Origin of the sequence: Kitasatospora sp. GAS1066B (genome assembly GCF_041262605.1) — a bacterium.
Lineage (GTDB): Bacteria > Actinomycetota > Actinomycetes > Streptomycetales > Streptomycetaceae > Kitasatospora.
Window position 1 is genome coordinate 1 of sequence record NZ_JBGCCO010000005.1, and the last position, 112,520, is coordinate 112,520.

At 71.5% G+C, this 112,520-nt stretch carries 110 protein-coding genes, 1 pseudogene and 1 riboswitch; of the genes and pseudogenes, 60 read left to right on the plus strand and 51 right to left on the minus strand.

Annotation, left to right across the window (positions count from 1 at the left end):
• Window positions 1-74: 74 nt before the first annotated feature.
• Window positions 75-314, minus strand: a complete 240-nt coding sequence (locus ABH937_RS06510; protein ID WP_370217514.1) for a hypothetical protein — start codon at window positions 312-314, stop codon at window positions 75-77.
• Between the two features lie 474 nt (window positions 315-788).
• On the opposite strand from ABH937_RS06510, the gene ABH937_RS06515 reads away from it, so the two are divergent.
• The gene (locus ABH937_RS06515; protein ID WP_370217515.1) at window positions 789-1,637 is read left to right on the plus strand and encodes a hypothetical protein; all 849 of its coding nucleotides are present in this window, start codon (window positions 789-791) and stop codon (window positions 1,635-1,637) included.
• Between the two features lie 33 nt (window positions 1,638-1,670).
• Here the strand turns inward: ABH937_RS06515 and ABH937_RS06520 are convergent, their stop codons facing one another.
• The 5 genes from ABH937_RS06520 to ABH937_RS06540 form a co-directional block, all read right to left on the minus strand.
• The gene (locus ABH937_RS06520) at window positions 1,671-2,633 is read right to left on the minus strand and encodes an ATP-dependent DNA ligase (RefSeq protein WP_370217516.1); all 963 of its coding nucleotides are present in this window, start codon (window positions 2,631-2,633) and stop codon (window positions 1,671-1,673) included.
• Window positions 2,634-4,029: 1,396 nt separating this feature from the next.
• Window positions 4,030-4,746: a hypothetical protein gene (locus ABH937_RS06525; RefSeq protein WP_370217518.1), complete on the minus strand. Its 717-nt coding sequence runs from the start codon at window positions 4,744-4,746 to the stop codon at window positions 4,030-4,032.
• A gap of 64 nt (window positions 4,747-4,810) precedes the next feature.
• On the minus strand, window positions 4,811-6,058 hold the full coding sequence (locus ABH937_RS06530) for an RNA polymerase sigma factor (protein ID WP_370217519.1): 1,248 nt from the start codon (window positions 6,056-6,058) through the stop codon (window positions 4,811-4,813).
• Window positions 6,059-6,084: 26 nt separating this feature from the next.
• Window positions 6,085-6,420, minus strand: coding sequence for a YciI family protein (locus ABH937_RS06535; protein ID WP_370217520.1), 336 nt, complete (start codon window positions 6,418-6,420; stop codon window positions 6,085-6,087).
• A gap of 128 nt (window positions 6,421-6,548) precedes the next feature.
• Entirely contained in the window at window positions 6,549-7,136 is a 588-nt protein-coding gene (locus tag ABH937_RS06540; protein WP_280688651.1) for a ScbR family autoregulator-binding transcription factor, read from the minus strand.
• Window positions 7,137-7,393: 257 nt separating this feature from the next.
• On the opposite strand from ABH937_RS06540, the gene ABH937_RS06545 reads away from it, so the two are divergent.
• On the plus strand, window positions 7,394-8,548 hold the full coding sequence (locus ABH937_RS06545) for a ScbA/BarX family gamma-butyrolactone biosynthesis protein (protein ID WP_370217521.1): 1,155 nt from the start codon (window positions 7,394-7,396) through the stop codon (window positions 8,546-8,548).
• Here ABH937_RS06545 and ABH937_RS06550 read toward each other — a convergent pair.
• Window positions 8,494-9,153, minus strand: coding sequence for a TetR family transcriptional regulator (locus tag ABH937_RS06550; RefSeq protein ID WP_370217523.1), 660 nt, complete (start codon window positions 9,151-9,153; stop codon window positions 8,494-8,496). The two genes, ABH937_RS06545 and ABH937_RS06550, sit on opposite strands and share 55 nt — an antisense overlap.
• A gap of 87 nt (window positions 9,154-9,240) precedes the next feature.
• Here ABH937_RS06550 and ABH937_RS06555 point away from each other — a divergent pair, with 87 nt between their 5' ends.
• Entirely contained in the window at window positions 9,241-10,407 is a 1,167-nt protein-coding gene (locus tag ABH937_RS06555; protein WP_370217524.1) for an acyl-CoA dehydrogenase family protein, read from the plus strand.
• Window positions 10,408-10,415: 8 nt separating this feature from the next.
• Here the strand turns inward: ABH937_RS06555 and ABH937_RS06560 are convergent, their stop codons facing one another.
• The 7 genes from ABH937_RS06560 to ABH937_RS06590 form a co-directional block, all read right to left on the minus strand.
• Window positions 10,416-10,829: a MerR family transcriptional regulator gene (locus ABH937_RS06560; protein WP_280688644.1), complete on the minus strand. Its 414-nt coding sequence runs from the start codon at window positions 10,827-10,829 to the stop codon at window positions 10,416-10,418.
• A 22-nt stretch (window positions 10,830-10,851) separates the two neighbouring features.
• Window positions 10,852-11,115: an acyl-CoA carboxylase subunit epsilon gene (locus tag ABH937_RS06565; RefSeq protein WP_370217525.1), complete on the minus strand. Its 264-nt coding sequence runs from the start codon at window positions 11,113-11,115 to the stop codon at window positions 10,852-10,854.
• Complete coding sequence (locus tag ABH937_RS06570) at window positions 11,112-12,740, minus strand: acyl-CoA carboxylase subunit beta (protein ID WP_370217526.1); 1,629 nt, start codon at window positions 12,738-12,740, stop codon at window positions 11,112-11,114. The genes ABH937_RS06565 and ABH937_RS06570 overlap by 4 nt, the downstream gene beginning before the upstream one ends.
• Before the next feature lie 169 nt (window positions 12,741-12,909).
• A complete protein-coding gene (locus ABH937_RS06575; protein ID WP_280688639.1) occupies window positions 12,910-14,355 on the minus strand; it encodes an MFS transporter in 1,446 nt (481 codons plus the stop codon).
• A gap of 31 nt (window positions 14,356-14,386) precedes the next feature.
• Window positions 14,387-14,617 carry a tautomerase family protein gene (locus ABH937_RS06580; protein WP_280688638.1) on the minus strand — a complete coding sequence of 77 codons (231 nt, stop codon included), beginning with the start codon at window positions 14,615-14,617 and terminating at the stop codon, window positions 14,387-14,389.
• A 47-nt stretch (window positions 14,618-14,664) separates the two neighbouring features.
• Window positions 14,665-15,477, minus strand: a complete 813-nt coding sequence (locus tag ABH937_RS06585) for an SDR family NAD(P)-dependent oxidoreductase (RefSeq protein WP_370217527.1) — start codon at window positions 15,475-15,477, stop codon at window positions 14,665-14,667.
• A 298-nt stretch (window positions 15,478-15,775) separates the two neighbouring features.
• Complete coding sequence (locus tag ABH937_RS06590; RefSeq protein ID WP_280688634.1) at window positions 15,776-16,387, minus strand: TetR/AcrR family transcriptional regulator; 612 nt, start codon at window positions 16,385-16,387, stop codon at window positions 15,776-15,778.
• Window positions 16,388-16,646: 259 nt separating this feature from the next.
• Here ABH937_RS06590 and ABH937_RS06595 point away from each other — a divergent pair, with 259 nt between their 5' ends.
• From ABH937_RS06595 to ABH937_RS06615, 5 genes are all read left to right on the plus strand, one after another.
• A complete protein-coding gene (locus ABH937_RS06595) occupies window positions 16,647-17,420 on the plus strand; it encodes an AfsA-related hotdog domain-containing protein (RefSeq protein WP_280688632.1) in 774 nt (257 codons plus the stop codon).
• A gap of 100 nt (window positions 17,421-17,520) precedes the next feature.
• Window positions 17,521-18,147, plus strand: coding sequence for a hypothetical protein (locus ABH937_RS06600; protein WP_280688630.1), 627 nt, complete (start codon window positions 17,521-17,523; stop codon window positions 18,145-18,147).
• A 111-nt stretch (window positions 18,148-18,258) separates the two neighbouring features.
• Window positions 18,259-19,158 (plus strand): hypothetical protein, encoded by a 900-nt coding sequence (locus tag ABH937_RS06605; RefSeq protein WP_370217528.1) that lies wholly within the window; start codon window positions 18,259-18,261, stop codon window positions 19,156-19,158.
• A 117-nt stretch (window positions 19,159-19,275) separates the two neighbouring features.
• Window positions 19,276-20,394, plus strand: coding sequence for a 3-oxoacyl-ACP synthase III family protein (locus tag ABH937_RS06610; protein WP_370217529.1), 1,119 nt, complete (start codon window positions 19,276-19,278; stop codon window positions 20,392-20,394).
• A gap of 81 nt (window positions 20,395-20,475) precedes the next feature.
• A complete protein-coding gene (locus tag ABH937_RS06615) occupies window positions 20,476-20,628 on the plus strand; it encodes a hypothetical protein (RefSeq protein ID WP_370217530.1) in 153 nt (50 codons plus the stop codon).
• Between the two features lie 70 nt (window positions 20,629-20,698).
• Here ABH937_RS06615 and ABH937_RS06620 read toward each other — a convergent pair whose 3' ends face one another.
• Window positions 20,699-21,508, minus strand: a complete 810-nt coding sequence (locus tag ABH937_RS06620) for an HAD family hydrolase (RefSeq protein ID WP_370217531.1) — start codon at window positions 21,506-21,508, stop codon at window positions 20,699-20,701.
• Between the two features lie 366 nt (window positions 21,509-21,874).
• On the opposite strand from ABH937_RS06620, the gene ABH937_RS06625 reads away from it, so the two are divergent.
• From ABH937_RS06625 to ABH937_RS06650, 6 genes are all read left to right on the plus strand, one after another.
• The gene (locus ABH937_RS06625) at window positions 21,875-22,723 is read left to right on the plus strand and encodes a hypothetical protein (protein ID WP_370217532.1); all 849 of its coding nucleotides are present in this window, start codon (window positions 21,875-21,877) and stop codon (window positions 22,721-22,723) included.
• The gene (locus ABH937_RS06630; RefSeq protein WP_370217533.1) at window positions 22,720-23,451 is read left to right on the plus strand and encodes an HpcH/HpaI aldolase/citrate lyase family protein; all 732 of its coding nucleotides are present in this window, start codon (window positions 22,720-22,722) and stop codon (window positions 23,449-23,451) included. Before ABH937_RS06625 ends, ABH937_RS06630 begins: the two co-directional genes overlap by 4 nt.
• Window positions 23,448-23,936 carry a nuclear transport factor 2 family protein gene (locus tag ABH937_RS06635; RefSeq protein ID WP_370217534.1) on the plus strand — a complete coding sequence of 163 codons (489 nt, stop codon included), beginning with the start codon at window positions 23,448-23,450 and terminating at the stop codon, window positions 23,934-23,936. The genes ABH937_RS06630 and ABH937_RS06635 overlap by 4 nt, the downstream gene beginning before the upstream one ends.
• Before the next feature lie 26 nt (window positions 23,937-23,962).
• Entirely contained in the window at window positions 23,963-25,216 is a 1,254-nt protein-coding gene (locus tag ABH937_RS06640; RefSeq protein WP_370217535.1) for a DUF3500 domain-containing protein, read from the plus strand.
• Between the two features lie 283 nt (window positions 25,217-25,499).
• Window positions 25,500-26,669 carry a CdaR family transcriptional regulator gene (locus ABH937_RS06645; protein ID WP_280688614.1) on the plus strand — a complete coding sequence of 390 codons (1,170 nt, stop codon included), beginning with the start codon at window positions 25,500-25,502 and terminating at the stop codon, window positions 26,667-26,669.
• A gap of 148 nt (window positions 26,670-26,817) precedes the next feature.
• Window positions 26,818-28,026 (plus strand): acyl-CoA dehydrogenase family protein, encoded by a 1,209-nt coding sequence (locus ABH937_RS06650; protein ID WP_280688612.1) that lies wholly within the window; start codon window positions 26,818-26,820, stop codon window positions 28,024-28,026.
• A gap of 57 nt (window positions 28,027-28,083) precedes the next feature.
• Here the strand turns inward: ABH937_RS06650 and ABH937_RS06655 are convergent, their stop codons facing one another.
• The gene (locus tag ABH937_RS06655; protein WP_280688610.1) at window positions 28,084-28,557 is read right to left on the minus strand and encodes a MarR family winged helix-turn-helix transcriptional regulator; all 474 of its coding nucleotides are present in this window, start codon (window positions 28,555-28,557) and stop codon (window positions 28,084-28,086) included.
• A gap of 122 nt (window positions 28,558-28,679) precedes the next feature.
• Between ABH937_RS06655 and ABH937_RS06660 the strand changes: the two genes are divergently transcribed.
• On the plus strand, window positions 28,680-29,558 hold the full coding sequence (locus tag ABH937_RS06660) for a class III extradiol ring-cleavage dioxygenase (RefSeq protein WP_280688609.1): 879 nt from the start codon (window positions 28,680-28,682) through the stop codon (window positions 29,556-29,558).
• An 80-nt stretch (window positions 29,559-29,638) separates the two neighbouring features.
• Window positions 29,639-30,574, plus strand: coding sequence for an NADP-dependent oxidoreductase (locus tag ABH937_RS06665; RefSeq protein WP_280688608.1), 936 nt, complete (start codon window positions 29,639-29,641; stop codon window positions 30,572-30,574).
• 241 nt (window positions 30,575-30,815) lie between these two features.
• Here the strand turns inward: ABH937_RS06665 and ABH937_RS06670 are convergent, their stop codons facing one another.
• From ABH937_RS06670 to ABH937_RS06705, 8 genes are all read right to left on the minus strand, one after another.
• Window positions 30,816-31,469, minus strand: a complete 654-nt coding sequence (locus tag ABH937_RS06670) for a CoA transferase subunit B (protein WP_370217536.1) — start codon at window positions 31,467-31,469, stop codon at window positions 30,816-30,818.
• Entirely contained in the window at window positions 31,469-32,224 is a 756-nt protein-coding gene (locus tag ABH937_RS06675; protein WP_370217537.1) for a CoA transferase subunit A, read from the minus strand. Before ABH937_RS06675 ends, ABH937_RS06670 begins: the two co-directional genes overlap by 1 nt.
• A gap of 82 nt (window positions 32,225-32,306) precedes the next feature.
• Window positions 32,307-33,233, minus strand: a complete 927-nt coding sequence (locus ABH937_RS06680; protein ID WP_370217538.1) for a VOC family protein — start codon at window positions 33,231-33,233, stop codon at window positions 32,307-32,309.
• A gap of 35 nt (window positions 33,234-33,268) precedes the next feature.
• Window positions 33,269-34,111, minus strand: a complete 843-nt coding sequence (locus tag ABH937_RS06685; protein WP_280688602.1) for a fumarylacetoacetate hydrolase family protein — start codon at window positions 34,109-34,111, stop codon at window positions 33,269-33,271.
• Window positions 34,112-34,242: 131 nt separating this feature from the next.
• Window positions 34,243-34,524 carry a hypothetical protein gene (locus tag ABH937_RS06690; protein ID WP_280688600.1) on the minus strand — a complete coding sequence of 94 codons (282 nt, stop codon included), beginning with the start codon at window positions 34,522-34,524 and terminating at the stop codon, window positions 34,243-34,245.
• Window positions 34,525-34,617: 93 nt separating this feature from the next.
• Window positions 34,618-35,832, minus strand: coding sequence for an acyl-CoA dehydrogenase family protein (locus ABH937_RS06695; RefSeq protein ID WP_280688598.1), 1,215 nt, complete (start codon window positions 35,830-35,832; stop codon window positions 34,618-34,620).
• Between the two features lie 50 nt (window positions 35,833-35,882).
• Window positions 35,883-36,377 carry a flavin reductase family protein gene (locus ABH937_RS06700; protein ID WP_280688596.1) on the minus strand — a complete coding sequence of 165 codons (495 nt, stop codon included), beginning with the start codon at window positions 36,375-36,377 and terminating at the stop codon, window positions 35,883-35,885.
• 185 nt (window positions 36,378-36,562) lie between these two features.
• A complete protein-coding gene (locus ABH937_RS06705; protein ID WP_280688594.1) occupies window positions 36,563-37,906 on the minus strand; it encodes a CdaR family transcriptional regulator in 1,344 nt (447 codons plus the stop codon).
• A 151-nt stretch (window positions 37,907-38,057) separates the two neighbouring features.
• Here ABH937_RS06705 and ABH937_RS06710 point away from each other — a divergent pair, with 151 nt between their 5' ends.
• The gene (locus tag ABH937_RS06710; RefSeq protein ID WP_280688592.1) at window positions 38,058-38,993 is read left to right on the plus strand and encodes a LysR family transcriptional regulator; all 936 of its coding nucleotides are present in this window, start codon (window positions 38,058-38,060) and stop codon (window positions 38,991-38,993) included.
• Between the two features lie 152 nt (window positions 38,994-39,145).
• Here ABH937_RS06710 and ABH937_RS06715 read toward each other — a convergent pair whose 3' ends face one another.
• On the minus strand, window positions 39,146-39,922 hold the full coding sequence (locus tag ABH937_RS06715; protein WP_280688591.1) for an SDR family oxidoreductase: 777 nt from the start codon (window positions 39,920-39,922) through the stop codon (window positions 39,146-39,148).
• Window positions 39,923-40,090: 168 nt separating this feature from the next.
• Window positions 40,091-40,753 (minus strand): helix-turn-helix domain-containing protein, encoded by a 663-nt coding sequence (locus tag ABH937_RS06720; RefSeq protein ID WP_280688589.1) that lies wholly within the window; start codon window positions 40,751-40,753, stop codon window positions 40,091-40,093.
• 297 nt (window positions 40,754-41,050) lie between these two features.
• Between ABH937_RS06720 and ABH937_RS06725 the strand changes: the two genes are divergently transcribed.
• Window positions 41,051-42,931, plus strand: coding sequence for a transglycosylase domain-containing protein (locus tag ABH937_RS06725; RefSeq protein ID WP_370217540.1), 1,881 nt, complete (start codon window positions 41,051-41,053; stop codon window positions 42,929-42,931).
• 34 nt (window positions 42,932-42,965) lie between these two features.
• Here ABH937_RS06725 and ABH937_RS06730 read toward each other — a convergent pair whose 3' ends face one another.
• From ABH937_RS06730 to ABH937_RS06745, 4 genes are all read right to left on the minus strand, one after another.
• On the minus strand, window positions 42,966-44,246 hold the full coding sequence (locus tag ABH937_RS06730; protein WP_370217542.1) for a hypothetical protein: 1,281 nt from the start codon (window positions 44,244-44,246) through the stop codon (window positions 42,966-42,968).
• A gap of 126 nt (window positions 44,247-44,372) precedes the next feature.
• On the minus strand, window positions 44,373-45,107 hold the full coding sequence (locus tag ABH937_RS06735) for a TIGR03943 family protein (protein ID WP_370217544.1): 735 nt from the start codon (window positions 45,105-45,107) through the stop codon (window positions 44,373-44,375).
• A 62-nt stretch (window positions 45,108-45,169) separates the two neighbouring features.
• Window positions 45,170-46,198, minus strand: coding sequence for a permease (locus ABH937_RS06740; RefSeq protein ID WP_370217545.1), 1,029 nt, complete (start codon window positions 46,196-46,198; stop codon window positions 45,170-45,172).
• Between the two features lie 157 nt (window positions 46,199-46,355).
• Window positions 46,356-46,946 (minus strand): NAD(P)H-dependent oxidoreductase, encoded by a 591-nt coding sequence (locus ABH937_RS06745; RefSeq protein WP_280688581.1) that lies wholly within the window; start codon window positions 46,944-46,946, stop codon window positions 46,356-46,358.
• 267 nt (window positions 46,947-47,213) lie between these two features.
• Window positions 47,214-47,391: riboswitch (M-box (ykoK) riboswitch) on the plus strand.
• 316 nt (window positions 47,392-47,707) lie between these two features.
• Here ABH937_RS06745 and ABH937_RS06750 point away from each other — a divergent pair.
• From ABH937_RS06750 to ABH937_RS06770, 5 genes are all read left to right on the plus strand, one after another.
• The gene (locus ABH937_RS06750; protein ID WP_370217547.1) at window positions 47,708-49,357 is read left to right on the plus strand and encodes an NRAMP family divalent metal transporter; all 1,650 of its coding nucleotides are present in this window, start codon (window positions 47,708-47,710) and stop codon (window positions 49,355-49,357) included.
• A 169-nt stretch (window positions 49,358-49,526) separates the two neighbouring features.
• Complete coding sequence (locus ABH937_RS06755; RefSeq protein WP_370217548.1) at window positions 49,527-49,808, plus strand: hypothetical protein; 282 nt, start codon at window positions 49,527-49,529, stop codon at window positions 49,806-49,808.
• Window positions 49,809-49,895: 87 nt separating this feature from the next.
• A complete protein-coding gene (locus ABH937_RS06760) occupies window positions 49,896-50,234 on the plus strand; it encodes a winged helix-turn-helix domain-containing protein (protein ID WP_370217549.1) in 339 nt (112 codons plus the stop codon).
• A 53-nt stretch (window positions 50,235-50,287) separates the two neighbouring features.
• Window positions 50,288-51,013: an MgtC/SapB family protein gene (locus ABH937_RS06765; RefSeq protein ID WP_280688574.1), complete on the plus strand. Its 726-nt coding sequence runs from the start codon at window positions 50,288-50,290 to the stop codon at window positions 51,011-51,013.
• A 19-nt stretch (window positions 51,014-51,032) separates the two neighbouring features.
• Window positions 51,033-51,299 carry a hypothetical protein gene (locus ABH937_RS06770; protein ID WP_370217550.1) on the plus strand — a complete coding sequence of 89 codons (267 nt, stop codon included), beginning with the start codon at window positions 51,033-51,035 and terminating at the stop codon, window positions 51,297-51,299.
• Between the two features lie 937 nt (window positions 51,300-52,236).
• Here ABH937_RS06770 and ABH937_RS06775 read toward each other — a convergent pair.
• From ABH937_RS06775 to ABH937_RS06795, 5 genes and pseudogenes are all read right to left on the minus strand, one after another.
• On the minus strand, window positions 52,237-52,899 hold the full coding sequence (locus ABH937_RS06775; RefSeq protein ID WP_370217551.1) for a hypothetical protein: 663 nt from the start codon (window positions 52,897-52,899) through the stop codon (window positions 52,237-52,239).
• 468 nt (window positions 52,900-53,367) lie between these two features.
• Window positions 53,368-53,778 (minus strand): NUDIX hydrolase, encoded by a 411-nt coding sequence (locus ABH937_RS06780; RefSeq protein ID WP_280688566.1) that lies wholly within the window; start codon window positions 53,776-53,778, stop codon window positions 53,368-53,370.
• Window positions 53,779-53,780: 2 nt separating this feature from the next.
• Complete coding sequence (locus ABH937_RS06785; RefSeq protein WP_280688564.1) at window positions 53,781-54,323, minus strand: flavoprotein; 543 nt, start codon at window positions 54,321-54,323, stop codon at window positions 53,781-53,783.
• Between the two features lie 43 nt (window positions 54,324-54,366).
• A pseudogene (locus tag ABH937_RS06790) lies at window positions 54,367-54,504 on the minus strand (transcriptional regulator); the annotation flags it as partial.
• Window positions 54,505-54,552: 48 nt separating this feature from the next.
• The gene (locus ABH937_RS06795) at window positions 54,553-55,599 is read right to left on the minus strand and encodes a tetratricopeptide repeat protein (RefSeq protein WP_370217552.1); all 1,047 of its coding nucleotides are present in this window, start codon (window positions 55,597-55,599) and stop codon (window positions 54,553-54,555) included.
• Window positions 55,600-55,817: 218 nt separating this feature from the next.
• On the opposite strand from ABH937_RS06795, the gene ABH937_RS06800 reads away from it, so the two are divergent.
• The 10 genes from ABH937_RS06800 (at window position 55,818) to ABH937_RS06845 (ending at window position 63,464) form a co-directional block, all read left to right on the plus strand.
• Window positions 55,818-57,164 (plus strand): helix-turn-helix domain-containing protein, encoded by a 1,347-nt coding sequence (locus ABH937_RS06800; RefSeq protein WP_370217553.1) that lies wholly within the window; start codon window positions 55,818-55,820, stop codon window positions 57,162-57,164.
• The gene (locus ABH937_RS06805; RefSeq protein WP_280688559.1) at window positions 57,161-57,790 is read left to right on the plus strand and encodes an HAD-IA family hydrolase; all 630 of its coding nucleotides are present in this window, start codon (window positions 57,161-57,163) and stop codon (window positions 57,788-57,790) included. Before ABH937_RS06800 ends, ABH937_RS06805 begins: the two co-directional genes overlap by 4 nt.
• Before the next feature lie 152 nt (window positions 57,791-57,942).
• Window positions 57,943-58,191 carry a hypothetical protein gene (locus ABH937_RS06810; RefSeq protein WP_370217555.1) on the plus strand — a complete coding sequence of 83 codons (249 nt, stop codon included), beginning with the start codon at window positions 57,943-57,945 and terminating at the stop codon, window positions 58,189-58,191.
• Entirely contained in the window at window positions 58,188-58,643 is a 456-nt protein-coding gene (locus tag ABH937_RS06815; protein WP_280688558.1) for an ATP-binding protein, read from the plus strand. Before ABH937_RS06810 ends, ABH937_RS06815 begins: the two co-directional genes overlap by 4 nt.
• Entirely contained in the window at window positions 58,640-58,804 is a 165-nt protein-coding gene (locus ABH937_RS06820) for a hypothetical protein (protein WP_280688556.1), read from the plus strand. Before ABH937_RS06815 ends, ABH937_RS06820 begins: the two co-directional genes overlap by 4 nt.
• Window positions 58,805-58,898: 94 nt before the next feature.
• Window positions 58,899-59,039 (plus strand): hypothetical protein, encoded by a 141-nt coding sequence (locus tag ABH937_RS06825; protein ID WP_370217556.1) that lies wholly within the window; start codon window positions 58,899-58,901, stop codon window positions 59,037-59,039.
• Between the two features lie 14 nt (window positions 59,040-59,053).
• Complete coding sequence (locus ABH937_RS06830) at window positions 59,054-60,244, plus strand: cupin domain-containing protein (RefSeq protein ID WP_370217558.1); 1,191 nt, start codon at window positions 59,054-59,056, stop codon at window positions 60,242-60,244.
• Complete coding sequence (locus ABH937_RS06835; protein WP_370217559.1) at window positions 60,241-61,086, plus strand: aldo/keto reductase; 846 nt, start codon at window positions 60,241-60,243, stop codon at window positions 61,084-61,086. Before ABH937_RS06830 ends, ABH937_RS06835 begins: the two co-directional genes overlap by 4 nt.
• 16 nt (window positions 61,087-61,102) lie before the next feature.
• Window positions 61,103-61,891: a hypothetical protein gene (locus ABH937_RS06840; RefSeq protein ID WP_370217560.1), complete on the plus strand. Its 789-nt coding sequence runs from the start codon at window positions 61,103-61,105 to the stop codon at window positions 61,889-61,891.
• Window positions 61,892-62,330: 439 nt separating this feature from the next.
• A complete protein-coding gene (locus ABH937_RS06845; RefSeq protein ID WP_370217679.1) occupies window positions 62,331-63,464 on the plus strand; it encodes an erythromycin esterase family protein in 1,134 nt (377 codons plus the stop codon).
• Window positions 63,465-63,563: 99 nt separating this feature from the next.
• On the opposite strand, the gene ABH937_RS06850 is transcribed toward ABH937_RS06845, so the two are convergent.
• The gene (locus ABH937_RS06850) at window positions 63,564-64,250 is read right to left on the minus strand and encodes a hypothetical protein (RefSeq protein ID WP_280688546.1); all 687 of its coding nucleotides are present in this window, start codon (window positions 64,248-64,250) and stop codon (window positions 63,564-63,566) included.
• A gap of 88 nt (window positions 64,251-64,338) precedes the next feature.
• Here ABH937_RS06850 and ABH937_RS06855 point away from each other — a divergent pair, with 88 nt between their 5' ends.
• The 3 genes from ABH937_RS06855 to ABH937_RS06865 all read left to right on the plus strand — a co-directional run bounded on the left by ABH937_RS06855 (window position 64,339) and on the right by ABH937_RS06865 (window position 66,399).
• Window positions 64,339-65,070 carry a class I SAM-dependent methyltransferase gene (locus tag ABH937_RS06855; protein WP_370217562.1) on the plus strand — a complete coding sequence of 244 codons (732 nt, stop codon included), beginning with the start codon at window positions 64,339-64,341 and terminating at the stop codon, window positions 65,068-65,070.
• Between the two features lie 37 nt (window positions 65,071-65,107).
• Window positions 65,108-65,707: a hypothetical protein gene (locus ABH937_RS06860; protein ID WP_370217563.1), complete on the plus strand. Its 600-nt coding sequence runs from the start codon at window positions 65,108-65,110 to the stop codon at window positions 65,705-65,707.
• Between the two features lie 92 nt (window positions 65,708-65,799).
• Window positions 65,800-66,399: a cation transporter gene (locus ABH937_RS06865; protein WP_280688541.1), complete on the plus strand. Its 600-nt coding sequence runs from the start codon at window positions 65,800-65,802 to the stop codon at window positions 66,397-66,399.
• A gap of 73 nt (window positions 66,400-66,472) precedes the next feature.
• Here ABH937_RS06865 and ABH937_RS06870 read toward each other — a convergent pair whose 3' ends face one another.
• Window positions 66,473-67,417, minus strand: coding sequence for an esterase/lipase family protein (locus tag ABH937_RS06870; protein WP_370217565.1), 945 nt, complete (start codon window positions 67,415-67,417; stop codon window positions 66,473-66,475).
• A gap of 382 nt (window positions 67,418-67,799) precedes the next feature.
• Between ABH937_RS06870 and ABH937_RS06875 the strand changes: the two genes are divergently transcribed.
• A complete protein-coding gene (locus ABH937_RS06875; RefSeq protein WP_370217567.1) occupies window positions 67,800-69,437 on the plus strand; it encodes a protein kinase in 1,638 nt (545 codons plus the stop codon).
• 7 nt (window positions 69,438-69,444) lie between these two features.
• Here ABH937_RS06875 and ABH937_RS06880 read toward each other — a convergent pair whose 3' ends face one another.
• Window positions 69,445-70,119: a MerR family transcriptional regulator gene (locus tag ABH937_RS06880; RefSeq protein ID WP_280688535.1), complete on the minus strand. Its 675-nt coding sequence runs from the start codon at window positions 70,117-70,119 to the stop codon at window positions 69,445-69,447.
• A gap of 173 nt (window positions 70,120-70,292) precedes the next feature.
• Here ABH937_RS06880 and ABH937_RS06885 point away from each other — a divergent pair, with 173 nt between their 5' ends.
• A complete protein-coding gene (locus ABH937_RS06885) occupies window positions 70,293-71,285 on the plus strand; it encodes an MmcQ/YjbR family DNA-binding protein (RefSeq protein WP_370217568.1) in 993 nt (330 codons plus the stop codon).
• A gap of 131 nt (window positions 71,286-71,416) precedes the next feature.
• Window positions 71,417-72,613 carry a sensor histidine kinase gene (locus ABH937_RS06890; RefSeq protein ID WP_280688532.1) on the plus strand — a complete coding sequence of 399 codons (1,197 nt, stop codon included), beginning with the start codon at window positions 71,417-71,419 and terminating at the stop codon, window positions 72,611-72,613.
• A 138-nt stretch (window positions 72,614-72,751) separates the two neighbouring features.
• Here the strand turns inward: ABH937_RS06890 and tatA are convergent, their stop codons facing one another.
• Window positions 72,752-73,030, minus strand: a complete 279-nt coding sequence (tatA, locus tag ABH937_RS06895) for a Sec-independent protein translocase subunit TatA (RefSeq protein ID WP_280688530.1) — start codon at window positions 73,028-73,030, stop codon at window positions 72,752-72,754.
• Window positions 73,031-73,357: 327 nt separating this feature from the next.
• Here tatA and ABH937_RS06900 point away from each other — a divergent pair, with 327 nt between their 5' ends.
• Window positions 73,358-73,636 (plus strand): hypothetical protein, encoded by a 279-nt coding sequence (locus ABH937_RS06900; RefSeq protein ID WP_280688528.1) that lies wholly within the window; start codon window positions 73,358-73,360, stop codon window positions 73,634-73,636.
• A gap of 50 nt (window positions 73,637-73,686) precedes the next feature.
• Here ABH937_RS06900 and ABH937_RS06905 read toward each other — a convergent pair whose 3' ends face one another.
• The gene (locus tag ABH937_RS06905; protein ID WP_370217570.1) at window positions 73,687-75,426 is read right to left on the minus strand and encodes a class I adenylate-forming enzyme family protein; all 1,740 of its coding nucleotides are present in this window, start codon (window positions 75,424-75,426) and stop codon (window positions 73,687-73,689) included.
• A gap of 73 nt (window positions 75,427-75,499) precedes the next feature.
• Window positions 75,500-76,657 (minus strand): acyl-CoA dehydrogenase family protein, encoded by a 1,158-nt coding sequence (locus ABH937_RS06910; RefSeq protein ID WP_280688524.1) that lies wholly within the window; start codon window positions 76,655-76,657, stop codon window positions 75,500-75,502.
• A 187-nt stretch (window positions 76,658-76,844) separates the two neighbouring features.
• Here ABH937_RS06910 and ABH937_RS06915 point away from each other — a divergent pair, with 187 nt between their 5' ends.
• Window positions 76,845-78,185, plus strand: a complete 1,341-nt coding sequence (locus ABH937_RS06915; RefSeq protein ID WP_370217571.1) for a TetR/AcrR family transcriptional regulator — start codon at window positions 76,845-76,847, stop codon at window positions 78,183-78,185.
• Here the strand turns inward: ABH937_RS06915 and ABH937_RS06920 are convergent.
• Window positions 78,164-78,481, minus strand: a complete 318-nt coding sequence (locus ABH937_RS06920) for a hypothetical protein (protein ID WP_280688521.1) — start codon at window positions 78,479-78,481, stop codon at window positions 78,164-78,166. The two genes, ABH937_RS06915 and ABH937_RS06920, sit on opposite strands and share 22 nt — an antisense overlap.
• 258 nt (window positions 78,482-78,739) lie before the next feature.
• On the opposite strand from ABH937_RS06920, the gene ABH937_RS06925 reads away from it, so the two are divergent.
• From ABH937_RS06925 to ABH937_RS06945, 5 genes are all read left to right on the plus strand, one after another.
• On the plus strand, window positions 78,740-80,716 hold the full coding sequence (locus ABH937_RS06925) for an ATP-binding protein (RefSeq protein WP_370217573.1): 1,977 nt from the start codon (window positions 78,740-78,742) through the stop codon (window positions 80,714-80,716).
• A complete protein-coding gene (locus tag ABH937_RS06930) occupies window positions 80,713-83,127 on the plus strand; it encodes a hypothetical protein (protein WP_280688517.1) in 2,415 nt (804 codons plus the stop codon). The genes ABH937_RS06925 and ABH937_RS06930 overlap by 4 nt, the downstream gene beginning before the upstream one ends.
• Window positions 83,128-83,310: 183 nt before the next feature.
• On the plus strand, window positions 83,311-85,230 hold the full coding sequence (locus tag ABH937_RS06935) for a threonine/serine exporter ThrE family protein (RefSeq protein WP_370217575.1): 1,920 nt from the start codon (window positions 83,311-83,313) through the stop codon (window positions 85,228-85,230).
• Between the two features lie 61 nt (window positions 85,231-85,291).
• The gene (locus ABH937_RS06940; RefSeq protein ID WP_370217577.1) at window positions 85,292-86,242 is read left to right on the plus strand and encodes a hypothetical protein; all 951 of its coding nucleotides are present in this window, start codon (window positions 85,292-85,294) and stop codon (window positions 86,240-86,242) included.
• A 142-nt stretch (window positions 86,243-86,384) separates the two neighbouring features.
• On the plus strand, window positions 86,385-87,614 hold the full coding sequence (locus ABH937_RS06945; protein WP_370217578.1) for a C40 family peptidase: 1,230 nt from the start codon (window positions 86,385-86,387) through the stop codon (window positions 87,612-87,614).
• A gap of 55 nt (window positions 87,615-87,669) precedes the next feature.
• Here the strand turns inward: ABH937_RS06945 and ABH937_RS06950 are convergent, their stop codons facing one another.
• Entirely contained in the window at window positions 87,670-88,590 is a 921-nt protein-coding gene (locus tag ABH937_RS06950) for a LysR family transcriptional regulator (protein WP_280688509.1), read from the minus strand.
• A 92-nt stretch (window positions 88,591-88,682) separates the two neighbouring features.
• Between ABH937_RS06950 and ABH937_RS06955 the strand changes: the two genes are divergently transcribed.
• Both ABH937_RS06955 and ABH937_RS06960 read left to right on the plus strand, forming a co-directional pair.
• A complete protein-coding gene (locus ABH937_RS06955; RefSeq protein WP_280688508.1) occupies window positions 88,683-90,047 on the plus strand; it encodes an MFS transporter in 1,365 nt (454 codons plus the stop codon).
• A 75-nt stretch (window positions 90,048-90,122) separates the two neighbouring features.
• A complete protein-coding gene (locus tag ABH937_RS06960; RefSeq protein WP_280688507.1) occupies window positions 90,123-91,415 on the plus strand; it encodes a GNAT family N-acetyltransferase in 1,293 nt (430 codons plus the stop codon).
• Between the two features lie 44 nt (window positions 91,416-91,459).
• Here ABH937_RS06960 and ABH937_RS06965 read toward each other — a convergent pair whose 3' ends face one another.
• Window positions 91,460-92,287 carry a TetR family transcriptional regulator gene (locus tag ABH937_RS06965; protein WP_370145955.1) on the minus strand — a complete coding sequence of 276 codons (828 nt, stop codon included), beginning with the start codon at window positions 92,285-92,287 and terminating at the stop codon, window positions 91,460-91,462.
• Window positions 92,288-92,626: 339 nt separating this feature from the next.
• On the opposite strand from ABH937_RS06965, the gene ABH937_RS06970 reads away from it, so the two are divergent.
• Window positions 92,627-93,160, plus strand: a complete 534-nt coding sequence (locus tag ABH937_RS06970) for a GNAT family N-acetyltransferase (RefSeq protein WP_280688505.1) — start codon at window positions 92,627-92,629, stop codon at window positions 93,158-93,160.
• Here the strand turns inward: ABH937_RS06970 and ABH937_RS06975 are convergent.
• Window positions 93,061-94,425 carry an MFS transporter gene (locus ABH937_RS06975; RefSeq protein WP_370217580.1) on the minus strand — a complete coding sequence of 455 codons (1,365 nt, stop codon included), beginning with the start codon at window positions 94,423-94,425 and terminating at the stop codon, window positions 93,061-93,063. The two genes, ABH937_RS06970 and ABH937_RS06975, sit on opposite strands and share 100 nt — an antisense overlap.
• A 123-nt stretch (window positions 94,426-94,548) precedes the next feature.
• Between ABH937_RS06975 and ABH937_RS06980 the strand changes: the two genes are divergently transcribed.
• Window positions 94,549-95,583: a LysR family transcriptional regulator gene (locus ABH937_RS06980; protein ID WP_370217581.1), complete on the plus strand. Its 1,035-nt coding sequence runs from the start codon at window positions 94,549-94,551 to the stop codon at window positions 95,581-95,583.
• Between the two features lie 100 nt (window positions 95,584-95,683).
• On the opposite strand, the gene ABH937_RS06985 is transcribed toward ABH937_RS06980, so the two are convergent.
• Complete coding sequence (locus tag ABH937_RS06985; RefSeq protein WP_280688499.1) at window positions 95,684-96,304, minus strand: YceI family protein; 621 nt, start codon at window positions 96,302-96,304, stop codon at window positions 95,684-95,686.
• 202 nt (window positions 96,305-96,506) lie between these two features.
• Between ABH937_RS06985 and ABH937_RS06990 the strand changes: the two genes are divergently transcribed.
• The 3 genes from ABH937_RS06990 (at window position 96,507) to ABH937_RS07000 (ending at window position 101,170) form a co-directional block, all read left to right on the plus strand.
• Window positions 96,507-99,725: a DEAD/DEAH box helicase gene (locus ABH937_RS06990; protein ID WP_280688497.1), complete on the plus strand. Its 3,219-nt coding sequence runs from the start codon at window positions 96,507-96,509 to the stop codon at window positions 99,723-99,725.
• Window positions 99,722-99,931, plus strand: a complete 210-nt coding sequence (locus tag ABH937_RS06995) for a hypothetical protein (RefSeq protein WP_280688495.1) — start codon at window positions 99,722-99,724, stop codon at window positions 99,929-99,931. The genes ABH937_RS06990 and ABH937_RS06995 overlap by 4 nt, the downstream gene beginning before the upstream one ends.
• A gap of 84 nt (window positions 99,932-100,015) precedes the next feature.
• On the plus strand, window positions 100,016-101,170 hold the full coding sequence (locus tag ABH937_RS07000; RefSeq protein WP_280688494.1) for a MerR family transcriptional regulator: 1,155 nt from the start codon (window positions 100,016-100,018) through the stop codon (window positions 101,168-101,170).
• Window positions 101,171-101,283: 113 nt separating this feature from the next.
• On the opposite strand, the gene ABH937_RS07005 is transcribed toward ABH937_RS07000, so the two are convergent.
• Window positions 101,284-102,528, minus strand: coding sequence for an MFS transporter (locus ABH937_RS07005; RefSeq protein ID WP_280688492.1), 1,245 nt, complete (start codon window positions 102,526-102,528; stop codon window positions 101,284-101,286).
• A gap of 429 nt (window positions 102,529-102,957) precedes the next feature.
• Here ABH937_RS07005 and ABH937_RS07010 point away from each other — a divergent pair, with 429 nt between their 5' ends.
• The 3 genes from ABH937_RS07010 to ABH937_RS07020 all read left to right on the plus strand — a co-directional run bounded on the left by ABH937_RS07010 (window position 102,958) and on the right by ABH937_RS07020 (window position 108,200).
• Window positions 102,958-105,672 (plus strand): PKD domain-containing protein, encoded by a 2,715-nt coding sequence (locus ABH937_RS07010; RefSeq protein WP_280688490.1) that lies wholly within the window; start codon window positions 102,958-102,960, stop codon window positions 105,670-105,672.
• 201 nt (window positions 105,673-105,873) lie between these two features.
• Window positions 105,874-106,818: an ABC transporter ATP-binding protein gene (locus tag ABH937_RS07015; protein ID WP_280688488.1), complete on the plus strand. Its 945-nt coding sequence runs from the start codon at window positions 105,874-105,876 to the stop codon at window positions 106,816-106,818.
• Entirely contained in the window at window positions 106,815-108,200 is a 1,386-nt protein-coding gene (locus ABH937_RS07020; RefSeq protein ID WP_280688486.1) for an ABC transporter permease, read from the plus strand. Before ABH937_RS07015 ends, ABH937_RS07020 begins: the two co-directional genes overlap by 4 nt.
• A gap of 62 nt (window positions 108,201-108,262) precedes the next feature.
• On the opposite strand, the gene ABH937_RS07025 is transcribed toward ABH937_RS07020, so the two are convergent.
• Both ABH937_RS07025 and ABH937_RS07030 read right to left on the minus strand, forming a co-directional pair.
• Window positions 108,263-109,354 (minus strand): hypothetical protein, encoded by a 1,092-nt coding sequence (locus ABH937_RS07025; protein WP_280688484.1) that lies wholly within the window; start codon window positions 109,352-109,354, stop codon window positions 108,263-108,265.
• A gap of 318 nt (window positions 109,355-109,672) precedes the next feature.
• Window positions 109,673-109,909: a hypothetical protein gene (locus tag ABH937_RS07030; RefSeq protein WP_280688482.1), complete on the minus strand. Its 237-nt coding sequence runs from the start codon at window positions 109,907-109,909 to the stop codon at window positions 109,673-109,675.
• Between the two features lie 182 nt (window positions 109,910-110,091).
• Between ABH937_RS07030 and ABH937_RS07035 the strand changes: the two genes are divergently transcribed.
• On the plus strand, window positions 110,092-110,334 hold the full coding sequence (locus ABH937_RS07035) for a hypothetical protein (RefSeq protein ID WP_280688480.1): 243 nt from the start codon (window positions 110,092-110,094) through the stop codon (window positions 110,332-110,334).
• An 18-nt stretch (window positions 110,335-110,352) separates the two neighbouring features.
• Complete coding sequence (locus ABH937_RS07040) at window positions 110,353-110,541, plus strand: DUF397 domain-containing protein (protein ID WP_184945486.1); 189 nt, start codon at window positions 110,353-110,355, stop codon at window positions 110,539-110,541.
• Window positions 110,542-110,637: 96 nt separating this feature from the next.
• Here ABH937_RS07040 and ABH937_RS07045 read toward each other — a convergent pair whose 3' ends face one another.
• Together ABH937_RS07045 and ABH937_RS07050 are read right to left on the minus strand one after the other, a co-directional pair.
• Window positions 110,638-110,844, minus strand: a complete 207-nt coding sequence (locus ABH937_RS07045; RefSeq protein WP_280688476.1) for a DUF6193 family natural product biosynthesis protein — start codon at window positions 110,842-110,844, stop codon at window positions 110,638-110,640.
• Window positions 110,841-111,125 carry a hypothetical protein gene (locus ABH937_RS07050; RefSeq protein WP_280688474.1) on the minus strand — a complete coding sequence of 95 codons (285 nt, stop codon included), beginning with the start codon at window positions 111,123-111,125 and terminating at the stop codon, window positions 110,841-110,843. The genes ABH937_RS07045 and ABH937_RS07050 overlap by 4 nt, the downstream gene beginning before the upstream one ends.
• 420 nt (window positions 111,126-111,545) lie before the next feature.
• Between ABH937_RS07050 and ABH937_RS07055 the strand changes: the two genes are divergently transcribed.
• A complete protein-coding gene (locus ABH937_RS07055) occupies window positions 111,546-111,896 on the plus strand; it encodes a helix-turn-helix transcriptional regulator (protein ID WP_280688472.1) in 351 nt (116 codons plus the stop codon).
• Window positions 111,897-111,922: 26 nt separating this feature from the next.
• Window positions 111,923-112,456 carry a hypothetical protein gene (locus tag ABH937_RS07060; RefSeq protein ID WP_280688471.1) on the plus strand — a complete coding sequence of 178 codons (534 nt, stop codon included), beginning with the start codon at window positions 111,923-111,925 and terminating at the stop codon, window positions 112,454-112,456.
• The last annotated feature ends 64 nt before the right edge of the window (window positions 112,457-112,520 follow it).

Genomic DNA, 112,520 nt, shown 5'->3' on the forward strand with positions numbered 1-112,520 from the left:
GGCGCTCCGGACACGGTCGGTAAACGAGCCCGCGACGCCCAAGTCACAGGCCCAGACGGACATCACGGGCGGCACTACCCGCGGTCGGTAAACTCCACGACGACAGGAGAAAAGTCCTCGTCGAGACCCAACGAGTCGATCCGCCCGGCATGCCGCGCGCCCGTGTAGTACTCCGAGGCCAGAAAGCGCACGCCGAGCAGACGCTCCATATTCCGCTCGATATACGTCTGGATATGCCGCTCCAGAGCCACCGTGGAACCCGCCAGCTCGACAGCCTCGCCATCGACATCCTTGAACAGCTTCAGACCAGCCACCGCAGCTCCCCCCTCGTACCACCGATCCGCCACCTGCGAGGATCGAGCCGCACAGCCTATGTGCACACCAGCTAGAGCGAAAGGCTTTGTTGCGCTTATCACCTTTATCGCCAGATGGGAATAGGCTGGGAGCGGCTCTCCGCAATCCGCCACATCGCATGATCTGACTGATAGAAAGTGGCTGAGTCGGAGGCTCGACTGCCAACGCGTCCGGCTCCAGTCACGCCGACTCGCAGTCGCTGAAGCTGACGGTGCATCATGGTCCGATGGACGAGCACCTGACCGAAGACGAGACCCAAGACCTTCTCGAACCCGGTGACGACGGACGGCCGGACTGGGCTGATGAGGACGAATACGAGTTCTCCCCACGCTGCTGACCCAGACCAGCTCACGGCGGTACCCCGCGCACGGACGCACTGACCTCCCGCGGGAAAATCCGAGCAGTCGATCGCTCCGGGGGCCAAGATCTTGGTCATGAGCGACAACTTGCCAGACGACTGGTCACCAGCGGACAACCCGTACGCAATCGCGGTCTCGGAGGCGAACTGGTTGCGGGCCACCGTCGCCTTGGCCGTCCAGCGCATGCACGGTGACGACAGCCAGGTCGGCTGGTTCAGCTCTCGCCAGATCGACGCGCGCACGCTGGTCGTCGCTCTGCGCCAGCTGCTCGCGGCGGTGAAGCTCGAACAGATCGCCCTCGCGGACCTGAGCATGGACCCGGCCGTGGGCGAGGCACTCGCCCAGGCCCAGCAGCGCTTCGAGGCCGCGCTGCCCGACATCAAGCACGTCCGCGACGGCCTGACCCACTTCGAGGACTGGGCACGCGGCGAAGGCAAGTTCGGACCGCAGGCCGCAGCTCGCAAGGCCGGGAACGCGCCACGCGACGTCGCCCGCGACTTCTGGAGCTTCGGCTACGACCCTGCTGCCGATACCGTCACCATGGGGCCGTTCACCATCCCGGTCAGCGCGGCACTCCCCGCCGCCAGTGAGCTGTGCGCCGCGATCTACTCCGCGGCACGCGCGGTCGACCAGAGGAGCACAGCCGAGATCCGCAGCTGGACCGTCCAGGCGCTCACCAGCGCCGCGATCCCCTGCGACCCGCCGCAGGGGCCGGTCCTGGTCTCCCCGGGCAACGACACGCGAATCTGGGTGTCCTTCAACCTCAGCACGGTCCCGGAGTCCGGGCGCACGGAGCTGGCCGCGAAGGTGGCCGCAGCGGTTGCTGGGGCCGGCCTGCGGCTCACGTCGCAGAGCTTCCCGGAGGCCGAAGACATGGCCGAGCGCTTGGTCGTTGGTGAGGCCCTGCGGGTGGAACGCATCTGACTCGCTCGCTGGCTGCTTCTGTGATCCGCTCCTTCACAGGGCCGTGCGCGGCGGCGTGACCTGGTCCGCCGTCAGGTCGCCCCGCATACGGAGCACGCGCGGCCGGTGGCGATAGCGCCCGAATTCGAGCTTCTGGTCGACCTCGATCTCCACCACGACGTCCGGGTGGACTGGAAGATAGGAGACCTGTGGCGCGCCTGGAAGGCCACCCAGCGTGCCCGGTAGCTCCACTAGTTCGCCGCCGACCGGGCGAAGCAGCGGTGCGAGCTCGGCGCGCATTGTCTGGCCCAGGGGGAGGCTGACCCCGACCGGGCGCAGTTGGCCGCGGGTATTCGGCTGTGCGAGGACTGCGGCCTGGCCAGCTGGCGTGGAGCCGGGAGTGATGCCGACGACGACCGCGTCCACCGAATGGTGAACACGGAACTTGAGCCAATTCGAGGCGTAGCCCGGCCTGTAGCGAGAGCCAGTGGGCTTGAGGACGCAGCCTTCGACACCACCGCCGAGGGCACCGAACCACCGGCGGGCCTCGTCCAGGTCGCCGGTGATGGGCAGCGGCTGGACCCCTGGTGGGGCGCCTTCGAGGAGCCCCAGCAAGCGGGCGTGTCGCTCGAGATGAGGACGGTCCCGAAGGTCGGTGTCGCCTGCGGATAGGGCGTCGAACGCGGCGAACTGGGCGGCGAACCCGGCGCCGGCCTTCGGTCCCTTGCCGGAGCGGGTCTGCAAGAGACCGAACGACAACTCTCCTGTGGGCAAGACAGCGACCAGCTCGCCGTCCAAGACAGAGGGCGGAAGGAACCGGGCGGCTTCGGCGATGTCCGCGAAAGCCTTGGTCAAGTCCTTGCCGTGCCGACTGAACACGCGAGGCTCAGGGCCAGTCAGCAGGATGGCGCGCCATCCGTCGACCTTGGCCTGGGCCGACAGCCCTTCGGCGCTGGCGGGTAGCCGGGTGATCGGCCGTGCCAGCGCCACCTCAATCGGGAGTTCGAACGGCGGCACACCACCTGTCATACCCGGAAGCGGGCACTGTGACCTGCGACGACACCAGTAGTTCGATGACTCTGGCACTTGAAACGAACGGGTGTTCGATTACGATAGAGAGGTGAACATCGCCATCCCGTTCTCCCGCCCTCGCCGCGCGCACCAGCTGCCAGGGGATGCGGTCTACGCGCCGCACGAGCTGATGAGCGGCCCCGGTCGCAGCTGGGTCGCGGAGGCGCGCTGGTCGCGGGTCGACATCCGCATCGGCGGCAAGTGGCGACCGGCCCATCTGGAGCGCTGGCGGCTCCGCCAGGGCAGCACGCGTTGGGTGGCCTTGGTCCGCTGGGGCGAGGGCCTCCCGGATCGTGCGTGGGTTGTCTACGACCCGGCCACAGTCCGCCAAGCCCCCCGGCCAGCCCAAATGTCTTCTGTCGGGTCTGCAACGCGGCCGACCGTGTGCCCACCCGTCCCGTAGTCGGCGACTTCCCGGATGCGGTCGGTGCCGTCGTCCCGCATGGTCGACGTATGGGCTCGATCATCGTTCTCTTCGAGCTGGAACCGGACCAGGAGATCGGTCCTGACGGTGTCGAGCCAATGGTTCTCCTCGTACACGCGGCCGGCGCTGATCCTGACGCGCCCGAAGACCCCCTTCCGCGGACTCTGTGTGGCCTGGATACGGACGCTATGGAACACAGCCACTACCGGCCAGCCCGACCGGGAGAGCCCTGGTACCCGCCGCAGTTGTACGACCGACGCTGCCGGCACTGCGAGCAGGCGCTGAGGAACTCGTGAAGGTGGGTGCGACTTCCGGAGTCGCATGCCACTCAGGAAGCCCGTGGACGCCCGCGGCCGGGTTCACTAGCCGTGGCGCAGCTCGAGACCGGCGGACATGCTGAGCGGGGAGCTGAAGCCGATCACCCCCTGGCACTGGTGTTCAGTGTCCCGGGCGGGCGCCGGTCGGCGGCGCTCAGGGGCGTGGGGGTGGCGGGCCCGAGACCGCCGGAGACTGCACGACGCGCGCGACCACGACTGGTCACTGATGGGCACCATTCGGCACGGCAGTCACTCTGCGTAGTATTCAGCTGATTGGGAAGTGTGCCGATGTGTGCTCCAGGTGTGCCCGAGACTGCTGGGCACACCTGGGCACTGTCCGGTACTGTTGGGCACGCGAAGACCCCAGAAGACGGTCTGACCTGGGCAAACGTGCGATCCGTGGGCACTATTGGTCATCATCGGGCATGATCGCTGATGTACTCGTAATGCGTAGGTCTCGGGTTCGAATCCCGAAGGCGGCTCCATCGTGAACCCCAGGTCAGGCCTCTGACCTGGGGTTTCTCTGTTTCGGTTGACCTTGGAATCCACCTGGATCTGGTGATCACTGGTCAGTCCCGGACGGGCCGTCGGCCGCCTGCGGTCAGCGGACGGTGATCTCGCGCATGTCGATGGCGACCAGCAGCGGCTCCGGGATGAGCTGGTAGTCGCCCTGCCAGGCGTAGCCTCGTCGCGTGGTGGGGATGACGATGCCGTCGACGTCGCGGTAGCCGGTGGCGTAGAGCAGCCCGGTCGCCCCGCCGAGGATGTCGATGGTGAAGTCGTGGCGGCGCAGCAGTCCGTCCGGGCCGAAGCAGGAGATCTGCTGGCGGGCGTGGCTCTTGATGTGGTCGGGGAACGTCACTTGCAGCCGCCGCCACGTTTCACCGTCGGCCTCGACGGGGGCGATCTCCTCGGTGACGAACCCGGGCAGGGTGAAGAGGAACGGCGTGTTCAGGTACGTCCACAGTGCTTCCCCGGTGAAGTAGGCGAGCTGAATGTCGTCCCACGGGGTCTGGAGCTGATGGCCGTCGAACGACGTCTCCGGGTCGTCGCGTGCCTCGATGAGCGCGCCGTCACGGCGCTGCAGGACGACTCGGCGGGGCTCGAAGACCGACCGTCTGTCCTGGCCGGTGAAGTCCATCGTCAGCCGCTCCCGCGTGGTGTCCACCTCGAGGCGAACGTCCTTGAGCGCGTCATCCTGGTTCTTGAGGGACCAGAGAGCCCCGGTGATCGAGGCGTCGACGGTGATCGACTTGACCCGGTTCCATCGGTCCAGGCCGCCGTGCGCGGCGACGGCGGCGTCGAGTAGCTCGTTCATTTCTCCTCCTGGCTGCTGGTCTTCACCAGGACGACGAACGGCGGGCGCCGAAACCGGACACGTGCTAGGAGATTTCCAGGCTCTCGATCCGCCGCTCGAAGGACACGCGCTCGGCCGGGCTCCGGGACAGCGCGATGGCGCGGGAGTAGTGCTCCCGGGCCGCGGTGTGGCAGCCGGCCCGCCGTTCCAGGTCGGCCCGGGCCGCCCAGTAGAAGGGATACCGGGACAACTTCGGCTCCCCGGCCAAGGCGATCAGCTCGCGGCGGCCGGCATCGATGCCGTCCCGCTCGGCCACGGCCAGCCCGCGGTTCAGCGCCACGACCGGGCTCCAGGACTGCTGGGCGAGGACCTGATAGAAGCCGACGATCCGGTCCCAGTCGGTCTCCCGGATCGAAGGCGCTATCGCGTGCTCGCAGGCGATGCCGGCCTCCAGGTGCCAGTGGGACAGGTGGTCCCCGGCGGCCGAGCGGGCCAGGTGCATCAGACCGCGCTCGATGCGCGCCCGGTCCCAGCGGCTCCGGTCCTGGTCCTCGAGGGGCACGAACACACCGTGCTCATCCAGGCGCGTCGGCAGGCGGGCGGCGTCGAAGCAGAACAAGGCGGCCAGGGCGTGCACCTCCGGTCGCGCCGTCGCCTTGGCGTCCAGCAGCAGTTCGGTCAGACGCAGCGCGTCCTCGCACAGGAACGGACGTACCGGGTCGTGCGGGTTGCTGCCGTGGTAGCCCTCGTTGAACAGCAGATAGAGCGATCGCAGGACGGAGTCCCGCCGGGTGTCGATGTCAGGCAAGTCGTCCACGTCGGGCAACCGGCCCAGCTGACGCAGCCGACCGCGACCCCGGTGCAGCCGTCGGTCGATGGTCTGGGTGTCGACCAGGAACGCCTGACCGATCTCCTTGGGCGACAGACCACACAGCCACCGCAGGATCAGGGTCACGTGCGTCTCGCGGTTCAGGCCGGGATCGCAAACCGCGAACATCATCGCCAACTGGCTGGAGCTCTCGGCGGCAGGGGCCAGTGCCGCCTCGATCGTTCCGGTCAGCGCCGTCATCGTCGCCAGCTCGGGCAGGAACGAGCGGTGGCGCTGTTCGCGGCGGATGATGTCGATCGCCCGGTTGTGGGCGGCCCGGATGAGCCACGCCTTCGGGTCCTGCGGCAACCCGAGACGCCAGGCCTGCATGGCACTGACCAGCGCATCGTGGACGACGTCCTCGGCCAGCGGGATGTTGGACGGACCCAGGACCCGGGTCAGCGCGCTGACCAGGTGCGCGTACTCCTTCCGGAACAGGTCCTCGACCAGTTCCGCACATGACACCGCGGCAGGCCCTCCGTCCACGAGCCTCAGATCCGAGGGTCCTGGACCGGCCGCACCTCGACGGAACCGCCGAACTCGTATGTCGGGCATCCGCGCGCCACGTCGACGGCGTCTTCCAGGGAGGCGGCCTCGAAGACCATGCTGCCGGTCACCAGATCCTTCGACTCCGCGTAGGGGCCGTCGGTGACCACGCGTTCACGGCCCCGGACCGCGGCGCCCGGGTTGTCGAGCGCTGTTCCGGTGTTGCACCGACCCTGCCGGGCCAGCTCATCGGACCAGCGGTACCACTTCTCGACGTGGGCCTGAAGCTCCGAGGGCGACAGATCGTGCCCCGAGACGGCGCCCCCGCGAAAGATCAACATGAACTTGCTCCGCGGGGCGTGCTCCCCGCCTGGAGGTTCCGGCGTCATGGCTCCCAACCGTATCTCCCGCCGCCCTGAATCGACGGCAAATACAGCCGCGCCATTCGCCTCCCGCAGCCTGCGCGTGCTCAGGCGGACTTGCGGCGGGCGGGCTTGCGCGCCGGTCGCGGGACCACGACGTCGATCAGCTCCTGCACCCGCTCGGCGATGTCGGCGCGGTCGTTGAGCACCCAGGAGATGTGCTGAGCGCCGAAGAACGCGCTGACCAGCACCCGCGCCAGCGCCTCGGGTTGCGCGTCCGTGGGCAACTGGGCGGTGTCCTTGGCCTGTTGGAGCCAGGTGGTGACCGAGTCGGTGTACCCGAGGTACGGCATCGGCAGGTCCGCGCCGATCAGCGACCGCTCGATCTGCAGCCGCGCGCCGGCCTGGACCGTCCGGTTGTCGCGGAACGCCAGCGCGGTACGGGTGAGCAGCTCGGCCACCGCGTCGAGCGGGGACAGGTCGGCCGCGCGCACGCCGGCGGCGATCGCCGCCTGCAACTCGTAGAACTCCTCGGCCACCGCCTGCGCGAGCGCATCCTTGTTCGCGAAGTGGAAGTAGACGGCGCCCTTGGTCACGCCGGCGAGCTCCGCGACGTCCAGCACGGTGACGGCGGGGAAGCCCTTGGCCGCGAACGCCTCGGCCGCCGCGTCGAGCACGACACCGCGGGTGCGCACGGCGCGTTCCTGCTTGAGGCCGGGCGCCTTCCGCGCTCCGGTCTGGCTGGCCGGGGGCCTCTCTTTACTGCTCTCCGCGGCCATGGTGCCCTTCCTGGTTGCGCGTTGCTGTGGCTGCTGGTGCCTGGCCAGCGCTAGACGATCGACAAACCCCTTGAAGTATACCTTCGGGAATGTATTGTAATCGTCGACTCGGCGAGTGCAAGCACTGTGCCGCCGAGGGCGTCTGCGTGAATCACTTCATGAGGGGACAGACCATGCATCAGCCTGCCACCATCTCCGTGGACGCGGCCGTTCGGCCGCTCGCCACGCCCGGCCCGGCCGTCGAGAGCGGGCTGAGATTCGGGCAGCCGGTGCCGCGTCAGCTGGTTCACAAGGCAGCGATCGCGGAGGTCCTCCTCACCGACACCGTCCGCCGTGGCGAGCACGAGTTCCTGGTCGCCGCTCAGTGGCCGCGGGACCACGCCGTCTACGCGCCGAGCGCGGCCGGGCTGAGCGATTCGCTGCTGTTCGCGGAGACGATCCGTCAGTCGCTGGTGTACCTGGCGCACACGTACTACGACGTTCCGCTGTCGCACCGGTTCATCGGCTCCGGTGCGGAGTTCGAGATCACCGACCCCGGGCCGCTGTACGTCGGCGGCGAACCGCTGCCGGTGGTGCTGGAGGCCCAGTTGCTGTGGGTGGGCAGCCGGCCGCCGCAGCGCTTCGGCATGCGGCTGGAGGTGGTGTTGACGGTCGGCGGGAAGACCTGCGGCCGCGGCGCGTTGCAGCTCATCGCGGTGGACGACAAGCGGTACACGATGCTGCGCGGCCGCGGCGCCCGTCCGGCCGGCGCGGCCGTGACCGGTACCACGGGGGTCGGCGCGGCGGGGATGAGTGCCGCGGGGATGAGTGCCGCGGGGATGAGCGCGGCGGGACTACGGGTGTCGGAGCGGGTCCGCCCGTCGGTGGTCGGCCGCCAGCGCGTCAAGGACAGCCTGCTGACCCGCCGATCCGGCGGCCCGTGGCAACTGGTGGTGGACACCCGGCACGCGATCCACTTCGACCACCCCAGCGACCACCTGCCGCTGATGGTCGCTGCCGAGGGCTTCCGCCAGCTCGGGCACCTTCTGGTGCACCACGGCGGCGCCGGGACGGCCGACGGCCAGGCCGGCCCGCGCGCGCTGGTCGGCCTGGAGGTGGACTGCCTGGCCTTCGGAGAGCTGGGCGAACCGATCTACCTGATTCCGCGCGACGCACGACGCGCGTCGGCGCCGGGCCGGGTGCACCTGGAGATCGACGCGGTGCAGGCCGGCCGGGTGCTCGCGGCCTCCCGGGCGACCTGGGACACCACCACGCGCGCCGCCCTGCCCGGCGGTCAGCCGGTCTCCGCGACCTCCTCAACGCCTGGGTCCTCAACGCCTGGGTCCTGAACGCCTGGGTCCTGAGTGCCCGCGTCCCGAGCGCCCGCATTCGGGCCGAAGGCGTCCCAGATGTCCCGCACCCGAGCGGCCAGACCGCGCCGATCCACGCCGGGGGCGGTGTAGTACGCGCCGATCAGCATCACGACCACGAGGTCGGCCAGCGGCATGGCGGGCGGCCGCCCGTCGAGCGCCCCGGCCGTCCTGGCGCTCTCCACCACCTCCTCGGCGAGCCGGCGCAGCTTCTCCAGGAACGCCGGCGGCTCCTGGGCCGCCTGTGCCTCGTCCATCACCAGCCGCAGCGCGGCGTTGATCCGCACGTCCGACTCGATCCGCTCGGCCAGTGCGAGGGTGAGTGTGCGCAGCCGTTCGAGAGCCGGTGCGTCCGCGGTGGCGGCTTGCGCGGCGAGCGCGGCCACCACCTGGTCCAGCTGTTCGGTCAGTGCCTGGGCGAGCTTCTCCTTCGAAGCGAAGTGGCCGTAGAGGGCCCCTTTGGTCAGTCCGGTGCGGTCCGCCACGTGCTGGAGGTTGGCGCGTGGGTAGCCGTGCCGGGCGAACTCGGCGGCGGCCGCGTCCAAGACCAGCTCGTGGGTGCGTCGGGATCGTTCCTGCTTCACCTGCGGATTTCCCTTCCGGGACGGGGTAGTTGGTCGACCCAAAAACAATACCTTCCTGAATGCACTTTTCCGAAGGAGTACTCCGGCATGTCGAACGTCTTGACGGACAGCGTTTCGGTGGCGACCGGCTTCTCGCCGTCCGTGCGGCAGGCGGTTCGCCACGCCGCCCGGCTGGCGGCAGTCGACGCCGAACAGGCCGACAGAGAACGCCGGTTGTCGATCCGGACGGCGGCCGCGGTGAGTGCCGCCGGCCTGCCCGGCTACTTCGTGCCGCAGCGCTGGGGCGGCCGGGACGGCAGCTTCGCCGGCCTGTTCGCCGATGCCGCCGCGCTCGGCGAGGGCTGCTCGTCGGCCGCGTGGTGCGGCGCGCTGTGGGCCACGCACGGCCGCTACGCCGCGCATCTGCCCGAGGAGGGCCAGTGGGAGCTGTGGGGCGCCTGCCCGAACGTGCGGATCGCAGCCGCCCTCACGCCGCCCTCGGGAGTCGCCATGCCCGAAGGCAGCGGCTGGCGCCTGCACGGCACTTGGCACTTCGTCAGCGGGGTCGACTTCGCCGACTGGGTGCTGCTGGCCGCGCCGGAGCCGGGCCAGCACGGCGGGCGGATCCGGGTGCTGCTGGTGCCCGCCGAGCAGGTCACCGTGCTGGACACCTGGGACAGCACCGGGATGCGCGGGACCGGCAGCCACACCGCGGTGGTCAAGGATGCCTTCGTGCCACGGCACCGCTCCTTCCTGATGGACGAGTTGCTGCTGATCGAGGGGACCGGGGAGCGCGGCGAGCGGTACGCGGTCCCCGCCCATCTGGCCGGCGGGACCACGTTCTGCGCCGCCGCGCTGGGCGCCGCCCGCGGGGCCCTGGAGCTGTGGTCCCGGTGGGCCGGATCGAAGGCGACCGGCAGCGGACGCTCGAACCACGAGAGCGCGGCCGTGCGCGAGACCCTGGCCACCGCGTCCGCCCACATCGACGCCGCCGAGCTGCTGCTCACCAGAGCGGCGTACCGGGCGGACACCGAGCTGGTCACGCCGCTGCTGGTGGCCGGCAACCAGCGTGACGCGGCCGTCGCGGTCGACCTGCTGGTCGGTGCGGTCGACCGGATGCTGCGGATCGGCGGGGCGCACATGCGCGGCGCGGGCGACGAACTCCAGCGCCGGTGGCGGGATGTGCACACCGTCGCCGCGCACCGGGTGCTCCGGCTGGAACTGGTGGCCGAGGCCTACGCCACGGCGGCCCTCGGCGCCCGGCAGGATCCGTAGGAGAGGCCCTAGCGGGCGCGGGACTGGGCCAGCACGGCCTCCCGCTCCCGGTAGAAGCCGATCCGCCAGTCCAGATAGCGCAGGGTGGCGGCGTAGCCGTCGACCTGGGAGCGCAGGTGGTCCCGGTGCGCTTCGAGCAGTTCCCGACGGGCGGCGAGTGTCCGGTCGCCCTCGCGGTTCAGCTCGACGTAGCGGCGCAGGTCGGTCAGCGACATGCCGGTGCTGCGCAGGTGGTTGAGGAACTTCAGCCAGCGCAGGTGGACCGGGTTGTAGATCCGGTCGCCGGCGCCGTCCTCGGCGCCGCTGTCGATCAGACCCTGGTCCTCGTACCAGCGCAGGGACTGCGTCGACAGCCCGCTGAGGCGGACGACCTCGGTCGTGGAGTACGTCTCCGCGTGGGAGGAGGGTCCGGTTGCGTACATGATGTCGGTCCTTCGGTGGGCGTCAGCGTCGCCAGGACCTGGCGACGCGGTGCGTGGAGTGCTCGGGTCGGTCCCAGCCGATCGGGCCGCGGACGTCCGCGGGCGGGTCGGCAGGCGCCCGGTGGCGCAGCAGGCCGAGGAGCACCGCCGTCGTGGCGGCGACCTCCTCGGCGGTCGGGTTGCCGCGCAGAACGCGCAGCACCTCGGCTCCGGTCGGCGGCGAGCCGGGCTCGTCGGTGCGCCGGCCGGTGTCCTTGGGCCGGCCGGTGTCCTGGACGGTCGTCACGCCGGCTGGTTCCCGTGCTTGCGGGAGGGCAGTTGGGCGTGCTTGGCGCGCAACATGGCCAGCGAGCGGATCAGCACCGACCGGGTGTCGCGCGGATCGATGACGTCGTCGACCAGGCCGCGTTCGGCCGCGTAGTACGGGTGCATGAGCTCGCTCCGGTACTCCTCGATCCGCTGCGCCCGCACGCCTTCGGGGTCGTCGGAGGCCGCGATCTCCCGGCGGAAGATCACGTTGGCGGCGCCCTCGGCGCCCATCACGGCGATCTCGTTGGTCGGCCAGGCGAGCGAGAGGTCGGTGCCGATCGAGCGGGAGTCCATCACGATGTACGCGCCGCCGTAGGCCTTGCGCAGCACCAGCGAGATCCGCGGGACGGTCGCGTTGCAGTACGCGTACAGCAGTTTGGCGCCGTGCCGGATGATGCCGTCGTGCTCCTGGTCGACGCCGGGCAGGAATCCGGGCACGTCCACCAGGGTCACCAGCGGAATGTTGAAGGCGTCGCAGAACTGCACGAAGCGGGCGCCCTTCTCGGCCGCCTTGATGTCCAACACGCCTGCCATCGCCGCTGGTTGGTTGGCGACGATGCCCACCACCCGGCCGTCGAGGCGGGCCAGCACGCAGAGCAGGTTGCCCGCCCAGCCCTGCTGGATCTCGAAGAACTCGCCGTCGTCGACGATCTCCTCGATCACCCGGCGCATGTCGTACACCTGGTTGGGCTCGGCCGGCACCAGGTCCAGCAGCGCCTCGCAGCGCCGCTCGGGATCGTCCCAGGACGGCTCGCTCGGCGGCAGTTCGTGGTTGTTGGCCGGCAGCAGCGAGAGCAGGTAGCGCACGTCCTGTAGGCAGCCGACCTCGTCGTCGTAGGCCGCGGTGGCCACCCCGGAGACGGCGGCGTGCACGTCGGCGCCGCCGAGCCCGTTCTGGGTGACCTGTTCGCCGGTCACCGCCTGGACCACGTCGGGTCCGGTGATGAACATCTGCGAGATGTCGCGCACCATGAAGACGAAGTCGGTCAGTGCGGGGGAGTAGGCCGCGCCGCCCGCGCACGGGCCGAGCATCACGCTGATCTGCGGGATGACGCCGGAGGCCAGCACGTTCCTGGTGAAGATGCCGCCGTAGCCGGCCAGCGCCGAGACGCCCTCCTGGATCCGGGCGCCGGCGCCGTCGTTGAGGCTGACCAGCGGTGCGCCGGCGGAGAGTGCGAGGTCCATCAGCTTGTGGATCTTGGCGGCATGCGCCTCGCCGAGTGCGCCGCCGAAGATTCTGAAGTCGTGCGCGTAGGTGAAGACGGTACGGCCGTGCACGGTGCCCCAGCCGGTCACCACCCCGTCGGTGTAGGGTCGCTTCGCCTCCAGGCCGAAGCCGCTGGCGCGATGCCGGCGCAGCGGTTCGATCTCGGTGAACGACCCTTCGTCCAGCAGGAGTTCGATGCGCTCACGGGCGGTGAGCTTGCCCCGGGCGTGCTGCTGGGCAGTCGCACCGGGGCTGGGTCCGTCGTGCAGTCCCGCTCTGATGATCTCCAGCTCGGTGAGTCTGGTGTGAGTGGACAGGACGGCGGATTCGTTCGAGCCGGCGGGATCGGGCCCGGGTTGGGTGAGGGCGACGGAGCGCTCCTGGATCACGGTCATGTTCGCGCATGCCTCCCTAGGTCGGCGGTGAGCATGGTGCCATGATGCCAGATTAACATTCCTTTGTGAAGGTATTTGTTGCCGGCCGGGCTGCGCGAAAGCCCCCCGCGGCCGATCGGGTCGGCCTGCGAGGGGCTGTCGCGGGGGAGCTGGTGGTGGTTCAACTCTCCTACTTGGCAGATCGGTTGACCATTCGGGGGAGCAGCAGCCCGGTGGTCACCGCGGTGGCGAGCAGCATCACGGTGCAGATCACGAAGCTCGTGGTCATGCCGTTCATGAAGGTCGCGCGGTCGGCGATCAGTGCGCCGAAGGCCGCCACCGCGAGGCAGCTTCCGACCTGGCGACCGGTGTTCAGCACCGCGGCGGCGGTGCCGGCCCGCTCGGCGTCGATGTTCTCCAGCAGCGCGGCGGTCAGCGAGGGCACCGCGAGCCCGCCGCCCAGGCCGATCGGGACCAGCAGCAGCACCGGGATCAGGATCGGGGTGCTCGGGGTGACCGTGAGCATCAGCAGCGAGCCGGCGACCATCACGAGCTGACCCAGCGTCATCGGCACCCGGGCGCCCTTGCGGGCGGCCAGCTTGACACCGGCCATGTTGATCACGGCGATCAACGCGCACATCGGGATGAACATCGCGCCGGTGCTGACCGGGGAGGCGCCGCGCACCTGCTGGAAGTACATCCCGAGCAGGAAGATGGCGCCGTAGAAGACCGCGTTGATGGTGAAGCCGGCCGCCAGGCAGACCAGCACGGTACGGGACTTGAAGAGGCTCAGCGGCACCATCGGCTGCTTGCGCCGGGCCTGGGTGATGACGAAGAAGGCCATCGAGACGGCTGCCAGCAGCAGGGTGCCCAGCACGCTCGCGGTGCCCCAGCCGCCACGGCCGCCTTCGATCACCGCGTAGGTCAGCGCGGCCAGCGAGACCACGACAGAGGTCTGTCCGGGCAGGTCGACCGGCGCCTGGCGCCGGGTGGACCGCGGGATCCGGCTGAGCAGGCCCAGACCGATCACGCCGACCGGCAGGTTGAGGTAGAACACGGCCCGCCAGCTCAGCCCGCTGGTGAGCATGCCGCCGACCACCGGTCCGACGGCGACCGCGACCGCACCCGCGGCCGTCCAGATCGCGATCGCCCGGGCCCGCTTGGCCGGGTCGTCGTAGTTCTGCCGGATCAGGGCCAGCGAGGCCGGGACCATCAGCGCGGCGGCGCCGCCCTGCACCATCCGGGCGACGATCAGCGTGCCCAGCTCGGGTGCCAGTCCGCAGGCCATCGAGGCGACGGTGAACGAGGCGAGCCCGACGGCATACGCGCGGCTCGCGCCGATCCGGTCCGAGAGCGTGCCGGCCGACAGCATGAAGGCCGCGAACATCAGGGTGTAGCCGTCGACGATCCACTGCAGGTCGGCCATCGAGCCGCGCAGGCTGCTGGAGATGGCCGGCAGCGCGACGTTGACCACCGAGCCGTCGAGCGAGATGACGAAGAAGGCGAGCAGCGCGGCGGCCAGCACGGTGTTCGGCGATACGCGGCGCGGTGCGGGTGGTTCGGTGCCCGCCGTCGTGGTGGTCCGGGTGGTCGGTGCGGTGCGGGCCGGGCGGGCGGTCCGATCGAGAAGGGCCATCAGATCTCTCCTTGGGGAAGCGGGCGGACGGTCAGACGCCGGCGGCGGCGGTACGACGACGGCTGAGTTCGGCGAACTCGGGGTCGGTGCCGAGCACTCCGCCCTCGCCCCAGCGGTTCTGCGGAATCTCGTTGATGTACACGGTGATCTTGTCGAGCGGGGCGCCGATGACGCGGTGCACGGTCGCCGTCAGCTCCTCGATCAGCTCCTGGCACTTCTCGTCGGTCTGGTTCGGCCAGGTGGTCATGGACAGGATGGGCATGGTGGTCTCCAGGAATGAGTAGTCGGTAGGAAGGGCGAAGTCCGGTACTACAGGCCGGCGCTGGCGCCGCCGTCGAGCGTGATCGCCGCACCCGCGAGGTGCCGGGCGGCGGGGGAGAGCAGGAAGCCGACGAGCTGGGCGACGTCCTCGGGCCGGGCGAGCGAGCCGAGCGGGGTCTGCGCCGCCACCTGGGCGGTGACCTCGTCGGCGGTGCCGCCGAGCCGGTCGGCGAGGTCCTTGGCGATCTGGTCCCAGAGCGGGGTCTGCACGGCGCCCGGATCCAGCACGTTCACCCGGATCCCGCTGCGACCCAGATCCTTGGAGACGGCCTTGCCGAAGGTCGCGAGGGCCGCGTTGACCGCGCTGTTCACCGGGAACAGCGGGTCGGGGTCCTTCCGGAAGACGCCGCTGATCAGGACGATCGCGCCGCTGCGCGCTTCGGTCATCGGCTTGGCGACGGCCCGGGTCAGCCGGACCGCGCCCATCAGCTTGGCGTTGAAGGTGGCCTGCCACATCTCGTCGGTCGTCTCGTCGAGCGAGGCCATCGGCCCGTCGCCGGCAGCGTGCACCAGGGCGTCGATGCCGCCCAGTTCACGCACGATCGCGGCGACCGTCTCGTCCACCGAGCGGGTGTCGTTGATGTCGGTCCGGTAGGGCACCAGCCGGTCGGTGCCGCCGATCCGCTCGCCGATCCGCTGCCGGGTCCGGGCCAGTCGCTCCTCGTCGCGGCCGAGCAGCGCCACCGTGGCGCCGGAGCGGGCGAGTTCCTCGACGATCGCCGTGCCCATGCCGCCGGTCGCGCCGCTGACGGCGGTCACGGGAGCGGTCCGGGTGCGGTGCTCCGAGTCGGTCGTTGCCATGGTCGCCTCACTTTCGCGGGACGGCTGTCCCGGTGCGGGTGCTCCCTGATGGGGGAGAGGGGGAAGCAGGCCTGGGGCAACCGACAGCAACGGCGGTGACCGTGGGGCCGCTTCAGTGGAGACGAAGCGCGTCCGGCCTGGTGAGAACGAAGGTAGCCCGATCCGCGATCGAGCGCAACCATCTAGTTGGTTTTCCTGGACCAGCTGGTTGGTTTCTTCGAAGAACGACCCCGGAGACGACGAAAGGGGAGCCCGGGCAACCCGGACTCCCCTGCGTGACACCCCCGCTGATGGCTGATCAGCTCGTGGCACTCTCCCGCAGCACGCTGTCGATGATGACGTGCCCGTGGGCGATGATGCCGGCGCGCAGCAGCTCCCAGCCGGCGTCGGTATCGCTGTCCGGGCCGAGCATCAGCCGGCGCTGCTGCGGCACGATGAACGGCCAGGACGCCAGGCCGACCAGCGCGATCAGCACCCGGGCCGCCTCCGCCGGATCGTCGACGCCGAGAGCGATGCTCAGTGCGACGGCCTTGTGGACGTAGTAGGCCTCGCGATCCTTCTCGTCCGGGATCGGCCGGTCGCGGTAGTGCAGGCCCTCCCAGGCGAGCAGTCGGACGAGGTCGCCGAACTCGCGGTGGTAGTCGAAGACCTGGCCGACGTAGGCGCGCAGCCCGTCCTCGGTGGTGGGGATCGGCACGGTCGCGCCCATGTGCTCGTACACCTTGCTCAGGACAGCGGAGAACAGCGCCTCCTTGTTGCCGAAGTAGGCGTAGATGCGCTGCTTGTTCACGCCGGAGCGCTCGGCGATCCGGTCCACGCGGGCGCCGGCCATGCCGTGCTCGGAGAACTCCGCCTGGGCGGCCTCCAGCAGTTTGGTGCGGGTCAGCTGACCCTTGGGTGTCTCAGCCATGAGGCGAGGGTAGTCCAAGGTGAAACCAACTGGATAGTTCAGAAAAACCAACTAGATGGTTGCGCCCGGCCCCGGTCGTGTTCTACGTTCTTCACATCGGCCCCGCCGCAACGGCGAGGGAGACGGAAACGGGGAAGCCCCAACCCTCCCCGCGACCGTCCGCGACCGAGCTCGCATCCCCCACTGCACGGCTGCACCACCTCCCTCTTGCTCGCGGTATCCGCTCCGTGCGGAGCCGCCCCCAACCAAGGAGATGCTCATGTCGGCTATCGCTCGCCCCCTGCTGATCGTCGGGGACCGGTTCTTCGGATTCTCCGGCCAGGAAGGCGTCCTGACTGTCAGTCAGTTCATCGACGAACTCGGACTGGGCGTGTACTCGCTGGACGACCGCCCGATCGTGATCCAGGCCGGACAGGGCGTCACCAGTGCGGAACGGCAGTCGATCCACGACCACGCCCGCCTCTTCGGCCTCGCCGAACGACTGGACTTCCGCTATCACGAACCCGCCCTGGCAGCCCGCAACGAGGCGCACAAGCACGACAGTTGCAACACGCTGATCGCCGACCTGCAGCGGCTGGACGTCGACCTGTTCGCCGCCAACCTGCGGGTGCACAACGACAACGAGCTGCTGATCGACCACCAGACCGGTGAACACGTCCAGGGCATGGTGGCCATCGAGGCCGCCCGACAGATGTTCCTCGCGGTCAGCGAGCGCTACCACGCCTCGCGGTACTCGGAGCGGAACTACTACTACGTCATCGAGTCGATGAACACCGCGTTCGAGAACTTCCTCTTCCCGCTCGACGCCACCATCGAGTTCCGCACGGTCAAGGCCGAGCTCGACGACCCGTCCCGGCTCTCTTTCGCCGCCGAGATCAGCATCCTGCAGGCCGGCCGGCGCTCCTCGCTCACCGAGGTCGCCTACACCGCCTTCGAGTCGCACGTCATCGAGGCCAAGGAGCACAAGCGGGCCCGGTTCGCGGTGGACCAGATCGTCGCGGCCGTACCGGTCCAGGAACTGATCGCGGCCTGAGCGTTCGGCACACCCAGAAGCACCCGCACGGCACCACCGCACCACCCGTTCGTCGCACCACCCATCTCACCTTCCGCCACACACCATCAGGAGAACCGTCATGTCTGCTGCTCTGATCACCGCCACCGAGCTCTCCGTCAAGCCGGAGCAGGTCGACGCCGTCACCGAGGCCTGGCAGAAGCACAACGACGCCTCCGGCTTCGAGGGCCGGATCCTCTACCGCGGCCTGGAGACCAACTCCGTGCTGGAGCTGGCGCCGCTGGAGGGCTTCGACCGGATGGAGGAGCTGCGCGCCGACTGGTGGAAGCTCTGGGAGGCCGTGGGCCCGCTGGGCGAGGCCGACTTCCAGCGCCAGATCCTGCAGTTCGTCGAAGCGCCCAAGCCGGCCGCCGGCGCGCTGCCGGACACCAAGTACGTCCAGATGCGCCACGTCGAGGTGGTCCCGCGGGTCTACCGCCAGTACCGGGCCTGGCGCGAGGAGACCATCTTCGACGTGGTCCGCACCTCGGCCGCCGTCGAGAGCTTCCAGGCCTTCCACTCGCTGGCCAGCACCGAGCCGGGCGTGATGTTCGTGTCCGGGTTCAACGCCGACCCGGCCAAGTACCTGGAGTCCTTCACCGACCCGCGCTACCAGGAGATCGTCCGTCAGGCGGGCGACAAGTACATCACCGGAGGCGACAACGGCCTGTACACCCGCATCTACGAGCGTGTCACCCCCCGCGTCTGACCCCCATCGGCGGGGCCGCCCCGGCCCCGCACGGCCCGCGGCCGGTCGCGGTGCTCCAGCTAGGCGCACCGCGACCGGCCGCTCCTTCCAGAAGGAGAAGGAGCAGTCATCATGACCATCACCCCCGAGGCCCCGCCCGCCACCGCAACGCCCACCGCCACCGCCCTGACCCGGACCTACGACCTGAGCGTCACCACCCAGGGCCCGCTCTACCCGCCGAGCGAGATCGTGGACGAGGACGGCAACTTCGTCGTCATCGGGCGGATCAACCGCCCGGGTCCCGACGGCGGCACCGTCTCCGCGTGGGGCAGCGCCGTGGTCTCGCCCGCGAGCCCGCTGCCGCCGCTGGGCCAGAACCTGCCGTACGCCATCGTCCGGGAACTCGACACCGACCCCACCGCGCCCGACGCCTCGACCGAGCTCTACACGCTCCCGCTCCCGCTGCCGTGCAACAACTACCCGATGCTCTTCGCCCCGGCCCAGCGCCCCGACGCGCACGAGGTCAAGCGCCCCAGCCACCCGCTGCACAACGCCCCGATCCCGGACCTGCGGGAGGAGGACGGCCCGAAGGTGCGCGAGCCGATCACGATCGGCCAGTGGGTCCAGGCGCGCGGTCAGCTCAAGGTCCACGTGCCGGCCCACCGGCGCGGCGCCGACTTCTCGTTCGCCTTCACCGGGTTGATCCCGAACAGCCTGTACACCGTGATGTCGCTGCGCGAGCACGACCTCGACCCCGCCGGCCCGACCCGCCCGGGTCCGCTCGGTGTGCCGAACGCCTTCATCACCGACGACCACGGGATGGCGCACTACCAGGCGACGCTGCCCAACCCGTTCCCGGAGGCCGGCTCGCCGGGCTCGAACCGGGTGATCAACGTGGTCGTGCTGTGGATGAGTTACCAGCAGAACTACGGCGGCGCGATCGGGCACTTCGGCCTCGGCGGGGACATCCACGCCCAGCTGAAGCTGCAGGGCCCCAGCTTCCAGGAGTTCACCACGATCGCCGCGTCCTGACCGCCGCCTGCTGCCGGCTTCGTGAGCCGACTGGCTTCCTGAACCGACTGGCTTCCTGGACCGACTGGCTCCCCGAACTGACTGGTTTCCCCGACCTGAGAAGAGACCCAAGAGATCATGGACAACTCACGCCCCATCGGCATCATCAGCACCGGCTCCTACCTCCCCGCCACCGTGGTGGACAACGACGAGATCGCCGAGCGGGCGGGAGTGAGCGCCGAGTGGATCGAGCGCAAGACCGGCATCCGCCGCCGGCACCGGGCCGCTCCGCACGAGGCCACCAGTGATCTCGCCGCGGCCGCCGCGCTGCGCGCCATCGAGCAGGCGGGCCTGACACCCGGACAGATCTCCTACCTGGTGGTCGCCACCTCGACCCCCGACCACCCGCAACCCGCGACCGCCGCGATCGTCCAGGGCCGGATCGGGGCCCGCCACGCCGCCGCCTTCGACGTCAACTCGGTCTGCAGCGGCTTCCTGTTCGCGATGACCGCCGCCGAGCGGATGCTGAGAGCCGAACCCTCGACCGGCGCCGGGCCGTACGCGGTGGTGATCGGCGCGGACGTCTACTCGCGGATCCTCGACTACAGCGACCGCAAGACGGCCATCCTGTTCGGCGACGGCGCCGGCGCGGTGGTGCTCGGCCCCGTGCCCTCGCGGGTCGGCGGCATCACCACCAGCCTGGTCACCCGCGGCGAGCAGCACCGGCTGATCAGCGTCCCGGCCGGCGGCAGCAGGCGCCCGGCGTCCAGCACCACGCTGGCGCAGGGGGCGCACTACTTCACCATGGACGGTCGCGGGGTGCGCGAGTTCGTCCACGGGAACCTGCCCGGGGCCGTGCACGAGCTGCTGGTGAAGGCAGGTGTGCCGGGCCGCGAGGTCCGCCACTTCGTCCCGCACCAGGCGAACGGCGTGATGCTCGCCGAGGTCTGGCCCGAGCTGGGGCTGGAGGCGGCCGGCCTGCACCTGACGCTCGCCGAGCACGGCAACACCGGCGCCGCCTCGGTCCCGGTCGCGCTGGACGAGGTGCACCGGCGGGGACTGCTCGCCGAGGGGGACCTGACGGTCCTCTCCGCGTTCGGCGGCGGCATGTCGGTGGGCTCGGCGCTGCTGCGCTGGGCACCGACCCGCTACGCGATTCCGGCCCGCGATCGTGCCGCGAGCGCCGCGTCCGCGCCGGCCTGGACGCCGGTCGCCGAGCAGCGGGAGCCGGCGCTGGCGCTGGCGGGCTCGCGATAGTCCTCCGCGGCGGACGCCGAGGCTTGCGAGTAACGCCCCTGCCACCCCTGCCAGTTCTGCCACTTCTGCCAAGGAGTCGAGATGACCAGCCAGGACGCCGCATCGAACCCCGCGAAGGGTGCGCCGGCCCAGCACCAGACCGAGTCGCGCTTCGCCGCCGGCGCCCCCGTCCCGCGCCTCGCGGGCGACAGCGACGACGCATGGGAACCGCACATCTGCCGGGGCATCGACTGAAGCCCCGCGCACACGACCAAGGGCAGCGACGCGAAGTCGCTGCCCTTGAACGTTGTGCACGGGTACCGGCTCAGTCGAGCGGCAGCGCGCAGCTGGCCCGGCACGAGGCGCCGTGCCCGTCGCCGAGGCCGTCCGAGCCCATCGACCAGCAGGCCAGCGCGCACCCCGAGGTGCCGCGCTGGTCGAGGGACGGCAGCTCATGGCGCTGCGTCAGGTACTCGCGCAGCAACGGGTCCTCGCCCACACCGCGCGGGTGGCCGACGCAGTCGAGCATCGGGAAGTCGGAGGGGTGGTCTCCGAACGCGAAGCAGGCGAGCGGATTGACGCCCGGGTGGTCGGCGAGCATCCGCAGCACCGCGGACCGCTTGCCCTCGCCGATCACCGGCTCGATCACCTCGCCGGTGTAGCTGCCGTCCAGCACGATCGGCGTGGTGCACAGGATGTGGCCGGCGCCGACGCGCTCGGCGATCGGAGCCAGGCAGGGCAGGAACGAGCCGGAGACCAGGACGATCTCCGCACCGGCGCCGCGGTGGCGCGCCAACTCCTGCAGCGTGCCGGGGATGAAGAAGTCCGGGTCGGTCGCACACTCGTCGAACCACAGCCGGCCGAGCGCCTCGATCTGGGCCGCGCTCTCGCCCGTGTAAGCGCGGTAGTAGCTCCGGTTGACCGTGCTGCGGGACGCACCGGCGTCCCCCTGGCTGCGCAGCTCCCGCGCGATCCGCTCGTACTGCTGCTGCCCGGTGGCTCCGTAGCGGCGCACGAGGTGGAACTGCAGGAAGTCGAACATGCTCTTGCGGCTGATCAGCGTCTCGTCGACGTCGCAGAAGACCAGGTAGGGCGGGCGGTGGACGGCCGTCCTGTCGGGCGCAACCGTGCTCATGGAGTGTCCTTCCCGTTCGTGGCGCGGGATCCTCACCGCGCGCATCGCATCAAACATTCCTTTGCGAAGGTATCACTTCGCGCCCAGCTCCTGGCAAGACCCCGGTCGGACAAGGATGTTCGGAGGGATCGCGAAAGTCGTCCGCCGACCCGACCCCAGCGACGGTCGATACACCCTCGCCGCCCGGCCGGATGTCGGCCGGCAGGCCGATCCGGGCGCTGGTCGGCTGCGTGAGCCCCGATCAACTGCTGTCGGTCCAGCCATGGTTCGGTTCCGTCGATCGGTGCGCTCGGAAACTCGCGATTGTTCCTCGGCCGGGTCGGTAGGAAGCTCGTGTCGTCCACGCAGTGCCAGAGGAGAGGTCCGATGACCATCGCCGCAATCCCAGGAACCTCCGTCGTCGACGAGATCTCGGAGCGTGACCCGGACCTGGTCTCCGCCGGCGGCAGTCGGACGTGGTCGGTGTGCGGCCGGAACTTCGTGGTGGCGATCACCGAGCTCGAAGCGGGTGACCGCCTCACCGAGCACGACCTGCCCGACGAGTACGTGCTGCTCGTCCAGGACGGCGCGGTGGTGGGTGTGGAACAGGGCGGCCGGGCACGGGTGTCGGTGTCCGAGCCCGCACTCGTCGTCGTGCCGGCCGGCACGAGCACCGTGCATGCTGCGGCGTCGACGACGGTGGCGAGGGTGTTCACGGCTCGCTGCGACGCGCAGATGAGGCGGGCCGTCAACCACGCGGCCGGGGCCGACCTGCGGGCCGCACCGCTACCGGAGCCCACCGAGGCGGGCGGTGACCGGATCCGGGTCCATCGCCTGCGCGACGTTCCCGATGAGGAAGGACGCCTTGGCCGGATCTTCCGGACGAGGTCGCTGATGGTGAACTGGTTTCCGGTGCACGAGGGGCCGCGCGACACCGAGCGGCTCTCACCGCACTCCCACGAGGACTTCGAGCAGATGTCGGTGACCCTCACCGGGAGCTACGCCCATCACCTCAGGGTCCCGTGGACCCCCCGAATGAGCGAGTGGCGCGAGGATGAGCACGTCCAGGTCGGCAGTCCGTCGATGACACTGATCCCGCCGACCGTCGTGCACACCACCCGGGCGGTGGGCGCCGGCCCGCACACGCTCATCGACGTCTTCGCCCCACCGCGCGAGGACTTCCTCGCGAAGGGCTGGGTGCTCAACGCCGGCGACTACCAGGGGACCCGGCCGTGACGGGCGATGCGTTTCCCCGGCTCGGCGCCTGGGTGAAGCTCTCCGCGCCGGAGAGTGTCGAGCTGCTCGCACTCGCCGGGTTCGACTTCGTCGTGATCGACGCCGAGCACGGCGCGATCGACATCCGCACGATGTCGACCATGATCGGGCTGGCCCGTGGCTGCGGGCTCGCGCCCTTCGTCCGGGTCGCCGGCACCGCACCACGCGACGTCCAGGCCCCGCTGGACGCGGGTGCGGCCGGGCTGTTCGTCCCGCGGGTCGATGACGCCGCCCGCGCGCGGGACGCCGTGCGAGCGACACGGTTCCCTCCGCTCGGACGACGCGGGGCCAGCAACTCCGGACGGGCCGGCCGGTGGGGGCTCGAGGCCCTCGGTGACTACCTGCGCTCCGGCAATGAGGAGGTTCGTCTCGTGGTCCAGGCGGAGAGCGTCGGAGCTCTCGAGGCGATCGTCGAGATCGGCGAGGTCGCCGGCGTCGACGCGGTCTTCATCGGCCCGACCGATCTCGCGGTCTCCGGCCGGTTCCGCGAGGGTGACGGCAGGCTGGCCGACCTCGTCGCAGGGGCCGAACGGCGCTGTGTCGACCACCACATCACGCTGGGGACCACGGCCTCGGGCAACGCGTCGGAACTGCTGGATCGCCGCGGGTACGACTTCCTCGTCCTGGGAGCCGACACCGCGATGCTGCGCCAGGGCGCACACGCGCTGGTGAAGGCGGTCGGCCGATGACCGCGGACGCCCAGGCCGTGGGAAGGCAGAGCCTGGCCCTCGTGCACACCGAGCTGTCGATGCTGGTGACGGCGCTGTGGTTCGAGATCGACCACGGTGACGGCTCGGCGGCCTCCGGCTTCTTCACCGCCGACGCGGAACTGACGTTCTCGCGCCGGACCTTCCGCGGCACCGACGAGATCAACGGCGTGTACCGCGACCGCACCGCGCGGGGGCCGCGGGTCTCACGTCACCTGATGTCCAACCTCCACCTCCTGCGTCACGAGACCGATCTGGTCGACGCCGTATCCGCCCTGGTCCTCTACGCGCAGGACGGCGAGCCTCCGCTGCCGACGACCGTTCCGGTGCTGGTCGCCGACGTGTTCGACCGCTTCGTCCGGGTCGGCGAGCCGGACACGGGCGCTCCCCGATGGCTCATCGCCTCCCGGCGGATCGAGAACCGCTTCCTCGTACCGGGCGACGTCCTCGCCGTCCCCACCGAGTAGACCGAGTAGACCGAGTAAGGAGCCACATGTCCCGTCAACGACGCCGGGAGGACTTCCCCCTGCCGGCCACTCGAAGCGCCCTGCCGATCGTCGACTCCCATCTCTTCGACGACCTGCTCCCGCCGGAGGCGGCCTTCGAGCTGACCGCCGGCCTGCGCCGTCATCGCGAGCCCTACGTCGGCATCACCGAGAACGGCACCCCGCGTCCGGGCCTCTACCGTCTGGGCGATGCGGGGGCATCCCCGAAGACCGCCGTTATGGCGGCCCAGGCCTACCTCGACGGGCTGGCGCCCCACCAGAGGGCGGTCGCCGCCCTGCCGATGGACGCCCCGGAGTGGCGGTTGTGGACGAACGCGATCCCGACCTGGCACCCGAAGGGCATGCGCCTGGAGCGGCTCGCCGACCGTGACCGCGACCGCGCACTGGCCGTCGTCGAGGCGAGTCTCAGCCCGGCCGGCTACGCCCAGGTGCGAGCGGCGATGGCGCTCAACGAGCACCTGGGCGAGCTCATCGACGACTACCGGGACACCCTCACGGAGTTCGCCTACTGGTTCACCGTCTTCGGGACTCCCTCGGGCGGCTCCCCGTGGGGATGGCAGCTGATGGGCCATCATGTGGACCTGCACTGCGTCTTCGTGGGAGGGCAGGTGGTTCTCGCCCCCGTGTTCCTGGGCGCCGAGCCGACGACGGGGACGGGGCGGTTCGAGGGCGTCAGCGCTTTCGGCGACGAGACCGAGGTCGCCCTGACGTTCCGCCGCACCCTGGACCCGGGCCGGGCGGACGAGTTCCTGATGGGCTCCTCGCTGCGCGCGGCGGACCTGCCGCCCGAACTCGCCGGCCCGTGGAACGGTCGGCACCTCGCCGGGGCGGGCAGTGACAACCTCGTCCTGCCTCCCGAGGGCATCGTCGCGGCCAGCCTGCCGTCCGAGCAGCGTGACGGACTGGTGGAGCTGATCCGGGTCTATCTCGACCGTCTCCCGCTGCCACAGGCCGAGCGCACCCTGGCGCTCGTGCGCGAGCACTTCGACGAGACACGGTTCGCCTGGCGCGGCGGCCACGATGACGAGTGCGCCTTCTACTACCGGATCCACTCACCCGTGCTGCTGGTCGAGTACGACAACCATCCCGGTGTCTTCCTCACCAATCCCGAGCCCGCCCGCTTCCACGTCCACACCATCGTGCGAGCCCCCAACGGCAACGACTACGGACGGGATCTCCTCGCCCAGCACTACCGGCTCCACCACGGCGGTCATGGAGTCCCGGGGCCGGCCGTGGGGTGAGATCGTCGAGTGCCTTGTCGACACCGTCGCCGTGTCCGAAGATACGGCCATGGGCACGGTGGTGGCACCCCGGTCCGTCCCTCGCGCGACGACGGGACGGTAGCCGGCTGTGGACGTCGGACGGGAGTGGCTCGCCGGGTTGGCCCCGGCGGGTCCGTGCGGCCTCGAGCTGTCGTCGTGCTCGCCGGCCACTCTCGCGGACGCGGTGGCGAAAGTCGGCCTGGATCCGGTGTGTTGGGCGATCGAGCAGGGACGGGCCGCGGCTTCGCGCATCGTGGCGGAGGTGCCCCCGCTCGACGGGGGCGGGGCCGCGATCGAGGTCCTACGCCGCGGCAGCGAGGCTGCCACGCTGCATTCGCTGTTGCGGTTGGCCGAGCCGTCGGCGCAGTTCCCCGCGGTCACAGACGAGTCGTTGGACGGAATCCGGGACTTCGTGCATCGCTCCATCCCGCTGGACCGGGTGCTGCGGGCGATCCGGGTCGGGCACGCGGACCTGGCGGGGGCGTTCCTGCGCGCCTGCGAACGGCTGGTCGAGCCGGCTCGGCTCACCCACGAGATGGCAGCCGTCATCGACGAGTTGTTCGGTTTCGTCGACGCGTTCACCGACGCGATGACCCGGAAGTACCTGACGGAACGCGACCGTTGGGTCACCAGCCAGGCGGCGGCCCGAGTGGAGACGGTGCACGCACTGCTGGCCGACGCCGTGGTCGACGTCGGAGCCGCCTCGCGCACGCTGGGTTACGACCTCGAACGCACGCATGTCGGCGTGATCGTGTGGGCCGACACTCCCGCCGAGGACGCCCGGCTCCAGTCGGCGGCGACGAGCCTGCTGACGGGGTGGGGTGCGCGGGTGATGCTGGTGGTGCCGGTCGGCTCCGGGCGCGTCTGGGCGTGGGGGACGGTGCCGAGCCGACGGCCCGAGCCGGCGAGCATCCCCGAGTTGGGAGCCGGGGTGTGCGCGGCCGTGGGCACCCCGGCCTCGGGGTTGCCGGGCTTCCGTCGAACGCATCAGGAGGCACTGCGCGTCGAGCAGCTGCGTGTCGAGCAATCGGGCGTAGAGCAACTGCGCGTCGAGCAACTGCGCGGCCGCTCGGTCAGGAAGCCGCCCCGCGTCACCCTGTACCGCGACGTCGTGCTCACCGTGCTGCTGGCCGGTGACCTGGTCGCCGCCAGGGAGTTCGTGGACAGCGAGCTGGGTGAGCTGGGGGGTCGTGGGGAGGCGGTGCAGGCGCTGCGCACCACGCTGTTGCACTATCTCGAAGCCGAGCGGAGCCTGGTGCGGGTCGCCGAGCAACTGCACGTTGCCCGAGGCACGGTGGCCTACCGCGTCAAGCGGGCGCAGGAGATCCTCGGTCACGACATCGGTACCCGCCGATTCCCCCTGTACGCCGCGCTGCTGCTGGCCGAAGAGCTCGGCGACACGGTCCTCGAGCCGGCCCGCCCCAGGACCTGAACCAGGCGTCCAATCACCCCGCTCGATGTTGGATCCGCAGATCAAGCGGGGCCGGCGGCCCAGGCTGTTCCATGAAGGGCACACGGCCGCAACGTTGCTGCCAGGCATCGTCTGCGGCGCGCCAGCGACCCGAGAAGGAGCCAGATCGATGACGATCGCCCTTGACCGCCCTGGAGCCACCACCGCCGACCGGGAGCAGCGCGCCGACCTGGTGGCGCGCGCCGCGAAGCTGCTCCCGCAGATAGCCGGCAACGCCGAGCGCAGCGACCGCGAACGGCGGGTGGTGGAGGAGAACATCGAAGCCCTCGCTGGTGCCGGGCTGTTGTCCATCCTGCAGCCGGCACGCTACGGCGGACTGCAGGCCGACGTGCGGACCTGCCTCGAGGTGTCCCGGGAGATCGCGCGCGGCTGCGGATCGACGGCGTGGGCGGCGACGCTGCTCAACGTCTGCTCGTGGTACGTCGGGCTGTTCACGGGCCGGGCTCAGGACGACATCTGGGCCGACGACCCGACCGCCCGTGTCGCGGGCGTCCTCGCGCCGACGGGGACGGCCGATGAGGTGGACGGCGGCTTCGTCGTCACCGGCCGGTGGAGCCCGGCGTCCGGCTCGGCCCATGCCCAGTGGGCGATCGTCGGTGTGCTCCGTGTCACCGGCGCCGAGCTCGAGCCGGGGATGGTCCTGATTCCGATGTCGGAACTGACCGTCGAGGACACCTGGTTCGTGACCGGCATGCGCGGCACCGCGTCCAACACCCTGGTCGCCGACAAGGTCTTCGTCCCCTGCCACCGGTACCTGTCCGCGCCGGACGCCGTGGCGGGGCGCTACCTCACCCCGCACGCCGAGGAGGCCGTCTACCGCTCGGCCTTCGTCCCGGTGTCGGCGCTGGTGCTCGCCGGGCCGCAGCTCGGGCTGGCACAGGCTGCCCTCGACCTGGTCGTGGAGCGGGCCCCTCGCCGGCCCATGACCTACACCTTCTACGACAACCAGGCCGTCGCTCCCACCACGCAACTCGCAGTCGCACAGGCCGCGTCGCTGATCGACTCGGCCCAGCTGCATGCCTACCGGGCCGCCGCCGAGATCGACGAGGCTGCCGCGCACGGCAGTTACCCCGACTACGACGCCCGCGCCCGGATGCGGATGGACACCGGGGTCGCCGCCGTCAACGCGCGCGAGGCCATCCGCATCCTGGTCTCCGTCCACGGGGCGGGCAGCTTCGCCGAGGCCAACCCGCTGCAGCGGATCTGGCGCGACAGCGAGACCGGCAGCCGGCACGCGATCGTCAGCCCCGAGGTCAGCGCGGAGTTGTACGGGAAGTCGCTGCTCGGCATCCGGGGCACCGTCACCGACCTCGTCTGAGATCCCGGTCCCACCGTCGCCAAGCCGAGCCGAGCCAAGCCAAGGCCAAGCCGGTGCTCAGCCGCCTTCGAGTTCCCGGCGCACGGTGGCGGCGATGCGGGTGAGCGCGGCTTCGAGGTGGCGGCGTTGAGCGGCGCTGAGCGGATCGAACACGAGTCGCTTCACCTGCGCGACGTGTTCCGGTGCGCTCTCGACGAGCTTCTGCCGGCCGGCGTCGGTCAGGGTGGCGAGGGTGTATCGACCGTCGGTGGGGTCGGGTCGGCGGGCGACCCAGTCGCGGGCTTCGAAGCGGTCCATCATCTTCGACAGGCGGGGCTGGGTGCTGTCGCAGACCCGGGCCAGGTCGCTGAGTCGCATCGTGGCCTCGTCGGCCATGGACAGCTGGGCCAGCGCCCCGTACTCGAAGTTGGAGATGCCCGCGTCTCGCTGCAGTTGGCGGTCGAGGGCCGCCGGGAGGGCGATGACGACCGTGAGGAGCGCCTGCCACAGGTCCTGCTGGTCGTCGTCGAGCCAGGGCGACTGAGTGTCCATGGGCCCCATCATACTTGCCCGGACAACTCGCATCACTTGCCTAGGCAACTCTTGATGAGCTACTTTTAACTTGCCTGGGCAAGTGAAAATACTTGCCTGGGCAAGTGAAGGAGCTGATGTCGATGACCACCACGAGCAGCCTGGCTTTCCCCCTCCCGCCGCACATGCCGGCCGCGGCCTACGACGACCTGCTGGCCCGGGTCCTGCCGCAGGCGCGCGAGCAGCGGGTGTGGCACCCCTCCGACGGGCCGCTGCCCAGCCTTTTCGTCAGCCACGGGGCCCCGTTCACCCTCGACGATCCGCAGTGGCTCGGCGAACTCTTCGACTGGGCCCGGTCGATGCCCAAACCCCGGGCCATCGTCGTCATCTCGGCCCACTGGGAACAGGCACCGGTCGCGATCTCCGGAGCCGCGGCCGGCACCCCGCTCCACTACGACTTCAGCGGCTTCCACCCCCGCTACAAGACCCTGCCCTACGCGACCCCGGACGCCACCGACCTGGCTCGGCGACTCACCGGCCTGCTGGGTCGCACGCCGGTGCACGAGTTCACCGACCGCGGCCTCGACCACGGCGCCTTCATCCCGCTGATGGCCATGTACCCCGCGGCCGACGTTCCGGTCGTGCAGCTGTCGATGCCAAGTCTCGATCCCAGCGCGCTGCTTGAGCTCGGGGCACGCCTGCGGCCGCTGCGCGAAGAAGGCATCCTGGTCCTCGGCTCCGGCTTCATGACGCACAGCTTCGCCGTCTTCCACCGGCCGGAGCTCGCCGCCGCCACCGCGGCGTTCGACGAATGGGCCGTCGACGCCCTCGCCCGCGGCGACGCCGACGCCCTCGCCGACTACCGCAACAAAGCACCCGGTGCCGCGGTCGCCCACCCGACGGCCGACCACTTCGTCCCGCTGCTGGTCACCGTCGGCGCCGCCGATGACCCCGGCAGCGCTGTGAGCGCCATCGACCGCATGGTGCTGGGCAACTCCACCCGCTCGGTGCAGCTGACCTGAGCGCCTCGACGTGCTCCACCTTCCCGCCTGATCGCCTCATCCCTTGGCGACGGCATCAATACACCCTGGAGGAAAGTGCCATGAAGGCCATGCGTTTCCACGAGTTCGGCAGCAGCGAGGTCCTGCGCTACGAGGACGTCGAGCGTCCGGTCCCCGGCGCCGGGCAGGTGCTGGTGCGGGTGGCGGCCACGTCGTTCAACCCGGTCGACGACCACATCCGCGCCGGTGCCCTGGCCCAGATGCTCCCGATCACTCTCCCGTACGTGCCGGGGATCGACCTGGCCGGCACCGTGGCCGAGCTCGGCGCGGGCGTGACGGGCCTGGCGGTCGGCGACCGGGTCGTGGCGATGCTGCCCCTCGACTCCGCCGGCGGCGCCGCCGAGTACGTGCTGGTCCCGGCCGAGTCCCTGGCCGCGGCGCCGCAGACGACCGAGCTGGTCGACGCCGCGGCGCTGCCGCTGACCGGCCTGGCGGCCTGGCAGGTGGCGTTCGAGCTCGCCGAGCTGAAGCCCGGTCAGACCGTCCTGGTCAACGGGGCGGGGGGCGCGGTGGGCAGCCTCGTGGTGCAGCTCGCCGTCGACGCGGGAGCGCACGTGACCGCGGTGGACGCGCCGCAGCACGCCGACCGCCTTCGCGGCTACGGCGCGGAGCGGGTCGTCGGCCCCCTCGACCTCGCCGCGGGCCCGGCTGCCGTGGGCGGTCCGTTCCAGGTCGTGGTGAACCATGTGCGCGTCTCCCCGGAGGAGCTCGCGCAGCTGACGAACTACATCGCCGACGGCGGGGTCGCCGCCAGCAGCGCCGGCCCGATTCCCGAGGACCCCGCTCGGGGGGTGCGCAGCGCGAGCCTGTGGGTGCGCAGCGACGGAGCCCAACTGGCCGAGCTGGTCGCCAAGGTGGATGCCGGCAAGCTCCAGATCCACGTCGCCGCCCGCCGCCCGGTGGCCGAGCTGGCCGCCGTGCATGCGGACGCCGGCGCCGGGCGGCTGCCCGGCAAGACGGTCGTGCTCGCTCCCTGATCACACCCGACCGGGCCGCCCGCCGTGCTCACTCCCGCCGGTGGGCGGCCCGCTGGTTCGACGGCGGCCGCACCCGCGACCCGTCGCCACCGGCGAGGCCCTGCGGCAGGCCCGGCACTCGAGCCCTGGTGCTGCCGCTCACGCACGTTGCCCGGGACGCCGCAGCGTCCCGGGCAACATCGTCTTCACTTGGGCTCCGCCGGCCCGGTGGCTGTCCAAGATCACCGGGCCGGCGGAGGTCTCAGGTGGGCCGGCCGAGTGGTTCCGGAACGCGCAGCGCTGCCGCCGTGGCGGTGACGATCTGCTCCACCGTGACACCGGGCGCCGTCTCGACCAGGACGAGGCCGTGGTCCCCGACGTCCAGGACGCCCAGGTCGGTGATGATCCGGTGGACGCAGGCCCGGCCGGTCAGCGGGAGGGTGCACTCCTCGACGATCTTGGGGCTGCCGTCCTTGGCGGTATGGTCCATCAGGACGATGACCCGGCGTGCTCCGTGGACGAGATCCATCGCGCCGCCCATGCCCTTGACCATCTTGCCGGGGACCATCCAGTTGGCGAGGTCGCCGTGGGCGGAGACCTGCATGCCGCCGAGGATCGCGGTGTCGATGTGGCCGCCGCGGATCATGCCGAACGACAGCGCGGAGTCGAAGAACGCCGCGCCGGGCAGGACGGTGACGGTTTCCTTGCCCGCGTTGATCAGGTCGGGGTCCACGGCGTCCTCGGCCGGATAGGGGCCGGTGCCGAGGACGCCGTTCTCCGACTGGAGCACCACGTGCACCCCCTTGGTCACGTAGCCGGGTACCAGGGTGGGCAGTCCGATGCCGAGGTTGACGTAGTCCCCGTCGCCGAGTTCGGCCGCGGCTCGGGCCGCCATCTCGTTGCGGGTCCAGGCCATCAGGGGGCCACCGTCCTCTTCTCGACGCGCTTGTCCGCCGCCTGCTGCGCGGTGAGGGCTACGACCCGCTGGACGAAGACGCCGGGCAGATGGATCTCGTCGGGGTTCAGGACGCCCGGTTCGACCAGTTCCTCGACCTCGGCGATGGTCACCCGGCCTGCCATGGCGGCCAGCGGGTTGAAGTTGCGGGCGGACTTGTCGAAGACGAGATTGCCGTGGCGGTCGCCGCGAGCCGCACGGACCAGGGCGAAGTCGCAGGTGATGGCCTCCTCCAGGACGTAGCCGCGGCCGTGGAAGGTGCGGATCTCCTTCGTCGGCGAGGCGACGGCGACGCCCCCGTCGGTGTGGTGGCGCCAGGGGATGCCGCCGTCGGCGAGCGCGGTGCCCACACCGGCGGGGGTGTAGAAGGCGGGGATGCCGCAGCCGCCCGCGCGCAGGCGTTCGGCGAGGGTGCCCTGGGGCACGAGTTCGACCTCGACTTCGCCGCTGAGGTACTGGCGGGCGAACTCCTTGTTCTCACCGACGTAGGAGCCGGTGACGCGGGCGATGCGTCCGGCGCCGAGCAGGACGCCCAGGCCGTGCTCGTCGGTGTCGCAGTTGTTGGAGACCACGCGCAGCGAGCCCGCACCCTGCTGGTACAGGGCGGAGATGAGGGTGCTCGGGATGCCGCACAGGCCGAAGCCGCCGACGGCCAGCGAAGCGCCGTCTTCGATGTCGGCCACGGCGCCGGCCGCGGTGGGTGAGGTCTTGTCCATGGATGTCCTTCGAAGAAGCTCGCAGGAGACGCTGCGCAGGGTGCGCGGAGCGGCGTCCCGGTTCGGCCCGCTGCTCGTGCCGCTACCTGGACTCGCTGTGGGAACCGGTCATCAGGGCAGCGAGGTCCTCGGGGGCGAGGAAGGAGGGCGGGGGCGGCGGGCCCCAGTTGAACAGTCCCCTGGCGCCCTCCAGGACCTCCGGCGTCCACAGCTGGTCGTCGACGATGCAGTCCAGGTCGGAGTAGTACTCGCTGAAGTTGCCGGCCGGGTCCTTGAGGTACCAGAAGAAGTTGGAACCGGCGTGGTGCCGTCCCAGGCCCCAGATGTGCCGCTCGGGGTTGCCCTCCAGCATGGCGGCGGCGCCGCGGCCGACCTCGTCGATGTCGTCGACCTGCCAGGAGGAGTGGTGCAGGAAGGCCACCGGGGCGGCCAGGACCAGGATGTTGTGGTGGTCGGTGGAGCAGCGCAGGAACGCCCCGTGGTCCTTGATGTAGTCGGACGCCTTGAAGCCGAGCCCGTCGCGGAAGAACGCGGTCGTGGCGTCGAAGTCCGTGGTGCCGAGGACGGCGTGGCCCAGCTTGCGGGGCCGCACGCGGCTGGTGCGCAGCACACCGGGCGCGCGGGCACCGGTCCGCTGGGCGCGTCCGGGGCCATTGTAGGCGGTGATCGCCACCGGGGCCTGGACCAGGCGGGGAGCGACCTCCAGGACCGCACGTACGGAGGTGGTCCGGTCGTACGTGATCAGCGTCAGGGCGTCGACGATGCTCTCGATGCCGAGCCGCTTCAGCCGCGAGGCGGCCGCAGCCAGGTCGTCAGGGGTGTCGACGCCGATCCGGACCTCCACCAGGCGCCGGGTCGGCGCGTGAACGATCCGCAGCTGGCGTCCGGCGTCCTGGGTGGTGAACCAGCCGTCGCCGTCCGGGGTGAGACCGAAGTCGGCGTAGTAGGCGGCGGTCTCGGCGACGTTGGGGACCCCCATGGTGATGGAGGTCAGACGGTGCAGTGCCATCAGGACTCCTCTGTCCGTCTGTCCGTCGAACCGGGTCAGGCGACGAAGGTCTGGCGCAGTTCGCCGATGCCCTCGATGGTGCTGACGAGCACGTCACCGGCGGCCAGCCAGCGCTGTGGATCGCGGCCCAGCCCCACGCCGGCCGGAGTGCCGGTGAAGATGACGTCGCCGGGCAGCAGCGGCAGTACCGCCGACAGCCCGGCGATCAGGGCGGGCACGGAGAAGATCAGGTCGCGGGTGCGGCCCTTCTGGACCTGCTCACCGTTGATCGCGCAGCGCAGTTCCAGGTCGTCGGGATTGTCGAACTCGTCCGGCGTCACCAGCCACGGCCCGATGGGGGCGAACCCGGGGAAGGACTTGCCCAGGCTGAACTGAGGCACCGGGCCGGCCAGTTGCGAGACCCGCTCGGAGAGGTCCTGACCCACCGTCAGTCCGGCGATGTGACTCCAGGCATCGCTCTCGGCGACGCCCTCGGCGCGGCGGCCGATGACCGCGACCAGCTCGACCTCCCAGTCGGTATGGCCCCCTGCCGGCAGCTTCACCTCGGTGACCGGTCCGCTGATGCTGGTGACGAACTTGGTGAACACCGGCGGCAAGCCCTCGGGCGCGCTGAACCCGGACTCCGCGGCATGGGCGCGGTAGTTCAAGCCGATCGCCAGCGTCTGCCGTGGCGCCGGGGCCGGTGAGCCCAGCTCGGCCGGCTCGAACGCCACCCCCGCGGGCAGGTCGGCGGCGGCGGCCCAGGCCCGGAACGCCTCCCACCGCTCGTAGACGGCCTGCGGGTCGGCGGAGAAGCTGCCGTCACTGGCCTGTTCGACGTCGACGGCCTTGCCGTCCACGATGAGGGCCAGCCGGCCGGAAAGGGTGGCGATACGCACGATGTGTCTCCCGAGGGGGAAGTGGGCGGGGCAGCCGACCGCGTCGGCGGGTGCTGCTCAGCTTGGGGTGAGTCCAGCTGGGTCCAGCCGCCGACGATGTCGGCGTTCTCTTGCTGACGGCGGGGGTGGGTTCAGCCGCGGTCGACTGCGGCGTGCCCGGCCGCGTCGATGCCGGGATAGTGGATGTCGTTGACCTGTTCGGTGAGTCGCCGCGCGGCTGCGTCGTCACCGAAGTGGGTGCCCGGTGTCGAGAGCGACAACACCCCGGTCCCGATGGCGTGTTCGTCCATCATCGCCAGTGCGGCCGACGGGCTCCAGCCGGGCAGCGCGTGTCCGATTCCGGCTGCCGCGAACGCCTCGGCGTACTCCCGGGGCACGAGATGCTGGTGCAGATCGATCCGGCCTGTCGTCACGAACGGTCGCCTCCTCGGGTAAACGTGCGGGAAAGGGGCGTACGGGCAGTCTGCCCGGACGATCGGGTTCTGGTTGCCGTCGGTGACGATTGTCTACACCATCACGGACACCGTGCCCCGGATGCTGAACAGCGACTTGCCGTAGATCTCGGCGGCCACGTCGGGGTTGAGGACGGCGTGCCGGCTGCCGGTCTCGATGTCGCGCCAGATGCGCTGCAGCGGATTGGACTCGCCGAAGCTCGAAGCCCCCTGGGCCGAGCACACGATGCGGACCGCCTCACGGGCGTGGACCGCCGCCATGCCCGCGTCCATCCGGATCCGTGCCCGGGCGTCGTAGTCGGGGAACACCCCGGCGCGTGCGGCCTCGTCGATGTCGGCGGCCGCGCGGTAGGCGTGCAGCAGGGCGGAGTCGGCGACCGACGCCGCGTTCGCGGCGGCGAGTTGGGTGGTGGGGGCCTCGGCCTGGGAGGCGTAGTTCGTCAGGGTCAACCCCCGCTGCGGGGCCTTCTCGATCAGGAGATCGACGGCGGCCGCAGCCAGCCCGAGCTGGGGCCCGGTCAGTACGAGTGCGGCGACCGGCACGAACGGCGCCCGGTAGAGCGCCTCGTCGGTGAAGGGAGTGGCGTAGCGACCCTCGACGGCGTCGGGGACGGAGTGGAAGCGGTGTGCGGGTACGAAGAAGTCCTCGCCGACGAGCGTGTTCGACGCCGTCCCGCGCATGCCCGCCACGAACCAGGTGTCCTCGACGGTCAGTTCCGACATCGGCGCGAGCACCATGCCGACGGCGTCCGAGGTGCCCTCGGCATCCGGCCGGGTGACCCCGAGGACCGCCCAGTCGGCGTGGGCGCACCCGGAGGCGGGGGCCCAGCGCCCGCTCACCCGGTAGCCGCCCTCGACCACGCGCGCGGTACCCGAGGGGGTCACGACGCCGGCGACCCGGGCGTGCGGGGTGTGGGCCCAGACGTCGTCCTGGGCCTGGGCGGGGAAGAGCCCGACGAACCAGGCGTTGGCGTTGAGCAGCGAGGTCAACCAGCCAGTGGAGCCGCAGGCGCGCCCGACCTCGCGGCCGACCTCCAGCAGGGTGCGGAAGTCGGTCTGCCGGCCGCCGTAACGGGCGGGCTGCATCAGCGACAGCAGGCCGGCCTCGGCCAGGGCGTCGATGTTCTTCGCGGGCACCGCTCGCTCGCGGTCGGTCAGTTCGGCGTTGCCGGCGAGCACCGGTCGCAGCGCGGCGGCGCGCTCGACCAGGTCGGCCCGCAACTCGCGCGCGGCGCCGGTCAGATGGGGAGTGTCCAGGGAGATACTCATCGTCGTCACCTCGGTGTCGGGGGTTGTCGGGGTACGGGTCGGCTCGCGACTCAGCTCGCGACAGCGAGGCCGGAATGCGTGCCGAAGACCCGGCGCGCGTAGACCAGCGGGGCCGTGGGGGTCGACTCGGCCTCCTCGACGCCCACGACGAGCAGGACGTGGTCGCCGCCGTCCACGTGGCGCTCCACGCGTCCCGCCGTCCAGCCGGCCGACTCGGGCAGGTAGGGAAGTCCGGAGCGGACGGTCCAGCTGACGCCGTCGAACTTCAGGCCAGGTCCCCGACTTGGACGGGCGAACGTCGACGCCAGCTCCTGCTGGTCGGCGCCGAGGATGTTCACCCCCACCCGGTCACCCGGCTGAAGGTGGGTCAGCAGCCCCGAGGCGCGGTCCAGGGCGAAGCTCACCAGCGGAGGGTCCAGCGAGAGCGAGGCGAAACTCGACACGGTGCTGCCGTGCGGTCGCCCGTCGGCGGTCATCGCCGTCACCACGGTGACCGGGGCACACACCCCGCTCATCAGCTCGAGGAAGGTCTCTCGGTCGATCATCGTGCGCCTCCTGGAGTGCTCGAGTCCGTGTGTCGGGATGCGCGGCCCGGTACCGCACCGCGTCCGACACCTCGAAGTAAACGCAAGCTCCCGGGGTGGCCGCTTGTTCTGGCGGCTCAGAATCCCGGCCTCCTGTTGGTCTGCCGGGTCGGTCCGGGCCGCGACCGGCCCGCCGGGCTCACCGCTCACCGCTGGATGTCGCGCGGTAGCAGGACGGCGTCCCCCAGTTCCTCGGCGAGCGCCAGGGCGGTGTGCAGGGCGAAGCGGCGGTCGTCGAGGTCGTGTCCCAGCACCTCCTGGGCCCGCTTCACGCGGTAGGTCACGGTCCCCCTGGCCACGTGCAGGTTTCGGGCGACCTCGACCAGGCGGCGCTCGGCGCCGATGTACTGGTACAGCGTGGTCCGCAGCGCCTCCATCGGTGCGCTGCGGGCGGCTAGCCCGCCGAGTTCACGTCGCACGAAGTCACCGGCGGCGTCGAGATCGGTGGCCGACAGCGCGATGGCAGCGACGTCGGCGTAGGCGGTCGCAGGCCTCGGAACCCGTCCGGCCTCGCGCCGCAGCCGCTCGACCCGCTCCCCGCGTTCGGCCTCACCGTGCGAGCGACGGAAGCCCGCGACACCGGCGCCCGGGGTCCCGAAGGCCGCCTGCACCTGCTGCCGGGACAGTGCCTGCGCGACGGCATCCCACGAACCGGTCCGGCGCGTGCCGTCCGGAGGTACGGTGCCCCACGCCCACAACCGCCCCGAGGCCACGGGGACGACCAGCGTCGTGGTGGCATCCCGGGCCCGGAGCGCCTCGATCGCCGCCGCCTGCAGCGTGGAGCTCCTGTTCGGCGAGTCCGACCACACCACCACCGCCTCGTGGGTCCGCCGCAGGTCGTAGCCGAGGGCCCGCGACGCCTCGCCGACATCCGCCGTGGTGGCATCACCCAGCAGGGAACGCACAATGTCGGCCCGTGCCGCGGCCGCGCTGGTGCTCCACACCTCGTGCTCCACGAGGTACGTGCGGATCATGGCGTCGGACAGCTCGTCGACGTAGCTGAACAGCTCGCGGGAGACCGCCGTGACCTCCTCGACGGCCGCCTGCGGGTCGACCAGCTCGGTGCAGGCCCGCAGGAACGCCTCGGCCGTTGCCGCGTGCCCGATCCGGACGCCGTGCAGCACCTGTTCGAGCGGCACGCCCCGGTGGACGAACTCGCGGATGCCCTCCAGGGTCGCCGCACCGATGGGCGGGGCGACGGCCGGGCCGTCCAGCAGGGTGAACAGCGCCCGCAGGGTGGTCCCTTCGTTGCCTCGGCGGAGCAGCTCGACCCCGGCCGGGCTGCCACCGAGGGCCGGCACCTCGCCGACGATCCGCCGCACGACCAGGGAACTCAGTTCGATCGCCCAGAGCACGGGGTCCGCACCGACGCGTTCGACGGCGTCCTCGACGATCGCGCGAGGAGCTGCCGCTCGGTCGATGTCGACCTCACCTCGCGGGCCCAACCGCGCGATCCAGGCCCGCCGCAGCGGCCGGACGGTCTCGGTCATAGTGCCCTCCCTCGGGCTACGATGCCGCGACGCCGAGGGGCTGATCAACTGCAGGTTGCCGAACACATCGTTCGGGAAATCCGAACGATGTGACAGAATAGGGCAGTTGCTCGTCATGGTTCGGGCACCACGAAGTGACGGGAGCGCGGCGGTGAACCTGCGTCAGATGGAGTGCTTCCTCGCCGTCGCGGACGAACTGCACTTCCGGCGGGCCGCCGACCGCCTGCGACTGGCTCCGCCCAGTGTCAGCGAGGCCGTCGCCAGTCTGGAACGCAGCCTCGGTGGTCGGCTCGTCGAGCGGACCAGCCGGCAGGTCCGACTGACGCCCTTCGGCGCCGAGTTCGCCGCCGCGATACGGCAGCCCATCGAGGCGTTGCACCAGGCCCATCGGACCGCCCGCCTGCGCTCGGTGCGCCATCGCGACCTCGTCGTCGCCCACACCCCGGAGCTGGGACAGCTGCTCCTGCCGGGACTGGTCGACGCCTGGCCCGGTGCCGCCGCTGACGACGAGGCCCGGGGTCGGTGGCGTCCGGTCCCCATGCACACTCCCGAGCAACTGGCCGCCGTGGCGGACGGCGCGGTGGACGTGGGTCTGTGCTGGTCGGTCCCCGAGCAACCCGGGATCGCCAGTACCGTGCTCGGCGAGTTCCCGCTGGTCGCCGTCGTGCAGGCGGCGGACCCACTGGCGAGCCGCCGGGAGGTGGCGCTCACCGACCTCCGCACCCGTCAGATCCTGATCACTCCGCGTGCCGACAACCCCTACCTCGAAAGCCAGTTGCAGGCGGACATCATCCGGGCAGGCATCCCGCGTACCCACATCGAGGAGGTGGGGCGCTACGACGAGCTGGCCGTGCACGTGGCCACGCGCGGACACGTGGGTGTCCACCCCGGGCCGATCGCGTTCACCAACTCCCTGCCCACGGTGCTGTTCCGCCCGATCGCCGACGCCTCCGACACGGTCCGGATCTGCGCGATCAGCCGCGCCGAGGCTCGCACCGGTTCCGTCGCGGAGCTCATCGCGACCTTGCGGTCGATCGTCGGCTCGCTCGACATGGATGCCAAGCTCACGCGCTCAGCACCCGAATGACCTGTCGGATGACAGCCTGTTTCGCCTTGCCGCTACTCGGGGTGGCGCGCGTCGGCGCTGGACCGCTGCTTGCGGCGGGCCCGGAGGACCTTGCCACCCCTGCGCAGGACCAGGAGGACGGCTATGACGATCCCGGTCGAGATGCCCAGCCGCTACGCGAGGTGCGGATTGCCGTTCGAGGCGCCGAGCCCGCCGTCGACGCGGATATGAGCCCCGTTCACGAAGCTCGCCGCCGCACTGGCCAGGAACGTGATGACGGAAGCCGCCTCGGCCGGATCGCCGAAGCGCCGCATCGGCACCCGGTTGAGCGCTGCGGCGACGATCGCCTCGTTCTGCAGGAATCCCGCCGTCATGTCGGTGGAGATCATGCTGGGATGCACGGCGTTGACCCGCACGCCTTCCGCGCCGTGGTCGAGCGCCATCGCGTTGGTCAGGTTGGTCACCGCGCCCTTGGCCGCGTCGTAGGCGGCCAGGCCCCAGTCACCGCCGAGCCCGGAGGCCGAACCGACATTGACGATGCTGCCGCCCACGGCGCGCAGATGTGGAAGCGCGGCCCTGGAGGCGAAGAACACCCCGTCGAGGTCCGTGGACATGACGCGTCGCCAGCCCGCCGTATCGATATCGGTCACGGAACCCAGGGGCTCACACGTGCCGGCGTTGTTGACCAGGGTGTCCAACCGGCCGTGGTCGTGGGCAACGCCGTCCACCAGCCGGGTGATCTCCACCTCGTCCGAGACGTCACCGACCCGAGCGATCAGCGTCGAGCCGGTCGGCGCGCCGGACACCACTTCGTCCAGCTTCGCCTGCGTCCGGCCGATGATCACCACTGTGGCGCCCGCGGCGGCGAAGCGGTGAGCGGTGGCCGCCCCGATGCCCGACCCACCGCCGGTGACGATGACGACCCTGCCCGTGAACGTGTCCTCAGCCATCGGAAAGCTCCAATTCCTCGCGGGGTCACCGCGTCGGCGACGGCCCGGTGTTCGGGGTGTCCCTTCCCTTGGAGCCTAGGAGGATCGGTACAGCACGGGCTTGAACCACAGCGCCATCCGGGCAGAACATCAGCGCCAGACAGCACGGAGCGACGACGACGGGCGGCTTCACGAGGGCTGCGGTTGCGTCGTGCTCGCGCTCGTGCTTCTGGGCGGGAACGGCTCGGGCGGACGGCTCGTCGCGCGGGCCTGTAGGCGCACCCGCAGTCCGTCCGCGCCTGCGAGGTACAGCACTTCGGCCGGTGCTCCACCTGCCGCGCCGAACCAGTGGGGGGTCCGGGTGTCCAGTTCGGCCGCGTCGCCGGGGCCGAGGGTGAGCCGGGTGCCGGCCAGGAGGAGTTGGACCTGCCCGGCCAGGACGCACATCCAGGCGTAGCCGTCGTGCCGCCGCTGGTCGGGCTTCTCGTGCGGGGGCAGGACCAGCCGGTACACCTGGATCCCGCCGGTGTGATGGGAGAGCCGTTGGGCGGCGATGCCACGGCGCCGCTGCGGCGAGTGAACGACCGGGGGTTCCCCTGCGTGCTCCACCACGGCGACCAGTTCCTCCACCGGGGTCTGGTAGACGGCGGCGAGCGGGACGAGCAGGTCGAGCGAGGGCTGGCGGTGCCCGGCCTCCAGGCGAGAGAGCGTGGAAGCGCCGATGCCGGTGAGGGCGGCCACCTGATCCAGCGTCAACCCGGCCTCCTGGCGCAGTACCCGCAGCCGGGAGCCGATCGCCGGAAGCAGTTGCGCTATCTGATGGCGCTGGGGGATCACCGGGACGGTTGCCATGACTGGCAGTCTCGCAGTCTCCACATCCTCGTGGACCGCGGGTCGCGCCGCCGCGGCGGGGCTGTCCAACTCGTCTCCGTGCGATGCAACCAAACGGACTTTCAAAGTCGTTATTGGTAAGGGGGTTCGAATGGTTGGGTGAATTACGGGGGGCACATGCTTGCCAGCAGTCGGCGCGCGGCCGGGGTCGCGGGTCTGCGTCTGCGCAGGGCGGCCGTGGTGCGGTTGAGTCGGGGGCGGGCGGGCAGGCGGCCCAAGGGGTATCCGCGGCCGGACCGGGTGGGGGTGCGCCGGTGGGTGCCGTCGTGGCGGCATGTGGTGCGGATCGGGTTGTTCGGTGTCGCGTGTCTGGTCGGGCTGCTGGGATACGTCTACCACGAGACGAAGATCCCCACCGATCTCAAGGCCTTCGCCATCCAGCAGAACAACGTGTACTTCTGGGCGGACGGCACCGAGATGGCCCGCACCGGCGAGGTCAACCGGCAGGACATCCCGCTGGACCAGGTGCCGCAGGGGGTGCAGTGGGCGGCGCTGGCCGCCGAGAACGAGACGTTCTACTCGGACTACGGCGTCGACCCGCAGGGCATGGCGCGGGCCGTCCGCAACATGGCGACCGGTGGTGCGATGCAGGGCGGTTCCACCATCACCCAGCAGTATGTGAAGAACGCCTATCTGAACCAGAAGCAGACGATGTCCCGGAAGCTGACCGAGATCGTCCTGGCGGTCAAGCTCGACCGGAAGCTGAGCAAGCAGCAGATCCTGGAGGGATACCTCAACACCAGCTGGTACGGCCGCGGTTCGTACGGCATCGAGCGGGCGGCCCAGGCGTACTACGGCGAGGACGTCTCGCAGCTCAACGTGAGCCAGGGCGCCGTGCTCGCCTCGCTGCTCAAGGGAGCCGGGCGCTACGACCCGGCGATCAGCCCCGAGAACCACAAGCGGGCGGTGGACCGGTGGAAGTGGATCCTCGACCGGATGGTCGTGATCGGCAAGCTCACGCCCGCCCAGCGGGCCGCCTACACCACCTTTCCCGAGCCCCAGGAGCCGCCGAAGCAGGTGGGGCTCAGCGGGCAGACGGGCTACCTGGTGGACATCGCCAAGCAGTACGTGACCACCCACACCGGCATCACCGACGCCCAGTTCGACCTGGGCGGCTACCAGATCCACACCACCTTCGAGAAGCCGAGCCAGACGGCGCTGACCGACGCGGTGCAGGCGGCAGCCGCCCGGCAGAACGCCGACCCGGGGCTACGGGTCGGCGCCGCCTCGGTGGCCTCGGACGGGCGGATGCTCGCGGTCTACGGTGGTCCCGACTACCTCAGACAGGGTTATGACAACGCCAACTCGGCGCTGGTGCCGTCCGGTTCGGCGTTCACTCCGTTCGTGTACGCCGCCGCGCTGAGCCAGGGGGTGCAACGGCAGTTGGGCGCCGGTCGCACCCCGGTCTCGCCCACGACGCCCTACGACGGCGACAACCAGATACCGGTGCAGACGCCCGAAGGCCCGTACTGGGACCGCGACGGGCACCTGGTCAAGGGGACCAACGACGGCGGGAAGTCCTGGGGGAGCATCAGCCTGCTGACGGCGATGGAGCAGTCCGTCAACACCCCGCTGATGCAACTCGGCCTGGACACCGGCCTGGACCAGGTCCGCCAGACCGCGCTCGGCCTCGGGCTGCTCCCCGACAGCCTGGGGGCGCAGGTGCCGGCCTTCTCGCTGGGCACCTCCACCCCGAGCGCGATCCGGATGGCCGACGCGTACACCGCGTTCGCCGACGGCGGCATGCACACCGATCCGTACTCGGTCCTGCGGATCACCCGGGACGGGGCACCGGTCGACGTGCAGAAGCCGGCCCCGGCCCGGGCGTTGAGCCAGCAGGTCGCTCAGCAGGTCGACGCGGCGCTGACCGGCACGGTGCAGGAGGGCACCGGGCGGGGCGCGCAGGTGCCGGGCCGGACGGTGGCGGGCAAGACCGGCACCACCCAGGACAACCGGGCGGGCTGGTTCGTCGGGTACAGCGGGCAGGTGTCCACGGCCGTCGCGGTGTTCCGGCTGGACCCGAAGAGCGTGCAGGCGCTGCCGCTGGACGGCCAGGGCGATCCGGCCAAGTCCGCTGCGGCCACCGCCTATCCGCTCGACATCTGGAGCACCTACGTGAAGAGCGTCTCCGCCTACTAGAGGCTGCTGACGGATCGGGCCGGGCGCCGGCGGGTCACTTGACGATGGTCGACCAGTCCGGTGCCTGGCCGGGGTCCAGCCGGCGCAGCTGGGCCAGCACCTTCGGGTCCTGCACGTCCAGCCAGTCGGCGACTTCCTTGAAGGAGACGCAGCGCACGTCCGGCTGCGTGCAGACGGTCCGCATCACGTTCTCGACGGCCTTCATGTAGATGCCGCCGTTCCAGTTCTCGAAGTGGTTCCCGATGAACAGCGGTGCCCGGGCGCCGTTGTAGGCCCGCTCGAAGCCGTTCAGGTAGCCCTGCTCGGTCTCCTTCTCCCAACCCGCGAACTTGGTCGGGTCGCCGTCGGGGTTGCCGCCGGACTGGTTGGCCAGGAAGTTGAAGTCCATCGAGAGGACCTGGAAGTTCTGGTTCGGATACGGCAGCGCCTGCAGCGGGAAGTTCCACATCCCGTTGGTCTTGGCCGGCCAGATCTGGTTGTCGCCCGGCGAGCTGGCGTCGTAGCGCCAGCCCAGCGCCGCCTCGGCCGGCAGCAGCGTCTTCTGCCCCTCCAGGCACGGCGCGCGACCGCCGACCAGCTCCTTCTGGTAGTCGAACGGCAGCGGCGGGAGGTCGGTGTACCCGGTGTTGGTCTTCCAGTTCTCGACGAAGGAGTAGGCCTGCTGGGTCTCGCTCTGCCACTCGGCGGTGCTCCAGTCACCGCCGCCGCCGGTTCCGCAGAAGTGGCCGTTGAAGTGGGTGCCGATCTCGTCGCCGTCCTGCCAGGCGGCGCTCAGCTGCGCCAGGGTGGCCTTGATGTGGGCGTCGGTCGGGAAGTCGATGGCCGCCGTGCCGACCGGATGCTGGGGCGGGTGGTAGAGGTAGCGCTTGGAGTTCGGCAGCAGGTACATGCCGCTGAGGAAGAAGGTCATCTGGGCGTTGGACTCGTGGGCCACCTCGCGGAAGTGCGAGAACAGGTGGTTGTCGTCCTCCAGCGCGCCGTCCCAGGAGAAGACCACGAACTGCGGCGGCTTCTCGCCCGGTTTCAGCTTCTCGGGCGTCGGCTGCTTGGGCTGCGGTCCGGTGTCGGAGGTCGACCCGTCGCCGATCACCCGGACCTTGCCGTCCCACGGCTGACTGGGCGCCGCGCTCGGGGCGCCGCCCGTCGGGGAGCCGCTCGGGGCGCCGCCGGTCGACAGGGCAGGCGACGGGGCGGGCGAGGCGGCGGCCGCCGGCACGCGCGTGCCGCTGGGCGCCATCGGCACGAAGGCCAGCGCGACGGCGACGCCCATGCCCCCGGTCAGCAGAACGGTCCTACGCCGATTGGTCGCCACCATCAACCTCGTTCCAGACAAGCTGTTCAGATGTACCGTCAGCCGGATCGGCTGACCGACGGAGATCTGGGTCCGACTGGAAGACGTGGTGGAGGCGGCCGGGGTGACACCCGCGGGCAGTGATGACTCTCACTCGTACGGATCGCGCGGTTCGGGCACCGAAACCACCTGCCCGGCGTTGAGAGCCGGCACCGCATCGGGCTGCGCGGGCTGCCCGTCGGGCTGCCAGACCCCGGTGACCGCCACCCAACTGCCGGTCGGCGGCGCGGCCGCACCGCGGATCTCGACCTTGTAGGTCATCGCGTCGGCGGCGCAGCAGCTGATGACCAGTCGGGTGACGTACCAGCCGCCGCCGTTCTTCGGGCTGACGAAACCGAGCAGCTTCACCCGGCGGCCCTTCAGCGGCTGTGCGGTGTCCCAGGCGGCCCGCACGTCGAACTCGGCGAGCGGCAGCGCCAGCGGGTCACCGGCGGGCAGCGGCGGGAAGCCGGTGGCGGTGTCCGGCTTGGCGACGGTGTTCGCCGCGTGCTGGGCGGTGTAGCTGCCCAGGGCGGGCGGCGAGACGAGCAGGATGCCCGTCACCGGGAGGATCAGCAGCCAGGCGATCCTCGGGCCGTGGGTGTGGCTATGGCCGTGTGCGTCGTGGTCGCTGTCCTGGTGGTCCTGGTGGTCCTGGTGGCGCGCGCCGCGCAGGGCCGCGACGGCGCCCAGCACGCCCAGCAGCACCAGCACGACCCCGGCGGTGACCAGGTAGGGCCGCAGGGCTGCCCGTACGTACCTCAGGTACATGTCGCTGAACAGCGAGATGCGCAGCACCGCCGAGCCCAGCAGCACCAGCAGGATCGCCTGCACCTCACGCTTCACTGCGCCACCCCTTCACCGCGCCACCCCTTCACCGCGCCACCGCTTCGCCGTGCTTCGGCCGTTCAAAGCAGCCACCAGCCCGCCAGGGTGGCAGCCAGCACCGCGACCGTGAACGTCACGGTGGAGAAGCGCCAGGCGAAGGGCCAGCCGAACGTCCCGGCCTGCATCGCCACCAGTTTCACGTCGACCATCGGACCGACCACCATGAAGGCCAGCCGGGCCGGCAGCGGAAACGCGCTCAGGCTGGCCGCGACGAAGGCGTCCGCCTCCGAGCACACCGCGAGCACCACCGCGAGCAGCGCCAGGACCAGCACCGAGACGCCGGGCAGGTGCGCGAGGCCGCCGAGCAGTTGCCGGGGGACCAGCACGTTGAGGGTGGCCGCGGTGATGCCGCCGATCACCAGGAAGCCGGCCGCGTGCAGGAACTCGTGCGCGAACGCGGCCCGGAACGCCGCCCACCGACCCGCACCGGCCGGCTGCGCCCGCCGCACCGAGGGGCGCAGCCACTCGGGACGGCCGAACCGCGCCCAGAGCCAGCCCACCACGACGGCGGTGACCAGGGACGCGGCGAAGCGGGCCAGCACCATCTGCGGCCGACCGGGGAAGGCGACCGCCGTCGCGGTGAGCACCACCGGATTGATCGCCGGGGCGGAGAGCAGGAAGGCGAGCGCGGCGGCGGGCGCCACACCGCGGGCGATCAGCCCGTCCGCCACCGGAACGGAGGCGCACTCGCAGCCGGGCAGCACCGCCCCGGCGAGTCCGGCCGCCGGCACGGCGAGGACCGCCCGCTTCGGCAGCGCCCGCTCCAGGAAGGAGGCGGGCACCAGCGCGGTGATCGCCGCGGACAGCAGCGTGCCGAGCACCAGGAACGGGATCGCCTGGACGCAGATGGCGACGAAGACCGTCGTCCACGCCTGCAGACCTGGTGCGTCGAGCCAGCCGACCAGCCAGCGCCGGCCGGCCAGCAGCAGCACCATGCCCGCGACGAGCAGTTCGAGGGACCCGAGCCGTCGGCCGGTCGGGCGGTCGGGCTCGGCCCCGGGCTCGGCCTCGGCCGGGTGCTCCGGTGTGAGGGTGTTCTGCTCCGCCATACGTGTGCGCCGCTCCTCGCGATCCGTTCGCCGTTGTTCGGACGATAGACCGTCAGTTCGACTGCGTCGCACCGGGATCGGAGGCTGTAGCCCGCCGGGTTCGGCAGGGAGCGCGCCGGTCCGTGGGTCGACCGGCGCGCTCCTGCCGTTCTGGGGGTCAGACGGTGTACGGGCTCTTGACCCGGGCCTCCTGGAGCGCCTCGGCCCACCACTTCAGCCGCTCGATCATCAGCTTGGCCGCGCCGTTGGACCCCTCCGGGTCGGTCGGCGCGCCGTCCTCGTCGAACAGCGACCACACGTTGTGCAGGCTGACGGCGTCCCGGATGGTGGTCGCGTGCACCTCGGCGAAGACCGGGCGCAGGTGCTCGACCGAGCGCATGCCGCCGGACAGGCCGCCGTAGGAGACGAAGGCGACCGGCTTGGCGTGCCACTCGACGTTGTGCCAGTCGATCAGGTTCTTCAGCGACGCAGGGTAGCTGTGGTTGTACTCCGGCGTGATGACGACGAACGCGTCGGCTGCGGCCAGCCGCTCGCGCACCGCGTCGGCGACCGCCGCGGTCTCCCCGGTCGGCTTGGTGCCGAACGCCGGGAACGCCATGGGCAGACCCACCTCGGCCAGGTCGATCGCGTCCACCTCGAGGTCCGCGTGCTCCCGGATCTGCTCCAGGAACCAGCGTGCGACGACCGGTCCGAAGCGGCCCTCACGGACGCTTCCGATGATGACGGCGATCCGCAGCTTGTCGGACATGTTTCCTCCCCATAGGCCGATGGCGCCGACCTGACGATCGACTCGGGACGACGTTACGGGCTGAACCACGGTGGCGGTCAAGGAAACTGGGAAGGCGGCCGAGGCTGTCGGGCGTTGCCGGGGATGGTCACTGTGGTGCCGCCACCTCGGGTCCAGGTCGCGGCTCGGTGACCTGGTCCTTCGCGGTGTGTCCAGGTCTCGTAGGTCAAGGTTTGGTAAATGCGGCAAGCGTTCGGTCTGGACGGGGCTAAGCTGTACAAGGTTTTGCAGGCACCTCGTTCGGTGAGGCGTCTTCATGGACACAGGCCACTGATCCCAACCGTCGAGAGACGCTCCGGATCAGGACAGATCTTCCCGACCTAAGGGTTGATCCCAAGTGGCTTCCGGCTCAGCCGAGTCGGATCACGCCGTGAAGTGCCAAAGCTCTGACGAGTTGGGGTGAGCTGACTTTCGAGGTCAGCGAGCTCCTTGCCGTGTCGTCATGCGTAGCGGATCCGTCGCACGCACCGGCCGGAAGGAGGCGAGAGACTCATGGATTGCAGTAGTCCGGGCCACAGTAGCCCCTGCCCCCGCCTGTCCTCGTACTTCTTCGGCTCGCGGTAACCACCTTCGCTACGCGCTTTTCGATCTGACACGCCATCACCAGCAGCTCGGTGCTGCCCTGCTGCCTGGTGTGCTTTCTTGGTGCGGTTCGTAGCGGGGATAGCTGCCGCGTGCCTCCAAACTCCCCCTGAATCCGTGGGGGCTGAGGGAGGTTCATCATGACCACCAACGCGACTCTCGACTCGAAGGTTCCCGCCGCGCGTGCCGCGGTGCTGGATGACGCGCACCTGGGTGACATCAAGGGTGCGCTGGGCACGATCCGGCTGGATGACACGGCCGAGCGCAAGGGCCTGTCCGCGAAGCTGAAGACGCTGCTGGCGATCGTGGGCCCGGGCCTGATCGTGATGGTCGGCGACAACGACGCCGGCGCGTTCTCCACCTACGGGCAGGCCGGGCAGAACTACGGCACGCACCTGCTGTGGACGCTGCTGCTGCTGGTCCCGGTGCTGTACGTCAACCAGGAGATGGTGCTGCGCCTGGGCGCGGTGACCGGTGTTGGGCACGCCCGGTTGATCCTGGAGCGGTTCGGGAAGTTCTGGGGCGCGTTCAGTGTGATCGACCTGTTCCTGCTCAACGGGTTGACGCTGGTGACGGAGTTCATCGGGGTGACGCTGGCGGCCGGCTACCTGGGCCTGCCGAAGGTCGCCTCGGTGGTGCTGGCCGCCGCGATCATCATCGCCTCGGCCTTCACCGGCTCGTTCCGCCGTTTCGAGCGGATCGCGGTGGCGCTGTGCGCGGGTTCGCTGCTGCTGGTGCCGATCTACTTCATGGTCCACCCGAGGACCTCGCAGCTGGCGCACGACTTCGTGGTGCCGAACATGCCGGGCGGCACGGGCCAGTTGGCGACCGTGATGCTGCTGATCATCTCCATCGTGGGCACCACCGTCGCCCCGTGGCAGCTGTTCTTCCAGCAGTCGTACGTGATCGACAAGCGGATCACGCCGCGGTTCATGAAGTACGAGAAGGCCGACCTGTGGATCGGCATCGTGATCGTCGTCGTCGGCGCGGCCGCGATGATGGGTTTCACCGCCGCCGCGTTCGCCGGCACCGACGGTGTCGGGCAGTTCTCGGACGCGGGCGCGGTGGCCAGGGGCCTGGCGGACCACAGCGGCAAGCTGGTCGGCGTGCTCTTCGCGATCGCGCTGCTGGACGCCTCGATCATCGGCGCGTTCGCCGTCTCGCTCTCCACCGCCTACGCGATCGGTGACGTCTTCGGCATGAAGCACTCGCTGCACCGCGGGGTCGCCGGCGCCAAGGGCTTCTACGCCGTCTACGCGGCGCTGGTCTGCGTGGCGGCCGCGATCGTGCTGGTCGCCAGCGATCACACGCTGGGGCTGTTGACGCAGGGTGTGCAGGTGCTGGCCGGGGTGCTGCTGCCGTCGGCCTCCGTCTTCCTGCTGCTGCTGTGCAACGACAAGCAGGTGCTGGGGCCGTGGTCGAACGGGCCGAAGGTGAATGCGTTCACCTCCGCGGTGGTGGGGGTGCTGGTGACGCTGTCGGTGATCCTGACCGCCTCGGTGCTGTTCCCGAACATCTCCTCGGGGGCGATCCTGGGCATCATGGCCGGCTGCGGCGTGCTGGGGGTGCTGGCCGCCGGCTTCGCCTTCACGCGCAAGCGCACCGCCACCGCCGAGGACCCCATCGACCGCACCGGACGCGACAACTGGCGGATGCCCCCGCTGGCGACCCTCACCCGCCCGGTGATGTCCACCGGCCGCAAGATCGGCATGGGCGCGCTGCGCACGTACCTGCTGATCGCGATGGTCCTGGTCGTCATCAAGCTCGTCCAGACCGCCCTCGGCCACTGAACCACCGAGCCATCCGGCCTCGGGGGGAGGCCTCGAACTGCCTCCCCCCGGCCCTGGTTCGTCCTGCACGTAGTCCGCTTGACGCACGCTCAACCGCGCGAAGCGCCCGCTTCGCCATGCCCGCGTGCGCGTGACGTGCGCGCACGCCGTCCACGGAGGTGAGCTCCCCGTGTCCGTCTTCACGTTCCACACCGCGCTCCCGGCCGCCCGGCCGCGACCCGCCGTCCGCCCCGGCGGTATCGTCCGGGTCCGGGCCTTCCTGGCGCAGTTGCTGCGGCGGCTGGCCGACAGCCCGCTCGACAGCCCGGTCCTGCACACCTTCCAGCCCCCGGCGCCGCGCGCCACCGCCGCTCCGCACCGGCAGCGGGTACGGCTGGCCGCCGAGTGGCACGCCGTCACCGACGCCGCCGGAGCCGTCCACCTCGAAGCCGCCTGGCACGCCGAGAGCTGAGAGCCGAGAGTCGCGAGTCGAGAGGGAGGCGTTTCGATGCCCCTGCACTACCCCCGGGTTCAACTGATCTTCTCCGACAGTCCAACCGTGACTGCTCCCATGGTGGCGGCGCCGACCCGGCGCTTCGCGGCGGTCGGCGTGGTGGTCGACATCGACCAGCGCGTCGTCACCGTCGACGGGCGCCCGCTCGACCTCACCTACCTGGAGTTCGAGTTGCTCGCCCACCTGATGGCCCAGCCCAAGCGGGTGCTCTCCCGCAGCCAGTTGATGGAGGCCGTCTGGGGCCGCCCGAATCTGGGCGACACCAGGACGGTCAGCACTCATGTGGCCCGGATCCGCCGTAAGCTCGGCCCGGCCCACCGCGACACCATCACCACCGTCCGGCAGATCGGCTACAAGTTCGACCCGGCGTTCGCCCGTACCTGACTACCTGACGCGGCGTCCGACTCGCGGCGTCCGACTCATCGAGGAGGTGCTTCATGCACTCCCTGTCCACTCTCGACTTCCTGCTCCGGTTGGCCACCGGCGTCCTGTGCGGCGCCGTGATCGGGGTCGAACGCCAGTGGCGCGCCCGGATGGCGGGCCTGCGCACCAACGCGCTGGTCGCCACCGGGGCCACCCTGTTCGTGCTGTACAGCGAGGCCATCGGCGACGTCGGCAGCCCGACGCGGGTCGCCTCCTACGTGGTCTCCGGCATCGGCTTCCTCGGCGGCGGCGTGATCCTGCGCGACGGCGCAGGGGTGCGCGGCCTCAACACGGCCGCCACCCTCTGGTGCTCGGCCGCCGCCGGTGTGCTGGCCGCCTCCGGCAAATACGGTTTCGCCATCATCGGCACGCTGGCCGTGATCGCCATCCACGTGGTCGGCCGCCCCGCCGGACGCCTGCTCGACCGGGTCCCGGCCGCCGGCACCGACCCCGACGCGGTGGTCGAGGCCAACCTGCACCTGCGCTGCGACCGCAGCGCCGAGACCCACATCCGGGCCCTGCTGCTGCAGGCCCTCAGCACCTCGGGCCTCACCCCGACCGGCCTGCGCGCCCGCCGCGAGACGCCCGAGATCACCAGTCTGCGCGCCTCGCTCTCGGTCAGCGGCGACGTGGCGAGTGCGCTGGAGCAGGTGATCTCCCGCCTCTCGCTGGAGCCCGGGGTCCGGGACCTGCACTGGCACCTGGACGAGGAAGAGGACGTCAACCAGGCGATGGCGTGACGCGAACGGGGGCGCGGACATGTGGGGGAGACTGGCGGCAATCTGGCGGCGCCGGGCCCCGGCGGCGGGGGAGCCGGCGGAGGACTGGTTCACCGCCGAGAGCCTGGCCGACTTCCCGCTGGAGGCGGTGCGGCCGTACCTGGCCGGCCACCCCCTGGGCCGGTTGCACACCGCCTGGGTGCTGGCCCTCACCGGGCACGAACCTGCCTGGATCGCTCGGCACTTGGGCCTGCCGGAGGCGGTGGCGGTGCTCCTGGTGGAGGCGGTGAACCGGCGGGATCACTGACCCCGCCGGGCCGACCGCGTTCTCGCATCGCGGCCCGGATCCCGGCGATCAGCCCGGGGGTCCGGCTTCTGTCGTGCTCCTCCCGGCAGCGGCGGCAGCGGCCGTCCTGCAACGCGTTCGGCCGGGCGGGTCGGTAGCAGCCCTGACACTCCGTCAGTCTCGATGGCGCTTGCTCGATCACCTGTTCCGGAGGCAGCCGGTCGAGCAGCCGTTTGCGCGCGAACGCCCCGGGGCACTGCACCGTCGCCGGCAGCCCGTTGGTCATCGCGAACCGGAACTGCTCGACGGTCACTCCCCGCGCGAACCACTCGGCGGCGAGCGCCTCCAACTCCGCACATTCGGCAGCCGAGAGCATCATCCGCCGATCGGCCGCGGCGAGCGAGGCCAGCGCCCGGTACGACACGGAGCGCGCCGGGGGCGCGGGCGCAGGGTCCGTGCGCCCGCCCGTCCGACGGTCCGTCAGGAACTGCTCCCACCAAGCCGAGCTGCGCGGCGTACGCGAGAAGTACGTCCGGGAGACCCACTGCGTCAGCCCCTCGCCCACCCGCTCGCGCACCCGGCGCAGGTGGCCCTTCCGGGTGAGAGCCCGGAGCACGGTGCTGACGGCCTGCTGCCCGAACCGGGCGAGCATCCGGGCGAGGGACTTCACGTCGATCGCGGCACCATCGGGCACGCCGTCGATATAGCCGGCGATTTCGGCCTCGCGGTCGGTCAGGTGAGCGAAGTCATCTGGTCCGCTCGGGTGTTGTGACGGCGCGGACCGCTTGCCGTAGCCGGGCGCGGCGATAGCATAGGTAATAGCCACTGGATCGACTGGCTTTCGATCGTGTCGGTCAGACCCCCGTCTGGTGTTAGCGCACCGGGCGGGGGTTGCTGCTTTGCGCGAACCGTACACCGTGATCGCGGGCAGTTGCCAACTGGTGACGATTAGTCATACTCATTGGCTGCGAAGGACATTGGGTGGGTTCGGCCGCTCGCGGCCTTCTTCATCGGCGTAGGCCAACAGTTGATCAACACTGCTGATCTTACGGTAGGGGCGAACACCCCGCCGGTCCACGAGGCGCTGCCACAGCCAAGGCTCCTCCCTCGGCTTGCTGCTCCCTGCCCACAGATGCGGAAGCAGGTCTGCCAGGACGAACAGGCGGCCCATCAGGTCGCGTGCCTCGACGACTTCACTGGTCGGTTGTTCGTCATCGCCGCCCGAGGGACTCAGGGGCAGACCCAGTTGCGCTGCGAAGTCCGCGCTTGAAGCAGTGAGCTGCACCTCGGAGTCGCTAGTGGCGCGCTGTTCCAGCGTAACTGTCCACTCGACGAGATCGCTCAGCCGTGCCAGGTCGTCTGTGCCGCCCTGACACGAAGCCACCCCACGGAGCGTCAGCCGAACCTCGTCGTTGTCGGAGTAACCGTGTCCTTGCCAGGGCCTGTTCACATATCGGGGACTGAGCGCCACCAAGGCGGTTTGGGCGTCCTCGATGCCCAGTTCGCGGTCGGCCCGCAGGTCCACGGCTGTGAAAGTGGGCCATGCTCCCCGCTGGCGCAGCAACTCGTAGACGGTCTGCACGAGAACCTGATCTTCAGCGCCCACGGCATCGTCGTCCACGCCATGATGCTCGCACCCAGCGTGGCGCTGGCGCACGGATATTTCAAGGATAGTCATCGGCGGTGGTCGACCGGGATGACTTCGTCACACGTCGCGGCGCTTGCCGATGCTTGAGCCAGCTTTTGCGACCGCACTGGCCCGCTCACTCAGGGGGAACCTGACGACACTCTAGGCAGGGGCGCCACGTTTAGGGACGACGCCTGCAACAGTCTGGACCCCGGGCTTGCCACCGGATGCGCCCGCAGTGGCTGACCAGAGACCCGGCCCGACCGCGCGACTGGCAAGCCCATCAACCTGTACGACTGCCGAGTGCGGCAGACCCCACGTGGGCTGCGCACATGTCGACCGTACGCGATGGCAGAGGAATGCGATATGTCAGGAATAAGTGATCTCCGCCAGTAGAGAGCAACAGCCGTGGGGGTGACCATCAACTGGTGGCTGTCCCCACGGTCGCTCGGACGGGGTCCGTCAGGCCTTGAGAACGGCGTCCAAGTACTCCTGCACCGGCTCGAACAGCCCGTACGGCACGTACGGCGGGATCTCGGCGAGGGCCACCCACGCCACCTCGTCCACTTCCTCGGCGTCCGCCACCGTGGCGGTCCCACTCACGACTTCGCAGGCGGTGTACGACATGAGCCGCCCGGTCATGGGGTGGACGCGCTCGCCGAGAAGCTTGCCGGCGGCCACACCGAGGCCGGTCTCCTCCGCGGTCTCGCAGATGGCTGCCTCCTCTGGCGACTCGCCGGGCTCGATCTTGCCGGCCGGGAACTGCCAGGAGAGTTGGCCTTCGCTCACCCGCCGCCGCACCATCAGGACGCGGCCCCCACGGACCACGATCGCGGCGGCGATTCCCGGACGTTCGTCCGCAACATCCTGCACAGCTACTTCCTCTCCGTGATCGACCGCGCCACCGGGCGAAGCAGGTCGAGGACGTGGGTCCAGTTGTAGCTCTCACGGCCTCCGCCGGCCTTCGGCATGTGGGGCACGTAGTCGCCGATCAGGACGCCCATGGACCGGAGCCGGGCCAGGCTCTCGTCGTAGGCAGGGTGTGCCGCCTGGGCGGAGTTGACGTACGGCTGGACGGCCACCGGGATGCCGAGCCCGTACGCCTCGCAGAGGATGCCGAGCGCGAGCGTGTCCGAGATGCCGGCGGCCCACTTGTTGATCGTCGCGGGGGCGACCGCGATGGCGTCGGCCGGAGGTAGCGGCTGGGGGATGCTGGACGTGCGCCAAGCCGAACGGATCGGGTAGCCCGTCTGCGCCTCGACCGCTTCCTGATCGATGAAGCCGAGCCCGCTGGGGGCGGCGATCACGCCGACCTTCCAGCCTTCGGCGTGGGCAGCGGTGATCAGTTCGCTCACTCCGTCAGCGATGCCCGACGCGCAGACGACGACATACAGGAACGGCTCGCGGTGGTCGGTCAAAACCTGGACTCCCAACTCCTGCCAGAAACAGCGAAGTTCAAGGACAGTGCGCCGAGCTCCTGAGCGCTTTGCATCCTTCGGCCAGTCTGCCCTGCTGGCTGTACGCCCGTGCAGCCTCCACCCACAGTGCCGCCCGACGCTCCGGGACCGGGATGCGGACCTGGCAGTTTGGCCGCGCTGACGGGACACGCTCCGCGATGCGGAGTTGTTGGGGACTGGGTGCGTCGGCCTATTCGAGGGCTCCAGCGCGGTCGTCGAGTTCCTCGACGCCGGGGACATCGCGAAGCCGGTACAGACGGGCTCTCATGTCGTGGACGGCGTCTTGGACCTTGACCGAGCGGATGCCGTCCGCGCAGTCGAGGAACTCGGTCCAGGAGGCCATCGCGCCGTCCACGTCGTCCTGGCGGAGGCGGACGGTGCCGAGGTCGGCGAGGACGATGGCGCGGGTGCGGCGGCGGTCGAGGCCGTGGATGTCGAGCGCGTGGTGCAGGTGGTCCTGCGCGCTGGTGTAGTCGCCGAGTTGGGCGAGGATCATGCCGGCCTCGTGGGCCCAGCGGCCGATGCTGTAGTGCGAGGCCCACGATTCGCCCGGGACGCCGGTCGCGCGTTCGATCGAGGTCTGCGAGGCGGCGAGCGAGGTGGTGGCGGTGCGGCGGTCGCCGTCAAGGGCGGCAGCGTTGGCGAGGGTGGCCTGGTAGTAGGCCAGCGCCCGGGGGTCGTCGAGGCTCTTGGCCTGATCGACGCAGTCCTCGGCCACCCGGACCGCGGTCGCCCGGAAGCCGAGGTCGATCGCTTGGACCGCGAGGCCGCGCAGGGCGGTGGCGGCCAGTTCGGCGTCGCCTGCTTCGGAGGCAAGGCGGAAGGAGTGCGCGTAGTACTGCTGGGCGGCGTCCTGGTTGCCCTCGTCCTGAGCCATCCAGCCGGCGAGGTGGACGAGCTGGGCGGCGGCGGCGAACAGCTCGCGGCCGACCGCTTCGGTCCAGGTTCCGTCCAGCCAGGGGGCGACGTCGTCGTGGAGGTAGCGGACGGCGAGGTGGCGGGCGTGTCCGCCGCCGAGTTCGGCCGCCGCGTCGCCGAGGGACTTGGTCATCTGCCGGATCGCGGCGGCCTCGCCGCGGCCGACGTGAGCTGTGCCGCCGGATTTGGCCCGCACTCGACGCAGGACGGCGTCCGGGTCGGGCAGGCCCAGGGCCGCGAGCGCGTACGCGCTGGAGGCGGCCACGAAACCCCGGCGATCCACCACGTCCCTCCGGCTCAGCTCGATGACGGAATCCACGGTATCGCCACATCCTGGATGGGCCAGAACAGTTGGCGGATCATCAGCAGCACTCCCGTCACCGGGTGAAGGCGACTGCCAAGGCTCCGCCGGACCGCGCCCCCGCCGGATCGGATTCGCTCGGTCGAGGTATCCCAGGCGGTTCCCCTGCCAACAGAGCGGCTCCGGTCGTACGGTTGCCGTCGGTAGTTTCTCGAACACGGCCTTGGGGTTGTCCTGTGGCAGAGATCGACAAGCTGATCGGCGCTCGCATCGCCAAGGCGCGTAAGCGGAAAGGGTGGCCGCAGGCTCTTCTCGGGGATCTGGCCGAGCGCTCGGAGTCGTGGGTCTCCCAGGTGGAGCGAGGGGCGATCCCGCTCGACAGTGTGGTGACAGCCGAGAAGTTGGCCGGGCTGTTGGAGGTGGCCACTCCATATCTATTAGCGTTCGATGTGCGCCATCCGGCGGCGGAAGTTGACGCGCCGTCACTCGGCTCACACCGGCCTTCTCCGGCTTCGGCACGCACGGCGAGGCCCGATGCGGAAAGCTCAGATGCTGTGCTGCGACGAACGTTCAACCTCGGCGCCCTCGCGGGCGTGACCACTGCCCTTGCCGGATTGTCCCCGGATGCCCAGGCCCAGACCGCCCAGTCGCCCCGTGGCACCCTGGACCGCCCGACCGTGGATGAGCTGCGGTCCAATGGCGCCTTCTACCGCCGCTCCTACAAGAGCTTCCCGGCAGCCACGCTGGTACCGGTGGCACACAGTCAGATCGAGCTGGTGCTGTCACTGCGGCCCAAGGATCAGCCGGCCGAGCTACGGACCTTGCTGCTCGCGCACATGGCCGAAATGGCCTGCCTGGCGGCCTGCCTGCTGTCTCTTGACCTGGCTGATCGTCAGAAAGCCGACTCCTACATGGATATGGGCTATGAGATCGGCAAGGAGATCGACAGTCCCGAGCTGCTGGCACTCGTCCTGGGTGGCAGGGCCTTCAACGCCTCCTACGGCGGCGACCCGGAGAGCGGGTTGGATTACGCGCTCGCCGCGGTGGACCGCGCCGAGCGCGGGGCGTCTCGGCGGATGCTGGCCTGGACGAACGCTGTCGCCTCCGAGATGTACGCCTCGACCGGCGACGAGCGCGGCTTCGGCTCCTCGCTGGAGGAGGCCCGCACCGTGCTGTCCGGCCCGATGGACGACGAACGCTGGGGCGGGATCGCCTGGTTCGACCTGTCCAAGGCCGACGCCTACGAGGGCAGCGACCTGGTCCGCCTGGGTCGCTACCGCGAGGCTCTGCCGTCCCTGGACCAGGCGATCGACCGGCTGCCGGAGGAGATGATGCGCCACCGCTGCACCGCCTACATCTCCCGGGCCGAGGCCAATGCCGGCGCCAACGACATCGAGGCCGCGTGCGCCGACGGCCAGGCCGCACTGGACCTGGTCGAGAAAGTCCAGCACCGCGAGACCCTGCGCCGGGTATCTGAGCTGCACCGCAGCCTCCGCCCCCACCGCACAGTGGCCGTCCGCTCGTTGGGCGAGCACGTGATCGACACCCGAACCCTCCTCAAGACCGCCGGGAGTACCGTATGAGCCGCCGCATGGGCCTGATCCTCGATTTCGGCGGGGTGCTGACCACCAGCGTCCCGGCCTGCGCCGCCGGCTTCGATCGCCGCGCCGGCCTGGCTGAGGGCACCTTTCTGTCGATGATCGCGAAGAACCCCGAGGGCGTTGCCCTCTACGCCGACCTGGAGCGCGGTGCGATCACCCAGACCGAGTGGAACGAACGGACCGGCACCCTGCTGGGCATCGACGGCACCAACCTGCTCGGCCGAGTCCTGGAGGACCTGCACCTCGAACCGTCGGTGATCGCCGCCTCCGAGGCCGCCAGAATGGCCGGGATCAAGGTCGGCATCTTCTCCAACAGCCTCGGCTCCGAGCCCTGCGACCCCTATCTCGGCCATGACTTGGTGGCGAACTACGACGCGGTCCTGATCTCCGAGCGCTACAAGGCTCGCAAGCCCGACCCGATCCTCTATCGAACGATGCTCGACCTGATGGACCTGCCCGGCGAGGCATGCGTGTTCGTGGACGACACCGCCCGCAACCTCCCACCGGCCGAGGAGCTCGGCATCGCGACCATCCTCGCCACGGACCCGGCGACCACGATCGAGCAGATGGAATCCCTGCTCGGCCTGCGATTGACCGAAGAGGTCTAGACCGACCCGCAATGTCGTTGCGGGTCCGCAACGCGCTTGCGGATGCGTTCCGTTGCCGGGCGGCACTGTGGTCTCCGAGCCGCCCCGGGGTGGCTGACCAAGCCGCACAGGCCCCTCGCTGGCCGGGGTGCCCGACCGGAACCGAGACACAGATGACCACTGCCGACCGCTCCTCCCATCCGTGGAGGCTGAACAGCGCCTCTGCTTCGCTGGTCGACCCGTACAAGAGCGCGCTGCCGCGCCGGGCCCCCGCCCGAGCGTCGACCGGCAGCCGGGAGACCGCGACCGCCGACCGCATCCTGCTGGACGAGCACCGCAGCGTGAACGGCCGGTGCGTGCGCTGCGAGAGCCCGTGGCCGTGTCGGGTGACGATCGAGGTCAGGGCCAGGAGTGCAGCGTGAACGACCGCCCTGCCGACGTGTTCCACGTCCAGTCCGCCGACGGTGCCGTAGCCCAGGCCCGGCACCGTATCGCCTCGGCCATCAGAGAGTTGGGCCTCCCGCTGTCCCCGCACGCGGTGGCCGACGTGCTGCTGTGCGCCAGCGAGATCATCACCAACGCGCTGATTCACGCGGGTGGTGAGTGCTGGGTGCGGACCGAGTGGACCGGCCGCCACCTCAAAGTCGAGGTGACCGACCGCTCGCTTCGACTCCCTACGGTGCTCACCCCCGACTTCGAGAAGGGATCAGGACGCGGGCTCACCTTGGTCGATTCCCTGACCTGTTCCTGGGGTTGGGAGCGGAGGGAGCAAGGCAAGGCGGTCCACTTCCTGGTTACCGCCGACGCAGCCCTGACCGCTGATGAACGCCTGGGTGCCCTGGTGCGAAGCGCACACCAGAAGGCCACCGCGTGAGTGAGCAGCCGATCCTCACCTTCACCGTCAGCACGCAGGACGAGAGCGGCGAACTGGTCGAGCTCAAGCGCGAAGAGCACACCGGCAACGACCAGCTCAGCTACCTGCCCCGCTACGAATCCTGGCCACTCTGCGACTGCCCCCGCTGCCGCCGCAGCTGACCCCCAAGACTCCTCCCCATCCGGGGAGGTTGCACCACCACTGCTGAGCTCCCCGCCGGAGAGGCCGGTGGGAGATGTCCGAGAGGAGAACCCGATGGAGAACACCATGCCCGCCGCTCCGGAGGAGGACGGGGGCGGCCTGCTGGTCGCCGTCCGTAGCATCCGCGCCGCGCGTTCGCGCGCCGACTTGCCGTCCGACAACACGGGCGGCAAGTCCGACCAGAACGACACCTGAGCCGGACGCCCACGATGCATGATTCCGCTTCGTGGGCGGTGCGCCTGGGTGGGGACCTGTTCCTCACCCAGGCGTTCCACCGCTCCTACGCCGTCTTCCCGGCTGACGGGACCAACATGGCTCCCCTCCTGTCCTGGGACGACCTGAACACCGTTCTCGCCACACACCGCATGGAGCCGCCGAGGCTGCGGTTGTCGCAGGATGGCGAGACGGTTCCCCTGGACCGGTACTCGGCACCGATCACCAACCGACGCGGGGTGACCTGGAACCGCGTCCATCCCGCCGAGCTTCACGCCCGGCTCGCCGAAGGCGCTTCCCTGGTCGTGGACGCGATCGACGCGATTCACCCGCCGATCGGTGCCGCCGCTGAAGCCCTGGAACGCTTCGTCGGTACTCCCGTACAGACGAACGCTTACGCCTCCTGGACAGAGCACGAAGGTTTCGGCCGGCACTGGGATGACCACGACGTGGTCGTGGTCCAGCAGCACGGAGCGAAGCGCTGGCGTCTGTGGGAGCCCACCCGGACGGCACCTACTTTCCGCGACGTGGAGTCCCCGGAGGAACCCGACGGTGAACCGGTCGCGGACATCGTCCTCAACCCCGGTGATGTCCTCTACCTGCCGCGCGGATGGTGGCACACCGTCACCGCAGACCAGGGCACCGAATCCCTTCACCTGACGTTCGGTCTCGTCACGCACACCGGATCCGGCCTCATCAGTTGGCTGGCCGACCAGATGCACCACGACACCTGCATGCGGCTGGACATCCCCCGCCACGCCGAACCGGCGGCTAAGGCCACGTATCTGGACGCCTTGCGAGCCGCGATGATCAGCGCCCTGTCCGACCCGGCGCTGATCGACCAGTGGGCGGACTCCGTTGACACCACCCACTTCGGACGCCCAGCCCCTTCCCTGCCGTACGTGGACGCGCTTCCCCCGCGCCGTGAGATCACTGTCAGGCTCACCGCAGCTCGCGCCAAGCTCACCGCTAACCCCGAGGTGGGAACAGTGACTCTCTCTGCGGCCGGCACAGAGTGGGATTTCGCGGACCAAGCCGCCCCGATGCTCCTCGCACTCCTCAGCGGCGAACCCGCCACTCTTGGAGAACTCGCCGACGCCGCCGGCCTGGAGGTCAAGGATGTGGCAGGCGTCCTGTCCGTCCTCATCAAGGGTCAAGGCGCCGCCGTCGTCAAGGCGGCACGTTGAACGCCGTCCTCGGGCTGGGGACCTACCGGGTGCGCGCCGAAAGTGAGGCGGCGCGCACCGCCCTCTCGGCGGGAGCATCCTGGATCGACACCGCGCCCAACTACGCGCATGGCTACGCACACCGTGCCCTCGCCACCGCCCTCGTCGAGCACCCGGCCGCCAGGGTGGCGACGAAGACAGGGTTCGACCCGGACGGACGGCACAGTCTCGCCCCCGCGTTCGTCCGCGCGCAGACCGATCGCTCGCTCGCCGACCTCGGTCGGGCCGACCTGGTGTTCGTCCACAATCCCGAGCGGTCCGGCCACGATCGCCGGCAGCTACACGAGAACCTTCTGGCTGCGTTCGCCGTGTTGGAGGATTTCGTGCACGCCGGTCGCATCAGCGGATACGGTGTCGCCACATGGTCCGGCTTCACCTCGCAGGCGTTCACTGTCGCGGAGCTGATCACCTTGGCACGCGACGCCGCCGGGTCGCAGAGTCACCACCTAGCCGGGGTGCAGATGCCGGTGAGCCTGGTCATGGCCGAGCCCATCACCCAGGCTCTCAACGGAACCGGGCCACTTGTGCATGCTCGCGACGCCGGGCTCACCACCTTCGCGTCCGCACCCCTTCACGGTGGCGAACTCCCCAGCCTGATGACCCCGGAACTGGTGAATCTCATCCATCCGGGATCTAACCCGCACGCAGCCGCGTTCCACGTCGTCGGCTCCTGCCCGGCGTTGGATGTCGTCCTCACCTCGACCAGCAGCCGCGAACACTGGGACGGTGCCACAACGGCTCTCGCCCACCCGATCCCCGAAGCCCGACTCCGGAAGGTGCTAGATGTCCTTTCAGCCGGATGACGCAACCCGCCACCGCATGGAAGGTGCACACGCCAAGGCCGCCGCCTTCCTCGGTCTCGCCTGCTCCGGCCCGTCCGTCTTCGGTACCTCCGGCACCACCATCGGCCGCCGGGCCGAAGACGTCTGGCTTCGCGTCTCCTGCAACAGCCGCCGCCACGCTCCCCGGCCAGCCGGCCAAGGAGCCCTCGGAGCGGAGCAGTTCATCTCGGCGTCCGTTCCGCGCCCACGGCTGCACGACGCCTTGGACTGGACCGAGGCCGGCTGCTTCTACCAGGCTGACGTCTTCGACTTCACGGGGCCCGTGGTGTCTGCGACACCGGACCTGCGCGAAGACCCGAAGCTGGGGGACAGTTGGTGGGCCGGCGTGAAGAGCGCGTTGAACGGCATCGCCACGGCCCCCGGTACGAAGGTCACCCTGCGACCGGCATGGATGGCGGAGGTGTTTCCGAATTACCTCGGCATCCCGGCCCCCACCAAGGTCGAGCGGATCACCGGTCACGGAGATCTGCACTGGGCCAACCTGACCGCGCGACCGCTCATGATCCTGGACTGGGAGCGCTGGGGACTCGTCCCGGTCGGCTACGACCCCGCGCTCCTGTGGGTGAGCAGCCTTCTCGTCCCCGCAGTCGCGAACCGCATCCGCGCGGAGTTCTCCGACATCCTCGACACCCCGGCGGGACGTGTCGGCCAGCTGGCCGCCCTCGCGGAGATGCTCCAGGCCGTCGACCGGGGGTACTACCCGGAACTGGCCCCTCTCCTCGCTGACGCGGCGCACCGGCTCACCGGGGTTCGCCCTGCGCACTGATCACGGCCCTGGCGTGGGGCGTTGTGGTGGCGAGGAGTCGGCAGACACACGCCCGGTGATCTCAGACGCTGGCGCTGCCCAGCCCGCCTGCACGTCCGGAGCGCCGGATCCCGAAGCCCGGTTGTGGGGTTATCCCCAGGGAAAGTGTCGGGTCGGCCCCAGCGCGCCCAGGCTGCCACGAGAGTGATCATCTTCTCAACAGCACTTGACATCACCTGGGTTGAGGAGTGATCACATGATCCGAAGTGGGAAGCGGCTAGCTGCCGTGGCTATCGTCCTGGCCACGACGCTGGCCCCCGCGACGGCCGCGTACGCGTCACCGGCGGTGTCCGCCTCCGCCAGCGCGCCGGACCCCGTCCACGCGCTGGACCGGATCGCCCACCCGCTGCTGTCGGCGGAGCCGGGCACCGGCACAGCTGACCTGCGGCCGCTCGGGGTGATGGTCGGCGACGCCAAGGTGGTGGGCCTGGGCGAGGCCACGCACGGCTCGCACGAGTTCTTCGCGCTGAAGGACCGGGTCTTCCGCTACCTCGTCGAGCAGAAGGGATTCACCACCTTCGCCCTGGAGATGAGCTGGTCGGCGGGGCTGCGGATCGACGACTACCTCCAGCACGGCAACGGCGACGCACGGCAGGTCGTGCACGAGACGATGGCAGGTTCCCCCTGGGACCGCGAGGAGTTCGTGACCCTCGTCCAGTGGATGCGCGACCACAACCGACATCACCCCGATCACCCGGTCCACTTCCTGGGCGACGACATCGGCGCGCCCAGCCTCGGCGCGCCCGTCTTCGACGCGGTCACCGACTACGTCCGGCGGACCCATCCGGAGTCCCTGCCGCGCCTGAACGACCTCCTCACCGGCCTGCGGCCCCTCGACGACGCCATCGGCTACCTGAACCGACCGCTCGCAGAACGGCAGCAGAACGCAGCCACGGCACAGCAACTGCTCGAGCTGATGGAAAGCCAGGGAAAGCCGGGCAACGACGACTTCGAGTTCGCCCTGCAGAACGCCCGCAACATCGCCGAGACCTACACCTTCCTCACCGTCAACGTCGACGACCCTGCCTCGTTGACCGCCATGGAGCGCTACCGCGACCAGGTGATGGCCGAGACCACGACGTGGTGGCAGCGGCGCACCGGCGGCAGGATCCTGCTGTCGGCCCAGGACGACCATGTCGGCTACACCGCCACCGACCCCACGACCTATCCGAAGACCCAGGGCGCGTTCCTCTACGACACCCTGGGCGCGGACTACCTCGCCATCGGCACCACCTTCGACCAGGGATCCTTCCTCTCCAAGGACCAGGCGCTCGGCGGCGACTGGAAGACGTTCACCGTCCCCCCTGCCGGCCCCGGCACGAACGAGTACACGCTCGACCAGGTCCGGTACCGCGACTACTACGCCGACCTGCGCAAGGCCCCGGCCGCGGCTCGCACCTGGCTGGACGTCTCGCGCCCGACGTACGACGTCGGCACGCAGTTCCCGGTCGACCCGACGCCCGAGCTCGCCATCGGCCGGGCCTATGACGTCCTGGTCCACCTCCACACCGTCCGAGAGGCGAGGAAGCTGTAGCACCCGGGGGCCGGCCGGCGCGGCTACAGGGTCCGGCCGCCGGCTGCTCGTCCTTCGACATCAGCGGCATGACCAACGTATCGGGTCACGTGAGCTCGCCTACCAGCCTTCGTACCAGATGCCACCGATGGGGCCGCGCTTCGTAACGGCCCGGATGCCTGGCGGCAGGACGGCGGCGCTCAGGTCGCCACGGATGTGCTGGTAGAGGGTCGGCGCGGGCAGTCCGACGGTCTGGATCCAGCCCTTCCCGTGGACGTGGCCGGCCGCGGCCAGCTCCTCCGCCTGTCCTGGCGGGGCGAGATCCGTGTTGTAGACCTGGCAGATCGTCTGATTGGTGTCTGCGAAAGCGAACCGTGCCGCGTAGGCCCACCGGTCCCGGTTCAGCCAGACGTAGAGGACGACGGGCTTGCGCAGCACCGACACGAACCAGTCCGCGGACTGCTGGGCCAACTCCTCGATCGTGCCGGTCGCCTCCAGCGCCCAGCTGGACGGGTGGTCGGTCAGTGTGTAGAGCTGGTTGTGCAGTCGGTCACCCCGGACCCGGTCACCGTAGAAGTGCACTCCGATGTCGACCAGGTGGAGGGGTAGGCCGGGATCGCAGAAGTCCAGGTAGGCCACCAACGAGTCCCGCTCATCGGAACGCCCGACCAGGCCCTCGACGCCAGCGGCGGCCCACGAGGCGGTGCGTTCGCGCAGAGCTTCCACAAAGGCGAGCTCGGTGGCGCTGAACTCGTAGAAGTCGTCCTCGTCCGGTTCGTCGATCGCAAACCAAGGGTTCTCGGGCATGGCCCGGAGCCTAGGGTCGACGCCCGTCGTGGGACCAGCGGATTGTTAATCGGTTGTCGCTGCCCGGGAGTTGGCCGACACTGCCACGGTGATCTCAGACGCTGACGCTGCCGTGATGTACGACGTGCTGAACCCGTGGGATCCCGCCCACTGGCCCGGCGACCGCTTCTACGCCGAGCTGGTCATGGCGGCGGATTCGGTCCTGGACGTCGGCTGCGGGACGGGCGCGATGCTGATCCTCGCGCGTGAGCAGGGCCATCGCGGCCGCCTCGTCGGCCTCGACCCCGACCGGGCGGCGCTGAACCGGGCCGCCCGCCGCGCGGACGTCGACTGGGTCGAGGGGGTGGCCGCACAAGCGACGAGCGGGGCCGGCTTCGACCTTGCCACGATGACCGGCCACGCCTTCCAGTTCCTGCTCACCGAGGCCGACCTGCGCGCCTCGCTGACCGCGATCCGCGCGGTCCTGCGCCCGGGTGGCCGCTTCGTGTTCGAAACCCGCCACCCGCAGGCGCGGGCCTGGGAGCGGTGGAACCCGTCGAACGTCGGCGACGTCGACTTCCTCGGTCGCCAACTGCGCGTCTGGCACGAGGTCGACTCCGTCGTCGACGACGTGGTCACCTTCCACGGCACGGTGGCCGAGCCGGACGGCACCGTGCTGCGCGTCGATTCGGAGAGTCTGCGCTTCCTCGAGGTCCGGGCACTCAACGCGCTCCTCGCCGACGCGGGCTTCGAGATCGAGGCGCAGTACGGCGACTGGGATCGCGAGCCGATCACCGAGGCCAGCCGCGAGATCATCACCATCGCCCGCCGCCCGGGCTAGAGCGGATCGTGTCAGTGCGGCTCGGTAGCTTCCGGGCATGGGCATCTACCTGGTGAGCGTCGGCGCGGCGGAGTGGTTCGACGTGGTGGGGGACGGCTACGGCGAACTCGCGGCCGCGCTCAACGTGGAGCTGCGTCGGCGTGGGCTGCCGCCGTACGAGACCGTGCCCGAGTCGATGCCCGAAGGGGCGGAGTTCGTGCCTGGTTCGGGGCAGTCCTTCGAGGAGAAGCTGAGCCCTGGGATGGACGGCTTCGGCGAGCTCTGCCGACGTCACCTCTCGCAGGCCGAGGCCGAACTGCTCAGCTGCTGGACGGTCTTGGTGCCCTGCTCCATCGAGGGGGAGATCCGGTTGCCGGTCGAATCCGCCTACTTCGACGAGACGATCGTGCTCGGTGCTCCCCAACTACTGGCGGTCGCAGAGAAGTTGGCGTCGGCTGTCGAACTGCCGCCCGAGGTCCCGGCGATGTGTGACAACCTCGAGCTGAGCATCTGGTTCATGGACGGTTCGGCGAAGGAGCTGGCGGCGGCGCGGCCGGGGCGGTGGAGCGAGGACCTGGACGCGGCGTTCTACGTCGCGCTGTACCTCCGGGCGGCGCAGCACTCGCTCCGGCGCGGGTGCCCGTTGGTGTTCGGCTAGCTTCCGGGGCTCCGCCGCGCGGGGGACCGCCGGGCCGCCACGATGCGAGCGGTTCTGGCGGGCGTGAGGTGGTGCCTGGCAGACTGCGGCCGGTGCCGACTGTTCGCGAGATCTCCCGTCAGGCCCTGATCCGCCGGGGCATCGCCCTCGAGTGCGCCACCCTCGGCTGGAACGTCGTCGGCATCGCCGTGCTCGCCGTGGCCGCCCTCGCCGCCCGGTCGGTGGCGCTGGCCGGGTTCGGCCTGGACTCGCTGATCGAGATCGGCGCCTCCACCGTCGTCCTCTGGGAGCTGACCGGGACCGGCAAGGCGCGCCAGCAGCTCGCCCTGCGGCTGATCGGCGGCGGCTTCGCGCTGCTGGCCGGCTACCTGGCGATCCAGTCGACCCTCGTGCTGGTCACCGGCTTCCGTCCGCACCACTCGCCGCTGGGCGTCGTCTGGACCGCCGTCACCGCCGGTGTGATGTTCGCCCTCGCGGCCGGCAAGGCCCGCACGGGGGCGGCGCTCGACAACCCGGTGCTGCGCACCGAGGGCCGGGTGACGCTGATCGACGGCCTGCTCGCCACCGCGGTGCTGCTCGGGCTGCTGCTCAACGGCGCGCTCGGCTGGTGGTGGGCGGACCCGCTGGCGGGGTACGTGCTGGTGGGGTACGCGGTGCGTGAGGCGCTGGAGATCTTTCGGGCCGAGCGCTGACCAGGCGTCGGGCGGGCGGGCAGGAAACGCCGCTGGGCCCGTCCCCGGAACGGGCTCAGCGACGTGGGCCGGCTCAGCCGGTCAGGTTGGCCGAGCAGTCGGCCTCGCCCACGTGGGCGGGGTCGAGCGCGTGCCGGACCTCGTGCAGCACCACCAGGTCGGTGGCCATCAGCACGTGGTCGGGGTGGTTGAGCGGGCAGAGCGCCTGGACCGTCACGTTCTCCACGTTCGGGCCGCTGAGGAACTGCGAGGTGTACGGGGTGACCACCTCGTCGTCCTCGGTGGCGATCACCGTGTAGTCCACGCCCGGCATGGTGTCGCCACCCGCGTTCAGCTGGTCGAGCGTGGCCGAGCCGACCTCCTGGTCCGCGCAGGCGGGGCAGGCGGAGCTGACCACGGCCTGGGCGCCGGGGAAGGACTGGGCCAGCGTGGTCAGGCCGTCCAGCGTGGTGCCGTGGTTGCTCGGGGCGAGCCCGACCAGGGCGTGCACCTTGGCCGCGCCGCCGTCGAACTTGAGGTAGTACCGCGGCATCATGCCGCCCTGGCTGTGGCCGACGAGGTCGACCTGGCCGCTGCCGGTCGCCGCCAGCACGCCGTCCACGAAGGTGGCCAACTGCTGGGCGGAGTCGGCCACCGGGGCGATCGCCCGCAGCACCGGCACGTTCGGCACCGCGCCGTAGGTCAAGGCGTAGACGCAGTAGCCGTTGGCGGCCAGCGCGGGGGCGATGGTCAGCCAGTTGACCGAACCGTTGGCGAAGGTGCCGTGGACCAGCACGACCGGGCGCGGGTGGGCCGCGCTCGGGTGGCAGGACCAGTCGTTGGCCCCGGGCACGCCGGGGGCGGCGAGCGCCTGCGCGGCGGCGATCGGGTCGCCGCCGCTGCCGCGGACGGCGGCCTGGGCGGGGTCGGCGGCCCCGGCCAGCGCGGCGCCGAGCAGGCCGCAGCCGGCGGCCAGCGACGCGAGGCGGCGGCCGAAGCCGGTTCTGGGCAGGGGTGGGCGCAGGGGTGTTCCAGACATGGCTGTCCTCCGGGTGGGGTAGGAGGTGTGCGAACGGCGCGTGGGGGTGCGCCGAGGAACTGGCCGGTAAGTTACTTCCGCGTTAAGCACTTGGCCAGACACCGCGCACGAAGTGACACCTTGAGGGGCCGGCCGTGCCGGTGGTCGGCGAGTCTCGGCGGGTGCTCGGTGGTCCTGTACGAACGACGGCAACCGGCCGGCGCGAACCCACGTCCGTACTCACCGGGCGTCCACACCCGGATGCCCGCACCGGAGGCCCGCGTCGGATCCGCCGATACCCTCTGCGGTACCCCGACTGGGGGTATGTCGCGATGATGCCGGATCATGGCGCGAGTGCCGGGCGCGTGAGTACCCGGCCGATGGAGTGTGAGGAGCGGGACCAGTGATCGGACGAGCACTGAACGGCCGTTATGAACTGGTCGGGATCCTCGGGGTGGGCGGCATGGCCACCGTGTACCACGGCATGGACCGGGTGCTCGGCCGGCCGGTGGCGGTCAAGGTGCTCAACAACGCGCTGGCCGACGACCCGAGATTCGCCGAGCGGTTCGGCCGCGAGGCCCAGCACGCCGCGATGCTGGTGCACCCGCGGATCGCCATGGTCTTCGACTCCGGCATGGACGAGGGCTCCCCGTACATCGTGATGGAGCTGATCCGGGGCCGGTCGCTCGCCTCGGTACTGGCCGAGCAGGGGCCGCTGCCGATCGAGCGGGCGGTCGGGATCGCGGCGGCGATGTGCGAGGCACTGGAGGTCGCGCACGCGGCCGGCCTGGTGCACCGGGACGTCAAGCCGGCCAACGTGATGATCACCGACGACGGCGGTGTCAAGGTCGTCGACTTCGGCATCGCCCGCGCCTCGGCCGCCGGGCAGCAGCTGACCCAGACCGCCACCGTGCTCGGCACCGCCGCCTACCTGTCGCCCGAGCAGGCCACCGCGGGCGAGGTGGACGGCCGCACCGACCTCTACGCGCTGGGCTGCGTGCTCACCGAGATGCTCACCGGGCAGCCGCCGTTCACCGCCGAGACGCCGGTCGCGACCGCGTTCAAGCAGGTCACCGAGGAGGCCGCGCCGGTCAGCCGGCAGCGCCCCGACGTGCCGCCCGCACTCGACCTGGTGGTGGCGCGCCTGCTGGCCAAGCGCCCGGCGGACCGGCCGGCCAGCGCGGGCGCCGCCCGGGCGGAGCTGCTCGCGGCGGTGACCGTGGCGGGGGTGGTGGACCGCACGGCGGAGCTGCTGGCCACGCCCATGCCCACCCCGGGAACGGGGACTGGGACGGGGACCGGGACGGACGGCGATCGCACCACCATGCTGCCGCCGATGCCGGGCCCGATACCCGAGCCGCGGCCGTTCGGTGGCGGGGCCGCGCCCACCTCGGTGCTGGCCGCGCAGTCCGAACACCCCGGCCGCGACGGTTTCGTAGGTTTCGACGGCCACTACGCGGACGGCGCCGACTCGGCCGCCCCCGCCGGGCGCCCGCGCCGCACCATGGCGCTGGTGCTCGGAGCGGCGGGGCTGGCGGTGCTGGGCCTGGTCGGCGCGCTGGTCTTCGCCAACCCCTCCTCCTCGACGGGCAGCAGCGGGCAGCAGAGCAGCACACCGCCCGCCGCCGGCTCGACCGCCGCCGCCCCCGGCGCCGCCGCGCCGAGCACCGTGCCGAGCCAGCCGACCTCGCCGGCCAAGCCCAGCCCGGCGACCCCGGTGGCCGCGATCGGCGCGCTGCGCGCCGAGATTGCCGCCGCCCCGCTGCCGAAGGACCGGCAGGCGCCGCTGGTGCACACGCTGGACGTCGCCGCGGCGGCGGCCACCGCCAACAAGCCGCAGGACGCGGTCCAGGCGCTGAAGGCGGCGCAGAAGCAGGTCCGGGACCTGGCGAAGAAGCACACGGTGGACGCTCAGACCAACGCCTCCTGGCAGCACCAGCTCGGCTCGATCATCAACTCGCTGAACGCCCAGGGCGGCGGCGCCAACGACCCGGGAAACGCCATCGACCCCGGCAACGTCGGTGACAACGGCGGCAACTGACGCTTCGTCAGAGAACCGTAGGGGCAGTGAAGGTCCGCCGCGAGGCGTCCTCCTGGGCGAGCCGCCGCAGGGTGGCGAGCAGCGCGTCACCCAGCACCGTGCCGAGCACCGCGCCCTCCAGCCGCCCGTCCGGGTCCGCCCGTCGGTCGACCAGCGCCAGCTCGGCGGCGGCCAGCCGTTCGGCCGCCGTCGCGTACTCGTCGAGCAGCTCCAGCAGGTCGGGTCGACCGAGTTCGTGCAGGGTGCGGATCAGTTGCGCGAGTGACGCGCAGGCCGGCCCGCCGGGCCGCACCTGCCAGCCGCGTTCGACCACCCAGGCGGCCGCCGCGTCGAGCGCCGCCCGCCCGGCGGGGTCCGCAGGCGGCGCGCCGGCGCGATCCGCGTCCGGTTCCGCCGGGGCGCCGCAGGCCGGGGTGACCGCGCGCCGCGCGATGCCCAGGGTGTCGGGCAGCGAGACCTCGGGCGCGTCGAGCGGGCCGAGCACGTCGCGGGCGGCAGCGACGGAGAGCCCGCCGACCTCCAGCAGTGCGCGAACAAGTCGCAGCCGCCGGACGTGCCGCTGGCCGTACTGCGCCTGGTTCGGGCAGGTCAACTCACCGGCCGGGACCAGGCCTTCGCGCAGATAGAACTTGATCGTGGGCACCGGAACCCCGGTCTGCCGGCTCAACTCCCCGACGCGCACAGGCCGACCTCCTCTCCCGCCCAGGAGCAGCGGTGATGTCCGCAAAGCCTAGGGGTGGCGCGGTCGCCGCAACCAGACCCTTGCGAGCCTTGAGTGTCCGTCAGTTGTGGCAGGATCCCGCCGAGGGGCGCGCCGTCGGGGCCGCGCCCGGGTGGCGTGAACGGGGTGGCGCGATGGCGACAGCCGAGCAGGTCCGGGCGATGGCGATGGCGCTGCCGCGCACCGAGGAGCACCTGATCCGGGACCGGGTGAAGTTCCGGATCGGCCGAATCGTCTACCTGGCGCTCTCGCCGGACGAGACGCTGCTCGGCTTCGCCTGCCTCAAGGAGGAGCGGCCGATGCTGCTGGCCACCGAGCCCGACACGTTCGTGCCCCCGGTCTCCTCGGACGAGCGGTACAACTGGCTGCGCCTGCGGCTGGCCGCGGTGGCCGAGGACGAGCTGCGCGAGATCGTCGAGCAGGCCTGGCGGCTGTGCGTCCCCAAGCGGGTGGCCGCCGAGTACGAGGCCTCCCGGCTCGCGCCCGGTCCGAACCTGGCCCGACTGCGGGCGGCCGCCGCCGTCTTCGCCGGGTACGGCGACGGCGTGGACGCCGGCTGGGAGCGCTGGGCGGCTACCACCGCGCCGATCCCCGACCTGGCCCGGCCCGAGCACCGCGAGGCGCTGCACCGCTGGCTCAACTCCTGGGGCTGCCGCATCCGTTACCCGCGCTCGGGCGAGCCCGATCTGTTCTCCGCGGCCCTCGCCGGCTGGTGGACCGAGTACGGCGCGACCCTGCCGGACCCGGAGCCGGAGACCACCATCACCAGCTTGACGGACCGTCAGATCACCGCGCTGGCCGAGGCCTACGCCGCGCTGGCCGCCCTGCGGGTGTCGCCCAGCCGCACCCTGGGTCCGACCGCCGCGGCCAAGGCGCTCTACGCGCTGCGCCCGGCCGCCGTGATGCCCTGGGACGCGGCCATCGCCGCCCGGCTGCACGGCGCCCGGGACGGCGCGGCCTTCCAGCGCCACCTGCGCAGCGGCCGGGCCTGGGCCCGCGCGGTGCTCGCCGAATCCGGCCTCGCCGAGGCCGAGTTGCCGGCCGCGCTGGGGCGGGGGACGGTCCCGCTGGCCAAGGTGCTGGACGACTACCTGTACGTGACGATCACCGCCGGCGAGGCGCTGTGACCGGTGCTCGGCCGGCGAGGAGTGACGGGTCGGCTCAGCTGGAGGCAAGCCCTGCCGGTTGCTGTTGAGCGGGTGTCGGCTCCGGCTGCGCGGCTGGTCAGCAGGGTGGCTCCGTCCCTATGCTGCGGGCCATGGTGAGTGAGCGGGTCGCCCGCGCGAAGGCCGAGGCCGAGCGGCGGCGCAACAGCCAGGTGACCCGGTTGCGCCCGCTGGGCTGGCTGCTGCTGGCCGCCGTCGCCGTCACGGCCTGGACGAGCTCGGTGCCGCCGGGTCTGGCCGGGCGGCGACTGGTCGTCAGCCTGGCGCTGCTCGGCTTCGCCGTCCCGCTGGCGGTGGTCGGCTCGGGTCGCCCGGGGGCGGCCGACCGGGTCCTGCTGCCCCTGCTCGGCCTCAGCTGCGCCAGTGCGCTGCTGCTCACCGCCGTGGAACCCGGCGCCCTCAACGTACTGCCGGTCTCCGGCGCCGTGATGACCTGCTTCATCCGGCTCGACCAGCGGCGCGCGCTGCTCGTCGGTGGGAGCACGACGCTCGCGGTGGCCGTCATCCTGAGGTTGACGTTCCACCAACCGCTGGTGACGATCAGCTCCGTGGTGCTGCTCTGCGTGGTGCTCGCGGTCACCGCCCGGCTGCTGCGGATCAGCCGGGACAGCCATGACCGCACCGAACTGCTGCTCGCCGAGCTGGCCGACGCCCGGGAGGCGGAGACCAGGGCGGCGGCCGACGCCGAACGGGCCCGGATCGCGCGCGAGCTGCACGACGTGCTGGCCCAGTCGCTCTCGGCCCTGGCCATCCAGCTGGAGGGGGCCCGCACGCTGGCCGATCGGGAGCCGGTGGCCCCGCTGCTCCGGCAGATCATCGGCCGCTCGGTCGAGCTGACTAGGGAGGGCCTGGTCGAGGCCCGGCACGCCGTCGGTGCACTGCGCGGCGACCGGCTGCCGGGCCTGGCGGACCTCGCCGGGCTGGTCGAGCGCAGTGGCCGGGACCTGCGGCTCGAGGTCGCTTTCGAGGTCAGGGGAGCCAGGCGTCCGTGCGAGCCGCAGGCCGAGTTCGCGCTCTACCGAGGGGTGCAGGAGGCGCTCACCAACGTGGCCCGCTACGCGAGCGGGGCACCCGCCGAGGTGGTCCTCGACTACCGCGCCGAGCCGCTCCGGCTCACCATCGCCAATGCGGCGGCAGCCGAGATCCCGGGAGCCGAGGCCGCCCGCCCGAGCGGTGGCGGCGGCAACGGCCTGCGCGGGATGCGCGAGCGGATCGAGCGGGTCGGCGGCGCCGCCGAGGCCGGTCCGACGCCGGCCGGCTGGCTGGTCACGCTGGAGGTGCCGGCCTGACCGGCCATCCACTGTCAGATCGGCAGATATAGGGACATAACAGGCAATCGTCCCGAGCGGTGGGGTCGCCCCCCCGCGCACGTCGAAGCCCCTGACGGGCCGCCCGAGGGCAGCCGCGTCAGGGGCTTCGGAAGCCGATCAGGCGGCGGTGTGGTTCGTCTTGGGGGTCTCGTCAGCCTTGGTGACGTTGACCGGGGCCACCGCGGGCCGCTCCTGCTCGGTGGCAGTCGAGCTGGCCGTGGTGTTGTCGGTGACCGGAGCGTCGTCCTCGCGCATGGCCTTGGTCTCGGCCTTCAGGATGCGCATGGACTTGCCCAGGCCACGAGCCATCTCCGGCAGCTTCTTGGAGCCGAACAGGAGGATGACGACAGCCAGCACCACCAGGAGGTGCCAGGGCTCCAGACCGTTGCGGAACATCCCTGACCACCGGTCCCTTCGGTTTTCTCGCGGTTGCTGGGTCGGACGGAGCCGTCCGACCCAGCCAGTATGCCTGGCCCCGCGGCGGAACGTATACACCGCTCGGGAAACGGTGGTCAAAGAGCGGGTGACAGCGGCATCTTCGGCGCGTTGCGTCCCCGTGTGGCCTGGACCACTACGGCGGTGCCGGTCCACCGGGTGAATCGCGAGCGCGCGGGTGCGGCGCGCCGGTCCGGCTCCGGACCCCGGCGCGCGCAGCGGCCCGCCGACGCTCGGTCGGACCCGTCCGGCGTGCGGGTGGTCGGCGGCTCACTGATCGTGAGTCGTATGACGACCAATCAGAAGATCTTCGAAGGGTTCCAGCTCAACCGGAAGCTGCTCGGCGCCGGGCTGCTGCTCGGCGGTGTCGGCGCGGTGGCGGGGCTGCTGGGCACGACGCTGGTCGGGGTGGCGCTGGCCACCGCCGGCCGAGGCTGGGTCCGGCAGCTGGACACCGCGCCCACCGAGCGCGCGTCCCGAGCCCTGCAGCAGGCCCGGGCCGCCTCCCAGGCCGGCCTCGACGCCTGGCGCAACGCGAACGTGTCCGACCAGGCCTCGCTGAACTGACGCATGCCCTGCCGAACCGGGCCGAGCCGGACCCCCGAGCTCCCCCGCGCCTACCGCTCGGCCGGCCCCGGGCGGACCTCGGCGCGCAGCTCGCGCTTGAGGAGCTTCCCGGTCGGGTTGCGCGGCAGCGGCTCGGTGCGGAACACCACGTGCGCCGGCACCTTGAAGGCCGCCAGCCGGCCCGCGACGTGCCGGCGCAGCTCTTCGGCGTCCGCGCTCGCACCGGGGCGCAGCCGGACCACGGCGGCCACCTCCTCGCCGAGGGTGGCGTGCGGCACGCCGAGCACCGCCGCGTCCTCGATGGCCGGGTGGTCGTGCAGCACGCCCTCGACCTCCACGCAGTACACGTTCTCGCCGCCCCGGATCACCAGGTCCTTGAGCCGGTCCACCACGTAGACCTCGCCGTCCCGGACGCAGGCGAGGTCGCCGGTGCGGAACCAGCCGCCGGCCTCGGGGGGCCCGTCGAAGGCGGCGGCCGTGGCCTCGGGGTTGTGCCAGTAGCCGCGGAACACCGACTGCCCGCGCAGCCACAGCTCGCCGACCTCGCCCTCGGGCAGCCGCTCGCCGGCCGGGTCGGCGATCCGCACCTCCAGAGCGGGCGAGGGGCGGCCGATGCTCTCGGGGTGCTCCAGGTAACGCGCGCCCACGTTGCCGATCACGCCGCCGCAGACCTCGGTCAGGCCGTAGCCGTTGCGGGCCTCGACCCGGCTGTCGAACTGGCGGTGGATCCGGCGCGCCAGCTCGGGCGGTGCGGCGGCGCCGCCGGTGGCGATCGTGGTCAGGCCGGTCAGCGGCAGCCCGCGCCGCTCGGCGGCCTCCAGCAGGCCCAGCGCGGTGGTCGGCACCCCGCTGTAGAGGGTGACCCGGTGGCGGTCGATCAGCTCCAGCGCCGCCTGCGGGTCCCACTTGCGCAGCAGCACGGCGCAGCCGCCGCTCGCCATCAGCGGGAAGAGCGTGGTGAAGGCGGCCACGTGGAAGAACGGGAAGGTGAGCAGGACGGTGTGCGGCCGCAGCGCCGCGAGGTCCTGGCCGGCCGCCAGCGCGGCGGTGGCGCCGAAGAACCGCGGGTTCACGGTGGCGGCGCACCAGGCGGCCTGGGTGGCGACCACGCCCTTGGGGCGGCCGGTGGTGCCGGAGGTGTACAGGATGGTGGCGTCGTCCTCGGGAGAGATCGCCACCTCGGGGGCCGACACGCCGTCAGTGGGGGCCGGCAGTCGCTCGAACCGCTCGGTGCGCGGTGTTTCCGCCTCAGCCGGCGAGGTGACGCCGACCGTCAGCAGCCACGGGCGCCCGCCCCGGTCCTGCTGGGCCGCCAGCCAGGGCTCGATCCGCTCGGTCCGCTCCGCGTCGGCCACCACCAGGCCGGGCGTGCAGTCGTCCAGCGCGTAGGCCAGCTCCTGGGCCGACCACCAGCCGTTCAGCGGGACCGCGATCAGGCCGGCCAGCTGGGTGGCCCAGAAGGCGACCTGCCACTCGGGCAGGTTGCGCATGGCGATCGCCACCCGGTCGCCGGGGCGCAGCCCGTACTCGGTCAGGCAGCGGTGGGCCAGGGCGGCGGCGGCCGCGTAGTGCTCGGCGTAGCTGTAGCCGCGGCCGTCCAGCAGCAGGAACGGTCCGGCGCCGTGTGCCCGGGTCGTCTCCAGGAAGTCGCGCAGCACGGCGGGGGCGTTCGCGTAGCGCCGGCCGCGCGGAGTGTCGACGGTGGCGAACGGGGTGCCGGGAGCGCAGAGCGCGGCCTGCACCCTGGTCACCACGGCGAGCGAGTTGCTGGACGGGACAGGGCTGGTCAAGGCGGCCTCCACGATGCGGTGGAACGCGGCAGCCGGAGGCGGGCCGCCGGACGGCCCACCCCCGGCGCGGTGGTTACAGACCCAGCGACTTGGCGATGATCGTCTTCATGACCTCGCTGGTCCCGCCGTAGATCCGGAACACCCGGTTGTCGGTGTAGAGGCGGGCGATCGGGTACTCCAGGATGTAGCCGTAACCGCCGTGCAGCTGGAGGCACTTGTCGATCACGACCGAGGCCGCCTCGGTGCAGAACAGCTTGCCCTCGGCGGCGTCGGCCACCGTCAGCTCGCCGTTCTGGTAGAGCTCCATGGACTGGTCGACCATCGTCTGCATCGCGGTGACCTGCGACTTGCAGTCGGCCAGCACGAACTTGGTGTTCTGGAACTCGGCCACCGCCTGGCCGAAGACCTTGCGGTCCTTCACGTACTGCAGCGCGAAGTTGACCGCCGCCGCGGCGGCCGCGTAGGCGCCGACCGCGATCGCCAGGCGCTCCTGAACCAGGTTGTGGGTCAGGTAGCTGAACGCCTTGCCCTCCTCGCCGAGCAGGTCGGCGACCGGCACCTTGACGTCGACGAAGGACAGCTCGGCGGTGTCCGAGGTGCGCAGGCCGATCTTGTGCAGCTTGCGGCCGACCGAGTAGCCCTCGGAGGTGGTGTCCACGCAGAGGATGGACAGGCCCGCCCGGCGGTTGGCCGGGTCGTACGGGCTGGTCCGGGCGACCACCAGGACCAGGTCGGCCAGCGCGCCGCCGGTGATGAAGGTCTTGGCGCCGTTCAGGACGTAGTGGGTGCCGTCCTCGGAGAGCTTGGCGGTGGTGGTGATGCCCGCGAGGTCGGAGCCGGTGCCCGGCTCGGTCATCGCGATCGCGGTCATGATCTCGCCGGAGATGAAGCCGGGCAGCCAGCGCTGCTTCTGCTCCTCGTTGGCGTACTCCAGCAGGTAGGGCAGCACCAGGCCGGTGTGCACGCCGGAGGAACCGAAGCTGACGCCCGCGCGGGCCACCTCCTCGGTGATCACCGCCTGGTACTTGAAGCCGGTCTCGCCCGCGCCGCCGAACTCCTCGGGCACCTCGATGCCGAAGACGCCGAGCTCGCCGAGCTTGTTGTAGAAGGAGCGCGGCGGGTGGCCCTCGGCCTCCCAGCTCTCGTAGACCGGGACGACCTCCTTGGCGATGAAGTCCCGGATGGTCGCCCGGAACGCCTCGTGGTCCTCGTTGTACACAGTGCGGCGCACGACGGCGCTCCCTTCGCACGGGTGGAGCAGGGTACTGATCGATCGCCAAGTTAATCGCCGGTAGCTTTTCTGTCCAGAGTCCGCGCGCAGTCGATCGCGGTGGTCAGGCGGGCTCCGGCAGTAGACCTGTGCGGCCTTTATGTGAATGATTGCTAGCCGGGTGGTACCCAGTGGCGGGAGGCGGCGGATGGCACCGGACGGCGGCCCGGGCGGGTCCGCGCGCCGGCCGCGCGGGCGGCGCACCCAGATCCTCGCGGTGGCCGCCGAGCAGTTCCACCAGCGGGGCTACCACCAGGTGGCGATGGCCGAGGTGGCGGCGGCGGTGGGGATCACCGCGCCCGCGCTCTACCGGCACTACCGGGGCAAGCCCGAGCTGCTGCGCCAGGCGGTGCGCGGCGGTCTGGACGAGCTGGCGGCGGCCGTCAACGGGGTAGCCGCGGGCGGCGCTCGGGTGGACGGGGTGGCCGCGTTGAGCGCGCTGGCCGCGGCGCTCGCGGTGGCCGCCGTGGACCAACGCGCGCTCGCCACCCTCTGGCAGCGCGACGCCCGACTGCTGCCGCCCACGCACCGCGCCGAACTGCGCCGGGCGCTGCGCGCCAGCGTCCGCGCGGCGGGTCGGCTGCTGCTCGACGCCAGGCCCGAACTGTCCAGGCAGCAGGCCGAGTCGCTGGCCTGGTCGGCACTCTCGGTGGCGGGCAGCCTGTCGTACCACACCTTCGCGCCGCCGCGCCGCCGGTTCGAGCGGCTGATGGCCGAGCTGCTGCTCGCGGTGTTCGTCGTACCGCTTCCTGACGGATCGTCAATCATTGCTGGAGGCAGCATCGCTGGAGGCCGCGAGATCCTCCGCGAGAGCGCGCCGTCGGGCCGGCGCGAGGAGCTGCTGGCGGCGGCGGTCCGGCTGTTCGACGAGCGTGGTTTCGACAATGTCAGCACCGATCGGCTCGGCGCGGCGGTGGGGATCGCCGGGCCCAGCCTGTACAAGCACTTCCCGGCCAAGACCGACCTGCTGGCCGCCGCACTGGTGCGCTGCCGGGAGCGGCTCTGGCACGAGGTGGCGCCGGTGCTGGCGGCGGCGGGGGAGCCGGCCGAGTCGCTGGACCACGGGTTGCGCGCCTATCTGACCTTCGCCGACCGGCACCGCCACTACCTGGGCGTCATGCTGAGCGAGACCGAGCGGCTGGCCGAGCCGGACCGCAAGGCGGCGCTGGACTTCCGCCGGGACTTCCTGCGGCTCTGGGTGGACCTGCTGCGCCGGGTCAGGCCCGAGGACGACAAGGCCGAGGCCCGGATCCGGGTGCACGCGATGTTCGCCCTGGTCAACGACGGTGTCCGGACGGGCGATCGGGCCCAGGGCACGGAACTCGCGGCGCGGCTGCACCAGTTGGCGCACGCCGTGCTCGGCACCGGCCGCTGGGTGGCGCCGGGCGACGCGCCGCCGGATGCCGCAGGGGGCGGGTCCGGCGCCGGACCCGCCCCCTGCTCAGCGGTTCACCGCCTGAGCGCCGGTCAGCCGGCGGCCGGCAGGTAGTGCACGGAGTGCAGGTAGTCGAGGTTGCCCTGCTCGGCGGCCACGTTGCCGGCGTTGCCGGCCACGGCGGTGGTGTTGTTCTGGTTGCTGCCGCCGGAGCCGGTGGCGGTCTGCTGGGTGCCGTTGCCGTTGCCGTGGATGCTGCCGACCACGTTGCCGGAGCCCCAGTTGCTGACCACGCTGCTGTTGGAGCCCTGGCTGGCGCCGGCGCCGTTGTCGGCCTGGGCGCTGCCGATGCCGAGCAGCAGGAAGGCGCCGAGCGCGGTGACGGCGGTGAGGGCACGGGTACGGGACACGATGGTCTCCTAGAAGTACTGTGGTAATGCTGCGAGTTGGCGCTCGCGGGGTGGCCGCCCCGCTGCGCCGGTTGCCTGACGTCGCCCGATCAGGATCACCCGCTGCTCCGGTCGGCGGCCAGTGATCCGGTGGCAATTCGCTCAATGGGGTCATAACAGCCGGGTATCGACCGAAAAAGGTTTGATCGGCGCATAAGGGGGTCCGTCCCCCGGGAAAGCGGTGGTCGCACGATTGTCGGACTGGCAGACTGGGGCACCATGTCTGAAGGTCAGGAGAACCTGCGCACCACCGAGGTCGACCTGGGCGGCCTGGTGAGCGTCCTCGCCACTCATCTCTACTCCACACCGCTGGTCGCGCTGCGCGAGCTGGTGCAGAACGCGCACGACTCGCACACCCGCCGCCGCCTGGAGGACCCGGCGGGCGCCGCCGCCCACCACCCGCGGATCGCGGTGCGCGCCGACGCCGCCACCAGGACGCTGGCGATCGAGGACACCGGCGCGGGCCTGACCGAACCCGAGATCCACGCCTACCTGGCCACCGTCGGCACCGGGTACACCCGGCTGTTGCGCGAGGTCACCGGCAACGAGGAACTGATCGGCGCCTTCGGCCTCGGCTTCCTCTCCGCCTTCTCGGTGGCCGAGGAGGTCACCGTCACCACCACCTCGCACCGTGAGCCGACGCTCGGCCACCGCTACCGCAGCCGCGGCGGCGAGCAGTACAGCGTCGAGCCGGTGGCCGCCCGGCCGCGGCCCGGCAGCGTGGTGGAGCTGACCCTCAAGCCCGAGCACGCCCACCTGGCCGACGAGGCGGCGCTGCGCGAGGTGCTCGGCCGCTACTGCGTGCTGCTGACCGTCCCGGTGTACGTCGGCGACGACGAGCGGCCGGTCAACGACATCGCGGTGCCCTGGCGCGCGGTGATCCCGCAGGCCAGGCAGCACGCGATGCGGATGGAGTTCGCCGCCGCCTTCGGACGACGCTTCGAGCCGCTGACGGCGTTCGCCGTCGAGCCGGTCGACGGCACCACCGATGCCGTCGGCCTGCTCTGGGTGCAGGACGGCGGCAGCTACGGCAGCAGCGACAACCGCGACCTCGCCGTCTACCTGCGCGGCATGCTGCTCGCCGACGACGCCCGCGACCTGCTGCCCAGCTGGGCCGGGTTCATCGGCGGCGTGGTCGAGTCCAACCGGCTGACCCCCACCGCCAGCCGCGAGGACCTGCAGCGCGACGAGCACTACCGGGCCCTCCAGCAGGCGCTCACCGATGCGATCGTCAACGGCCTCTACGAGACCGCCCGGCTGCAGCCGGCCGCCTGGCGGCGGATCCTCGCCCGGCACGGCCAGGACCTGCTCGGCGCCGCGCTCTGCGACGAGCGGCTCTTCACCCTGCTCGCCGACGACGTCCCGGTGCCCACCTCGCAGGGCGACCTGACGGCCGGTGCGCTGCGGGCGGCCGGCGGCGGCGTGGTGCACGTGGCGCTCGGCTCCGGCGGCGGGTTCGAGGAGATGCTCTACCGCGCCATGCGGGTGCCGATCGCGCGCGGCGACCGGTACGCCGTGCTGCCGTTCCTGCGCCGCTACGCGCAGCTGCGCGACTGCCGGATCGTCGAACTCGGCAGCGAGGACGGCAACCGCGAGCTGTTCCGCGACCCAGAAAGCCCGTTGCCCGCCGAGGAGTTGGGCTGGCTGACCGCCGCGCTGGCGGACGAGGGCGAGCAACTGGTGCCGGCCCGGTTCGAGCCGCCCGGGCTGCCGCTGGTGCTGGTGCCGGACCGCGAGGCCGAGTTGAAGGCGCGGATCGAGGACGACCAGGCGGACGCCCGGATCCCGTCGGCCGCGCTGCGGCTGGCCCGGGCGTTCACCGCCAGGACCGACGGCGGGGTCAGGGCCCGGCTCTACCTCAACACCGCCTCGCCCGCCGTCCAGGACCTGTTGCGGGCCTACCGGGCCGGGCACACCGGCAGCGCCACGGCGGCCGGGCTGCTCCGCTCGCTCAAGGTGATCATGGCGGCGGCCGGTGCGTCCGGCTCGGGTGGCGGCGACCTCGGGGCCGCGCTCACCGGGGTCGGCACCGCGGTGGCCGCGCTGACCGCGCCACCGGTCGACGGCCCGTCAGTGGGGTTCGACAGACTCTTCGACGACGGTCCGCACGGCGACGATCAACGCAGTGACGATCAACGCGGTGACGATCAACGCGGTGACGATCAACGGCGCGAGCAGGGGGAGGGCACCCGATGAGCACGGACATCTGGGGCTGGGTCCACGACACCCACGGCCAACTGGTCGAGGCGGGGCAACACCGGCTGGCCACCGCGCTGGTGGAGATCGCCGGGCACGCCGTCGACGGGCGCAACGAGCAGCTGGACGCCATGTACCCGGAGGCGCTCGCCTCGGCCCGTGCGCTCGGCCTGCCCTGGGTCGAGGTCTTCCTGCGGCACTGGCGGTTGCAGAACCTGCTGAACAAGCGCCACCAGGGCGAGCAGGCGATGACCGAGGCGGTCTCGCTGCTGGAGTTCGCGCACCGCGAGGAGACCGCCGGCTGCCCGCAGGCGGTCTGCGCGGTGCAGGACTTCACCATCTGCCACGCCAACATCGACGGCCCCGGCTACGTCCCCGAGCGGCTCGCCGTGCTGGAGGAGGCGCTGGAGCGGGTCGAGCCGGCCCGCGCCTGCTTCGACTGCCTGTCGCGCGAGTACGCCGACACTCTGGAGGACGACGGCCGGGCCGAGGCCGCCCTGGCCCACCTGGACCGCGCGCAGCTGCGGATCCAGGCGGCGGGCGAGAGCGTCTCGCTCTCCTTCGGCCAGGCTCGCGCCGCCGCGCTGTACAAGCTCGGCCGGTACCAGGAGTCACTGGCCGCGCTCGCCGCCGCCGAGCAGGCCTACACCGCCGCCCGGCACACCCTGGACGAGGACGACCGCCGCAAACTCGGCGTGATCCGGGCCCGCGCGCTGGCCGCGCTCGGCCGCTTCGACGAGGCGCTGGCGCAGCTCCCGCCGGTCGAGGAGGCCGAGGGCTTCGCCGACATCCGGCACCGCTGGACGGAGGCGGTCGAGCGCCTGGTGTCCGCCGACCGGTTCCCGAACGACGCCCGGCTCGGCGTCCGGCTGGCCCACTGGGTCTCCTACCTGGACGCCGCCGGTTCGCACCGCCCCTGCCTGGACCTGGCGCTGATGGCGGGACGGCTGGCGGCGAGGCGCGGGGCGCGCTCGGTCGCGCTCGCGTTGGTGGCAACCGGGGAGCGCAAGCTGTCCCTGCTGCGCCGTACCGAGAGCGCGGCCGCCGCGCTCGCCGAGCTGCGGGCGGCGGCCGAGGCGCTGCCGGTGCCCGAGCTGCCGGTCGCGCCGCTGGAGCTGCCGCGGCTGCTCGGCGAGCGGGCCGACGGGGCGGGCGAGGTCGACCCGGAGGCGGACCTGGACCTGCTGGCCGCCGGCTGGGCCGGGCTCGGGGGCGGCGCGTCGGCATGGGGGTCCCCCCAGCCGGAGGCCGGGGGAGGATCGTCGGCCGCCACCGACCTGCTGCTCGCCCTGGCCGGCCTGCTCGCCTCGCTCGGCCACGAGCAGGCCTCCGCCGAGCTGCTCTGGGCCCGGCTGGAGCGCGACCCCGGTCACCAGGACCTGATCGGCATGCTGAGCTCGGTGCTGATCGAGGCCCGTGACGGGGAGGGGCTGCGGCGGCTGGCCGACCGGGTGGCCGGCGCGAGCCCGGGCGACGCGCACTGGATCCGGGCCCGCTGGGCGGTGGCCGAGAGCCGCTGGGCGGATGCGGTGGAGAGCTGCCGGACGCTGCTCGCGCTGGAGCCGGACCGGATCAACCCGCGCCGGCTGGCCGCCGCCGCGGCCACCGAACTGGGCGAGCACGGCACCGCCCAGCGGCTCTACCAGGAGCTGCTGGCGCACGCCCTGCCGGTCGAGGGCACCGCGCCCGAGGAGCTGTACCGCACCGTCCAGCCCGCCGACCTCTGGCACCTGATCACCGCCGCCACCGCCAACCGCGACTGGGCCGCGGTCCGCGAGACCGGCGCGCGGCTGGGCATCGAGTTCGACGAGGCCGACGGCCCGGTGGACGAGGAGTGGCAGGTCGTCACCATCCGGGCCCGGCGCAGCAACGGGGCGGCCACCGACCTGCCCGCGCTGCGCACCGGTCCGGCCACCGCGCGGATCCTGCCGGTGCTCGGCGAGGACGTCCAGCTCAACCACCACGACGTGGTGGTCTTCGCCCCCGCCCTGCTGGAGCCGGCCCCGGCCCAGGACGCCGAGGAGGCCGAGCGGGCCCGCTGGCGGCCGACCTTCGAACTGCTGACGCTGCTCGATCCGGCCGGGTACACCAGCTACTTCCTGGACGGCGCCTGGCCCGGGCCGCAGGCCTGGGCCGAGCTGCGCACCGCGCTGCACGAGGCGGGCTACGGGATCTGGGCGTACAGCGGCGAGCAGTACCTGATCACCGACCCGGCCGACGAGGCCGCCGAACTGCCGGGCATCTACGCCGCCCTCGGGGTGCCGCCGACCGCCGGTGCCGCCCAGGCCGACGCCCTGCTGACCGAGCTGACCGCCGGTTGGGCACACCCGGTCTGCTGGCTCGACCTGGCCAAGGCCGCCGGTGCCGACCTGGCGCACCACGAGGGGGTCATCGAGCGCTACGGGCTCTGACGCCAGGGTGCTGTGGTCGGGGCGGTGTCGCCTGGCCACCTGTTCGTCGTATCGTCTGCTTTTCGGAACCTTCCCGACCTTCCTGGACGACTTGTACATATGCGTCCCGACTCGGCATCGGGCAAGGTGGAGGCGAAGATCACGGACGGTGGCACGGCCACCCCGGGGCGGTGAGGAGCGGCAGTGCCTAAGCGGGGCCGACCGGGCGGCGGCAGGAGCGCTCGCGGCGGGAAGAGCGGGGACCGGGAGCAGGGTGGGAACGGTCGGCCCGCAGCCGACGCCGTCCCGCCGGTGCCGCCCGTCCCGCCGGCCGAGGCGCCGCCGACCGAGGGGCTGCTCGGCAACCCCGCCCCGCCGGCCGACCAGGTGCAGCTGATCCCGCTCGCGCCGCTGCCGCTGGAGACCGAGGGGCTGCTCGGACCGGCCACCGAGCCCGAACCGGAGCGCGAGCCCGAACCGGAGCCCGTGGCGGGCGAGTCCGCCGAGGCCGAGTCCGTCGAGTCCGTCGAGTCCGAGCCGGTCGAGCCCCCCGTCCGCGACGAGTTCGCCGCCTTCGTCGAGTTCGGCGGCGGCTCCGAGGACACGCTGCCGCCCGAGGTCTGGCGCGCCGTCGGCTACAACCCTCCCAGTGGCCCGATCCCGCTGCTGAACCCGGGCGCGCCCGGCGATGCGCCGTGGCCGGACCGGATGCGCACGCTGCTGCGCACCCCGATGTCCGAGCGCCCGGCCTACGAGCGCACCAAGCGTGAGGTCAAGGCCGAGGCCACCGCCCGCCACGTGCCGCGGATCCTCGACCTGACCCTGCGGATCGGCGAGCTGCTGCTGGCCAGCGGCGAGAGCGCCGAGGACGTCGAGGCCGCGATGCTCGGCGTCACCCACGCCTACGCGCTGGACCGCTGCGAGCCGCAGGTGACCTTCACCCTGATCTCCATCTCCTACCAGCCCTCGCTGGTCGAGGCCCCGGTCACCGCCGCCCGGGTGGTGCGCCGCCGCACCTCCGACTACACCCGGCTGGCCGCCGTCTACCGGCTGGTCGCGGACATCACCGCCGAGAAGGTCACGGTCAACGACGCCTACCGCCGGCTCGCCCTGATCCGCCGCAACCGGCACCCGTACCCGGCCTGGCTGCTGTCGGTCACCGCGGGCCTGCTGGCCGGCGCGGCCACCTTCCTGGTCGGCGGTCAGGTGGACGCCAAGGCCTGGCTGGTCTTCATCAACGCCGTGGTGGCCGCGATCATCGGCGACCGGCTGGCCTCCTGGGTGGCGGGGCGCGGCCTGCCCGAGTTCTACCAGTTCGTGCTGGCCGCGATGCCGGCCGCGTTCTGCGGCATCCTGCTCTCGCTCAGCAGCGCGGGCCTGCGCGGCTCGGTGGTGATCACCGGTGGCCTGTTCGCGCTGCTGCCCGGGCGGGCGCTGGTCGCCGCCGTGCAGGACGGCCTGACCGGCTTCTACATCACTGCCGCCGCCCGGCTGCTCGAAGTGGTCTACCTGGTGGCGGGCATCGTGATAGGCGTGATGCTGATCCTCTACGCGGGGGTCAGCTACGACGCCCAGCTGCGGCCCGCCGAGTCGCTCAGCGGCATCTACAACCCGCCGGTGCAGCTGATCGCCGCGATGCTGCTCACCCTGTTCTTCGCGATGCTGCTGCAGACCAGCCGGCGCACCCTGGCGATGGTCACCTTCAACAGCGGCATCGGCTGGGCCGTCTACGGGGTGCTCGCCCACAACGCCGGGATCTCGCAGATCGTCGCCACCGGGATAGCTGCCGGACTGGTCGGCCTCTTCGGCCAGCTGATGGCCCGTTACCGCTACGCCTCGGCGCTGCCGTACGTCACCGCGGCGCTCGGCCCGCTGATGCCGGGCTCCGCGCTCTACCTCGGCATGCTCTCCTTCGCCCAGGGCCATCCCTCCGCCGGACTGGTCTTCGTCAGCCGGGCGGCCGCCATCGCGATGGCGTTGGCGATCGGGGTGAACCTCGGGGGCGAGGTGGCCAGGCTCTTCATGAAGGTGCCGGGCATCGGGACGCTGGCCGGCGCCGACGGCCGCCTGGTGCCGTACCTGACCGGCCCGCGACGCGCGGCGAAACGTACCCGCGGCTTCTGACCGGACGTTAGAGGCACGTCAGCACCGACAGCAGCGACGAAGTTCCGAGGACGTACCGCTCATGCAGATCGCCGGACTGGTGGAGGGCTACCGCGAGCACATCATCGCCGCTCACAAGCAGCCGCTCTTCCTGCTGCTGGTCGGCTTCATCAGCTCGTTCGTCCTCATCCGCTTCAGCGTGCGGATGATCCGGGCCCGGGTCCGCTGGTGGCCGGGCAACATCACCCCCGGCGGGCTGCACATCCACCACATGGTCTTCGGGGTGGGCTGCCTGCTGGTGGCCGGCATCGGGGTCTTCGCCGCCAACGGCGGGCACCCGTGGATCGACTGGTTCGGGCTGCTCTTCGGGATCGGTTGCGGGCTGGTGCTGGACGAGTTCGCGCTGATCCTGCACCTGGAGGACGTCTACTGGAGCGAGCAGGGGCGCAAGTCGGTGGACGCGGTGATCCTCGGCATCCTGCTGACCGCGCTGCTGCTGACCGGGTACGTGCCGCTGGGGGTGGTTCCGGGGCAGAGCGACGCGGGCGGTTCCGGGCGGTGGGGGCTGGTCGCGGTGATCTCGGTCAACGCGCTGGCGTCGGTGGTCGCGCTGCTCAAGGGCAAGCTGTGGACCGGACTGCTCGGCATCATGGTGCCCGGCCTGTCCTGGATCGGCGCGGTCCGCCTGGCCCGCCCGTCCAGCCCGTGGGCCCGCTGGCGGTACGCCGAGCGGCCGCGCCGCCGGGCCCGGGCGCTGCGCCGCGAACGGCGGCTGCACGCCAGGGCCGACCGGGCCCGCACCTGGGTGTTCGACCTGATCGCCGGCGCCCCCGACAAGGTCCCCGCGCACCACACGGCCACCCACCGGATGGCGGAGGCGATGGCCGCCCGGGCCACCGCGCACCTGGACGCGACCCGCACGGCCCGCGGCGAGCAGGCCCCCGAGCGCGGCGCCGACCAGCGCCGGCGCACCGTGCAGGCGGGGCGGGCGCGCTCGTACCGCACCCGGGGCCCGCGGCGGCGCAGCCCCTGATCCGACGTCAGGCGGACCACGATCACCCGCATGGGGCGCGGGTTGCGGGCCGTTCCCTCCGGCCGGGTCTGCGAACATCGCGTCGAGTGACCGAATTGTCACGTGATGGGATATTTCGTTGATCGTCGGACGGTGAGGTCTCATGGTGCCGCGCAGACTGCTGACCGCCGTACTGCTCACCCTGACCGCGCTCGCCGGGCTGCTCGCCGCCCCGGCGCCCAGCCTCGCCGACGATCCGCCCCACCCCTCGACCGACACGATCGCCGGCGCCCGGGCCGAGGCCGACCGGCGGGCCGCCGCCGTCGGCGCGATCGAGGCCCGGCTGACCGGTGCGCGGAACGAGCTGGAGCAGGCCGGCCGGATCGCCGAGCAGGCCGTGGAGGCCTACGACGGCGCCCAGGTGAAGCTCGCCAAGGCCCGCGCCGCGGCCACTGACGCCGGCAACCGCGCGGCCGCCGCCGAAGCGGCCCGGGCCGCCGCCGCCGAGGACGCGGCCGGCCTGGCCGCCGCCTCCTACCGGCTGGGCACCAGCCCCGAACTCGCGGCGCTCAACGACCTGCTGAACGCGCAGGGCCCGCACGAGGCCACCGAGCAGGCCGCCGCCGTCGGCGCGGCGGGCCGCAGCACCCGGCAGATCCTGGACGCCGCCACCGCCACCGCCAAGGCCGCCACCGAGGCCGTGGGCGCCGCGCGCGCCGCCACCGACCAGGCCCAGCGCGCGGCGACGGCCGTCGACCAGGCCAGGAAGCGGGCGCAGTCCCGGCTCGCGGTCCAGCAGGGGCAGGTCACCGAGCTGGGCAAGCGCCGCGAACGCCTGCTCGCCGAGCTGGCCGCCGCCCGCGACACCACGGTGGACCTCGAGCGCCAACGCCAGAGCGCGGTCGAGGCGATCGCCGCCCAACAGGCCGAGGCGGCCGCCAAGGCCGCGGCCCAGGCTGCCGCTGAGGCCGCGGCTCGGCCGTCGGTGGCACCGGCGCCACCGGTGGACGGCTCCGCGCCCTGGTCCCAGGCCGGCGCCCAGGCGGCACTCGACTTCGCCCGCGGCAAGCTCGGCCTGCCCTACATCTGGGGCGGCGAGGGCCCGGACGGCTACGACTGCTCCGGGCTGACCATGCTCGCCTGGCGCCAGGGCGGCAAGCAGCTGACCCACTTCGCCGCCGACCAGTACGCCGAGTCCACCCCCGTGACCTACGACCAGCTGCGCCCCGGCGATCTGGTCTTCTGGACCCAGACCGGCCGCGCCGCCGACATCCACCACGTCGCCCTCTACATCGGCGACGACCAGATCATCGAGGCCCCCCGCACCGGCACGGCGATCAAGCAGGCCAGCCTCTGGATCATGGGCACCCCCGACTTCTACGCCCGCCCCTGACGCGGCGGGCGGCAGCCGGCAGCCGGGGACGACGTCTGCGGGCCGGCCGGACCGATCACCCCACCGCCGCCCGCTGCCCCACCGCCGGCAGTGGATCGGCGCGGCGGGCCAGCTCCAGCAGGGCGTGCAGCGGGCGTTCGGCCAAGCCGAGTCGCGGGTGCCAGTGCGCCGTGATGCTGACCGGGCGGACGGGCTCGGCGAGCCGCAGTTCGACCAGTTCGCCCGAGGCCAGCTCGCGGGCGACCGACTGGTGCGGCAGCAGGGCGAGGCCGTGGCCGTGCCCGGCCAGTCGCAGCAGGGCGGAGAGCGAGCCGGTGATCGTCGAGAGCTGGGCGTTCGCCAGCAGGTCCCGTCCCAAGCGGTCGACCAGCATCTGCGAGGTGCAGGCCGGCTCGGCGACCAGGAAGTCGTAGGGGAGCAGCTGTTCCGGCGTCAGCGACTGCGCGCGGGCCAGCGGGTGGTGCGGCGCGGCCACCAGCAGCGTGCGATCGTGCCCGACCACGGCATGCGGGCCCGGCGTCACCGCACCGCTGTCGTACCGGAAGATCAGATCCAATTCGCCGTCCCGGAAGGCCTGTTCGATCCGGGCCCGGCTGCTGACGGTCAGCTCGACATCGGCCCCCGATCCCGCGCCGCCGGCGCCGTACTCCAACGCCGCCAGCACCTCGGGCAGCCAGGCGTGCGCCAGCGACTCCTGCGAGCCGATCCGCAGTCTGGGCCGGCTGCCGAGCGCGGCCCGGTGCATCCGCTGTTCCAGCTCCAACGCCTCCCGGGCGTGCGGCAGCAGGCGCGCGCCGGCCTCGGTGAGGCTGGCGCCGGCGCCGCCGCGCAGCAGGACATCGGTGCCCAACTCCGCCTCCAGGCGCTTGAGTTGGGCGCTGACGCTGGACTGGGCGTAACCCAGCTGCTGGGCGGCGGCGGAGATTCCGCCCAGTTCGGCGACGGCGACGAAGGCGCGTAGGTAGCGTGTGTCCACCGGACCAGCTTGCCACCCCCATCGGGATTCCCGATGGGGGTATCGGGGTTACGCCGTGGCCCGGCACCGGGCTGCGGGGCGAGGCTGCTGCCATGACCACCGACACCCTGGCACCCCCGACTGACGCCCTCTCACCAGCCCGTTCCCGCCTGGCCTTCACCGGGATCGCGGTCGGCAACCTGCTCGTGCTGCTCGACACCTCCGTCCTCAACGTCGCGGTGCCGGACATCCAGCGCTCGCTGCACGCCTCCGCCGCCGCGCTGCCCTGGGCGGTCGACGCCTACACCGTCGTCTTCGCCGGACTGCTGCTGGCGGCGGGCGTCTTCGCCGACCGGTGGGGCGCCCGCCGGGTCTACGCGGGCGCCCTCGGCGCCTTCGCCGTGCTGTCGCTGCTCTGCGCCGGCGCGCCCGCCGTCGGCGGGCTGATCGCGGGCCGGGCCCTGCTCGGTGTGGCCGGCGCCGGCCTGGTGCCCGCCTCGCTCGCACTGCTGATCGCGCTCAACCCGGACCCGGCCCGCCGCACCCGGGCGATCGGCGCCTGGGCCGCGGTGAGCGGGATCGGCGCCGCGATCGGGCCGGTGCTGGGCGGCGGCCTGGTCGAACTGGGCGGCTGGCGGCTGGTCTTCCTGGTCAACCCGCCGATCGCGCTGCTCGCCCTGCTGCTCGCGGGCCGGCTGCCGGCCCCGCCGGTGCGGGCCGTCCGTGCGCTGGACCGGGCCGGTCTGCTGCTCTCCACCACCGCGCTCGGCGCGCTGACCTTCGGCCTGGTCGAGGCGGGCATCAAGGGCTGGACCGCGCCGCTCGCGCTGGTCCCGATCGGCGCCGCGCTGCTCGCCTTCGTGGCGCTGGTGCTGGTGGAGCGTCGGGTCGCGGCCCCGCTGCTGCCGCCGGCGCTGCTCGCGCTGCCGCGGGTGCGGGCCGCGCTGGTGGCCGCCGCGGTCTCCTGCTTCGCGTTCTACGGCGGGATGTACCTGATCGACGTCTGGCTGCAGCACCAGGACGGGCTCGCGCCGTTCGACGCGGGACTGGCCTCGCTGCCGCTGACCGTCCCGGTCTGCGTGATGCCGTTCTTCACCGGGCGGCTGATGGCCCGGCACGGTGCCCGTCCGGTGCTGCTGGCCGGGATGACCGCCACCGTCCTGGGCGGTGTGCTGCTGGCCTGCTGCGGCGGGAGCCGGGTGCCGATGCCGCTGCTGGTGGTGGCCGAACTCGCGCTCGCGCTGGCCGGCACCCTGTCCATCCCCGGCGCCGCCGCCGAGATGGCGGTCGCCGCACCGGCCGAGCTGGCCGCCACCGGGCAGGGCGCGCTGAACGGGATCCGGCAGGGTGGCTCGGCGCTCGGCGTCGCGGTGCTCGGCACCCTGGGCGGCCTGCCCGGGGCGGGGGTGGTGCTGATCGTCATCGGGCTGGTCGCGGTCGCGCTGGTGGCCGGGGCCACGGCCAAGGGCCGGAACTGACGTCCGGTGCAGGCGGTGGCCGAGGGCGCGGAAAATCGGGTGCCTGGATGCGATCCCTCGTCCTACCGTGGCCTGATGAGCACCGACGAAGCAGCCGCAGGCCGTCCGGCGACCACCGAGGAGATCGAGATCCGGTCGCTGCCCGTGGAGGAGGTGGCGGTCTGGGGCGCCGCGGTCAACACGGGCTTCCTGCGGGCCGGTCTGCCCGCCGGGGAGGAGCACCGCCGGCTGCGGTACCAGCCGGGCCGGATGCTCGGAGCGTTCGACCGCGGTCACTGCGTCGGCACCTTCCGCAGCATGCCGTTCGAACTGACGCTTCCCGGGGGTGCGTTGCTCCCCGTCTCGGCGATCACCGGCGTCACGGTCAGCCAGACCCACAAGCGCCGCGGCCTGCTGAGCCGGATGATGGGGCGCGACCTCGCGGGCGCCCGCGAGCGCGGTGAGGCGGTCGCCATCCTGATCGCCGCCGAGTACGCCATCTACGGGCGGTTCGGGTTCGGCCCGGCGACCCGGCACCACGGCTGGCGGGTCGACCTGCGCCGCTCGCGCGGTATCCGCACCGACCTGCCGGCCTCCTTCGGCGCGACGGGCGGGCGGCTCGACCTGGTGGACATGGCCGAGCTGGCCAAGGTCGGCCCGGAGCTGCACGAGCGCTGGCGCCGTGACCGGCCGGGCGCGATATCCCGGGACGAGGCCTACTGGCGCGAGGCCACCGGCCAGGCCGAGGTGCCGGGGCACCCCTGGAAGGAGCCCTTCGCGGTGGTCCACCGGGACGCCGCCGGCACCGTCACCGGCCTGGCGATCTACCAGGTCGAGGACCACTGGGACGGCCCGTATCCCGACTGCACGCTGAAGGTCCGGGACTTCCTGGCGCTGGACCGGGCGACCGAGGTCGGCCTGTGGCGCTACCTCTTCTCGGTGGACTGGGTCAGCAAGCTGGAGGCGCCCAACCTGGGCCCCGACAGCCCGCTGCCGCTCCTGCTGGTCGACCCGCGCGGCGCCGTGCCGCACGAGGAGAACGCCGACTTCATGTGGCTGCGGGTGCTGGACGTGCCGGCGGCCTTCGCGGCCCGCCGCTACGCCGGCGCCGGGCGGGTGCTCCTGGAGGTGAGCGATGCCGCCGGATACGCCGCAGGGCGCTGGGCGCTGACGGCGGACGCCGACGGGGTCGGCCGGGTCGCCGAGAGCGCCGACGAACCGGACCTCGCGCTGAGCGCCGCGGCGCTCGGCTCGCTCTACCTGGGCGCCGAGTCGGCGAGCCGGCTGGTGGCGGGCGGGTTGGTCGAGGAGTTGCGCCCCGGCGCCGCCTTCGAGCTCGACCGGCTGCTCGGCACCCCGCTCACGGCGTGGAACCCGGACTCGTTCTGACCGAGGCTCAGGAGTGCTGTGCCGCCGCTCAGCCGCTCAGCCGCTCAGCCGCGCCGTCCGCGCTTGCCGGTCGGCTCGGTGGCCTTCCTGCTCCTGGTCGAACCGCCGGTCGTGGTCCTGCCGATGGTGGGCAGCACGAAGTCCCGCACCAGGTCGACCGCGTCGCGCACCAGCGGGCGGAAGATCCGGTAGCGGGAGAGGGCGACGATCTTCGCCACGAGCGGCGAGCAGCGCCGCACGAAGGCCCGGGTCCGCTCGGTGTCCTCGGTGCGGTCGAAGACCCAGTACAGGACCACGACCATCAGGTGCAGCCAGAGCAGGTCGGGCAGCAGTTCGTCCAGCTCCGGGTCGATCTTCGGACCGAGGTCCGAGCCGTCCAGGACCTCGCGGAAGAGCTGGACGGCCGTCTCGCGGGCCGGGTGGGACTCGTTCGAGAACGGGCTGAGCGCGCTGTCCGGGTCGGCCGCCGTGCGGAAGAACTGGGCGGCGAACTCGTGGTACTGCGCCGCGCAGTCCACCCAGGACTCCAGGGCGATCTGCAGCCGCTGCGCGAAGTCCGTCGTCCCGACCAGCCGGGCTCGGGTGTCCTGGGCGTGCTCGCGCGTCATCCGGTCGTAGAAGCCCTGGATGAGGAACTCTTTGCCCTCGTAGTAGTAGTACGCGTTGCCGACCGAGACGCCCGCCTCGGCGGCGATCGCCCGCATGGTGGTCTTGTCGTAGCCGCGCTCCTGGAAGAGGCGCATCGCGGTCTCCAGGATGAGCGCGCGGGTCTGCTCGCTCTTGGCGGTTCTGGGGGCCTGGGGCTTCGTGCTGTCCGGCGCGGGCCGCGAGGAGGGAGCCGGCGCCGGTGCGGCGCTCTCGGGCGGCGGCAGCCGGCTCGGGTCGGCGGGGTCGGCGGGGATCCTCGGGTCGTCCACGAGGTCTGAGCCTAGCTCGGTGCGGCCGGTGGTCGGCCGGGCCGAGGGCGGCGGGTGCAGCTTCGGGTTCAGCGGCGGGTTCAGGCGCGCCGTGCGTCGCCGGTGTCGGGACCGGGGCGGTGCGAGGGGGACGAAGGGGTGCCCACCGCCTGGACGGTGACCCCGCTGTCGGCCACGGATGCCATGCGGACCACTCCATCTTCGAAGGCGCTCGACGCTGCTGTCGCGGAGACTGTAGCCGCTGTTTTGAACGCGTTCAAGCTCGGCTGGGTGAAGGGGTGGCAGGATCGGGGCGTGAGCGATACCGCAGAGTTCTCGATCCGTCCCGGCGGCCCCGCCGACGCGTCCGCCGTGGCCGACCTGCACGCCGCCAGCTGGCGCACCGCGTACGCCGGGATCGTCCCGGCCACGGTGCTCGGCGACGGCCTGGTCGAGCAGCGGCGTGAGCTGTGGGCGATCCGGTTGACGGTCGACTACGGCGAGCCGGCCGCGACTCCCGTTCTGCTGCTCGCCGAGCGGGCCGACGGCGAACTGCTCGGATTCTGCTACCTGGTGCCGCAGCCCGACGAGCGGGTGCTGGTGGACAACCTGCATGTCCGCCCCGGGCTCACCGGCGCCGGCATCGGTGCGGCGCTGCTGGCCGCCGCGCGCGACTGGACGGCCCGCGTGCACGCCGGTGCGCCGCTCTACCTGGAAGTGCTGCGCGACAACCACCGGGCCGTCGCCTTCTACGAGCGGGCCGGCGGGGTGCGGACCCGCACCGGCGCGGCGGTCTTCCCCGGCGCCGGCGAGCTGCCCGAGTACGAGTACACCTGGGCGCGGCCGTAGCGCCTGCGGGGTGCGCCGCCGCTCGGTCGGTCGTGGTCACGTGGCTCGTCCGGTACGGGTGCTGCTGTGCGGTCGGTCGGCCGCAGGCGGCGGCTGCCGGCCAGTGCGATCAGCAGGGCCAGCAGCGCCGCCCCGGCGGGCAGCAGGTAGCCGCCGCCGGCCCGCAGTCGCTGCGCGAGCAGCCCGCCGAGCGCCGAGCCGGCCGAGCTGCCGGTGACGATCCCGGCGACGGCGAACGCCATGCCCTCGTTCAACGCGTTTGCGGGCACCGTCCGTTGCAGCAGCGTCAGGCCGCTGACCATGGTGGGCGCGGTCCCGGTGCCGGTCACGAAGAGGGCCACGGCCAGCGTGCCCAGGCCGCCGCCGAGGCCGGTGGCCGAGAGTGGCAGCAGGAGCAGGGCGGCCATCGCGGCGAGGCTGACGAGCAGGCGCCGGACGGGGGAGGACCGCTGCGGCAGCAGCCCGAAGAGCAGACCCGAGACGCCGGAGCCGGCCGCCAGCAGGGCCAGTAGCAGACCGGTCGCGGACTGCCTGCCCTGGGCGCCGGCCCAGGCCAGGGTGGTGATCTCCAGCGAGCCGAAGACCACGCCGGTGCACAGGAAGACCGCCACCAGCACGATCGCGCCCCGGGCCCGCAGCGGCGATCGCGGTCCGCTGCCCGGCGGCGGTGCGACTGGCGGTTCGGTGCGGCGCTGGGCGGCGAAGAGCAGCGCGCCGGTGGTGGCGAGCGCGCTGACCGCGAGCAGGCCGGCCTCCGGGAAGAGCGTGGTGCAGAGCAGCATCCCGAGCACCGGGCCGCCCAGGTAGCAGAGTTCGTCCAGCGCCTGCTCCAGCGAGTTGGCGCGGTGCAGCAGGGCCGGGTCGGCGCCGTGCAGGTGAGCCCAGCGAGCACGGGACATGCCGCCGAGATTGGGCGCCACCGAGGCTGCGGTGGCGGCTGCGCACAGGGCCCAGGCCGGTGCGCCGCCGTGCAGCAGGAACGGCAGCGCGGTGCGCGGTACGGCGGACCACAGGGCCGCCGGGATCGAGACCCGGCGCTGCCCGTAGCGGTCGACCAGCCGACCGAGCAGCGGCATGCTGAGCGCCACGCCGACCATGCCGGCGGCCGAGACCGCGCCGGCCAGTGCGTAGGAGTGGCGGCGGTCGACGACCGCGGTCAGCAGGCTGACGCCGAGCATCGAGAAGGAGAGCCGGCCGATCAGGCCGTAGCAGGTGAAGGCGACCGCGCCGGGCACGGCGAACAGGCGGCGGTAGGCGGCGAACACGGGACTCCAGGGGAGGGGCGGCGGGGATGGCCTCAGCCTGTCCGCCGTGCCCCGGCACGGTCCAACACCTGTTCGGGGCGATTGACGCAGCTGTGTTGTCAATCGCTTGCTACTCTCGCCCGCATGCCCGTCGACCTGCACCCTCGCCTGCTGCGCGGCTTCCTGGCGACCGCCGAGACCCTGCACTTCGGGCAGGCGGCGGCGCGGTTGCACCTGGCCCAGCAGGCGCTCAGCCGGGACATCAGGACGCTGGAACGCCTGCTCGGGCGCGAGTTGTTCAGCCGCACCACGCGCAGCGTCGCGCTCACCGAGGCGGGGGAGCGGCTGCTGCCGCAGGCCCGGCGGCTGCTCGCACTGCAGGCGGAGATCCTGGCGCCGCCGCCGCGCCGGGTGGTGCTGGTCGACCTCAACAGCGCGGTCACCGGGGAGGATCTGACGGCGGATCGGATCCTGGCCGCCGCTCGCGCCGCCGGCCCGCAGGCCACCCTGCTGGCCCGCTATCACGGCGGACTGGCCGCCGGCGCGCGGGAGTTGCTGGCCGGGCGGCTGGACGTCTCGTTCGGCTGGTTCAGCGGGCTGCCGCCACAGTCACGCGAGCGGCTGGCGCAGCGTCCGGTCCGGCTGGAGCGGGTGGCGCTGCTGCTGCCGCAGGACCATCCGCTGGCTGCCCGGAGTGCGATCCGCACGGCCGAGCTGGTGGGCCACCCGGTGGACATCTGCGCCGGGAATCCGGCCACCACCGAGTGGACCGAGTTCGGTGAACACCTGCTGGCCGCCCACGGGTTGACGGCCGCCGGCGTCGGGTCCTACCCGGTCGGCGCGGCCGAGACCGCGCGCTATCTGGCGCGGCACGGGCACCCGATGCTCACCACCGTCGGCGGGCCCGAACTGCCCGGGGTGGTCACCCGCCCACTGGTCGACCCGGTGCCGCTGACCCTGGTCAGCCTGGTGTACCGGCCCGAAGGGCGCGCCGGCGCCGCGGCGCCCGATCGGCGGACGGCGACGCCCGACCCCGAGGTCGCGCTGATCGCTTCCTGCGCCGCCGAGTTGGGCGAACGGGAAGCGTGGCTGGCCCGGCCGCCGGCCAGTTGGCTCAGCGCCCCGGACGAGGCGCTGCTGGCCGCGTCCGACCAGCGGCCGGCGGCCGCCCGCCGCTGAGCGGAGGCAGTGGGCCATCCTGCCGCACGTGGCGGCGTTGGAGGCCCGGCGGGCGGGCGCGCCGGCGGCGTCACGGGCCGGGCGGGCGTGGCAGCCGGGCTCAGGCCCGGACGGCGGAGACGTCGAAGCTGAGCTTGACCTTCTCGCCGATCAGCACGCCGCCGGTCTCCAGCGCCGCGTTGTAGCTCAGGCCGAAGTCGGTGCGGTCGACGGTGGTCGAGCCCTCGAAGCCGAGCCGCTGGATGCCGTACGGGTCGACGGCGCTGCCGGTGAACTCCAGGTCGAGGACCACCGGGCGGGTGGTGCCCTTGATGGTGAGGTCGCCGTGCAGGCGGTAGGTCTCGGCGTCGAGCTGGGCGGCGGCGGTGCTGCGGAAGGTGATCTCCGGGTGGGTCTCGACCGCGAAGAAGTCGCCGGTGCGCAGGTGGCCGTCGCGCTGCTCGTTGCCGGTGTCGACGCTGGCCACCTGGATCACCAGCTCGACGGTGGAGGCGGCCGGGTCGCTGCCGTCCAGGTGGAGCTTGCCGTGGTAGTCGGTGAACTCGCCGCGCACGTTGGTGACCATGGCGTGCCGCACCGTGAAGCCGATCCGGCTGTGCGTGGTGTCGATCGTGTAGTCGCCGGTGAGGTGGGCGAGGTCGGTGCTGGTGGTCGCGGCCGGGGCGTCCAGCACGGTGGTGGCGGTCGCGGTGGCGGTGGTCTTGCGGCTGAACAGGCCCATGGCTCCTCCTCGGGTTCGAAGCCTTTTGTTGAGGCTTCAACTTGTTGGCTCCACCATAGGGCTTTTTCGTTCAACCTTCAACCAAGCTGGCCGAATGTGTTGTCACAGGTCGTGGCTAGGCTGCGAAGAGCGACCGGGCTGACCGGGCGACGGTGACCGGGCGACGGTGACCGGCGAGCGCGGGAGGAGGTGTCCGGGAGCGGTGTTCGCGGTGCACGCGCTGTGGCACGGGCCGGGCGGCGGGCGGTTGGCGCTGTGGGCGGAGGACGCGCGGGCGCTCGACGCGGCGCGCGGTCCGGTGCCGTACCCGGGCGGTGGGGCGATGGCTCGCCCGCACCCCTTTGCCTGCCCCGCCGCGCTGCTCGCGGACCTGCTCGGCGGCATCGGCCCCGGCCTCGGGTGGCTGGCCGGCCAGGCGGCCGAGCGGTGGACCACGCTGACCCTGCCCTCGCTGAGCGGGGTGCCCACTGCCTCGCCCGAGCTGCTCGGCGGCCGGGCCGCGCCGAGCGGGGTGTCGCTGCACGCCTGGCGGGTGCCCGCGCTGGTCTTCGAGCCGGCCGAGGCCGCCCAGCTGCTGGGCGAGCTGTTCGACCCGCGCTGGGCACTGACCAGCGCGGAACTCGACGGCCCGGGGCGGGTCGACGTCGCCTACGGGTCCTCGCTGCGCTGGCTCACCGCCGTGCACGACCTGGCCTGGCGCCTGGTCGGTGGCGGCCAGGTGCTGCCCGCGCTGGTCGAGCTGGACGGTGCGCCGTACGCCCGCTGGCAGCCGGTGCTGGGCACCGCCGACCGCCGCGAGGCGACCGCCCTCGCCGAGGGTTGCCCGCCGGTGGCCCGGGCCGGTCGGCCGGGCACGGTGCTGCTCGCCGAGGTGCTGGAGGCGCTGACCGACCGTGAGGTCCGGGCCACCCTGGCTGACCACCCGGGTGTGGTGCGGCTGCCACGCGGCGTCGGGGCGGCGGGCGAGCCCGACGGGCAGGCCGCCGAGCGCTGGTTCGCCGGGCTCGGGGCGGGCGACGGGCTGCTGGCGGTGGAACCGGGCGAGCCACGGGCGGCGCTCGACCGGCTGGCCGATCGACTGGCCGCCTGGCACGCCTCGGGCGGCCCCGAGCAGCCGGCGGTCCGGCTCTGCTTCCGGCTGGTCGAGCCGCTCGGGCCGGATCCCGCCGACCCCGAGGGAGGCACCTCCGACGACCACTGGCGGCTGGAATTCCTGCTGCAGGCCGTCGACGAGCCCTCGCTGCTGGTCACCGCCGGCGAACTGTGGGCCGGCGGTGCGGCGGTGGCCGCCTTCGAGCGCAAGGTCGAGGACCCGCAGGGCGCCTATCTGGCCGAGCTGGACCGGGCCGTGCGATGCCGGACCGAGCTGCGCCAGGCGCTGCGCGCGGGCCGGCCGAGCGGCCTGACGCTGGACCGGGACACCGCGCTGGACTTCCTGCGCGAGGCGGCCCCGGCCCTGACCTCGGCCGGTTTCGGCGTCCTGCTCCCGAGCTGGTGGCAGCGCAGGCCACGGCTGGGGATGGCGCTCACGGTGCGGGGCGCCGCTCCTGGCGCGGCCGCCGGACGGACGGCGGGCACGCCGCCGCCGGACGGGCATGCCTGGCTCAACCGGGACGCCGTGGTCGCCTTCCAGTGGCGGCTGGCACTGGAAGGCGAGCCGCTCACCGCCGAGGAGTTGGCCGATCTGGCGGCGGCCAAGCGCGGGCTGGTGCGGGTGCGCGGGCAGTGGATCGAGATGAATGTCCGTCAGATTGCCGACGCCGTCGACTTCTTGACCCGGCAGGGGGTCGGCGAGAGCCGGCCCGGGCGGTTGCTCCAGCTGATCCTGGACCCGGGCGCGCTGGTCGCCGGACTGCCGATCGGCGCCGTCACGGCCACGGGGGTGTTCGGTGCGCTGCTCGGCGAACGGGTGGCGGACGAGCGGGCGGCGGCCGGGCATCCCGCGGTCGCGTTGCCGGCCGGTTTCGGCGCCACGCTGCGCCCGTACCAGGAGCGCGGGGTGGCCTGGCTGCGCTCGCTCGGGCGGCTCGGGCTGGGCGCGGTGCTGGCCGACGACATGGGCCTGGGCAAGACCGTGCAGGCCCTGGCGCTGCTGGCGGCCGAGCGGGGCGAGCTGGCCGACTCCGCGCTGCCGGGCCCGACGCTGCTGGTCTGCCCCACCTCGCTCATCGCCAACTGGCGCCGCGAGGCGGCCAGGTTCGCGCCGATGCTGCGGGTCCACGTGCAGCACGGCCCCGACCGTCCCACCGGGGACGAGCTGCGGGCCGCCGTGGCCGGCGCCGACCTGGTGATCACCACCTACGGACTGGTCCAGCGCGACGGCCCCGAGCTGCGCGGGATCGCCTGGCACCGGGTGATCGCCGACGAGGCGCAGAACATCAAGAACAGCGCCACCGCCCAGTCCCGGGCGCTGCGTTCACTCCCCGCCGAGCACCGGATCGCGCTCACCGGCACGCCGGTGGAGAACCGCCTCACCGAGCTGCACGCGATCCTGGACTTCGCCAACCCTGGCCTGCTCGGCTCGGCGGCGGCCTTCAAGGAGCGCTACGCGATCCCCGTCGAGCAGCACGCCAACACCGAGCGGACCGCCGAACTGCTGCGCCGGACCAGCCCGTTCATCCTGCGGCGGCGCAAGGACGATCCGGCGGTGGCGGTCGCGCTGCCGCCGAAGCAGGAGATGACCGTCTGGTGCACGCTGACCGCCGAGCAGGCCGGCCTCTACCAGGCGGTGGTCGCCGACCTGCTGCACCGGCTGCGCGGGATCAAGGGGGTGCAGCGCAAGGGTGCGGTGCTCGGCGCGCTCGGCAAGCTCAAGCAGGTCTGCAACCATCCGGCCCAACTGCTGCACGACGGCTCGGCGGTGGCCGGCCGCTCGGGCAAACTCGCCCGGCTGGAGGAGGTGTTGGCCGAGGCTCTCGCCGAGGGCGACCGCACCCTGGTCTTCACCCAGTACGCCGAGTTCGGCACGCTGCTCCACCGCCACCTGGCCGAGCGCCTCGACACCGAGGTGCTCTACCTGCACGGCCGGCTGAGTGCCCGGCGGCGCGACGAGCTGGTTCAGCGGTTCCAGGAACCGGGCGGCGGCGACGGACCGGGGGTCTTCCTGCTCTCGCTCAAGGCCGGCGGCACCGGGCTCAACCTCACCGCCGCGAGCCAGGTGGTCCACCTGGACCGGTGGTGGAACCCGGCGGTCGAGCAGCAGGCCACCGACCGGGCCCACCGGATCGGCCAGCACCGCACCGTCCAGGTGCGCCGCTTCGTCTGCGCCGGCACGGTCGAGGAGCGGATCGCCGGGATGATCGAGGCCAAGCGCGCGCTGGCCGAGGCGGCGGTCGGCGAGGGCGAGCGGTGGCTCACCGACCTGTCCGACGGTGAGCTGCGCGAGCTGCTCACCCTCACCGAGGAGGCGATCGCCGAATGAACGACGACAGCACGGGTGCCGCGAGGCCACTGGACGACTACTGGGTCGGCGACTTCACGCTTCGCCAGGACGAGCTCCCCCCGACCCCCCGTCCGGGCCGGGCGGGGCCGCTGCCGGTCGAGCGGCTGGCGGCACCCGACATCACCGTGCGCGGCCGTGGCCTCGGCACGCTGCTGGCCCCCGTCTACCGCGCGCTGACCTCGTGAGGCCGATGAGCCACGACCACGACCACGACCACGCTTGACCCTCGACCTGGTCGAGCCCTCAGAGTCCTCGTCATGGAGAGCGTGATGCGCAGTATCGGGCAGCTGGCCCGGGAGAGCGGACTGACCGTCAGCGCGCTGCGGTTCTACGACGGCGCCGGGGTGTTCGGCCCCGCCCGGGTCGACCCGCAGACCGGCTACCGCTGGTACGCGCCGGCCCAGCTCGCCGACGCCCGGCTGCTCTGCCGGCTGCGCCGAGTGGGACTGCCGCTGGCCGAGATCCGGCTGCTGCTGGCCGCGCCGGCCGACTCCGACTCCGCCCACCAGGTGCTCGACACGCACCTGCGGCGGCTGGAGGACGGTCTGGCGGACGCGCGTCGCGAGCTCTCCCACGTCCGTACGCTGATCGACCGACGGGAGCACACCATGACGACGATCGACCCCTCCGCATCCGCCGACCCCCTGGGCGGTGCCCGGCTCACCGTGGCGGCAGCCGACCTGGTCGCGGCGCTGGCGGCCGTGCGCTTCGCGGTGAGCGCCGAGCCCGCGGCGCCGATGCTCGGCGGCATCCTCTTCGACCTGGACGGCGAGCTGCTGCGGCTGGTGGCCACCGACCGCTACCGGTTGGCGGTCGGCGCGGCCCCAGCCCGCGCGGCGGCCCCGACCGAGTTCAACGTTCTGCTGCCGGCCGCGCTCGCCGACGAGTTCGGCACCATGGCGGCGGAAGCCGACGCGGCGGGCGCCGGCGAGCTGACCCTCACGGTCGAGGGAGCCTCGGTGGCGGCCGAGGCCGGCGGGCGCCGGGTGGCCGGCGACCGGCTGGACCTGGACTTCCCCGACTACCGCAGCCTGATCCGCCTGCGGCCCACCCACCGGGTCGAGTTGCCCACCGCCACGCTGCGCCGCGCCGTTGCGGACGGCGCCACCCGCCCGTACACCCCGGCCACCCCCGACCGGTCCGCCGACCAGAACGAGGTCCCGGTCACCGTCCTCGCCGTCAGCCGCAGCGGCGAACTGCGCGTGGTCGAGAGCGAGCCGGGCACCGCACTGGAGGACACCGAAGCGGCCGATGGCGACCTGCGGGTGGCGGTGAACCAGGAGTTCCTGCTGGAAGCGCTCGCGGCCGGCGCACCGGACCAGCTGGTCCTCGAACTCGGCGGCACGATCGGCCCGTTGGCGATCCGTTCAGCCGACCAGGCGGCCGGGAACTTCTCGGTGCTGATGCCCATCCGGCTGACCTAGGACCTGTCGTCAAACCCCCTTCTGCTCGGCGACGCCAGAAGGGGGTTTGACGACAGGCCCCAGCCACCCCGGGCGCCGGAGCGCCACGACGAGGACGACGTACCACGGGCGGTTCAGCTGAGGCTCGCGGCCGGTTCCCCTGCGTTCCGGGGCGCGTTCTCGCGGCGTGGGAGCAGCAGCGGGGTGGCCAGCAGGAGGACTCCGGCGAGCGCGATCGCGGTGCGGGGGCTGGTGATGGTGGCCAGCAGGCCCCACAGCGCGGTCATGGCCGCGATGCTGGCGCTGCTGCTGACCGACCACGCGGACAGGGTGCGGGCGACCTTGTCGGGGTCGGTGTGGTCGAGCCGGTAGGTGGCCAGCACCGGGTTGAACAGGCCGCAGCAGGTCACCAGGCCGAGTTGGACGGCGATGATGAGGACGATCCCGGGGACACCGGGCTGGACGAACGCCAATCCGACCGGCCAGCACGCGCGCAGCGCCCCGACGGTGAGCATCACCTTGTGCTGCCCGAGGCGGGCCGCGAGTGGGCGCGCGAGGCGGGAGCCGACGAGACCACCGAGGCAAGGGGCGGCGAACGCGAGACCGTACTGCCAGGGCGCGAACCCGAGGCGGCCCAGCAGGAGTACGGCGAGCAGCGGCTCGGAGGCCATGATCAGGCCGTTGACCACGATCGTGTTGAAGAACAGCGGGCGCAGCACGGGGTGGCCGAGGATGTGGCGCCATCCCTCGAGCAGATCGCCCGCTCGCAGCCGCGGTACGCCGGTCCGCGCGGGGTGCGGTTCCGTCCCGCCGATGGCGCGGATGCCCAGCGCCGAGAGCAGGTAGCTGGCCGCGTCGGCCACCACGGTCGTCACCGGGCCGAACAGTCCGATCGCGGCCCCGCCGAGCGGCGGCCCGACCGTGGTCGCGGTCCACGTCGTGGACTCGAACCGGCCGTTCGCGACGAGCAGGTCCGCCGGCGGTACCAGTGCCTTCAGATACGCACCGCTGGCCGCCTTGAAGACGATGTCGGCCGCGGCGGTGACGACGGCGACGACGAGGAGTTGGGTGAAGCTGAGCCAGCCGAGCGCGTACGCGGCCGGGACGCTCAGCAACGCCGCGAACCGGATCAGGTCCATCGCCATCATGACCGGCCGCTTGCGGCGGAACTCCACCCACGGCCCGAGCGGCACCGCGACCACGGCTCCCACCGCCCGCCCCGCGCCGGCCAGCGCCGCCACCTGGGCGGGCCCGCAGTGCAGCACGAGGACCGCGATCAACGGAAACGCGCCGAACCCGAACCCTGAGCCGTACGAGCTGACGGCGTACGCCGCCCACAACCACCCGAAGCGCCGCCCCAGCGCCCGCCTACCCGTCATACCCAACGCGCCTCTCGCCGATCCGAACAACCACACGCTGACCATCGGCATCAAAGCGGGTAGTGGATGGCGAGATCAAACAACCGATCCGCCATGAAGGCACAACTATTGGTTGTGCAGACAGGGGCGTCAGCCTGGGTCTCGAGCCTCTTCGGCGCCCGCATCTCCCAGATCACCGAGCCAACCTGTCGCATCGTCAACTCACCGCAGCGGTCGAACGCTTACTCGGGCTCGGCGTCCAAGAGTCGTCGAACCTTCCGGCAACAGGGGACGAACGCCAGACCAAAAAACCCGAGTCCCAGAGAAATCTACGCGCATCTACTTGCTAGGTCTCCGATTCGCGACCACCATACGGACCGCAGTCATCTGACCATGAACCGTCACGTACGGAGGGTGTCGATGAGGAAGTGGAAGAAGAGATCGGCGAGTGTGGCTCTGCTCGCCGTTGTCACGTTAGCGGGGGCCTCGCTGGCCACCGCCCAGGGGGCCGGAAAGCACCCCGCGACCGGCGTCGGCTCGTGCACGCTGAAGGGCTGGAACCCGGCGACCAGCCCGGCGAACGCCAAGAACCTTCCGGTCGGTCAGCGTCCGCAGACGTACAAGCCGGACGACTTCGACTGCACCGGCGCGGTGTTCGCCGCGCCCGGCGTGGAGTTCACGAAGTTCCCGCAGCCGAAGGACCTCAAGATCACCGACAAGAGCGTCGTGCAGACGGTCGGTGGCCAGCAGACGGTGGTGGGGAAGCCCACCGCGGCGGTGAACCCGCTGGCGCCGTACTTCCCGCCGTTCCAGCACTTCGTGGTCATCTACCGGGAGAACCACACCTTCGACGACTACCTCGGCGACTGCGCGACCACGATCAGTCCCAGCTGCAACGGCCAGGTGCAGAGCACCAACCACATCAGCTCCGTGCCGGACCTGCACCAGCTGGCCAAGACCTACGCGCTGTCCGACTCGTACAGCACCGGTGTTCAGCCGCCGTCCGGCCCCAACCACTGGTTCATGTTCTCGGGGCAGTCCTCGTCCAGCAGCCAGCAGCAGTCGTACCCGTCGAACGGCACCCAGTTCGACCGCTTCCTGCAGAGCAGCAAGGGTCCCACGGACGAGGGCACCAGCGCCTGCACGGCTCCGTCCGGCACCAGTAGTGGCAGCAGCCCGTACACGTTCATCATGAACGGCGACATCTACTGGATGCTCAACAGCGGCAGCGGCTACTGGAAGAACCCGGCCGACGGCAAGGTCGAGGTCCTGCCGCCCAACCGCCCGGGCACCAACATCCCCGAAGAGCTGCACACCAACGAGTACACCTGCCAGAACCAGAGCCTCCCCGACAGCACGATCTCCAACGACTACCTCAACTTCATCAACACCAACGGGATGCCGGCCTACAACTACGTCGAGCTGTTCAACGACCACCCCGGCACCTACCAGGACATCTCCGGCAACGACACCGCGACGAACAACATCGTCAACTCCATCGAGAGCAACCCGACGTACAAGAACAACACCCTGATCGTCGTCACCGAGGACGACACCCAGAACGGCAGCAACGGCCCGGACCACGTCAGCAACACCTACCGCGTGCCGCTGCTCGTCATCGGGCCGTCGGCCTACGTCAAGCAGAACTACGTCTCGCACGTGGCGTACACCACGGGCAACGTGGTGGCGGCGATGGAACGCACGATGGAGAACGTGCACTCCGGCGTCATCGACCCGAACGACAACCTGGGCTCGTCCACCTTCCCGATGACGACCGCGGACCAGGCCGCGCTCGGCGACCCGCTCGAGGACTTCTGGGTCCAGGGCTCGACCCCGCTGTCCGCGAGCGCCAAGGGGTCCCCGACCACCGGCAACGCGCCGCTGACGGAGACCTTCACCGGCTCGGCCACCGGCGGCACGGCCCCGTACACGTACAGCTGGAACTTCGGTGACGGGACCACCAGCACGACCCAGAACCCGAGCCACACCTACACCGCCGCCGGTACCTACACCGCGACGCTGACCGTCACCGACAGCGCCTCGCCGGCCAACACCGCGACGTCGCAGGTGACGACCACGGTCAACGCCGTCGGCAACCCGCTGGCGGCCACCGCCTCGGCCACGCCGACCTCCGGTCAGACGCCGCTGAACGTCGCCTTCACCGGCACCGGCACCGGTGGTACCCCGGCGTACAACTACAGCTGGAACTTCGGTGACGGGACCAGCAGCACGACCCAGAACCCGAGCCACACCTACAGCACCGCGGGTACCTACACCGCGACGCTGACCGTCACCGACAGCGCCTCGCCGGCGAACTCCGCATCCTCGACGGTGACCATCACAGCCTCGCCGATCGCCGCGACGGTACCGGGTGCGCCCACCGGCCTGACGGCGAGCGCCGGAACCGGGCAGGCCGCGCTGAGCTGGACGCCGCCGTCCAACACCGGCGGCGAGAACGTCACCTCGTACAAGGTGTACCGCGGCACCGCCAGCGGCGGCGAGACGCTGCTGACCAGCGGCGGCTGCAGCGGCCTGGGCGCGGTGACCTCGTGCACGGACACGGGGCTGACCGCCGGTCAGGCCTACTACTACACCGTCACCGCGGTGAACGGCGTGGGCGAGGGGGCGGCGAGTAGCGAGGCGACGGTCACCCCCACCGGCACGGGCTGCCAGGCACAGCAACTGCTCGGCAACCCGGGCTTCGAGAACGGCAGTTCCAACCCCGCGCCGTGGACCGTCACCTCGACGCACAGCCCCCTCGCGGTGATCGGCAACAGCAGCTCCGAACCGCAGCACAGCGGCACCTGGGACGCCTGGCTCGACGGCTGGGGCAAGGCCACCACCGACACCCTGGCCCAGACCGTCACGCTGCCCAGCGGCTGCAGCAACTACAGCTTCAGCTTCTGGCTGCACACCAACACGGCCGAGACCTCGACGACCACCGCCTACGACACCCTCAAGGTGCAGGTGCTCAACAGCTCCGGCACCGTCCTGGGCACCTTGGCCACCTACTCCAACCTCAACCACAACACCGGATACGCGCAGCACACCTTCAACCTCGGCGCTTACGCCGGCCAGCAGGTGACGCTGAAGTTCACCGGTGTCGAGGACTTCGAGTACCAGACGTCGTTCGTGCTCGACGACACCGCGCTGAACGTCAGCTGAGCCTGACGAGTTCGCCGAGTCCGATGCGGATCATGTGATCGCGAAAGAGTGCCGGGTGGTGCACTGCGGTGCACCACCCGGTGCCGCTTGCACGGGACGAGGCCGCTGTCCTCGAGGTTGCGCGTCACGCGCCAGGCTCAGGTTCTTCAAGATCGGGTTCTTCAGGATCAGCTGAGCGCCAGCTGAGGGATGGATGAACGGATGGACACACCCGTCGCGGTGAGAGGCCGGGGCATCACCAAAGTCTTCGGTGATGTCGTCGCCCTCGACCACATCGATGTGAGCATGACGCAGGGTCAGATCCACGGCCTGGTCGGCCCGAACGGCGCCGGCAAGACCACGCTCCTCGGCCTGTTGTTGGGCCTGGCCGTCGCTGACGAAGGGAGTCTGGAGATCCTCGGCACTCCGGTGGGACGCGCGCCGGCCGCGCCTGACGGTGTCTCCGGGTTCGTCGACGGGCCCGGCCTCTACCCCACTCTCACCGCGAAGCAGAACCTTGCGACGCTGGTCGCGCTGCGCCCTGATGACGCGCCCGCCACGGGTGTCGAGGAGGCACTGGAGCAGGTCGGGCTCGCCGACGTCGCCGACGCCAAGGTCCGTGGGTTCTCCCTGGGCATGCGCCAGCGGCTGGGGCTGGCCGCGGCGCTGCTGACCAGGCCACGGCTGCTGGTGCTCGACGAGCCGTCCAACGGCCTGGACCCGGTCGGCAAGAAGCACGTGCACGGTGTGCTCAGCCGGCTGGCCGCCGAAGGCGTCACGGTCGTGATGTCCAGCCATCGGATGGACGATCTGGAGGCGCTGTGTTCCGAGGTCACCATCCTGGCCACCGGGCGCGTGGTCTTCTCCGGACCGGTGGCAAAGCTCTCCGATGACAACCGCGAACTCGACTACCGGCTGCGCGCGTCGGATCCGTCCGCCGCTCGCGCGGTCGCGGCCACAACGCCCGGTGTGAGCATCATCGACGGCTACGACGCCCCGGCACGACCGGACACCGATGTGATCGTCGTCCGCGCCCGGGTGGCAGCCGTGGACCAACTCGTGGCCCGGATGGTGCGCGACGACATCGCGTTGCGTGAGTTGGCGCCCGTCGTCTCACCGCTGGAAGCCGCGTTCCTCGCCCTGACCGAGCAGGAGGCCGACCGATGACCGCGACCGTCGCTGACGCCCCCGCCCCCGTTCCCGCCGCCGGGGCTGAGGCTGGGGCCGGGACGGCGGGTGCGCGCCCGGTCCCGGTGGCCCGCATCCTCCGCTTCGAGTTGGTCAAGCAGTTCTCCGCCTGGCGGGTGCGCCTGCTGATCGGGCTGTGCTGGCTCGGTCCGGGCCTGCTGGTCTTCGCGATCGACCAGCAGAGCACTCTGCCGTCGGACACCCTGTTCGGCCGGTGGATGCACGCCACCGGCTGGGCCGGGTCGCTGGTGGTGCTCGGCTTCGCCGGCACCTGGGCGCTGCCGCTGGTCACGTCCATGGTCGCCGGCGACGTGTTCGCCTCCGAGGACCGGCTGGGCACCTGGCGCCATCTGCTCATCGCGGTCCGCTCGCACCGGCGTATCTTCGCGGCCAAGGCGATCGCCAGCATCTCCGTGATCGGGCTGCTGGTGGCAGGCCTGGCCGTCTCCAGCGTGTTCGGCGGCCTGCTCGCGGAGGGGAACCAGCCGCTGGTCGGGCTGGACGGCCACCAGCTCTCCGGCGGGGACGCGGCCGGCAGTGTCCTGCTGGCCTGGGTCTGCGTGCTGGCGCCGACGCTCGCCCTGGCGGCCATCGGGCTGCTCGGGTCCATCGCCCTGGGGCGATCCCCGATGGGCCTGCTCCTGCCCATGCTCGCCGCCCTCGGGATGCAGGTGGCGCAGATGCTGCCGCTGCCGGTCCCGGTGCGCCTGGCACTGCCCGGCTACGCCTTCATCTCCTGGAACGGTCTTTTCGCCGATCCCCGGCAACTCGGGCCCCTGCTGATCGGCGTCGGGGTCAGTCTGGTGTGGGCGGTCGCCGCGACGGCACTGGCCTACCTGCTCTTCCTCCGCCGGGACTTCACCAATCTCAACAACGACGGCGCCGGACGCAAGGTGCTGACCTTGGGTGTCCTCCCGCTGGTCGGGGTGCTGGCCGCGACGGTCGGTGTCGTCGCGGTGACGACCGGGACTGGCGGTTCCGGCATCGACCAGACCAAGGTGCAACGGTCGGTGGCCACGGCGTTCGCCCACCTCTACCGGTTCCAGCAAGCGCAGATGCGCCAACCGCCGGTCACCGAAGCGCAGTTGCAGACCTCCGCGGCCTGTGACAAGAGCGCAGGGCTCGGCGCGCAGGAGGGATCGGGCAACGACTGGCGCTGCACGGTCTCCTGGAACGTCCCCGGTTACAACGCCACCGCCCAAGCCGTCTACCAGCTCAATGTCACCGCGAACGGGCGGTACACCGCCGACGGAGACGGTCCGGTGGAGGTGAACGGCTACTTCCTGATCATCAGCGGGGGAAAGGCGGTGCCGAACCCGCTCTGGCAGTTCGACGGCAACGTCGATCTGCTCCCCGGATGAACGCCGCGGCCGCCCGGCGCGAAGGTACGCCGGGCGGCCGCGGTGCGGCGGCTGGTGCCGCGTCAGGTGACGCTGCCTTGGGCGTCGACCATCGACTTCACTCCGTCGTCGAAGTACGAGCTCTGGTTCCAGTCGCTGCAGTCGATGGCGGACATCACGCCGTTGACGTGGCCGAGGCCGGTGGAGTTGTCGAACTCGCGCAGCCAGGGGCCGCCGGGTGACCTGGTGCCGAGGCTGCAGTAGAGCCCGATGGTCCCGCTGAAGTAGCCCCGCGCGGTGGTGCCGGTGCACCACTGCTGGATCTCGCCGTCGCTGCGGTCGAGCGAGTAGGTGAGGGCCGTGACGTCCACGTTCTGCGGGTAGTTCCAGGAGAGGCCCTGGCCGCCGGTGGCGTCCACCAGGCGGGTGCCGTTCTGCGGCCAGGTGGTCACCAGGCCCACGTTGCGACTGGGGGCGCTGCTGCTCATCCAGGCGTCGAAGGCGCGGAACTGCTTGGCGGCGTAGGTGCCGAACGGGTAGCTGCTGGAACGGTACCGGGGCGCGTAGATCCAGTTGGTCATCCAGGTCTTGCCCTGGCCGCCGTGCACGCAGGAGCCGGCCGTGATCACGAGCTGCCTGGACGGGCTGTTGAGGGCGCTGCCGCTGCAGACGTGGTCCTTGCCGTCACTCGGGTCGGTGAAGAACACCTTGCCCACTGCGGCGGACTCGTTGATCAGCGGCTCCCGCAGGCCGGCTCGGCCCGGCACGGTCGGTGCGACCGGTTCGGTGCTGCCCGGCTCGCCGGTCGGTGCGGCGGCGGGGCCTGCGCTGCCGGAGGGCGGCGTGCCGGGGTCCGGGGCGTCGAGCGGGATCGCGTTCTTCATCCGCTCGGGCGTCCAGTAGTCCTGCACCTTGCTCGCGGCGGCGGCCGAGTCGACGACGGTGCCGTCGGACAGCCTCGCCGTGGAGTTGCTGGAGCCGGCGGAACCGCTGGAGGCCGTGGTCGCCCGCGCGGCCGGCGCGCCGGGGCCGCCCGACGGCTGAGCCACGGCAGTCCCGGCACCGGCGAACGCCAGTACGGCCGCCGCGGCCAGCGAGCACAGGGCACCCGGCCGCAGGAACCCGCGCTTGACCGGGCCGCTCTCGGGCCGCCGAGCGGATTGACGCCGTGTCATCTCGGGACGCACGGCTCACCTCCAAGGGAGTCAGTGGTTTCCCCCACTGACGGTCACGTTAGACGGCCGGTCAGAACCCGAGCCGGATGTGCTGACCGGAAGGATCCGTAGTCGAACCGATCGGATGCACGGCCACGCGGTCAGCCGAGTGGGCGTGCCCCTTGGGCTGCGTCGGTAGCCGGACGCATCGCGTGTTGCGGTTTGTGACTGTGCTTTGTAGTTGGCCAACGTTTTCGGGGTAGTCGGCCAGGCCACATGTGGGGCTATCCGCTGCTGGCGCACTGGGAGCGGGTACAACGTCACCAAGATCATCGAATGCTACGAAGGGATGATCTGCTGCTGACGTTCGCTGTTCTCGAGCCAGGACAGGTACCACTGGGCGAAGGTCACCGGCTCCCCGCGCCCGTCGAGCAGCGGAGTGAGGTCCTCGTCGTCCACCCGGTTGTCGGACCAGATGCGCCCCTGCTCGGGGCCGCTGATGATCAGCCACTGGCGGGCGGCGCAGCCGAGATGCGAGATCACGACGGCGCCGACCGTGCGGTCCGGAGAGAACATCACGGGCTCCCACCGCTCGTCCCTGATCGACGTCGTCCCCCAACGTGGGCGGCGCGTCCGGCTACGGGACACCGCCGCTCAAGGTGGAGAGGCGTCTGGGTGCTGAGCCGCCGGCACTCGTGCGGGCCTGTCCGGGTCGGCGGCCGTAGCCCTTTGATCGGGTGTCAGGAACGGTGGTCACGATGACGACTACGGGGCAGGACAAGACAGTTGGGGTTCCTGGGGCGAGTCGGCCCAGTGAACTCGAAAAGCTTGGCGACCTCGCCGAGGAGAAGCGCCCGGAGGCGCCCGAGGAGTCCGAGGGCGCGGCCGACCTCTTCCGCGCCCTCGGCAAGCTGATCAGATTCTTTCGCGAGAAACGGGGAATGACGCAAAGGGAGTTTGGCGTGGCCATCTTCCTTCACCTCGCCACCACCCACCGCTAACCAGCCTTTGGGAGAACGATGAACGCCATCGAACTCGTCTGGAACAAGAGCAGCTACAGCACCAACGAAGCCACCTGTTGCGTGGAGATCGCCAAGACCCCCGCCACCATCCACGTCCGCGACTCCAAGGACCCGCACGGCCCCGCCCTCACCCTCACCCCCACCGCCTGGACCGCCTTCCTCCACCTCGCCACCACCCACCGCTAACCAGCCTCCGACTGCCCGCCCACCAACGGGCAGTCGGCCACAGCCGCACTGCATGCGCCTGGCATCATCGCTGCCAATGCCCGCTCGAATGACGCTTCAATTCGCCGGCCCGATCCCCTCCGGCAGGACGGCAACCACGAAGGCTACGGCCTCCTCCGGCGTATCGAAGCGCGCGAGCAACTCACTCCCGTTCCGAACCCCGTAGAACCCCTCATCGTGCGGCCAGATCATGTACCCGACCCGTGTCGTGTTCCATCGCGCCGTGGTACTGGTGGAGAACCAGAGGTTGAAGTGGCTGGTCACCGGCACAGTTGGCGGAGCACCGGCTGGGCGTAAGCGGCCGCCAACAGCGCATGCACGCGCGGGAACCGGTTCATCGGCGGCATGTGGATGCGGTCGAGTTTGAGGCACCACGCCAGCTCGACAGCACCGAGCGGCTCCCGCTCGTGCGCGAGGGCCCACGGGCGGAACTCGATGCACGGGGCCTGCTCCTTGGCCTCCTCGAGCCCGGACCGGTGTACCGCAGCGTCCAGAACGTGGCGCTCAACCCGGCTGCCGGCCCCGGCAGCCAGCTCACGCAACACGGCCCCGCGAACGGCACGGCCTCGGGCAGGACAACGCCTGCCTGGGCCTCGAGGTCATCGACCTCGGCCGGGGTCAGCGGCTCGTCCAACGCGAACCGGTGCCCCGACGACCCGAAGACGCTGGTACCTGCCGGGCTTACCCCCAACGCCCGCACGCGCTCCCGAACGCCAACCCAGATTTGATCATTCATGGGCTGAGCCTGGGAGGTGTGCCTGACAGCCCGGATGGCCGTCCCCGGGGCGGGCGGGCCGGTCATCACCGAGCCTCTCGCCGTGCCCTGTCTCGCTGGCCAAGTCGCCTGGAGAGGTTGGTCAACAAGCCTGCAAAGTGGCCATCTATCGTGCGAAGTCACACGGTTGCCGCGCCGACGCGCTAGCTGGGTGCTTGCTTTTGCAAGCAGCAGTGGGCAGCATGAGGGTATGGCTTCACTGAAGGTGGGCTCCCTGGGTGAGTACATCCGGGAGCAGCGGCGTGCCGCGCAGTACTCGTTGCGCCAGCTGGCGGAGGTAGCGGGTGTGTCGAACCCGTATCTGAGCCAGATTGAGCGGGGGCTGCGCAAGCCGAGCGCGGAGATTCTGCAGCAGATCGCCAAGGCGCTGCGGATCTCGGCGGAGACGCTCTACGTGCAGGCGGGAATCCTGGAGGAACGGCCTGCCGGTGGGGTGGAGCTGCGGGCCGCGATCTTCGCGGACACGGCGATCAGTGAGCAGCAGAAGCACGCGCTGCTGGCGGTGTACGAGGCCTTCGTGCGTGACAACAGGGCCGAGTGAGGCCGAACGATGGAGAGGAAATGCTGATGCCCAGCACCGATGAGATCAGGAACGAGATCAGGAAGACCCTGAGCGACCCGACGCCGCTGTACGCGCTCGCGGGTGCCGGCGACCTGGCGTACGCGAAGCTGCGCGAGGTGCCCGGGCACCTCGAGGCGCTGGCCGCCGACCGCAGGGCCACGCAGGACGCTGCGGCCGCGCGGCTGCAGGAGGCGCAGACCAGGTTGGCGCAGGCGCAGGCCAAGATGGTCGGGACGGTGACCACGCTGCCGACCGACCTCAAGTCCTTGCAGGACCGGGCGCAGACCTTCGCGTTCCAGCAGGTCGGCCGGGCCGCCGGCCTCGCGGTGAAGGCCAAGGAGGTCTACGACGAGCTGGCCGAGCGCGGCAAGGGCGTGGTGGGGCAGGGCTCCCCGGCGCAGCCGGAGAGCGCGGCGGTGACGGTCGAGATCGTCGAGCCGGCCGCGGTGGACGCCCAGATCGTCGAGGACGCGAGCGCCGAGGCGAAGCCGGCGAAGAAGGCCACCCGGGCCCGGAAGTCGCCCGGTACCGCGAAGTAGTAGTAGCAGCAGCGGCAGCGGGGCGGCGGCGCGGCCGTCCGACCGGCCCCGGGCACGCTGCGCG

Coding starts and splice junctions, on each gene's coding strand:
- ABH937_RS06515 (WP_370217515.1), top strand. CDS start 789: ATGAGCGACAACTTGCCAGACGACTGGTCACCAGCGGACAACCCGTAC.
- ABH937_RS06525 (WP_370217518.1), bottom strand. CDS start 4,746: ATGAACGAGCTACTCGACGCCGCCGTCGCCGCGCACGGCGGCCTGGAC.
- ABH937_RS06535 (WP_370217520.1), bottom strand. CDS start 6,420: ATGTTGATCTTTCGCGGGGGCGCCGTCTCGGGGCACGATCTGTCGCCC.
- ABH937_RS06545 (WP_370217521.1), top strand. CDS start 7,394: ATGCATCAGCCTGCCACCATCTCCGTGGACGCGGCCGTTCGGCCGCTC.
- ABH937_RS06555 (WP_370217524.1), top strand. CDS start 9,241: ATGTCGAACGTCTTGACGGACAGCGTTTCGGTGGCGACCGGCTTCTCG.
- ABH937_RS06560 (WP_280688644.1), bottom strand. CDS start 10,829: ATGTACGCAACCGGACCCTCCTCCCACGCGGAGACGTACTCCACGACC.
- ABH937_RS06570 (WP_370217526.1), bottom strand. CDS start 12,740: ATGACCGTGATCCAGGAGCGCTCCGTCGCCCTCACCCAACCCGGGCCC.
- ABH937_RS06575 (WP_280688639.1), bottom strand. CDS start 14,355: ATGGCCCTTCTCGATCGGACCGCCCGCCCGGCCCGCACCGCACCGACC.
- ABH937_RS06580 (WP_280688638.1), bottom strand. CDS start 14,617: ATGCCCATCCTGTCCATGACCACCTGGCCGAACCAGACCGACGAGAAG.
- ABH937_RS06585 (WP_370217527.1), bottom strand. CDS start 15,477: ATGGCAACGACCGACTCGGAGCACCGCACCCGGACCGCTCCCGTGACC.
- ABH937_RS06590 (WP_280688634.1), bottom strand. CDS start 16,387: ATGGCTGAGACACCCAAGGGTCAGCTGACCCGCACCAAACTGCTGGAG.
- ABH937_RS06595 (WP_280688632.1), top strand. CDS start 16,647: ATGTCGGCTATCGCTCGCCCCCTGCTGATCGTCGGGGACCGGTTCTTC.
- ABH937_RS06600 (WP_280688630.1), top strand. CDS start 17,521: ATGTCTGCTGCTCTGATCACCGCCACCGAGCTCTCCGTCAAGCCGGAG.
- ABH937_RS06605 (WP_370217528.1), top strand. CDS start 18,259: ATGACCATCACCCCCGAGGCCCCGCCCGCCACCGCAACGCCCACCGCC.
- ABH937_RS06610 (WP_370217529.1), top strand. CDS start 19,276: ATGGACAACTCACGCCCCATCGGCATCATCAGCACCGGCTCCTACCTC.
- ABH937_RS06615 (WP_370217530.1), top strand. CDS start 20,476: ATGACCAGCCAGGACGCCGCATCGAACCCCGCGAAGGGTGCGCCGGCC.
- ABH937_RS06620 (WP_370217531.1), bottom strand. CDS start 21,508: ATGAGCACGGTTGCGCCCGACAGGACGGCCGTCCACCGCCCGCCCTAC.
- ABH937_RS06625 (WP_370217532.1), top strand. CDS start 21,875: ATGACCATCGCCGCAATCCCAGGAACCTCCGTCGTCGACGAGATCTCG.
- ABH937_RS06635 (WP_370217534.1), top strand. CDS start 23,448: ATGACCGCGGACGCCCAGGCCGTGGGAAGGCAGAGCCTGGCCCTCGTG.
- ABH937_RS06640 (WP_370217535.1), top strand. CDS start 23,963: ATGTCCCGTCAACGACGCCGGGAGGACTTCCCCCTGCCGGCCACTCGA.
- ABH937_RS06650 (WP_280688612.1), top strand. CDS start 26,818: ATGACGATCGCCCTTGACCGCCCTGGAGCCACCACCGCCGACCGGGAG.
- ABH937_RS06655 (WP_280688610.1), bottom strand. CDS start 28,557: ATGGACACTCAGTCGCCCTGGCTCGACGACGACCAGCAGGACCTGTGG.
- ABH937_RS06660 (WP_280688609.1), top strand. CDS start 28,680: ATGACCACCACGAGCAGCCTGGCTTTCCCCCTCCCGCCGCACATGCCG.
- ABH937_RS06665 (WP_280688608.1), top strand. CDS start 29,639: ATGAAGGCCATGCGTTTCCACGAGTTCGGCAGCAGCGAGGTCCTGCGC.
- ABH937_RS06670 (WP_370217536.1), bottom strand. CDS start 31,469: ATGGCCTGGACCCGCAACGAGATGGCGGCCCGAGCCGCGGCCGAACTC.
- ABH937_RS06675 (WP_370217537.1), bottom strand. CDS start 32,224: ATGGACAAGACCTCACCCACCGCGGCCGGCGCCGTGGCCGACATCGAA.
- ABH937_RS06680 (WP_370217538.1), bottom strand. CDS start 33,233: ATGGCACTGCACCGTCTGACCTCCATCACCATGGGGGTCCCCAACGTC.
- ABH937_RS06695 (WP_280688598.1), bottom strand. CDS start 35,832: ATGAGTATCTCCCTGGACACTCCCCATCTGACCGGCGCCGCGCGCGAG.
- ABH937_RS06700 (WP_280688596.1), bottom strand. CDS start 36,377: ATGATCGACCGAGAGACCTTCCTCGAGCTGATGAGCGGGGTGTGTGCC.
- ABH937_RS06705 (WP_280688594.1), bottom strand. CDS start 37,906: ATGACCGAGACCGTCCGGCCGCTGCGGCGGGCCTGGATCGCGCGGTTG.
- ABH937_RS06715 (WP_280688591.1), bottom strand. CDS start 39,922: ATGGCTGAGGACACGTTCACGGGCAGGGTCGTCATCGTCACCGGCGGT.
- ABH937_RS06720 (WP_280688589.1), bottom strand. CDS start 40,753: ATGGCAACCGTCCCGGTGATCCCCCAGCGCCATCAGATAGCGCAACTG.
- ABH937_RS06730 (WP_370217542.1), bottom strand. CDS start 44,246: ATGGTGGCGACCAATCGGCGTAGGACCGTTCTGCTGACCGGGGGCATG.
- ABH937_RS06740 (WP_370217545.1), bottom strand. CDS start 46,198: ATGGCGGAGCAGAACACCCTCACACCGGAGCACCCGGCCGAGGCCGAG.
- ABH937_RS06745 (WP_280688581.1), bottom strand. CDS start 46,946: ATGTCCGACAAGCTGCGGATCGCCGTCATCATCGGAAGCGTCCGTGAG.
- ABH937_RS06750 (WP_370217547.1), top strand. CDS start 47,708: ATGACCACCAACGCGACTCTCGACTCGAAGGTTCCCGCCGCGCGTGCC.
- ABH937_RS06765 (WP_280688574.1), top strand. CDS start 50,288: ATGCACTCCCTGTCCACTCTCGACTTCCTGCTCCGGTTGGCCACCGGC.
- ABH937_RS06770 (WP_370217550.1), top strand. CDS start 51,033: ATGTGGGGGAGACTGGCGGCAATCTGGCGGCGCCGGGCCCCGGCGGCG.
- ABH937_RS06805 (WP_280688559.1), top strand. CDS start 57,161: ATGAGCCGCCGCATGGGCCTGATCCTCGATTTCGGCGGGGTGCTGACC.
- ABH937_RS06810 (WP_370217555.1), top strand. CDS start 57,943: ATGACCACTGCCGACCGCTCCTCCCATCCGTGGAGGCTGAACAGCGCC.
- ABH937_RS06825 (WP_370217556.1), top strand. CDS start 58,899: ATGGAGAACACCATGCCCGCCGCTCCGGAGGAGGACGGGGGCGGCCTG.
- ABH937_RS06830 (WP_370217558.1), top strand. CDS start 59,054: ATGCATGATTCCGCTTCGTGGGCGGTGCGCCTGGGTGGGGACCTGTTC.
- ABH937_RS06840 (WP_370217560.1), top strand. CDS start 61,103: ATGGAAGGTGCACACGCCAAGGCCGCCGCCTTCCTCGGTCTCGCCTGC.
- ABH937_RS06845 (WP_370217679.1), top strand. CDS start 62,331: ATGGTCGGCGACGCCAAGGTGGTGGGCCTGGGCGAGGCCACGCACGGC.
- ABH937_RS06850 (WP_280688546.1), bottom strand. CDS start 64,250: ATGCCCGAGAACCCTTGGTTTGCGATCGACGAACCGGACGAGGACGAC.
- ABH937_RS06860 (WP_370217563.1), top strand. CDS start 65,108: ATGGGCATCTACCTGGTGAGCGTCGGCGCGGCGGAGTGGTTCGACGTG.
- ABH937_RS06870 (WP_370217565.1), bottom strand. CDS start 67,417: ATGTCTGGAACACCCCTGCGCCCACCCCTGCCCAGAACCGGCTTCGGC.
- ABH937_RS06885 (WP_370217568.1), top strand. CDS start 70,293: ATGGCGACAGCCGAGCAGGTCCGGGCGATGGCGATGGCGCTGCCGCGC.
- ABH937_RS06890 (WP_280688532.1), top strand. CDS start 71,417: ATGGTGAGTGAGCGGGTCGCCCGCGCGAAGGCCGAGGCCGAGCGGCGG.
- tatA (WP_280688530.1), bottom strand. CDS start 73,030: ATGTTCCGCAACGGTCTGGAGCCCTGGCACCTCCTGGTGGTGCTGGCT.
- ABH937_RS06900 (WP_280688528.1), top strand. CDS start 73,358: ATGACGACCAATCAGAAGATCTTCGAAGGGTTCCAGCTCAACCGGAAG.
- ABH937_RS06915 (WP_370217571.1), top strand. CDS start 76,845: ATGGCACCGGACGGCGGCCCGGGCGGGTCCGCGCGCCGGCCGCGCGGG.
- ABH937_RS06925 (WP_370217573.1), top strand. CDS start 78,740: ATGTCTGAAGGTCAGGAGAACCTGCGCACCACCGAGGTCGACCTGGGC.
- ABH937_RS06930 (WP_280688517.1), top strand. CDS start 80,713: ATGAGCACGGACATCTGGGGCTGGGTCCACGACACCCACGGCCAACTG.
- ABH937_RS06940 (WP_370217577.1), top strand. CDS start 85,292: ATGCAGATCGCCGGACTGGTGGAGGGCTACCGCGAGCACATCATCGCC.
- ABH937_RS06945 (WP_370217578.1), top strand. CDS start 86,385: ATGGTGCCGCGCAGACTGCTGACCGCCGTACTGCTCACCCTGACCGCG.
- ABH937_RS06955 (WP_280688508.1), top strand. CDS start 88,683: ATGACCACCGACACCCTGGCACCCCCGACTGACGCCCTCTCACCAGCC.
- ABH937_RS06960 (WP_280688507.1), top strand. CDS start 90,123: ATGAGCACCGACGAAGCAGCCGCAGGCCGTCCGGCGACCACCGAGGAG.
- ABH937_RS06980 (WP_370217581.1), top strand. CDS start 94,549: ATGCCCGTCGACCTGCACCCTCGCCTGCTGCGCGGCTTCCTGGCGACC.
- ABH937_RS06985 (WP_280688499.1), bottom strand. CDS start 96,304: ATGGGCCTGTTCAGCCGCAAGACCACCGCCACCGCGACCGCCACCACC.
- ABH937_RS06995 (WP_280688495.1), top strand. CDS start 99,722: ATGAACGACGACAGCACGGGTGCCGCGAGGCCACTGGACGACTACTGG.
- ABH937_RS07000 (WP_280688494.1), top strand. CDS start 100,016: ATGCGCAGTATCGGGCAGCTGGCCCGGGAGAGCGGACTGACCGTCAGC.
- ABH937_RS07005 (WP_280688492.1), bottom strand. CDS start 102,528: ATGACGGGTAGGCGGGCGCTGGGGCGGCGCTTCGGGTGGTTGTGGGCG.
- ABH937_RS07015 (WP_280688488.1), top strand. CDS start 105,874: ATGGACACACCCGTCGCGGTGAGAGGCCGGGGCATCACCAAAGTCTTC.
- ABH937_RS07020 (WP_280688486.1), top strand. CDS start 106,815: ATGACCGCGACCGTCGCTGACGCCCCCGCCCCCGTTCCCGCCGCCGGG.
- ABH937_RS07025 (WP_280688484.1), bottom strand. CDS start 109,354: ATGACACGGCGTCAATCCGCTCGGCGGCCCGAGAGCGGCCCGGTCAAG.
- ABH937_RS07030 (WP_280688482.1), bottom strand. CDS start 109,909: ATGTTCTCTCCGGACCGCACGGTCGGCGCCGTCGTGATCTCGCATCTC.
- ABH937_RS07035 (WP_280688480.1), top strand. CDS start 110,092: ATGACGACTACGGGGCAGGACAAGACAGTTGGGGTTCCTGGGGCGAGT.
- ABH937_RS07040 (WP_184945486.1), top strand. CDS start 110,353: ATGAACGCCATCGAACTCGTCTGGAACAAGAGCAGCTACAGCACCAAC.
- ABH937_RS07055 (WP_280688472.1), top strand. CDS start 111,546: ATGGCTTCACTGAAGGTGGGCTCCCTGGGTGAGTACATCCGGGAGCAG.
- ABH937_RS07060 (WP_280688471.1), top strand. CDS start 111,923: ATGCCCAGCACCGATGAGATCAGGAACGAGATCAGGAAGACCCTGAGC.